Origin of the sequence: Agarivorans gilvus (assembly GCF_001420915.1) — a bacterium.
GTDB classification, from domain to species: Bacteria; Pseudomonadota; Gammaproteobacteria; order Enterobacterales; family Celerinatantimonadaceae; genus Agarivorans; species Agarivorans gilvus.
Window position 1 is genome coordinate 874,584 of sequence record NZ_CP013021.1, and the last position, 115,343, is coordinate 989,926.

The 115,343-nt window shown below is 45.3% G+C and carries 105 protein-coding genes, 1 tRNA gene, 4 pseudogenes and 1 riboswitch (2 of these 111 cut by a window edge); of the genes and pseudogenes, 48 read left to right on the plus strand and 62 right to left on the minus strand.

Annotated features, from left to right (window positions below; all coding sequences use genetic code 11):
* Nucleotides 1–721: the 3' end of a methyl-accepting chemotaxis protein gene (locus tag AR383_RS04100; RefSeq protein ID WP_055731982.1), read on the plus strand. 1,316 nt of this gene lie to the left of the window's left edge; the window shows 721 of its 2,037 coding nt (coding positions 1,317–2,037); its start codon lies beyond the left edge, outside the window; the stop codon is at nt 719–721.
* 72 nt (nt 722–793) lie between these two features.
* Here AR383_RS04100 and AR383_RS04105 read toward each other — a convergent pair whose 3' ends face one another.
* Nucleotides 794–1,669, minus strand: coding sequence for a 6-carboxytetrahydropterin synthase (locus AR383_RS04105; protein WP_055731983.1), 876 nt, complete (start codon nt 1,667–1,669; stop codon nt 794–796).
* Between the two features lie 139 nt (nt 1,670–1,808).
* Here AR383_RS04105 and AR383_RS04110 point away from each other — a divergent pair, with 139 nt between their 5' ends.
* Entirely contained in the window at nt 1,809–2,504 is a 696-nt protein-coding gene (locus tag AR383_RS04110) for a PilZ domain-containing protein (protein WP_055731984.1), read from the plus strand.
* A 96-nt stretch (nt 2,505–2,600) separates the two neighbouring features.
* On the opposite strand, the gene AR383_RS04115 is transcribed toward AR383_RS04110, so the two are convergent.
* The 5 genes from AR383_RS04115 to yejK form a co-directional block, all read right to left on the minus strand.
* Nucleotides 2,601–3,737, minus strand: a complete 1,137-nt coding sequence (locus AR383_RS04115; RefSeq protein WP_055734951.1) for an ABC transporter ATP-binding protein — start codon at nt 3,735–3,737, stop codon at nt 2,601–2,603.
* Nucleotides 3,738–3,825: 88 nt separating this feature from the next.
* Nucleotides 3,826–4,716, minus strand: coding sequence for a maltose ABC transporter permease MalG (gene malG, locus AR383_RS04120; protein ID WP_055731985.1), 891 nt, complete (start codon nt 4,714–4,716; stop codon nt 3,826–3,828).
* A 12-nt stretch (nt 4,717–4,728) separates the two neighbouring features.
* On the minus strand, nt 4,729–6,363 hold the full coding sequence (malF, locus tag AR383_RS04125) for a maltose ABC transporter permease MalF (protein ID WP_055731986.1): 1,635 nt from the start codon (nt 6,361–6,363) through the stop codon (nt 4,729–4,731).
* Nucleotides 6,364–6,450: 87 nt separating this feature from the next.
* Complete coding sequence (gene malE, locus AR383_RS04130) at nt 6,451–7,632, minus strand: maltose/maltodextrin ABC transporter substrate-binding protein MalE (RefSeq protein WP_055731987.1); 1,182 nt, start codon at nt 7,630–7,632, stop codon at nt 6,451–6,453.
* 282 nt (nt 7,633–7,914) lie between these two features.
* A complete protein-coding gene (gene yejK, locus AR383_RS04135) occupies nt 7,915–8,919 on the minus strand; it encodes a nucleoid-associated protein YejK (protein ID WP_055731988.1) in 1,005 nt (334 codons plus the stop codon).
* Nucleotides 8,920–8,994: 75 nt separating this feature from the next.
* Here yejK and AR383_RS04140 point away from each other — a divergent pair, with 75 nt between their 5' ends.
* The 3 genes from AR383_RS04140 (at nt 8,995) to AR383_RS04150 (ending at nt 11,209) form a co-directional block, all read left to right on the plus strand.
* Nucleotides 8,995–9,213, plus strand: a complete 219-nt coding sequence (locus AR383_RS04140; RefSeq protein ID WP_055731989.1) for a YejL family protein — start codon at nt 8,995–8,997, stop codon at nt 9,211–9,213.
* A gap of 17 nt (nt 9,214–9,230) precedes the next feature.
* Entirely contained in the window at nt 9,231–11,045 is a 1,815-nt protein-coding gene (locus AR383_RS04145; RefSeq protein ID WP_055731990.1) for a DUF3413 domain-containing protein, read from the plus strand.
* Between the two features lie 87 nt (nt 11,046–11,132).
* A tRNA-Pro gene (locus AR383_RS04150) sits at nt 11,133–11,209 on the plus strand.
* A 78-nt stretch (nt 11,210–11,287) separates the two neighbouring features.
* Here AR383_RS04150 and AR383_RS04155 read toward each other — a convergent pair.
* The 3 genes from AR383_RS04155 to pdsO all read right to left on the minus strand — a co-directional run bounded on the left by AR383_RS04155 (nt 11,288) and on the right by pdsO (nt 14,935).
* On the minus strand, nt 11,288–11,908 hold the full coding sequence (locus AR383_RS04155) for a class GN sortase (protein WP_055731991.1): 621 nt from the start codon (nt 11,906–11,908) through the stop codon (nt 11,288–11,290).
* Between the two features lie 73 nt (nt 11,909–11,981).
* A complete protein-coding gene (locus tag AR383_RS04160; protein ID WP_055731992.1) occupies nt 11,982–14,171 on the minus strand; it encodes a marine proteobacterial sortase target protein in 2,190 nt (729 codons plus the stop codon).
* Between the two features lie 26 nt (nt 14,172–14,197).
* On the minus strand, nt 14,198–14,935 hold the full coding sequence (gene pdsO / locus AR383_RS04165) for a sortase-associated OmpA-like protein PdsO (protein ID WP_055731993.1): 738 nt from the start codon (nt 14,933–14,935) through the stop codon (nt 14,198–14,200).
* Nucleotides 14,936–15,148: 213 nt separating this feature from the next.
* Here pdsO and pdsR point away from each other — a divergent pair, with 213 nt between their 5' ends.
* Nucleotides 15,149–15,841: a proteobacterial dedicated sortase system response regulator gene (pdsR, locus tag AR383_RS04170; protein WP_055731994.1), complete on the plus strand. Its 693-nt coding sequence runs from the start codon at nt 15,149–15,151 to the stop codon at nt 15,839–15,841.
* Nucleotides 15,842–15,843: 2 nt separating this feature from the next.
* Nucleotides 15,844–18,009 carry a proteobacterial dedicated sortase system histidine kinase gene (gene pdsS / locus AR383_RS04175; protein WP_373869495.1) on the plus strand — a complete coding sequence of 722 codons (2,166 nt, stop codon included), beginning with the start codon at nt 15,844–15,846 and terminating at the stop codon, nt 18,007–18,009.
* 87 nt (nt 18,010–18,096) lie between these two features.
* Here pdsS and AR383_RS04180 read toward each other — a convergent pair whose 3' ends face one another.
* The 6 genes from AR383_RS04180 to pspA all read right to left on the minus strand — a co-directional run bounded on the left by AR383_RS04180 (nt 18,097) and on the right by pspA (nt 23,560).
* Nucleotides 18,097–19,275: a cystathionine beta-lyase gene (locus AR383_RS04180; RefSeq protein WP_055731996.1), complete on the minus strand. Its 1,179-nt coding sequence runs from the start codon at nt 19,273–19,275 to the stop codon at nt 18,097–18,099.
* A gap of 65 nt (nt 19,276–19,340) precedes the next feature.
* Nucleotides 19,341–20,447, minus strand: coding sequence for a 3-isopropylmalate dehydrogenase (gene leuB / locus AR383_RS04185; protein ID WP_055731997.1), 1,107 nt, complete (start codon nt 20,445–20,447; stop codon nt 19,341–19,343).
* 110 nt (nt 20,448–20,557) lie between these two features.
* Complete coding sequence (locus AR383_RS04190) at nt 20,558–22,030, minus strand: TyrR/PhhR family helix-turn-helix DNA-binding protein (protein WP_055731998.1); 1,473 nt, start codon at nt 22,028–22,030, stop codon at nt 20,558–20,560.
* 257 nt (nt 22,031–22,287) lie between these two features.
* The gene (gene pspC, locus AR383_RS04195; RefSeq protein WP_055731999.1) at nt 22,288–22,662 is read right to left on the minus strand and encodes an envelope stress response membrane protein PspC; all 375 of its coding nucleotides are present in this window, start codon (nt 22,660–22,662) and stop codon (nt 22,288–22,290) included.
* Nucleotides 22,662–22,886: an envelope stress response membrane protein PspB gene (pspB, locus tag AR383_RS04200; RefSeq protein WP_055732000.1), complete on the minus strand. Its 225-nt coding sequence runs from the start codon at nt 22,884–22,886 to the stop codon at nt 22,662–22,664. Before pspB ends, pspC begins: the two co-directional genes overlap by 1 nt.
* Before the next feature lie 8 nt (nt 22,887–22,894).
* On the minus strand, nt 22,895–23,560 hold the full coding sequence (gene pspA / locus AR383_RS04205; protein ID WP_055732001.1) for a phage shock protein PspA: 666 nt from the start codon (nt 23,558–23,560) through the stop codon (nt 22,895–22,897).
* Between the two features lie 168 nt (nt 23,561–23,728).
* Between pspA and pspF the strand changes: the two genes are divergently transcribed.
* The 7 genes and pseudogenes from pspF to AR383_RS04235 all read left to right on the plus strand — a co-directional run bounded on the left by pspF (nt 23,729) and on the right by AR383_RS04235 (nt 29,998).
* Nucleotides 23,729–24,706: a phage shock protein operon transcriptional activator gene (gene pspF / locus AR383_RS04210; protein ID WP_055732002.1), complete on the plus strand. Its 978-nt coding sequence runs from the start codon at nt 23,729–23,731 to the stop codon at nt 24,704–24,706.
* 73 nt (nt 24,707–24,779) lie between these two features.
* Nucleotides 24,780–26,378, plus strand: a complete 1,599-nt coding sequence (locus AR383_RS04215) for an ABC transporter substrate-binding protein (protein ID WP_055732003.1) — start codon at nt 24,780–24,782, stop codon at nt 26,376–26,378.
* 3 nt (nt 26,379–26,381) lie between these two features.
* The gene (locus AR383_RS04220; protein ID WP_055732004.1) at nt 26,382–27,347 is read left to right on the plus strand and encodes an ABC transporter permease; all 966 of its coding nucleotides are present in this window, start codon (nt 26,382–26,384) and stop codon (nt 27,345–27,347) included.
* On the plus strand, nt 27,334–27,495 hold the full coding sequence (locus AR383_RS22565) for a hypothetical protein (RefSeq protein ID WP_335338385.1): 162 nt from the start codon (nt 27,334–27,336) through the stop codon (nt 27,493–27,495). The genes AR383_RS04220 and AR383_RS22565 overlap by 14 nt, the downstream gene beginning before the upstream one ends.
* Nucleotides 27,432–28,220 carry an ABC transporter permease subunit gene (locus tag AR383_RS21930; RefSeq protein WP_335338386.1) on the plus strand — a complete coding sequence of 263 codons (789 nt, stop codon included), beginning with the start codon at nt 27,432–27,434 and terminating at the stop codon, nt 28,218–28,220. The genes AR383_RS22565 and AR383_RS21930 overlap by 64 nt, the downstream gene beginning before the upstream one ends.
* Nucleotides 28,220–29,226 (plus strand): annotated as a pseudogene (locus AR383_RS22315) (peptide ABC transporter ATP-binding protein). The gene AR383_RS21930 and the pseudogene AR383_RS22315 overlap by 1 nt, the downstream one beginning before the upstream one ends.
* The gene (locus AR383_RS04235) at nt 29,219–29,998 is read left to right on the plus strand and encodes a peptide ABC transporter ATP-binding protein (protein WP_055732005.1); all 780 of its coding nucleotides are present in this window, start codon (nt 29,219–29,221) and stop codon (nt 29,996–29,998) included. Before AR383_RS22315 ends, AR383_RS04235 begins: the two are co-directional and overlap by 8 nt.
* A 31-nt stretch (nt 29,999–30,029) precedes the next feature.
* On the opposite strand, the gene AR383_RS04240 is transcribed toward AR383_RS04235, so the two are convergent.
* Entirely contained in the window at nt 30,030–30,857 is an 828-nt protein-coding gene (locus AR383_RS04240; RefSeq protein WP_229711236.1) for a PEP-CTERM/exosortase system-associated acyltransferase, read from the minus strand.
* Nucleotides 30,858–31,159: 302 nt separating this feature from the next.
* On the opposite strand from AR383_RS04240, the gene fabV reads away from it, so the two are divergent.
* Nucleotides 31,160–32,365 carry an enoyl-ACP reductase FabV gene (fabV, locus tag AR383_RS04245; RefSeq protein ID WP_055732006.1) on the plus strand — a complete coding sequence of 402 codons (1,206 nt, stop codon included), beginning with the start codon at nt 31,160–31,162 and terminating at the stop codon, nt 32,363–32,365.
* Between the two features lie 43 nt (nt 32,366–32,408).
* On the opposite strand, the gene AR383_RS04250 is transcribed toward fabV, so the two are convergent.
* The 6 genes and pseudogenes from AR383_RS04250 to AR383_RS04275 all read right to left on the minus strand — a co-directional run.
* A complete protein-coding gene (locus AR383_RS04250) occupies nt 32,409–32,768 on the minus strand; it encodes a DUF2850 domain-containing protein (protein ID WP_188407540.1) in 360 nt (119 codons plus the stop codon).
* Nucleotides 32,769–32,832: 64 nt separating this feature from the next.
* A complete protein-coding gene (locus tag AR383_RS04255; protein WP_055732008.1) occupies nt 32,833–34,722 on the minus strand; it encodes a SurA N-terminal domain-containing protein in 1,890 nt (629 codons plus the stop codon).
* Nucleotides 34,723–34,808: 86 nt separating this feature from the next.
* Nucleotides 34,809–35,081 carry a nucleoid-associated protein HU-beta gene (gene hupB / locus AR383_RS04260; protein ID WP_055732009.1) on the minus strand — a complete coding sequence of 91 codons (273 nt, stop codon included), beginning with the start codon at nt 35,079–35,081 and terminating at the stop codon, nt 34,809–34,811.
* Nucleotides 35,082–35,288: 207 nt separating this feature from the next.
* Nucleotides 35,289–37,637: an endopeptidase La gene (gene lon / locus AR383_RS04265; protein WP_055732010.1), complete on the minus strand. Its 2,349-nt coding sequence runs from the start codon at nt 37,635–37,637 to the stop codon at nt 35,289–35,291.
* A 125-nt stretch (nt 37,638–37,762) separates the two neighbouring features.
* On the minus strand, nt 37,763–38,284 hold the full coding sequence (ruvC, locus tag AR383_RS04270) for a crossover junction endodeoxyribonuclease RuvC (protein WP_055732011.1): 522 nt from the start codon (nt 38,282–38,284) through the stop codon (nt 37,763–37,765).
* Nucleotides 38,285–38,290: 6 nt separating this feature from the next.
* Nucleotides 38,291–38,994, minus strand: a pseudogene (locus AR383_RS04275) (YebC/PmpR family DNA-binding transcriptional regulator); the annotation flags it as partial.
* 201 nt (nt 38,995–39,195) lie between these two features.
* Here AR383_RS04275 and AR383_RS04280 point away from each other — a divergent pair.
* From AR383_RS04280 to AR383_RS04300, 5 genes and pseudogenes are all read left to right on the plus strand, one after another.
* Nucleotides 39,196–40,113 (plus strand): IS5 family transposase, encoded by a 918-nt coding sequence (locus AR383_RS04280; protein ID WP_055731577.1) that lies wholly within the window; start codon nt 39,196–39,198, stop codon nt 40,111–40,113.
* Nucleotides 40,114–40,468: 355 nt separating this feature from the next.
* Nucleotides 40,469–40,933: a hypothetical protein gene (locus AR383_RS04285; protein WP_055732012.1), complete on the plus strand. Its 465-nt coding sequence runs from the start codon at nt 40,469–40,471 to the stop codon at nt 40,931–40,933.
* Nucleotides 40,902–42,095, plus strand: coding sequence for a hypothetical protein (locus tag AR383_RS04290; RefSeq protein ID WP_055732013.1), 1,194 nt, complete (start codon nt 40,902–40,904; stop codon nt 42,093–42,095). The genes AR383_RS04285 and AR383_RS04290 overlap by 32 nt, the downstream gene beginning before the upstream one ends.
* 1,175 nt (nt 42,096–43,270) lie before the next feature.
* Nucleotides 43,271–43,680: pseudogene (locus AR383_RS21945) on the plus strand (GGDEF domain-containing protein); the annotation flags it as partial.
* Between the two features lie 96 nt (nt 43,681–43,776).
* A complete protein-coding gene (locus AR383_RS04300) occupies nt 43,777–44,628 on the plus strand; it encodes an EAL domain-containing protein (protein ID WP_257720939.1) in 852 nt (283 codons plus the stop codon).
* A gap of 64 nt (nt 44,629–44,692) precedes the next feature.
* Here the strand turns inward: AR383_RS04300 and aspS are convergent, their stop codons facing one another.
* A complete protein-coding gene (aspS, locus tag AR383_RS04305) occupies nt 44,693–46,459 on the minus strand; it encodes an aspartate--tRNA ligase (RefSeq protein WP_055732016.1) in 1,767 nt (588 codons plus the stop codon).
* 247 nt (nt 46,460–46,706) lie between these two features.
* On the opposite strand from aspS, the gene cmoA reads away from it, so the two are divergent.
* A complete protein-coding gene (gene cmoA / locus AR383_RS04310) occupies nt 46,707–47,435 on the plus strand; it encodes a carboxy-S-adenosyl-L-methionine synthase CmoA (RefSeq protein WP_055732017.1) in 729 nt (242 codons plus the stop codon).
* 76 nt (nt 47,436–47,511) lie between these two features.
* Here the strand turns inward: cmoA and AR383_RS04315 are convergent, their stop codons facing one another.
* Both AR383_RS04315 and AR383_RS04320 read right to left on the minus strand, forming a co-directional pair.
* Entirely contained in the window at nt 47,512–47,931 is a 420-nt protein-coding gene (locus tag AR383_RS04315; RefSeq protein ID WP_055732018.1) for an HIT family protein, read from the minus strand.
* 52 nt (nt 47,932–47,983) lie between these two features.
* Entirely contained in the window at nt 47,984–49,414 is a 1,431-nt protein-coding gene (locus AR383_RS04320; protein WP_055732019.1) for a hypothetical protein, read from the minus strand.
* Between the two features lie 136 nt (nt 49,415–49,550).
* Here AR383_RS04320 and chrA point away from each other — a divergent pair, with 136 nt between their 5' ends.
* Nucleotides 49,551–50,717, plus strand: a complete 1,167-nt coding sequence (gene chrA / locus AR383_RS04325) for a chromate efflux transporter (protein ID WP_055732020.1) — start codon at nt 49,551–49,553, stop codon at nt 50,715–50,717.
* A gap of 44 nt (nt 50,718–50,761) precedes the next feature.
* Here chrA and AR383_RS04330 read toward each other — a convergent pair whose 3' ends face one another.
* Nucleotides 50,762–52,627 carry a methyl-accepting chemotaxis protein gene (locus AR383_RS04330; RefSeq protein ID WP_055732021.1) on the minus strand — a complete coding sequence of 622 codons (1,866 nt, stop codon included), beginning with the start codon at nt 52,625–52,627 and terminating at the stop codon, nt 50,762–50,764.
* Between the two features lie 113 nt (nt 52,628–52,740).
* On the opposite strand from AR383_RS04330, the gene AR383_RS04335 reads away from it, so the two are divergent.
* From AR383_RS04335 to AR383_RS04355, 5 genes are all read left to right on the plus strand, one after another.
* A complete protein-coding gene (locus AR383_RS04335; RefSeq protein WP_157051638.1) occupies nt 52,741–53,460 on the plus strand; it encodes a hypothetical protein in 720 nt (239 codons plus the stop codon).
* A gap of 107 nt (nt 53,461–53,567) precedes the next feature.
* Entirely contained in the window at nt 53,568–54,542 is a 975-nt protein-coding gene (cmoB, locus tag AR383_RS04340) for a tRNA 5-methoxyuridine(34)/uridine 5-oxyacetic acid(34) synthase CmoB (RefSeq protein ID WP_055734953.1), read from the plus strand.
* Between the two features lie 73 nt (nt 54,543–54,615).
* A complete protein-coding gene (locus tag AR383_RS04345; RefSeq protein WP_055732023.1) occupies nt 54,616–55,329 on the plus strand; it encodes an ATP-dependent zinc protease family protein in 714 nt (237 codons plus the stop codon).
* 5 nt (nt 55,330–55,334) lie between these two features.
* The gene (locus AR383_RS04350) at nt 55,335–56,858 is read left to right on the plus strand and encodes an inactive transglutaminase family protein (protein ID WP_055732024.1); all 1,524 of its coding nucleotides are present in this window, start codon (nt 55,335–55,337) and stop codon (nt 56,856–56,858) included.
* A complete protein-coding gene (locus AR383_RS04355) occupies nt 56,858–57,814 on the plus strand; it encodes an alpha-L-glutamate ligase-like protein (RefSeq protein WP_055732025.1) in 957 nt (318 codons plus the stop codon). Before AR383_RS04350 ends, AR383_RS04355 begins: the two co-directional genes overlap by 1 nt.
* A 47-nt stretch (nt 57,815–57,861) precedes the next feature.
* Here AR383_RS04355 and purF read toward each other — a convergent pair whose 3' ends face one another.
* The 10 genes from purF to fabB form a co-directional block, all read right to left on the minus strand.
* Nucleotides 57,862–59,385, minus strand: coding sequence for an amidophosphoribosyltransferase (gene purF / locus AR383_RS04360; protein WP_055732026.1), 1,524 nt, complete (start codon nt 59,383–59,385; stop codon nt 57,862–57,864).
* 15 nt (nt 59,386–59,400) lie between these two features.
* A complete protein-coding gene (locus AR383_RS04365) occupies nt 59,401–59,892 on the minus strand; it encodes a CvpA family protein (protein WP_055732027.1) in 492 nt (163 codons plus the stop codon).
* A gap of 78 nt (nt 59,893–59,970) precedes the next feature.
* Nucleotides 59,971–60,501 (minus strand): SPOR domain-containing protein, encoded by a 531-nt coding sequence (locus AR383_RS04370; protein WP_055732028.1) that lies wholly within the window; start codon nt 60,499–60,501, stop codon nt 59,971–59,973.
* Nucleotides 60,502–60,504: 3 nt separating this feature from the next.
* Nucleotides 60,505–61,776, minus strand: coding sequence for a bifunctional tetrahydrofolate synthase/dihydrofolate synthase (folC, locus tag AR383_RS04375; protein WP_055732029.1), 1,272 nt, complete (start codon nt 61,774–61,776; stop codon nt 60,505–60,507).
* A gap of 1 nt (nt 61,777) precedes the next feature.
* On the minus strand, nt 61,778–62,704 hold the full coding sequence (accD, locus tag AR383_RS04380) for an acetyl-CoA carboxylase, carboxyltransferase subunit beta (protein ID WP_055732030.1): 927 nt from the start codon (nt 62,702–62,704) through the stop codon (nt 61,778–61,780).
* Nucleotides 62,705–62,838: 134 nt separating this feature from the next.
* Nucleotides 62,839–63,627: a tRNA pseudouridine(38-40) synthase TruA gene (gene truA / locus AR383_RS04385; RefSeq protein ID WP_055732031.1), complete on the minus strand. Its 789-nt coding sequence runs from the start codon at nt 63,625–63,627 to the stop codon at nt 62,839–62,841.
* A gap of 142 nt (nt 63,628–63,769) precedes the next feature.
* A complete protein-coding gene (locus AR383_RS04390) occupies nt 63,770–66,031 on the minus strand; it encodes a FimV/HubP family polar landmark protein (RefSeq protein ID WP_055732032.1) in 2,262 nt (753 codons plus the stop codon).
* Nucleotides 66,032–66,214: 183 nt separating this feature from the next.
* Nucleotides 66,215–67,219, minus strand: a complete 1,005-nt coding sequence (locus AR383_RS04395; protein WP_055732033.1) for an Asd/ArgC dimerization domain-containing protein — start codon at nt 67,217–67,219, stop codon at nt 66,215–66,217.
* Nucleotides 67,219–68,343, minus strand: coding sequence for a 4-phosphoerythronate dehydrogenase (locus tag AR383_RS04400; RefSeq protein ID WP_055732034.1), 1,125 nt, complete (start codon nt 68,341–68,343; stop codon nt 67,219–67,221). Before AR383_RS04400 ends, AR383_RS04395 begins: the two co-directional genes overlap by 1 nt.
* Before the next feature lie 108 nt (nt 68,344–68,451).
* On the minus strand, nt 68,452–69,669 hold the full coding sequence (fabB, locus tag AR383_RS04405) for a beta-ketoacyl-ACP synthase I (protein WP_055732035.1): 1,218 nt from the start codon (nt 69,667–69,669) through the stop codon (nt 68,452–68,454).
* Nucleotides 69,670–69,801: 132 nt separating this feature from the next.
* Here fabB and mnmC2 point away from each other — a divergent pair, with 132 nt between their 5' ends.
* Nucleotides 69,802–70,710 (plus strand): tRNA (5-methylaminomethyl-2-thiouridine)(34)-methyltransferase MnmC2, encoded by a 909-nt coding sequence (gene mnmC2, locus AR383_RS04410; protein WP_198150205.1) that lies wholly within the window; start codon nt 69,802–69,804, stop codon nt 70,708–70,710.
* Between the two features lie 35 nt (nt 70,711–70,745).
* Nucleotides 70,746–71,798, plus strand: coding sequence for an FAD-dependent 5-carboxymethylaminomethyl-2-thiouridine(34) oxidoreductase MnmC1 (gene mnmC1 / locus AR383_RS04415; RefSeq protein WP_232304796.1), 1,053 nt, complete (start codon nt 70,746–70,748; stop codon nt 71,796–71,798).
* Here the strand turns inward: mnmC1 and AR383_RS04420 are convergent.
* Entirely contained in the window at nt 71,795–72,367 is a 573-nt protein-coding gene (locus AR383_RS04420) for a DUF922 domain-containing Zn-dependent protease (protein WP_188407463.1), read from the minus strand. The genes mnmC1 and AR383_RS04420 overlap by 4 nt on opposite strands.
* A 294-nt stretch (nt 72,368–72,661) precedes the next feature.
* Here AR383_RS04420 and AR383_RS04430 point away from each other — a divergent pair, with 294 nt between their 5' ends.
* Nucleotides 72,662–73,723: a response regulator gene (locus AR383_RS04430; RefSeq protein ID WP_055732040.1), complete on the plus strand. Its 1,062-nt coding sequence runs from the start codon at nt 72,662–72,664 to the stop codon at nt 73,721–73,723.
* A complete protein-coding gene (locus AR383_RS04435; protein ID WP_055732041.1) occupies nt 73,704–74,669 on the plus strand; it encodes a GGDEF domain-containing protein in 966 nt (321 codons plus the stop codon). Before AR383_RS04430 ends, AR383_RS04435 begins: the two co-directional genes overlap by 20 nt.
* Before the next feature lie 45 nt (nt 74,670–74,714).
* On the opposite strand, the gene AR383_RS04440 is transcribed toward AR383_RS04435, so the two are convergent.
* The 5 genes and pseudogenes from AR383_RS04440 to prmB form a co-directional block, all read right to left on the minus strand.
* Entirely contained in the window at nt 74,715–75,014 is a 300-nt protein-coding gene (locus tag AR383_RS04440; protein WP_157051640.1) for a YfcL family protein, read from the minus strand.
* A complete protein-coding gene (locus AR383_RS04445) occupies nt 74,971–76,134 on the minus strand; it encodes an ATP-NAD kinase family protein (RefSeq protein WP_055732043.1) in 1,164 nt (387 codons plus the stop codon). Before AR383_RS04445 ends, AR383_RS04440 begins: the two co-directional genes overlap by 44 nt.
* A 9-nt stretch (nt 76,135–76,143) precedes the next feature.
* Nucleotides 76,144–76,653 (minus strand): elongation factor P hydroxylase, encoded by a 510-nt coding sequence (locus tag AR383_RS04450; protein WP_055732044.1) that lies wholly within the window; start codon nt 76,651–76,653, stop codon nt 76,144–76,146.
* A gap of 78 nt (nt 76,654–76,731) precedes the next feature.
* Nucleotides 76,732–77,819, minus strand: a pseudogene (gene aroC, locus AR383_RS04455) (chorismate synthase).
* Nucleotides 77,820–77,830: 11 nt separating this feature from the next.
* A complete protein-coding gene (gene prmB / locus AR383_RS04460) occupies nt 77,831–78,754 on the minus strand; it encodes a 50S ribosomal protein L3 N(5)-glutamine methyltransferase (protein WP_055734954.1) in 924 nt (307 codons plus the stop codon).
* Between the two features lie 65 nt (nt 78,755–78,819).
* On the opposite strand from prmB, the gene smrB reads away from it, so the two are divergent.
* Nucleotides 78,820–79,344, plus strand: coding sequence for an endonuclease SmrB (smrB, locus tag AR383_RS04465; RefSeq protein ID WP_055732045.1), 525 nt, complete (start codon nt 78,820–78,822; stop codon nt 79,342–79,344).
* 45 nt (nt 79,345–79,389) lie between these two features.
* Here smrB and AR383_RS04470 read toward each other — a convergent pair whose 3' ends face one another.
* Both AR383_RS04470 and sixA read right to left on the minus strand, forming a co-directional pair.
* On the minus strand, nt 79,390–79,599 hold the full coding sequence (locus tag AR383_RS04470) for a DUF1107 domain-containing protein (protein ID WP_055732046.1): 210 nt from the start codon (nt 79,597–79,599) through the stop codon (nt 79,390–79,392).
* Between the two features lie 183 nt (nt 79,600–79,782).
* A complete protein-coding gene (gene sixA, locus AR383_RS04475; RefSeq protein ID WP_055732047.1) occupies nt 79,783–80,250 on the minus strand; it encodes a phosphohistidine phosphatase SixA in 468 nt (155 codons plus the stop codon).
* 158 nt (nt 80,251–80,408) lie between these two features.
* Between sixA and AR383_RS04480 the strand changes: the two genes are divergently transcribed.
* Nucleotides 80,409–83,204: an insulinase family protein gene (locus tag AR383_RS04480; RefSeq protein WP_055732048.1), complete on the plus strand. Its 2,796-nt coding sequence runs from the start codon at nt 80,409–80,411 to the stop codon at nt 83,202–83,204.
* 9 nt (nt 83,205–83,213) lie between these two features.
* Here the strand turns inward: AR383_RS04480 and AR383_RS04485 are convergent, their stop codons facing one another.
* Together AR383_RS04485 and AR383_RS04490 are read right to left on the minus strand one after the other, a co-directional pair.
* Nucleotides 83,214–83,417, minus strand: coding sequence for a hypothetical protein (locus AR383_RS04485; RefSeq protein ID WP_188407465.1), 204 nt, complete (start codon nt 83,415–83,417; stop codon nt 83,214–83,216).
* 2 nt (nt 83,418–83,419) lie between these two features.
* Complete coding sequence (locus AR383_RS04490; RefSeq protein WP_055732050.1) at nt 83,420–83,716, minus strand: hypothetical protein; 297 nt, start codon at nt 83,714–83,716, stop codon at nt 83,420–83,422.
* On the opposite strand from AR383_RS04490, the gene AR383_RS04495 reads away from it, so the two are divergent.
* Nucleotides 83,705–84,571, plus strand: a complete 867-nt coding sequence (locus AR383_RS04495; protein ID WP_055732051.1) for a delta-class carbonic anhydrase — start codon at nt 83,705–83,707, stop codon at nt 84,569–84,571. The two genes, AR383_RS04490 and AR383_RS04495, sit on opposite strands and share 12 nt — an antisense overlap.
* Before the next feature lie 55 nt (nt 84,572–84,626).
* Here AR383_RS04495 and fadJ read toward each other — a convergent pair whose 3' ends face one another.
* The gene (gene fadJ, locus AR383_RS04500; RefSeq protein ID WP_055732052.1) at nt 84,627–86,747 is read right to left on the minus strand and encodes a fatty acid oxidation complex subunit alpha FadJ; all 2,121 of its coding nucleotides are present in this window, start codon (nt 86,745–86,747) and stop codon (nt 84,627–84,629) included.
* On the minus strand, nt 86,747–88,054 hold the full coding sequence (fadI, locus tag AR383_RS04505) for an acetyl-CoA C-acyltransferase FadI (protein ID WP_055732053.1): 1,308 nt from the start codon (nt 88,052–88,054) through the stop codon (nt 86,747–86,749). Before fadI ends, fadJ begins: the two co-directional genes overlap by 1 nt.
* 180 nt (nt 88,055–88,234) lie before the next feature.
* On the opposite strand from fadI, the gene AR383_RS04510 reads away from it, so the two are divergent.
* The 6 genes from AR383_RS04510 to AR383_RS04535 are packed head-to-tail and all read left to right on the plus strand — an operon-like array spanning nt 88,235 to nt 94,972.
* The gene (locus tag AR383_RS04510) at nt 88,235–89,191 is read left to right on the plus strand and encodes an AAA family ATPase (protein ID WP_055732054.1); all 957 of its coding nucleotides are present in this window, start codon (nt 88,235–88,237) and stop codon (nt 89,189–89,191) included.
* On the plus strand, nt 89,191–90,105 hold the full coding sequence (locus AR383_RS04515; protein ID WP_055732055.1) for a DUF58 domain-containing protein: 915 nt from the start codon (nt 89,191–89,193) through the stop codon (nt 90,103–90,105). Before AR383_RS04510 ends, AR383_RS04515 begins: the two co-directional genes overlap by 1 nt.
* Entirely contained in the window at nt 90,098–90,628 is a 531-nt protein-coding gene (locus AR383_RS04520; protein ID WP_055732056.1) for a DUF4381 domain-containing protein, read from the plus strand. The genes AR383_RS04515 and AR383_RS04520 overlap by 8 nt, the downstream gene beginning before the upstream one ends.
* Nucleotides 90,621–91,619 carry a VWA domain-containing protein gene (locus AR383_RS04525; protein WP_055732057.1) on the plus strand — a complete coding sequence of 333 codons (999 nt, stop codon included), beginning with the start codon at nt 90,621–90,623 and terminating at the stop codon, nt 91,617–91,619. Before AR383_RS04520 ends, AR383_RS04525 begins: the two co-directional genes overlap by 8 nt.
* A complete protein-coding gene (locus tag AR383_RS04530) occupies nt 91,619–93,385 on the plus strand; it encodes a vWA domain-containing protein (RefSeq protein ID WP_055732058.1) in 1,767 nt (588 codons plus the stop codon). The genes AR383_RS04525 and AR383_RS04530 overlap by 1 nt, the downstream gene beginning before the upstream one ends.
* Nucleotides 93,386–94,972 (plus strand): BatD family protein, encoded by a 1,587-nt coding sequence (locus AR383_RS04535; RefSeq protein ID WP_055732059.1) that lies wholly within the window; start codon nt 93,386–93,388, stop codon nt 94,970–94,972.
* A gap of 1 nt (nt 94,973) precedes the next feature.
* Here AR383_RS04535 and AR383_RS04540 read toward each other — a convergent pair whose 3' ends face one another.
* Nucleotides 94,974–95,258, minus strand: a complete 285-nt coding sequence (locus AR383_RS04540; RefSeq protein ID WP_055732060.1) for a YfcZ/YiiS family protein — start codon at nt 95,256–95,258, stop codon at nt 94,974–94,976.
* 150 nt (nt 95,259–95,408) lie between these two features.
* Here AR383_RS04540 and AR383_RS04545 point away from each other — a divergent pair, with 150 nt between their 5' ends.
* The 4 genes from AR383_RS04545 to AR383_RS04560 all read left to right on the plus strand — a co-directional run bounded on the left by AR383_RS04545 (nt 95,409) and on the right by AR383_RS04560 (nt 98,707).
* Nucleotides 95,409–95,975 (plus strand): sigma-70 family RNA polymerase sigma factor, encoded by a 567-nt coding sequence (locus AR383_RS04545; RefSeq protein WP_055732061.1) that lies wholly within the window; start codon nt 95,409–95,411, stop codon nt 95,973–95,975.
* On the plus strand, nt 95,968–96,684 hold the full coding sequence (locus AR383_RS04550; protein ID WP_055732062.1) for a DUF3379 family protein: 717 nt from the start codon (nt 95,968–95,970) through the stop codon (nt 96,682–96,684). The genes AR383_RS04545 and AR383_RS04550 overlap by 8 nt, the downstream gene beginning before the upstream one ends.
* A 283-nt stretch (nt 96,685–96,967) precedes the next feature.
* Entirely contained in the window at nt 96,968–98,221 is a 1,254-nt protein-coding gene (locus AR383_RS04555; protein WP_055732063.1) for an outer membrane protein transport protein, read from the plus strand.
* 93 nt (nt 98,222–98,314) lie between these two features.
* Nucleotides 98,315–98,707: a MerR family transcriptional regulator gene (locus AR383_RS04560; protein WP_055732064.1), complete on the plus strand. Its 393-nt coding sequence runs from the start codon at nt 98,315–98,317 to the stop codon at nt 98,705–98,707.
* On the opposite strand, the gene AR383_RS04565 is transcribed toward AR383_RS04560, so the two are convergent.
* Nucleotides 98,704–99,288, minus strand: coding sequence for a thymidine kinase (locus tag AR383_RS04565; RefSeq protein ID WP_055732065.1), 585 nt, complete (start codon nt 99,286–99,288; stop codon nt 98,704–98,706). The two genes, AR383_RS04560 and AR383_RS04565, sit on opposite strands and share 4 nt — an antisense overlap.
* Before the next feature lie 14 nt (nt 99,289–99,302).
* A complete protein-coding gene (locus AR383_RS04570; protein WP_055732066.1) occupies nt 99,303–100,886 on the minus strand; it encodes a Na+/H+ antiporter NhaC family protein in 1,584 nt (527 codons plus the stop codon).
* Nucleotides 100,887–100,939: 53 nt separating this feature from the next.
* Nucleotides 100,940–101,111, minus strand: a riboswitch (Lysine riboswitch).
* Between the two features lie 176 nt (nt 101,112–101,287).
* On the opposite strand from AR383_RS04570, the gene AR383_RS04575 reads away from it, so the two are divergent.
* Nucleotides 101,288–101,695, plus strand: coding sequence for an H-NS family histone-like protein (locus AR383_RS04575; protein ID WP_055732067.1), 408 nt, complete (start codon nt 101,288–101,290; stop codon nt 101,693–101,695).
* Nucleotides 101,696–101,743: 48 nt separating this feature from the next.
* On the opposite strand, the gene galE is transcribed toward AR383_RS04575, so the two are convergent.
* Both galE and queE read right to left on the minus strand, forming a co-directional pair.
* Nucleotides 101,744–102,754 carry a UDP-glucose 4-epimerase GalE gene (gene galE, locus AR383_RS04580; RefSeq protein WP_055732068.1) on the minus strand — a complete coding sequence of 337 codons (1,011 nt, stop codon included), beginning with the start codon at nt 102,752–102,754 and terminating at the stop codon, nt 101,744–101,746.
* 44 nt (nt 102,755–102,798) lie between these two features.
* On the minus strand, nt 102,799–103,473 hold the full coding sequence (gene queE, locus AR383_RS04585; protein ID WP_055732069.1) for a 7-carboxy-7-deazaguanine synthase QueE: 675 nt from the start codon (nt 103,471–103,473) through the stop codon (nt 102,799–102,801).
* Between the two features lie 64 nt (nt 103,474–103,537).
* Here queE and queC point away from each other — a divergent pair, with 64 nt between their 5' ends.
* Together queC and rrtA are read left to right on the plus strand one after the other, a co-directional pair.
* Nucleotides 103,538–104,194, plus strand: a complete 657-nt coding sequence (gene queC, locus AR383_RS04590; protein ID WP_055732070.1) for a 7-cyano-7-deazaguanine synthase QueC — start codon at nt 103,538–103,540, stop codon at nt 104,192–104,194.
* A 2-nt stretch (nt 104,195–104,196) separates the two neighbouring features.
* A complete protein-coding gene (gene rrtA / locus AR383_RS04595; protein ID WP_055732071.1) occupies nt 104,197–104,778 on the plus strand; it encodes a rhombosortase in 582 nt (193 codons plus the stop codon).
* Here rrtA and pyrF read toward each other — a convergent pair.
* From pyrF to AR383_RS04640, 9 genes are all read right to left on the minus strand, one after another.
* Nucleotides 104,760–105,458, minus strand: a complete 699-nt coding sequence (gene pyrF / locus AR383_RS04600) for an orotidine-5'-phosphate decarboxylase (RefSeq protein WP_055732072.1) — start codon at nt 105,456–105,458, stop codon at nt 104,760–104,762. The genes rrtA and pyrF overlap by 19 nt on opposite strands.
* 7 nt (nt 105,459–105,465) lie before the next feature.
* Nucleotides 105,466–106,635, minus strand: coding sequence for a lipopolysaccharide assembly protein LapB (gene lapB, locus AR383_RS04605; RefSeq protein ID WP_055732073.1), 1,170 nt, complete (start codon nt 106,633–106,635; stop codon nt 105,466–105,468).
* On the minus strand, nt 106,635–106,925 hold the full coding sequence (locus tag AR383_RS04610) for a LapA family protein (protein WP_055732074.1): 291 nt from the start codon (nt 106,923–106,925) through the stop codon (nt 106,635–106,637). Before AR383_RS04610 ends, lapB begins: the two co-directional genes overlap by 1 nt.
* Nucleotides 106,926–107,018: 93 nt before the next feature.
* Nucleotides 107,019–107,303, minus strand: coding sequence for an integration host factor subunit beta (locus AR383_RS04615; protein ID WP_055732075.1), 285 nt, complete (start codon nt 107,301–107,303; stop codon nt 107,019–107,021).
* A 109-nt stretch (nt 107,304–107,412) separates the two neighbouring features.
* Nucleotides 107,413–109,086 carry a 30S ribosomal protein S1 gene (rpsA, locus tag AR383_RS04620; protein WP_055732076.1) on the minus strand — a complete coding sequence of 558 codons (1,674 nt, stop codon included), beginning with the start codon at nt 109,084–109,086 and terminating at the stop codon, nt 107,413–107,415.
* 103 nt (nt 109,087–109,189) lie between these two features.
* A complete protein-coding gene (gene cmk / locus AR383_RS04625) occupies nt 109,190–109,870 on the minus strand; it encodes a (d)CMP kinase (protein WP_055732077.1) in 681 nt (226 codons plus the stop codon).
* 216 nt (nt 109,871–110,086) lie between these two features.
* Nucleotides 110,087–111,421, minus strand: a complete 1,335-nt coding sequence (locus AR383_RS04630; RefSeq protein ID WP_055732078.1) for a sigma-54-dependent transcriptional regulator — start codon at nt 111,419–111,421, stop codon at nt 110,087–110,089.
* Between the two features lies 1 nt (nt 111,422).
* On the minus strand, nt 111,423–112,469 hold the full coding sequence (locus tag AR383_RS04635) for a sensor histidine kinase (protein WP_055732079.1): 1,047 nt from the start codon (nt 112,467–112,469) through the stop codon (nt 111,423–111,425).
* Between the two features lie 104 nt (nt 112,470–112,573).
* Entirely contained in the window at nt 112,574–114,055 is a 1,482-nt protein-coding gene (locus tag AR383_RS04640) for a sigma-54 dependent transcriptional regulator (protein WP_055732080.1), read from the minus strand.
* Between the two features lie 319 nt (nt 114,056–114,374).
* Between AR383_RS04640 and pseB the strand changes: the two genes are divergently transcribed.
* A protein-coding gene (gene pseB / locus AR383_RS04645; protein ID WP_055732081.1) for a UDP-N-acetylglucosamine 4,6-dehydratase (inverting) crosses the window boundary here: on the plus strand, nt 114,375–115,343 show its 5' portion. The gene runs 33 nt beyond the window's last position; only the first 969 of its 1,002 coding nucleotides appear in the window; it begins with the start codon at nt 114,375–114,377; its stop codon lies off the right edge, out of view.

The window sequence follows — 115,343 nt, forward strand, 5'->3', positions numbered from 1 at the left end:
TGCCGCCATGACAGAAATGGAGCAATCGGTTAGAGAAGTGGCGAAAAGTGCTAATGTCACCTTAGAGAAAGTGATGGAAGTAGAAGAAGCGGCCAATTCAGGGCGCAAGATCATGAGTGATAACATTACTACCACCCATCAACTTTCCGAAAAACTGGACCACAGTAGCTCAGTGATTGGCGAAGTAGACAACATGAGTAATAGCATCGGTTCAATCTTAGATGTGATTCGTGGTATTGCCGACCAAACTAACTTACTTGCGCTAAACGCTGCCATTGAAGCCGCTCGCGCAGGTGAGCAAGGGCGTGGCTTTGCCGTGGTAGCTGATGAAGTGCGAGTATTGGCTCAGAAAACCACTAACTCAACCACCGAAATTCAATCGATGATTGAGAACTTACAAAAGAGTGCTCAGCGTGCGGTAACGGTAATGTCTGAATGTTCAACTGAGATGCAATCGAGCATTTCGCAAACTTCTGACGCAAACGGTGCGATGGAAGAAATCCAAGGCATCATTACTCAAATCTCAGATATGAGTAGCCAAATTGCAGCAGCGGCAGAACAACAACAAGCTACCGGTGCAGAAATTTCTACCAACCTCAACCGTATCTCAGATATTAGTGACGACAACTATCAAAGCATTGAAATAGTGACTAGCACCAGTGAAGAATTAGGTGAGCTAGCCGCAGAGCAAGATTTATTAGTGAAACGCTTTACGCTGTAAAGCGGTAAAAATACCAAAGGCTCCTTTAAGGAGCCTTTTTTATTGAAAAGCACTTAAATAAACACGTTCTAACTAGGGCTCACTGGCTTCACAAATAGCGCCTTTCCCTACCCCTTCATAAGCTCTTACCCTTAACTCATGGCCATTTAATACCTTAGCTAAGGTTCTGGCTATATAAGCAGCTAGGTTCTCTACCGTCGTCTCGCAAGGCAGGATATCGGTTTCGTTTTTTGGTATAACCAACTCAAACTTACCCTGAGGCGACTCATAGGCAAAGGCGTAATGCTGTTGCCAGTCTTGTGCTTGATAAAAACTCACTAGCGATGGTTCGACTTTATCTTCTTCGCTGCCCAAGTAAATATTACGCCACCTCATCGCCCAGCTAGTCGCCAAATCAATGTCGGACTCTCCGTCCACCATAATCTCTATAGCAGAACGGTGACCGTGGGCGATACGCTGGCAATTACCATCATGCTTTTTTAAGCCGTGGCTATAGTGATAATAAGGGCCATCAATCTGCTCATGACGTAGGCTAATACGAATATCTTTAATATTTTTAGGTAACTGAGCCAATACCACTTCGCTTACATACTGACTCAAAGCTTGGTTGCTCACTTCAACAGCATCAATAAAGGTATAAGCTTCATCCGGACAGCAAAGGTGAATACTTTTACCATTAGGCCGCAGGAAGTTTAATTGGGTATAACCAGCATTACGCTTAACTTCGCATAAAGGCGAGCGCTGAGGAACCAACAGCTTATGATCGACTTTTTCATCAATTAAACGTTTTATCAGCTTTTTCACCTGACCAAAATCAAGCAGCATATCCATTTCATTTAACGAGCCACCTAATTCAATATCGACTAACCAGCTCTCCCCTACTAAACCCCGGTCAGGGCATAAATAAGTTGAGTCAATAACGGTTAGATCTCTTACAAACAATCTCATTTTAATTTCCAGCTGGCTTCATCCGGCGCATTATAACGCTAAGCTAACAATTTAGTCATGGCTTGTGCGATCTGCAAAACCAAACACGTAAATTCTATGGTAAGGTTAAATGATTAAATAAGCAGCTTAGAAACAACCTGTGAGCCAGATAGCACCTGAATTACTTAATAAATTTAATGCCTTGCCTTGCCAGACCGAGGTACATCTACAACTCCCTACGGCGACCAAACCAATACGCTTACGCAGCCGCCTAATTGGGATTGAACCAGGCATGTGTGTCATTATATCGCGAGGCACCGACCAACATTGGGAAATGGCCAGAGAACTTATTCGAGAAGGTCAGTCGATAGTGGTGCGCTTAGTTAATGAAGGAGACCCAAACGCCACCATTTTTGCTTATCGCGGTGCTATATCCAAATTAATGAGTACCGTAGGTCGCTGGCTAGTTATCGACTACCCCCGTAACTTACAAAAAATAAGCCTCAGACAGCATAGCCGCTTACCTATATACCTAAACTGCCGCTTACAAAGCTTAGGCAAACAAGCCGATACATTTTCCGCAATACTTAAAGATCTGTCACTTAATGGCAGTGGCATCGTCACCGAAGAAATCCCTCACACCTTAAGGCAACAGCCTTTTAAACTAGAGTTAACTATTGAAGGTCAAAAAGCCTTCGCTATTAAAACTCGGATTTGTAACCAACGACTAGAACACGGCTCTTCTAGCAGAATGCATTACGGCCTTAGTTTCGATGCAAGCGAGCGAGAAAAACAACAATTTATTGAAGCTGCGTTATTAGAGATTATGCAACGCGAGAACAAACTTCCCAGCTAACCTAACTTCTTGTTCGCCTAGCTCTAGTCACTGTGGCGGTAAACAGGCACAAAAAAAGCGACCCGAAGGTCGCTTTTAAATTAATGGTCAAAACTTCTAGTCTTTGTTGTACTTGGCAGTACGTGGGAACGCAATGCCATTGCTATCAAACAAGTAACAAGCTTTAGTTGGTAAACCAACTCGTAGCTCATCACCATTATTACTTGGGAATTCACTACGTGCTTTGAAGGTGAAATCAAAGCCTTTAACGTCCATATAAACGTAAGACTCAGCACCTAAGTGTTCTGCAACCACGACAGTACCTGTGATGAAGTTCTCGGCATGAGCATGGCCTTCTTCTACCAAGTGCTCTGGTCGACAACCCAATTCAACACTATCACCAACGCTAGCGCGACTTGTGTCTACTGCTGCTGTGATAACGTCGCCAGTTACCAATTTGATTTTGCTCTCTGTATCACTAACTTCTAACAATTCACCTTCAATGAAGTTCATCTTTGGAGAACCAATGAAGCCTGCAACAAACTTGTTGGCTGGGTTATGGTATAGCTCTAGAGGCGAGCCAAATTGTTCTAGGTTAGTTGCCGCATTTGGGTCTAATGGGCTAAGAACCACAATTTTATCAGCTAAGGTCATCGCTTCCACTTGGTCATGGGTCACGTAGATGATAGTTGATTGAAGTTCTTTGTGGAGCTTTGCGATCTCGATGCGCATTTTCACACGAAGTGCCGCATCAAGGTTAGAAAGTGGTTCATCAAACAAGAACACACCCGGTTGTTGCACGATACAACGACCGATGGCCACACGTTGACGCTGACCACCACTTAATTCTTTTGGTTTACGGTCAAGTAATGGGTCTAAGCCTAAAATGTCAGAGGCATTACTTACACGTTTTTCGATAATGTCTTTATCAACCTTCTTCAATTTAAGGCCAAAAGACATATTTTCACGCAAATCCATGTGTGGATATAAAGCGTAAGATTGGAAAACCATACCTACGTTACGTTGTACCGGTGGTACATCGTTCATGTAGTTTCCACCAATGCTCAATTCACCACTGGTAATATCTTCCAAGCCTGCAATCATACGCAAAAGAGTTGACTTACCGCAGCCTGATGGACCAACGAATACAACAAATTCACCATCTTGAATATCTAAATTAATTTCACGCAAAGTATCTTGGTGAACTGCCGGATCGTAGTTTTTACGTACATTTTTTAAAATTACATCAGCCATTATTAGCTCCAAACTAAATAAAGCCATTTGCTTTATTTATAATCAATCTTGTTTTGCGTAGCCGCCATTGCAGCTACGCCCAAATAATTTAACCTTTAACACCACCAGCGGTTAAGCCACCCACCAACCAACGTTGGGCGAGTAGGAATACCACGGTAATTGGGAATCCTGACAATACTGCTGCGGCGGCGAAGTCACCCCACAAGTAGTTTTGCGGATACAAGTATTGTTGTGCACCTACGGCAAGCGTGAGTTTATCTACGTCTTGCATCAATACCGACGCCATCGGTACTTCTGTGATTACTTGAATAAATGCAAGAATAAATACCACTGCCAAAATAGGAACAGAAAGCGGTAACAATACCAATCTAAACGCCTGCCACGGTGTTGCACCGTCAATTGCAGCCGACTCTTCTAAGGCAGGGTCAATCGTTTCGAAGTAACCTTTAATGGTCCACACATGTAGTGCGATACCACCTAGGTAAGCGAAGATCAAACCGCCGTGAGTGTTTAGACCCAACCAAGGGATGTATTCACCGATTTTGTTGAACAAGGCATAAATAGCTACCAAGGCCAAGACCGATGGGAACATTTGGAAAATCAACATCCCGTTAAGAATGGTTGCTTTACCTTTAAAGCGCATACGAGCAAAAGCATAAGCACTTGTGGTAGACAACACTACGATAAGAATTGCTGAAATACCGGCAATCTTAATCGAGTTCCACAGCCACACCAATACTGGGAATGGTGGTGGCGTTGTCGAACCATCGGGATTAACTACCGTAATACCTAAGGCAAGACGCCAGTGGTCTAAGGTAGGATTAGATGGAATCAATTCACCAACCGCAAAGTTACCTGTACGGAAGGAAATGGTGATAACCATTAATAATGGAAAAATAATCAAACATAAAAATAAACATAGCGCTACGTGAGTAGCTAATTTTCTATATTTCAATGATTTAGGTTGAACCATTGCCATAATAGCTGCTCCTTATGCTGCTCTGTCTTCAGATTTAGTTAGTTTCAAGTTAATCAATGCTAGTGCACCCACAACAATGAAGATTAGGGTAGCAATGGCACTGGCTAAGCCGTAGTCCTGACCACCATCACCTTGGAAGGCAATACGGTAGGTATAACTTACTAGTAAGTCGGTTGTACCAGCAGGTGTCGAGGCACCAATAATGTCAGGACCACCATTTGTTAACAACTGAATCAATACGAAGTTGTTGAAGTTAAATGCAAACGAAGCAACCAACAACGGCGTTAATGGTTTCATTAATAGTGGAACAGTAATATTGAAGAAGTTACTAATTGGGCCGGCGCCGTCCATTGCTGAAGCTTCATATAAGTCTTCAGGAATAGATTTAAGCATACCCAAACATAAGATCATCATGTAGGGGTAACCCAACCAAGTGTTCACAATCAAAATCATTGATTTGGCCATTAGTGGATCAGTAAACCAATCGGGTTTAATACCAAATAATGACTCTAGAATAGCGTTAATCTCACCGAAGTTTTGGTTAAACAAACCCTTAAATACGAGGATGGAGATAAACGCGGGGATGGCATAAGGAAGAATGAGAACAACGCGGTAAATCGCACGCCCTTTAAGCTCTTCCCACTGAATCAGACAGGCTAACACCATACCGATGGCTAGCGTAAAGGCTACTGAACCGGCGGCAAAAATAACTGTCCAAATGAAGATTTGAATAAAAGGTTCTTTAATACCGTTGTCGGTAAGAACGCGGTCGAAGTTTTTCCAACCCACACCAACTACAAAGCCAGGTGCTAAACGGTCACCAACAAATTCACCTTCATCGTTAATGTACTGATAGTAACCAATCTCCATGTTTGGCAACATGATTTGACCAGTTTGGTTATTGCGCAGAATAGAAGGACCATCAATAATCGCGCCGCTTTCTTTAAGCACTACACCATCTTCTAAACGAGTATAAAGCGGCTTCATGGCTGAGAATTTACGCAGACCATTCATAACTAGCTCGTCACCTTTAGGGGTAACCAGTATCACGCTATTCAAGAATTGACGATGAGAGATAACATCTTTAATAGGAGCAACGTCTGATGCAGGTGCGCTATCAGCCACTTGTAACTTAATCCGTTGAGTATCAAGTGTTAATTTTTGAGCGCGAATATCGGCATTAGACACCATATCAACAAGACGAGAAGTATATAAGGTATCGTCTTGAGTAAGCGCCAATACATATTTACCAGAAACATCTTGATGCAATTGGAAGTCAAATGAACCTCCTTTTGCCATATAAGTCTTCTGGCTATGTAACTGCTCTACCCGCTCAAGCGACAACAAGTTAGTTCCGCTGTAGTTGGTAAACGCAATACCGACGGTATAGGCCAAGGGGAAGATAATAAACACCACCATGCCAGCAATACCGGGGAAAATATATCGATGGGCATATGTTTTTTGATTTACAAAAACATATACGCCGGTAGAAACAACAACAAGGGTGAGCAATGCAAATGCATATTCACCACCTGCATACATCAACACAATCGCATAGCCGTTAAGCAATACAATCGCGGTGACCAGCAGAAGTTTTAGCCAGGCGTATTTGCCCTGCATAAAACCTGGAGACGCAGAAAGACCCATTTTATGTACAACCTTTGTTTTAGACCGAAATTAATAAAGAGGAGGATAGACCAATATCCTCCTCCTGACCGAAATAATATGACCGTATTATTTCGCTATACGACGCGCAGCAGCGTCAAGTGCTTTATCTAGAGGCTGACGACCACTAGTAATGTTGGTTAGAGATGTTGCCATCGCAGACCAGAATTTACCCATAGCAGCTACGTTAGGCATTGGCTCACCATCTTGAGCGTTTGCGAAAGTGGCAGCGATGCGTGGGTCGCTTGAAAGCTGTTCCATGTAAGACTTAAGCGCTACCGCACCAAGTGGTACATCGTCATTCACAGTTTTCAAACCTTCATCAGTAACAAGGTAGTTCTCTAGGAACTCAATGGCTAAGTCAGAGTTTGGAGATGCAGAGTTAATTGCACCAGCCAATACACCTACCATTGGCTTAGCTTTGTTACCGTTGATAGTTGGAATGTAAGTTACACCGTAGTTGATGCCACTTTTTTCCATGTTATCCCAAGCCCAAGGACCGTTGATAACCATGGCTACTTCACCTTTGTTAAAGGCAGAATCCATTACACCATAGTCAGCGCCTTTTGGCATATGACCGTTGTCAATTAAGTCTTTAATAACTTTAGCGCCCATTTTAGCACCAGGTGTTGCTACACCAGTATCTTTAGTGTCGTAAGCGCCGTTTTCGTATTTAAAGATGTAACCACCGTTAGCAGCTAGCAATGGCCATGTGAAGTAAGTATTGTTGTAATCCCACAAGATAGCGTGCTTGCCAGATTTTTGAAGTTCTGTATCAAGAGCAGGGATTTCTTCCCAAGTCTTAGGTGGGTTTGGAACCAAATCTTTGTTGTAAATAAGGCCTACCGCTTCGATAGCGATTGGGTAACCGTAGATTTTGCCGTTAATGGTTACAGCATCCCAAGCGAAATCTTCAACTGCAGCTTTTTTCTCAGCACTTGGTTTAACCTCAGTTAATAGACCCGCGTCAACCCAGTCACCAAAGCGGTCGTGTGCCCATAAGAAGATATCTGGGCCAGAGCCTGTAGAAGCCGCTTGCTGGAATTTTCCTGGGGCGTCATCTGGGTGTGCAACACTTACTTTAACACCAGTATCAGCTTCAAAGCGTTTACCTACTTCAGCTAAGCCGTTATAGCCTTTGTCGCCATTTACCCAAATGGTCAACTGGCCTTCTTCAATTGCGGCAAAAGCGTTAGCCGCCATGCCTAAAGAAGCAACCGCAATAGCAGATGCAAGAATTGTCTTTTTCATTAGCCTTTCCTTAACTGTCGTTATGATTTTTAGGTCGCAAGCATAACTTGCTGGGGCTGATTCTAGCCCAAAAGGATGAAAGCGCACATGACTCAGCTCGCACTTTTGAAATTATATTACAAACCGCAAAAGCAAGGCGGCACACGCCTCCGAAGGTGATTTTATCACTCAACGGTGGTAATAAAACAACATAATAGCCAACAAAAACCATTGAAAACCTTTCCATGTGGTAATTTTACTACACAAATGAAAGTGATAACCTTTTCAAGGTTTTTAATTAAGCTATTTATTATTTTTTAACTGTTCTCTTAAGTTAGGAGGGATCCCCACAATGGTCAATGTATCGCTTGCTTCATCGTAAAAAACACGCTCTCCGAGCAGTTTTTGTTCAAAACTAACCGAAACTCCCTTTCCTTGACCGAAACACTTCGCCAGTTTTTTTAGCGCGGTGCGATCAGCAGGAAATTGCTCTTCAAGCGGATAGTTTTCTGCAGCAAATTGATAGAAATCAACATTTTCTTCAGCTTTGGGTAAGGCTTTGGCCAACTCGCCAACAACGATTTCCTGGCCCTCTTTTAGCTGTTGCTCACAGTAGGTCTTTACTTCGTCTTTATATGCCTGCTTCTCTTCTTTATCTAATTGAGTTGCTTGACAATAATCGTCGACAGCTTGCATTAACACGGTGTTTTGCAGTTTTACGTCAAGCCCATCATCACAACCCAAGAATTCCACAAAAAAGTCGGCTATTTTTCGCCCTGCTCGTCCTTTTATATAAGACACATAGCGTTTCGATTCTGGATTACGCTGCATATCAGTAATATCGATTCTTGCCGCCAACTGAATTGAGCTGGTTTCCAAATAGCGACTAGCGGTCAGTTCTAAACTTTCGTTCACCGCCGGCGATGTTTTATTCTCTAGCAGCATAATCAATAAATACTCACCAGCAACATGCTCATATTGGGCAAATAGCAATACGCCTTGCTCAATAAAGTCATATTTTCGCAGCTCTTCTACTAATACTTGTCCAGCATCCACACTGTAACGATGAAAATCTAGGCTTGCCTCCAACAGACCATTCAACTGCTGCTTAAATGGGCTGGTGTTCTCTTCGTTATAGTAGCCAAAGCCTTTAGCCGCCCGGCCGCTGTAATTTAAGTGCAGGCTCTCGATAAGCTCTAAAGCGGCATCGCTATGCGCCATTTCTTCAGCGCGTGCCTGAAGTTCAATCGCGCCATCTAGGCTCAGCTCTAATGAATGTAAAATAAGGTGTTTTAATGAAATGCTCATAGTCTCTAACTGTTAGTGTTTGCTGACGAGGTGGGTTATTATACGCGTCTTTAACAGCAAATTTGCAGAGAAGAAATGGCAATAGTTTCAAAATATTCCAACCAGCAAGTGGAACAATTACTTAATCAAGTACTCCAAGTAATCGACAAACCCGATATCAAGCCAGATCTCGCGCTAATGGTTCTTGGCAATGCGGCCACCTGCATCATCAATCAGCGTGTAGCCCCTGAGCATAGGGAAAAACTCAGTGAAGGCTTTGCTAAAGCGCTGAAAAGCTCTATCGACAATAAGTAAAGGAATATTTAGCTCTAATGGTAAGTAGCTCAAAACAGTACCGCGATAAAGTTTCCCAGCTGATTAGCTGGGGCCATTGGTTTTGTTTAACTAATATTATTTTCGCCTTAATCGTCGGGCTACGCTATCTAGTATTGGTTCCGCCACCGGAAACCTTTTTAGGGCAAAGCTATTTATTAGTGAGTTGGCTGGGGCAGTTTTCCTTCATTGCCTTTGTGATCTTCCTACTCACGTTATTCCCCTTAAGTTTCATCATACCAAGCAATCGCTCAATGCGTTTCATCGGTGCGCTATTCGCCACCATTGGTATTAGTTTATTAATTGTAGATACAGAACTGTTTGCCAATTTTGGTCTGCATCTTAACCCAGCCTTATTTCAGTTATTAATTGATGAAGAGCAAAACAGCCAAGCTAATACGCTTAACTTTCTGTTTGCCTCGGTGCCTTTTATCTTCTTATTGGAACTTTGGCTGGCTCGTTTATGCTGGAAATACCTACGCCGTCTAGAACACAAGCATTTTGGTGTGCCTATTGCGGCGCTACTGTTCGTATGTTTTCTATTGACCCACTTGGTACATGCTTGGGCCGATGCCACTAACTATCAAGCCATTACTAGACAAAAAAACAACTACCCCTTGTTCTACCCTCTTACTGCCCGTAGCTTTCTTCAAGAACAAGGTATCTTCGATGTAGATGCTTATTACAAGCAAGCTCAAGCGCAAAATGAAGCACGTCAAGGTGAGCTAAAATACCCACTAACTCCACTAAAATATGCTCCACTTGAACAACGCTACAACCTGCTACTAGTTGTTGTTGAAGGTTTACGTTGGGACATGTTGAACCAGCAAACAATGCCTAATAGCTGGCGACTAGCGAAACGCTCTAGCCAATTCTTTAGTCATTTTAGTGGTAGCAACCAAGCGCAAGAAGGCTTGTTTAGTCTGTTTTATGGTTTGCCTAGTAGCTATTGGCCAAGCATAAAATCAAGTCATCAAAGCTCGGTATTAATTGATGCCCTACAAGCGCATAACTACCAAATACAGTTGTTTTCAAGCCAAGGGCTCAACCGACCAGAATTAGCAGGAAGCGCCTTTAGTTCTTTGAGCAACCTAAACATGCGCGCTCTACCTGGTGGCGCAGAAGGTGATACACAAGTAATACAGGATTGGCTAGATTGGCAACAAAGCCAATATGCCCAGCTCCCTTGGTTTAACTTCCTCTACTTAAATGGTGTAGCCGCCTACGACGATGGAAGCGGTCAAGTCATGAAACAAGTAACAGCTGAAACAATTAAACAGTATTACAACAAGGCAGCAGAAGTAGTAGATCAAAAACTGAGTTTGGTATACGAAGCACTTAAAGCAAGTGGCCAGATGGAAAACACCATCGTAGTATTTACCTCTGATTACGCCAATGAGCTGAATGATAAAAATAACAACTATTGGGGTAACGGTAGCAACTTTAGCCGCTATCAAACTCAAGTACCGTTATTCATCTCTTGGCCAGAGCGAGCCCCTAGCTTGCACCATCGTGATACCAGTCATCACGACATAGTGCCAACCTTATTACAAGATATGCTCGCGGTAACGTCAAACAGCCGTAGTTACAGCAATGGCCAAAATATCTTTAAACAGCGTAAACGTGACTGGATATTAATCGGCAACCAAGAGCAACAAGCGGTAGTGCAAGAAAACCAAATCACCTTGTTTAACCACTCCGGTAGTTATCAGGTATATGACCGTGATTTAACCACTAGTTCAGCTAGAGTTTCGGTGCCAATGTTGGTTCAAGTTTTCAACGACTTGAAACGTTTTTATCAAGCTGAACCTTAATTTGTCTATTCGCTGAGCACTTAAACATAAAATTCGTCGGCGTGTATTGACAGCACGTCGATAGCTAAGTAAATTCACAGCTCAATTCGGAACGTAGCGCAGCCTGGTAGCGCACCGTCATGGGGTGTCGGGGGTCGGAGGTTCAAATCCTCTCGTTCCGACCATATAATAGCCCGTAGCTCAATGAGTTACGGGCTTTTTGCTATCTGCGGTAAAGTAAACTCAGTGTAACTAAAGCAATACTAGATTAGCTTCGGCTTACTCACCAATAATGCCTCAACAATATAACGTTGCTCTGCCCCACCGCTTAATTGGTTAAACGGATAACAAGTAATTAGCGTGATTCGATTATCATCGCTTGGCGCCATAAACCGCGTTTCACTTTGGTGAGCGATTTGAGTATTCACCACCTGATAGAGTAGCTGCTGGCCATCACGCGCCTCTAGCTGCAATAAATCGCCTTTGTTGATCGCCGCCAAGCGAGCGAAGTGGGTGTCTCGATGGCCGGCAATAATGGTATTGCCGACCTCTCCAATTGCCGCACCACTCAGCACTAGCCCTGGGCCAAAAGCCAAGGTGCGCCCCGACGCGCCCGCTAATACATACACAGATTCCAACTGATGCTTAAAGGCGATGCTTTCTTGTTTGGTCACAAAACTCAACTTGGCTACCGGATAGGTATCAGCCCAGTACCAAGGTTTGTGAACTTGTTGATCGGCCAAGGTACTTTGCCACGCTTGAGCAATTAAAAACTGCGCCAAGTAAGCCTTGGCTTGTATATATAACCCATGGCCTAACACTAAAACCCCGAGTAAAAACAAACTGCTAGGCAAAGGGTGCTTAGCTAAAAAACTGATATTCATAGCATTTACCTATGTGACAAAAATAAGTCTAGGTTGAACAAAGCGCCGTTTAGACGGCGCTATGCCGAGTTGTTTAAGCGGCGAAACGCTGCGCTAGAGAGGTATATCGTGTTAGGTAATAAACCAGTAGGCTGAGTAAAGTTAGCAGAGCGCCTAACAGCAAACTTAAACGGCTTGAAGTGGCTGTTTGCGGCAACATTGCAGGCCTTAACCAACCCTCGGGCATGCCACTGGCAATCCGCTGCTGGCGGCTATCAATACCTTGCGGTTTATGGGCAGTGACATCTACTGCGACTAAGCTAGTTTGCGAACTCACTAAATGATACTTAAGTGCCAATGCCAATACTTGCTGCTCTACGCGACTTTCATCCGCCGCGGTCTTATGTAACTCCAAAGCCGCAATATATTGTCTTGCCCACAATAGGTCTAAACCTGCCGAGCGCTGTGATGAGCGCAAGTTTAAGCTACGCTGCCAATACTGACCTTGTATTTCACCGCTCACAACGACCTGCTGCTGCGAACCACTGGGTATCTTCATACTCACCATGACTGGCTGGCCTAAATAGAGATCGGGAATGTTCACTGGCCAATATTCTGGCACCGTGCCGTCAGCAAACTGTAACCTGATGTCCTTCACCACGGGGTGAGCAATCTTGTTAAACAGTTCGGTGATTTGCTGTTTCACCTCGGATTGCTTACCAATATAACTGAAGGTGCCCTTACCCAACTCAGCGGCTCGCTGCATAAAGTGTGAATTAGGGGCCGAGCCAATGCCGATGGTAAAAAAACGACTGTCGGCTAAATCGTTGCGGATCAAATCAAATAAAGCCTGCTCATTACTCACCGCTCCGTCGGTAATAAAAATCACCTGGCGTAAAACATCTGGCGACGATTCTGCCTGTCCGGTTCTGGCCAAGGCAGCTTCAATGGCTGGATACATTTGGGTACCACCATCGGCATGCAGACTATTTACAAAGGCTCTAGCGCGGCGCATGTTGCTGGCGTTTACCGCCAAAAGTTGAGTTGCCATAGCTCGAACATAGGAATTAAATTCAATAATATTGAAGCGGTCTTTAGCGCTTAAGCCGCTCAAGGCCTCATGTAAAGCTTCGCGTGCTTGGCTAATGGATTGTCCAGACATCGAGCCCGAGGTATCAATCACCAAAATCAACTCGCGAGCCAACTCCAGCGCCTCAGCCGCTTGCTCTTGTGGCGGCATCAACATCAGTAGAGCATAATCATGCTGCGCCGCAGATTCAGCTGGGGAATGGCTACGCCCGCGCTGCGTATACAGCGCCGCTTCTGGGCGCGCGCCAACTATGGGCTGCCAACTTAATACAAAATCCTTATTGGGCAGGGTATTCTCTACCTGAATATCGATACTGCCATCACTGCGCGTCAGGCTTGTCATTTTATGATATAGACTGTCTAAACGCGCCAGTTCAAAGCCGGGGTTTAAATTGATATTGAGATCTAGGCTTAAGCCACGGCTATCTGCCCCTCGCGCGTACTGCTCTGCACTATGTTGTAACAACTGAAGCTGCTGCTTGAGCTGGCCAGTACTAGCGTTAAGTTTAGGCTGCTGCAACAGCGAGGTAAAAGACCAATTAAACCCAGCTTCACCATGACTTGGCCGAGCTTGGCTATCGGCAAATATTTGCGGCGGCGTATAACGTGGGTTAACCAACATCGGAAAGCGAAAACTAAATACTCCATCTTGATAGTCTACTTGCTGTTGGTAACTAATCGTCACACTTAAGTGCTCACCCGGCGCCAAATTGGCCACTGCAGTGGTAAAAATATTAGGCCTTAACTGCTCTACTAAACTGGCACGTTTGCCTTGTTGTTTGGCTTCATCAAAGCGTTTTTTGGCTAGCTTTTTTTGCAAAATTTGCCCTTCAATTTTGTGCTCACCAATCAGTAGTTGCATGCTATCTACTGCTGCATTATTCGGTAGAGGGAACATATAACTACCATCAATCCAATCCTCACTATTGTTAACAAAAGTTTGGGTTAACATCACACGGTTAGTTAAGCCCGCCACCTGCATTTTTACCTCACTGTGCAAGGGTAAATTATATTGAGGCTGACCATTGGCATCTAGGTAACGTAGTCCGGCCATCTGGGCTGTTTCCGTCAACGGCGGCTCTAACTGAGCCGCTTGGCTAGAACCACCCGATGTGGCCCAAAATAAACTTGCTACTCCTGCCAGGCAGAAGCCACGACATAAACCCACACCTATGCTTAAAAGCCTAATGTTCATTGCGCTATCTCCCTTAGCTGGCAAGCTTATTGTGCGGCCAACATGCCACGCTCAGAGCTCAACTTTAAAGTCACTCGACGGTCAAAAAAGTTATTCTCTAAACTCGCTTCAGCGTTCAGCGGTGCGGTATCACCGAAGGCGCGCGAATGAAGTCGAGATTCATCAATACCATTGTCAATCAAATAACGGCGCACCTCGGCTAAACGCTGTTCCGACAAGGCTTGGTTATAGCTGGCATCACCTTGTCTATCAGCATAACCCGCTAGGTCGAGTTTCAGCTCAGGCGCCAAGCTCATGGCATAAACCACGTCATCAAGTTGCTGTTTAAAGTGTGGTTCAATCAGTGAGGAGCCGGTTTTAAACTGCACATTAAGCCCTAGCGCCAGTTCATCTAACTTCTGCTGTTGGGCGGCTTTAAGTTGATTTAATTGCGCATTTAGCCGAGAGTGCTGCTCACTTAAAGACTCATAGTTGGCACTACGTTTAGCCAATACTTGCAATTGCTGTTGCTGCTGTTCTAGTTCGGCTTGCTGGCTAGCTAGGGCCTCCTCATCGGCCACCGACTTACCAATCCATACGCCGGTAAAGCCGCCAATAAACGCCCCTACCGGCCCGCCAATGAGTGCCCCTACTGCTGCGCCAGAACCAAAACCGATCATCGGTTTGCTTCCGTCTCGCGCTGGTGAGACAGCATCGGCAGCCATGCTCTGCCCAGCAAAACCTAAAGAAGTGATTACCGTAATGGCCAATAATTGCTTTTTCATGAGAGTGTCCTTGTTGCTATTAAATTAATGAATTTGCTTAAAAGCGTTTGTTAGGGCTATTAAACCAAGCTGAAGTGGCGAGGACGGGGAGCAAACATGGCAATTCGCTTATCAATTGTGGCAACAAAATGGCAATTTGCGCGAAGCCACCAAAGGTCTTAAAAAATCATGTATAGTCTAGGCAGGTCAGCAGCTTAGAGAATGAATCTACCAATGAAACGGATCGCTATTGTCGAAGATGAAGTCGCCATTCGGGAAAACTACAAAGAAGTATTAGAACAGCAGGGTTATAGTGTGCAGGCTTATGCTAACCGCCCCCATGCCTTAGCCGCCTTTACCACTCGCCTGCCCGACTTAGCCATTATTGATATTGGCTTAGAAGATGAAATAGATGGTGGATTCTCGTTGTGCCAATCGCTAAGGGCCATGTCTAGCAGTCTGCCAATCATCTTTCTCACCGCCCGAGACAGCGACTTTGATACCGTTTGCGGCTTACGCTTAGGCGCCGATGACTACCTAACTAAAGATATTAGTTTTCCTCACTTAGTGGCTAGGATCGCAGCTTTGTTTCGCCGTTCTGAATTGCTCGGTGCCGCGATAGAAGAGAATAATTTATTGGCTCGCGGCCCCTTAGCCATTGATGGCAACCGCATGCAAGTGACATGGAACCAACAGGCCATTGAGCTCACCGTTACCGAATTTTGGATGGTCCATGCCCTTGCTAAACGCCCTGGTCACGTGCGCAGCCGCCAAGACTTAATGAGCGAAGCTAAGATTTATGTTGACGACAGTACCATCACCTCCCACGTAAAACGGATCCGCAAAAAATTTCTTGCCGTAGATCCGCAGTTTGAATGCATTGATACGGTGTATGGCATAGGTTATCGCTGGGATAGTCTCGCCTAATGTTGCCCGTTTTACCTATCGGGCTACGCGCTAAGGTCTGCATCCTTTCGTTATTTCTACTGTGCTTGCCTTGGCTGGGCTACCACTACGTTTGGGAAATGGAAAAATACCTGCGCCTAGGCCAAGAAAAAACCTTAGAAGGCACTACCCAAGCGCTGGCCACCGCCTTGCATGAGCGGCCTAAGCTATTTAATAGCCAAGCCAGTTTCTTAAGCCAGGTGAAAAAAGGCCGCGATTTATATGCGTATCCCTTATCTGGGCCGATTCAGCTCGATGGTAAGCTTAATGACTGGCAGAGCTACCAACACCGCATGCTACGTTATGCTGCCGACCACGTGATTTATCAAGCAGATCCTAACGCGCCTTTACAAAGTGAGTTCACCCATATGGTGGGCAAATTTGGCGCTTACCTTTATGCCTATTTTGAGGTGACAGACCACGATGTAGTTTACCGTGGCCAAAATACCTTGAGCGTCGATAATAACGACCACTTAGCCATCGCCACGCTCGCCCCCGATGGCCAGTTTCGCCGCTACATCGTCGCCACCAAGCAAGATGGCTGGATCAACGCTTTTGAGCTACCGCTGGATCCCAGTCAAAACACACCGGTGACCCCCGAACTTAAAATACAGGGCCAGTGGCTCAAAACAAACAAGGGCTATAACATTGAATTGCGGATCCCACTGACTATGGTGGGCAGTAAGCTGGGCTTTTCTATTTATGACGTTAATCGTAAACCCAAGCGTCATTTAAGCTCTATCGTGGGCACCTCTGCCATTGATAGTGTGGATAAACTCGGCACGGTGTTAGTCCCCTCCCCAGAAATTGAAAACATCATCAAAGGCATGCGCCATAACAGTTCGCGCATTTGGGTGGTTGATAAACACGGTCGAGTGCTGGCCAAATCTGGCGATATTCGCAATAGTCAAAGCATATGGGCGCGCGACCTAAGCCGCAGTGATGACGATTCATGGTGGAACCAATTCAGCCAACGCTACTTACATCCACTGTATTACAAAATACTAACTAAGCCGCCGCAAGACTTTGTTGACTCCCTGCATGATTCAACCGAGTTAAAAGGCAGTCATATTCAGCAAGCCTTAAGCGGTAAACTGGGGTCGACTTGGCGTTTAACTCCCGATGGACGCGCCGTAGTACTGGCTGCGGCCAGCCCAATATGGATAGACAATCAGGTAATGGGGGTGGTAATTGCCGAAGAGACCACCAACGGCATAAGAACTCTGCGTAACCGCGCCTTAGAGCGGCTATTCAATATCATCCTCATCGTAATGGTTGCGGGTACCCTCAGCTTATTTTTGTTTGCCTCAAGTATTTCCAGCCGCATTCGCAAACTTAGGGATCAAGCCGAACGCGCCATTGATAGTCAAGGTCGGGTTACCGCCACCTTTAAAGGCGCCAAACATAAGGATGAAATTGGCGATTTATCGCGTAGTTTTGCCAACATTGTGAGCCGCTTAAGCCAATACACCCATTATCTAGAGAACATGTCATCACGACTATCTCATGAACTGCGCACTCCGGTGGCGGTGGTACGTTCTTCTTTAGAACACCTTAGCTTGCAAAGCTTGGATAACGATACCCAGAAGTACGTTGACCGAGCCCAAGAAGGCGTGCAACGTTTAAACCTTATTCTTAACAATATGAGTGAAGCAACGCGCTTAGAGCAAAGCCTGTCCCAAGCAGAAACCAGCGAATTTCCACTCAACAAAGTGGTTAGCGGCTGTATGCAGGGTTATCAATATACCTACCCCGAGCAAGCCTTTGATTGCGAGATCAGCCCCAATACGCTGAAAATTGTCGGCGTACCGGAGTACATAGCCCAATTAATGGACAAACTAGTGGCCAACGCCATGGAATTTAGCCTGCCCAACAAAGCGATAAAGGTAAGCTTTCAGCAGGATAGTAAAGATGCGGTATTGCTGGTTAGTAATCACGGTCCCACCCTGCCAGACAATATGGTCGAACAGATATTTGAATCGATGGTGTCAATTAGAAGCCAACAGGCTCAACAAAAACCCCACTTGGGCTTGGGTTTATATATCGCTCGGCTGATCACCGAGTTTCATGGCGGAAAAATCAGCGCCAGAAACTTTACCGACAATAGCGGCGTAGAGTTTTGTGTTAGGCTGCCACTGAAAAAAGACTAAGCTGGGCGAAGGCCGGAAACAATATAGCCTTGCCCTCTCCCCCAACAACGAGTCGGTAAGTAGCAAGGCCATCACGCTGCCAAAAGACTATAGCTGTTGGCTAAAGCGAGCGATGCCCGCAGCTAAGTCTTCGATTAAATCGGCTGGGTCTTCCAAACCGATGTGCACGCGAATCAACGTACCTTCGGCTTGCCACTGAGTCGCAGTGCGAAGCTTGTCGACACCGTTCACGCCCATAATCAAACTTTCAAATCCGCCCCAGGAAAAACCCATTTTGAAGTGCTGCATACCATCGAGTAAGGCCGTTAGAGCTTGTTGGTTGCCCCCCTTCATCACAAAAGAAAACAGGCCGCTAGAGCCCTGAAAGTCGCGTTGGAAAAACTCATGTCCCGGACAGCTTGCCAAGGCAGGATGACGCACATGGTCAACCTCATCGCGCTCAGCAAGCCATTTAGCCACTTCTAAGGCGTTCTTTTGGTGCTGTGCTAAGCGCACCCCTAGGGTACGCAAACCACGCATCGCCAAATAGATATCGTCGGGGGAAGTACACTGACCTAATAGGTAAGAATTCTCGCGTAGTTGATCCCAGCAGCGCTTATTCGCCACCGCGGTACCTAACATCACATCTGAGTGGCCCACTATGTACTTAGTCGCCGCCTGAATAGAAATGTCGATATCGAAATCAAAGGGGCTAAAGTTAAGCGGAGAGGCCCAAGTATTATCTAGCATAACTACAATGTCTTGTTCCGCCGCTCGTGCAGCCGCCACAATCGCCGGGCTATCTTGCACTTCCATGGTCAAAGAGCCTGGAGACTCCAAAAAGATAACTTTAGTATTGCTTTGAATGAGTTCGCTAATACCCGCGCCGATCATTGGATCGTAATAAGTGGTTTCGATGCCATAGCCTTTAAGCAATTTATCACAGAGGTCGCGGGTAGGCTCATAGGCAGTGTCGACCATCAACAAATGGTCGCCCTGCTTGAGAAAAGACAGTAAGGCGCCACTAATTGCCGCGGTGCCACAAGGATATAAAGCGCAGCCTTCGCCACCTTCAATCTCAACCATCGCCTCTTGAAAAGCAAAGTGAGTTTGGGTGCCTCTGCGCCCGTAAAACAAAGTTTTATTATGGCGTTGCGCGGTGGCTTGCTTCATTTCTTTGACACTGTCAAACACCACGGTTGAAGCCCGAGTCACCGGTGGATTAACTAGGCCTTGAGTCCACTTTTTATCGCGTCCGGCCGTAACCAGTTTGGTTGATTTCTTCATTGAATTGTTCCCACTAACTGAAACAAAAAACCAGCCCGCAGGCTGGCTTATTAGTGCTAAAAATTTTAGCCGCGAGGTGTTTTATTAAGCTCTTCCACTACCATGTCACCGAAGGCATCGGTATCGATAAGCTTGGCATCTTCGCCTTTGGCTAAGTCTGGAGTGCCGTAGCCATTGGCAAATACTGACTTCATCGCATGCCATAGGTTTTTCGCTTCTTGCTCCATGCCAAAGCTCATCTCTAGCATTAAGGCAACCGAGCCAATCATTGAGTATGGGTTAGCAATGTTCTTTCCGGCGATGTCTGGTGCACTGCCGTGAGAAGGCTCGTAGTATGATTTTTCTGGGCCAACACAAGCAGAAGGCATTAGGCCTAGCGAACCCAAGATACCGCCGCCTTGGTCACTTAAAATGTCACCAAACATGTTTTCCATTACCATTACGTCAAACTGGCCTGGGTTCAAACATAGGTAAGTCGCAGCCGCATCAACTAAAATGTGTTTCACTTCTACATCTGGGTAGTCAACCGCCACTTCTTCTAGGATTTCGTTCCACAGCACACTTGACTTCAATACGTTACTCTTGTGAATGTTGTGCAACACTTTTTTACGACGCTGGGCGGTTTCAAAACCTACTTTTAGGATCGCGCGAATTTGGTCTTCGTCATATTCTAAAACTTCACGAACATAACGCTTACCGTTATCGTCTTTACCCACTTCTTTCTCGCCGAAGTACAAGCCACCCACTAATTCGCGAATGATCATCAAATCGATGCCGTCGCCAATGACTTCAGGCTTAAGTGGTGAAAAGTGAGCGAGTTCTTGTGGTAAATATACAGGGCGGAAGTTCGCGTAAGTATTGTAACGACGACGTAATGGCAACAAGGCGCCACGCTCAGGTTGCTCATCAACGGGGATCTTTTTAGAGTCTTCGTGATTTAGGCCGATAGTGCCTTTTAGAATAGCATCCGCCTCATCACAAATAGCGATAGTTTCAGCTGGAAAAGATTTACCCGTTTCGAAGTAAGCAACCGCACCAAATAGCGCTTCATTCAATTCAAATGCTACTTCAGGGTTACGCGCTTCAACCGCTTTAAGTACTTTGACCGCTTGCTTCATTACTTCTGGGCCGATGCCGTCGCCGGCCAATAAGGCGATCTTATAGGTCTTCATTGTGTTTGCGTCTCCGTTGCATAGTTTATTTTTTTGCTTGCCGCATCATAGCAAAACCAGCGCACGGGTAAACCACAGATCGAGACTTTAACTGCCTAAATCGAGCAAAATTAATTATCTAAATCAGGTTTATTACGAATATTATGTTCTCTGAGCTTATTGGCAATCGCAGTATGAGATAAGCCGAGCTTCTTGGCCAGTAAGCGAGAGCTAGGATGTTGCGGATAATGATAGCTTAACAACAAGTGTTCAAACTCGCCCATCGCCGAATGATAATCTTGCTGTAATAGGCTTTCGATACTGACATTATCCACCACCCGTTCGTGGTGATACTTAATATCGCTGACCTGCCAGCGCTTCATGCTGCCGATGTCGATAGAATCCTGCAATACCTGATATAACTGAGGAATGTTGCCCGGCCAACTTAAAGAGCTAAGATAGCGTTTTACTTCGCGAGTTAAGGGCGGTGGAATTTCCTGATGCTTGGCGTATTGAAAATCTAACCAGGATTGGGTTAAAGGAACAATGTCTTCCTTGCGCTGGCGCAAAGGCGGAATGTTAATACTGTTTTTGATCACCGAGTAATAACAATCGCCCCCCCATAGAGCGGCTAACTGCTCGGGAGTATAACGGCTTGAAAAAATCAAATGTTTAATACCCAGTTGAGGGGCTGTTAAGGCGTTTACCGCATCTTCGATTTCGCTACCGTTAAGCCGTTCAACATTTGTCAACAATACGGTATTTGGCTGCTCAGCAGCTATTTCTGCCAGCTGCTCCGACAAGCTGTATTCCTGATTATGACAGCTCACCACATGGAAACGCTCATCGCCGCCCATCGACATTTCATTCAACAGCCGCGCTAAAAAGCGTTTACCCACACCCGCCTCACCAAATAACAAGGTGGGTAAAGGGTGCTCAACTAAACGTTTAAGTGCATTTAATACACTTTGAGTTTCATCACTACTAGCAACTAAGCGCCCTTCGCTAATCCCTAACTCGATTTGCGACAAATCGAAACTAGATTCCAGCCAATGCGCCGATTTAAATAGCATTATCGCGCCGGGAAGGTGGGAAAATAACGCGGTTTCTGACAGTGGAATTACATCCACCATGTAGACTCGACCATTTAACTGAATTTCTACAATTTCACGTTTACCAGAGCCACTGCCAAACCAACGGTGAACACTAAATCCACGCAAGTGCTTGCCAATATCACTACTGGCTAAAGGCTGTAGGGTATCGCCACAGGATTGTTCAAAGGCTTGATTAAATTGGCGAATTTGACCGGATTTATCAATCAGCACGACGGGATAAGGCACATTATCCAATAAAATTTGAACTTCTTTATGTTCAACTTCAGAGGGTAAAGCAGAAACAATACGCGCGTCAGAGACGCCGTTTAAACAACGAAACTCACTAAGCAACTGCTGAGTGAGTGGTAGCTCTAATTCACTTAAGTGTAAAAACAAGTGCCCGGAGTCTGCGCTCTGCATCGCTTGCAGCGCTAAACCATGCTTAACTAAAACATTTAATACGGCGCTAAAAACCTGCGTATTTTGCTCGCAGTTCAACTCTATGCGCATGCTTGATTCGCTATACTATTTGACAATGCAGGCCTCGCTAAACAGGCCAATATAGGCTGGCAGGGCCACCTTTGAAGACACTTAATATCTATCCGTAATACACGCTCAATTACGCCGATAATCCTTATTGAGTCCATGGTTTCCTAACTCAAATATTACTTCTGCTCCTTTAGTCTAACCAAAAAAGTTAACTTAACCCAAGCGTCGATTGATATTTGTATGAGTTAATTTGAAGTTGGTGATTTTTTTTATATGTTTCATAAGTTTTTGAACTGACTATGAAGTTCAAAATCACGTGCCGTCACCACCTTTTCTAACTTGCGTAAGCGCAGCTCAAAATCGTCAAATTGATGCTCTAGCTCATTTATTGCCTGACTAGCAGTATTACCTCGCTGCCACACCTTTGCTTTAATCGTTACCGCATCGTTTTGATAAGAATTCTGTGGCGGCTTGTCTAAAAACAACCATGCCGCGCCATAAATAATCAGAAACAATCCCAAATTGGTGATGGCTAAAGTGACCGCAAGAATACGAATTAGCCAGGTTTCGGCACCTAAACTGCGTGCTAAACCCGCACATACACCGGCTAACTTGCCATTATGAGGATCGCGATATAAGGGCTTATCAAACATTAACGTTCCCTCCAATGCGGCACACTCTCATCCAATATACCTTCTAAAGCTTTAAGTCGGCTCGACATTTCTTGCGCTCGAGCACTCAGCACATTCAATTGCTCTCGCTCTTGTTCACTAATGCCGTTTTCAATTTGGCGTTTACTTTTGTAATGAAGTATCAACCATAGTGGAGCAACTATCGCCATAAACAAAATTAACGGGGTAACCAACATAGTAAGCATAGGTTCTCCTATTGCTGCTTAAGTTTTTCTTTAAGTTTATTGAGTTCGTCAGCAATTTCAGCATCAGCGCCTAATTCAGAAAACTGCTTGTTTAGATCTGAATGATGTTGCGTTTGACCGTACATTTCAGCCCGCGCCTCTAATTGATCAATTTTAGCTTGGAATTGCTCAAACTTTTCGCGAGTCTTAATGGCTCGTTCATTATCTAACTGCTGGCGAACAGCATGACGATTTTGCGCCGTGGCTTGACGGGCCAACAAACCCGCTTGGCGGTTACGCGATTCACTGAGTTTTAATTCTAATTGCTCAATTTCCTGTTGTAGTTGCGACAGGCTTTCATCCACCGCGGCTAATTCTTGCTGCTGCTGTTTAATTGAATCCTCGGTGTGCTTTTTCTCGATTAAGGCCAGCCGAGCTAAATCATCGCGCTGGCGACTCAAGGCGAGTTCAGCCTTACTTTGCCAGTCCTGTACTTGCTCTTGTAATTGTCCAATCTTTCGATGCAATTGCTTTTTATCGGCTAATACTTTGGCGGTACTGGCGCGTACTTCTACCAAGGTATCTTCCATCTCTTGAATAATCAGCCGTAACATCTTTTGTGGATCTTCTGCTTTATCCAGCATGGCGGTGATATTGGCATTCACAATATCGGCTAAGCGTGAAAACAAACCCATAATTATCTCCTCTAGCCTATATGGCTGATTGCTTGTCTCTCATTAGTCACCATTACAAATCTTGTGCCAAAGTAGTAAGTCATTGTTTATCATTAATTAAATTAAAATATGGCAAATTTACACAAGCCATATATAGTTAAATAAACCAATTTTTGGTCAAAATAACCAATGGATAAACCCAGCTTACTAGGTAACGACCCTAGCTTTCTTGAAGTATTAGATAAGGTGTCCCTATTGGCACCGCTGAATCGACCGATATTGGTGATTGGCGAGCGAGGCACTGGTAAAGAACTCATCGCCGAGCGCCTCCACTATTTATCGGATCGTTGGGATAAGCACTACCTTAGCCTGAATTGCGCCAGCCTGAACCCCAATCTTATAGAATCGGAGTTATTTGGCCATCAAGCAGGAGCCTTCACCGGCGCCAGCCAACAGCGGATTGGCCGCTTTGAGCAAGCCGATAAAGGCACGCTATTTCTCGATGAGTTGGCCACGATGCCAAACCAAGTGCAAGAAAAACTACTGCGCACCATTGAATACGGCAAAATTGAGCGTCTCGGTAGCAACAAAACCCTTGCCGTTGACGTGCGCTTAATATGTGCCACTAATCAAGATTTACCGCAATTGGTTGAACAAGGCCTGTTTCGCGCCGATTTACTCGACCGCTTATCTTTTGCCGTAATAACGCTTCCTCCGCTACGCCATCGCCAAGCGGATATCGGCTTGCTAGCGCAACATTTCGCCAATAACATGGCTCGAGAGCTAAATTTTTCACAACGCCCACAGTTTAATCCTAAGGTCATCGAACGCTTGGTGGCCTACCCTTGGCCAGGCAATATTCGGCAACTAAAAAATGTGGTTGAACGAGCAATAGTAGAAAATAGTAACGCCAAAGGGCTCATTAATGATGTGGATTTTGACCCCTTTGCCTCCCCGTGGCGCCCTAGCAGCGGCACTAACTCCAGCCCAGCTACTGATCAAGAATTAGGTTTTACCCAGCAAGTTGCGGCTTTTGAAAAGAAGCTAATTCAACAAACCTTAGAAAAACACCACTATAAACAAACCCTAAGCGCCAAAGCCTTGCAAATCAGCTACCATCAATTAAGGGGTTTAATCAAAAAACATCGAATTAATACTCATGGCTAGGTCTTTCACTGGTTGAGTAACCCTGAGGGTTAATGGTAAATTATCAAGCAGTTATCAGGATATCAGCTTTCACATGAATGCATTCTCAATTAGCACAGTGATGTGCTTCGCTTTGTTGCTACTGGGTTGTGAACAACCATTAAACGTAAAGAAGCTTGGTTTAGTCTATTGCACCGAAACAGCACCACACTCTTTTAACCCGCAACTAGAAAGCTCAATTAACGCTATTGCGGTTACCTCTCGTCACCTTTATGACCGACTAGTGGAAGTTGACCCTATCACTCAGCAGTTAGTGGGAGGTGTGGCTCATAGTTGGGAAGTGAGTGAAGATGGTCTTCGCTACCGCTTTCATTTGCGCCAAGGCATTCACTTCCATAAAACAGATTACTTTAGCCCCAGTCGCGAATTAAACGCCGACGATGTTATGTTGAGTTTTCAGCGCATTATTGACCCAGACCATCCGCTATATATTTTGGCCGATGGTGATTACCCATTTTTTAACAACATTGGTTTTGCCAAAAAAATTAAAAATTTAAGCAAACTTTCTGAATTTTCTGTTGAGTTTGAATTGAACCAGCCAGACGCAGCATTTTTGGCCAGCTTAGCCAGTGACTATGCGGTTATTTTGTCCGCCGAATACGCCAAACAACTGGAAGCTAAACATCAACTAGGCTTGTTAGATCAACAGCCAATCGGCACAGGGCCTTTCTATTACGCTAACCAACGTAAAGATCACTTTATTCGTTATTATCGTCATTGGCTGCATTGGCGCGGCGCTCCACCGATGCACCAGCTCGTATTTGATATTACGCCAACTTCCTCGATTCGATTAGCAAAACTGTTAACTGGGCAATGTGACATGATGGCTCAACCAGCGGCCAACCAACTTGAAGTGCTACGCCAAAGAGACGATTTACTGGTATCGGTACAGGCTGGTTTAAATGTGTCTTATCTAGCGTTTAATACTCAGAAACCACCGTTCGCCGATGTTCGAGTTCGCCGAAATGTGGCAGGCCTTATCGATAAGCAGCGGATAGTGGACTCGGTATACTTAAATACTGCAGAAATTGCCAACGGTGTATTATCGGCCTCCTCTTGGGCCTATCGTCACCAGTCTCGTTCACCACAAGCTGACCATTTAGCTTACCCCTATATTGAAAAAGCCAAGCAGCAGCCTATCGAGTTTTGGGTACTCAATGAAGCCAGCAGTTATAACCCGCAACCGCATAAAACGGCCGAGTTAATCAGAAATGACTTACGTGAACAAGGTTACCAAGTTAACGTACGTTTATTTGACTGGGAGGTATTGCGTCGCTATTTACGTGAACCCGAAGTCAATTACGATTTACTGTTGATCGGCTGGTCCACCGACAACAGCGACCCCGATGACTTTTTCAGGCAGCAATTTGCTTGTGAAGCGGTACTGCAAGGCTATAACTATAGCCGCTGGTGTAATGGCCAGGTAGAAACCTTACTCGACGCGGCAATTAGCTCAACAAGACTTGCCGACCGTTTAAGAAATTACTATAAAATTCAACAAATCATTGAGCAAGATGTCCCCGTGCTGCCGTTAACCCATGCTTTAAAAATGTATTCTTACAGTGACACCATTACCGGCATTACTTGGAATCCTTATGGAGGCGTTTCTTTTAACAACGCCTATAGGAAGTAAGTTATGTTACGTTACCTAATTCGGCGCCTTAACTTATTAATTATTACCTTTTTGGCCATCAACTTAATTGCCTTTGTTTTCCAACAAAACCAAAGCATTTATGTTGCCAGTGATAGTTCTTGGCTGGCGCAGTTTCTCAAATTTGTTTGGCAAAACCTTAACGGTGACTTAGGCGTATCTAGTGTCAGTGGCAAACCGGTATTTGACGAACTTTTAGTATTTCTCCCTGCGACCTTGGAGCTATGCTTTTCGGCCTTTTTGTTGTCCTTTTTAATCGGAGTACCGCTAGGTACCTTGGCGGGAATTTACCACCAACACTGGATAAGAAACTTAATCCTGAGCGTTACCATGGTGGGTTACAGCATTCCGGTATTTTGGCTGGCTATGTTGCTGGTGATGAACTCTTCGCTAATGCTAGGCTGGTTTCCAGTGTCTGGGCGTTACGATTTGCTATTAGAAATTCCCCAAATTACCGGTTTTGGCATTATCGATGTATTTTGGCTTGAGCCGCAGGCCCGTTGGCCTGCTTTTATTAGCATCATTAATCACTTAACTTTACCCACCTTGGTTTTAGCGGTGGTTCCCACCACCGAGGTAATTCGCCAGCTTTCCAATTCCATGGCTAAAGTAATGAACGAAAGTTACATTAAAGCGGCGACCACTAAGGGCTTGTCAAAATGGCAAATTGTTAGTCGCCACGCTTTACATAATGCTCTTCCGCCTATTCTGCCCAGCTTAGGCTTACAGTTTGGCAATGTACTTACCATGGCGATGGTATTGGAAGTAGTATTTGCTTGGCCGGGGATTGGCCGTTGGCTCATCTCAAGCATTTACCAGCAGGATTATGTGGCCATTCAAGGTGGCATGTTGGCCGTGGCCACCTTAGTAATTACCACCTTCGTACTCACCGATATCTTTACTGCATTGATCCACCCACTACGCCGAAGAGAAGTCTATGCTCAATACTAACGTATTCGCCGAGACCACCGTCTCCAGTACTCTACAGCGGGCACTCAATCGCTTTCGAGATAACTCTATTGCCATGATCGGCTTTTGGTTCTTTTTAGGCTTTGTGTTATTGGCCTTATTTGGGCCGCTAATCGCCCCTACCCCTTAGATTTTCAAACGGATAATCTATTTCAGCCACCTTCTTGGAATCAAAGTGGCCACGTTGATAACTTCTTAGGTACCGACGACCTAGGCCGCGACCTGCTAAGCCGAATAATTTATGGCTGTCAGCTTACCTTTGGTGGAGGTTTAGTCGTAGTATTGGTTGCCGCACTCATTGGCATCCCTATTGGCGTTTTTTCCGGCATGAGCAAAGGAATTAAAGCCAGTATCCTACACCACGTTATGGATACAGCCCTATCCATTCCATCGTTGCTGATTGCCATTATGGTGGTATCATTTCTAGGTCCAGGTTTAGAAAACACCCTAATCGCCATTGCCCTCGCGCAAATACCGCAATTTATTCGTTTTACTTACATAGCCGTATCCACTGAAGTACAAAAAGAGTACATCACTGCGATCCGCTTAGATGGCGCTACCAACTACCGTATTATTAAAAATGGCGTATTACCCAATATTGCTGATTCCATTATTTTTCAAATAAGCCGCAGCTTTTCATCTTCACTGATCGACATTACTGCTCTTGGCTTTATTGGTATTGGCGCTCAAGCTCCCTTACCCGAATGGGGAGCAATGCTAGGTGGTAGTAAAGATCTATTGTTCTCCGCACCTTGGACAGTCACCCTACCCGGCTGTGTCATTATGATGAGTATTTTAAGTGTTAACATGGTGGGAGAAGGTTTACGCCAAGCCATGTTAGAGGGAGTTGACTGATGGCCTTGTTAGACATTCGTAATCTAACTATCGAAATCAATACCCCCACGGGTATTGTCAAAGCGGTAGACAAGGTAAGCCTCACCATGGCTGAGGGGGAAATTAAAGCCTTGGTCGGCGAATCAGGCTCAGGCAAGAGCCTAATAGCCAAGGCGCTATTAGGCGTCACCAAACCCAGTTGGACGGTCAAAGCAGATCGGATGCGTCTAGGGACGTAGACTTGATGTCACTCACCACTAGGCAACGTCGCAAAATTCTGGGTAACGAAATAGCGATGATTTTTCAAGAGCCTAGCTTGTGTCTTGATCCCTCTGAAGAGGTCGGTAAGCAAATTGAAGAAGCCATCCCCTGCCACAATATCAAGGGCGGGTTCTGGCGCCGCTTCCAATGGCGGAAAAAACAAGCTCAAGCCCTACTACACAAAGTAGGGGTAAAAGATCACCACAAAGTGATGCGCAGCTACCCTTATGAATTGTCAGACGGCCTTTGCCAAAAGGTGATGATTGCCATGGCCATCGCAGGCCAACCTAAGCTGTTAGTGGCTGACGAACCCACCACTTCAATGGAAGTGACCACTGCCAGTCAAATTTTGCGCCTGCTGCATAAACTGAATCAGCTAAACAACACCGCCATCTTACTGATTAGCCATGACTTAAATACCTTATCAGACTTGGCAGATACCATTAGTGTGATTTACTGCGGCCACATGGTCGAAGTGGGCCGCTCTGAGCAAGTGGTGAACAACAGCCATCACCCCTATACTGCGGCTTTGCTCAGCTCTGCCCCACAATTCGATAAGCCCTTTGAACGCAAAGCGCTATTGCCAGGCCTACCCGGTTCAATACCTGCGCTGCAACACCTTCCCATTGGCTGTCGCCTAGGCCCAAGGTGTCCGAAAGCCCAGCGTAAATGTGTAGTTCAACCCAAATTAAGAAAACTAAAAGGCCACCAATACGCCTGCCACTACCCCTTAAATATTGAAAAAAAGGCCAGTAACAATGGCTAATTTATTGCACGTTAGACATTTATCACAACACGTATATATCCATAAGGGCTGGCTAAGTCGCCAACGCTTTGCCGCGATAGATGATGTAAGTTTTGACTTAAATATGGGCGAAAGCCTAGCCATCATTGGCGAATCCGGTTCAGGTAAATCCAGCTTGGCAAAGGTAATAGCTGGGATTAATAAGCCCAGTAGCGGCGATATTTTTGTTAATGGTGAAGCCTTGAACTTTGGTGACTACACGCGCCGTTGTCGCCTCATTAGAATGATTTTTCAAGATCCCAATAGCTCATTGAACCCACGTTCAAATATTGGCCGCATTTTGTCTGCGCCACTCTCACTCAACACCTCTATGAGTATTGAGCAGCAGCAACAGCGGGTCGTTTCTACACTGAGACTAGTGGGTTTATTAGAAGAGCATGCGGAATTCTTTCCCAATATGTTATCGAGTGGCCAGAAACAGCGGATCGGCCTGGCCAGAGCCTTAATACTCAACCCCAAAATCATTGTTATTGATGAGAGTCTTTCCGCCTTAGACGTCTCTGTGAGAGCACAGATTATTAACCTACTGTTGGAGTTACAACAACGCTTTGCCATCAGTTATATATTTGTTTCCAATGACTTAGGCTTGGTACATCATTTTTCAGATAAGGTGCTAGTGATGCAGCAAGGCAAAGCAGTTGAAATAAAGAATACCGAACAATTTTTTGCTAACCCAGAGCACGAGCTGAGCCAACGCTTACTCAATGCCTATAAAAATGCCTTTAAAAAATAACCAAGCCATGGCTCTAGGCGGCGTAAATTTATTAAGCTAGCTGAGCTATGTCTAAAGATTGAATCACTTCCGCTTCAATCATATCCATAAGAGGCTTTAAAGTAATTGGCAAATTCGTTCGGATCCTTTCGGCAGTAATGTAATAGGGTGCTCGCTGGCCATGATAGTCAACCACTGGGCCAATTTGTTGAAACTTAATACCCAATAGCGCGGTACTGCGAGCGAGTCTTGGCTCCATCATTACGTAAGCATGTTTAATATTATTTCGCTCAACCAGCACCGTTGCCGCTAAGTACATACTGGCAGTAATAAAGGGAAAACAACGTAGTTCTTCTTCATAGAGTTCAGCGACGTTAATTCCACCAATAGCAGACTGCTTAAACTGATCCGCTTTACGCCGACGAAAACTCGCTCGCAGCGCTAAACGCGAAATCTCACAAATATCTTCTCGTGCAAAGTTTTGTGGATGCAACGCCGCATCACTAATCGCGCCTTCGCAGTATTTTTCTAAAGGCAAAACTTGCTGGCCACTTGGCGCGACCACTCTTACGGTGCTGGCATAAGTACCTGAAGATTTATGTTTAACCAAACAATAATCGGAGTATTGGTCAAATTCATCCTGTTCAAGTTGTTGTGGATTGCAAGGTTCAAAACCTAACTCAGAGCAATATACGTCATGGCGCAGCCGGTAAACGTTTCGAATATCTTCTTTAGTAGCAGCCACGATCGGCTGAAAATAGCTAGCATAGTGAGCGGCGATCTCCTCAGCCTTTTGCTGAGCGGCATATTGCGTAGTTTTGCTAGTGGGCAAGCCAACTATTTTTCCTTCTATACTGGTCGGCAATATTTTACTTTTCAAATCTTCACCCTAATCCCTTAAGTGATAATTTAATTAATATACTTATTCCAATATGATTAATCATTGATACTATCTAATAGCAAGGATGTATAGCCTTTTTTGACTTTTAATTGACAATGCAACCCTCTGATTTAACAGACTTATGCTTAGTTTCTGAGGTAATGAGCGAAGAATGCAGCTTAAACTGCTCTGATCAGCTAGCCTACATGCCACTTTAAAAGTAAACATGCTAAAATTACGGCATTTTCAACGCTGTAAATCAGATCTAGCGTATAACAATCGGGTAAGTTTAAGGAATTAACATGATAATCAAACCCAAGATCCGCGGCTTTATTTGTACCACGACTCACCCGGTGGGTTGTGCTGAAAACGTACAACAGCAAATTGACTACACCAAGCAACAAGGCAAGGTAACAAACGGGCCCAAACGGGTATTAGTTGTTGGCTCGTCTAGTGGTTACGGCTTATCTTCTCGAATTGCCGCGGCATTTGGTAGCGATGCGGCTACCATTGGGGTGTTTTTTGAAAAGCCAGCCACCGAGAAAAAAACCGGAACAGCAGGCTGGTACAACGCCGCAGCCTTTGATCAAAAAGCCCATGAGGCTGGCTTATATGCGAAAAGCATTAATGGTGATGCCTTCTCTCATCAAGCTAAACAAGCCGCAATTAAACTCATTAAAGAAGACTTAGGCCAAGTTGACTTAGTGGTGTACTCCTTAGCATCACCGGTACGAAAACTCCCTGACAGCGGCGAGCTGATTCGCTCAAGCTTAAAACCCATCGGTGAAACCTATACCGCTACTGCTGTAGATACCAATAAAGACACCATTATTGAAGCAAGTGTGGAACCGGCCACCGAACAAGAAATTGCCGATACCGTAACCGTAATGGGCGGTGAAGACTGGGAATTATGGATTAATGCCCTAGATGAAGCCGGAGTACTCGCAGAAGGCTGTAAAACCGTGGCATACAGCTATATCGGTACCGCTTTAACTTGGCCAATCTATTGGGATGGCGCCCTAGGTAAAGCGAAAATGGACTTAGACCGTGCCGCTAGCGCTTTAAATAGCCAATTAAGCGATAAGCAAGGCAGTGCCAATGTAGCAGTACTTAAGAGCGTTGTGACCCAAGCTAGTTCAGCGATTCCAGTCATGCCCTTATACATTTCCATGGTATTTAAAATCATGAAGGAACATGGCTTACATGAAGGCTGTATGGAGCAAATCTATCGCCTATTTAGCCAACGCTTATACCGCGAAGATGGCAAAGTACCAGAGCTTGATGACAACAACCGTTTACGCCTCGATGATTGGGAATTACGCGAAGATATTCAACAAGCCTGTGTAGACTTATGGCCACAAATTACCACCGAGAATCTTAAGCAATACACCGACTACGAATACTATAAAGCCGAATTCTTAAAACTATTTGGCTTTGGTGTTAGCGGTGTAGATTACGAGGCAGACGTGGATCTACAAGTTCCCTTTGACGTGATTAACCTAGACTAATAACCACAACGATTCACGAAGCCCCAATTAGCTTGGGGCTTTTTTATTCCACTCGATGATAACGAATTCGGCCAGCTCTAGGTAAGTAAGCATCTACACTTTGGCCATCTTTAGATACCCGGTATTCAACTACCTTATCAGCAGATTTAACAATCACTCGATTACCATCAATTTTATACTCAGTAGCCACTTGGCTACTAGATTTCATTTGACCGCTTTCGGTAAATACTAAACGCTCTCGCTTACCGTAAAAAGCGTGCTCTGACTCCCACGTTCCAAGCAAGGGGTTATGCTGATGCCTTACCTGCGCACCGATTAGCTGTGGGTAAGCAAAGTAAACAAACGCTAATACACCAAGACCAATAGTGAGCAGTGCAATGAGCAATATTAGTGTCTTCTTCAATTTTAACTCCATAAAAAAAGGACGTTAAACGTCCTTTTTTCAGTATTTTACTTAAGAGCTAAGCTTACAATAAGTTTTCGATTTCTGCCTTACTTTTTAGCACATCGATTAACACTTGATAGCTTGCTTCAGTTTTTACATTAGCCAATTGTTGTAACCAACGTTGAGTCTCACTTGGATCGACAGACTCCGCTTCATTAACTGCGGTAATTTGAATCACCACTTGATCGCCATTCATCGCCGTAATTCGCTCAGCCACTTTTTGTTCACTTGGCTTAGCCATAGTGAACAATTGACGAACCACCTGAGGTTCTAAGTCTTGGCTATCGCGCCCTACTCGGTATTTAGCTTCTACCTGTAGATTTTGTTCATACAACAAGGCATCTAAACCTTCGCCTGAAAGCATCGCCTGTTTTAGGCTCTCAGCATATTCTTGAGCAGCTTTAGAAGCCTTAGACTGGGTTAGCGCGCTGGCGATCTGAGACTGAACCTCTTCAAAGGACTTCAATACAGAAGGCTGATGAGCAGTAACGCGAACCACAATATTACTCTCAGCAGCGAGTTGAATAGCATCGCTATTAAGACCTTCGGCAATAAAGTCTGCATCAAACAGTTTGTTTAACACCTGAGCTTGCGCTAGTTCGCCGCTAGCGTTCGAGCGAGTCAAGCCACTTAGGGTTTTACGCTCCAAACCGGTTTCTTTAGCCACATCAACTAATGAATCAGGAATTTCAAAGGCCACTTCCGCTAAGCGTTGAGCTTGAGCATAGAAAGCGGCTTGCGCTTGCTGTTGCTGCAAACGTTGGCTAATTTGCTGTTTCACTTCAGACAGCGGCTGTGCTTGCTCAGCTTGTAATTCCAGCAATTTAATAATGTGAAAACCCGCCTCGGTTTTAACCACATCACTAACTTGGCCGACTTCGCTAATTGCAAATAAGGCGCTATCAAAAGCTTCAGGTAATACACCACTTTCAAACCAACCTAGCTCTCCGCCGTTTTCGGCACTAAAGCTCTCATCAGAGGCTTCGGCCGCTAACTCGGCAAAATCTTCGCCGCTATTAATTCGAGCCAATAAGGCTTCGGCTTTAGCTTTATCTGCAGCTTCATCATCACTGAAGTTAACTAAGATATGAGCAACTTTACGCTGTTCTGGCTGACTGTAACTTTGTAAATGCGCTTGATAATATTGCTCGATTTCCTCTTCGCTAGGCTGAATAGTTTCGGCAATAGCGTCGGCATCAACAATAATATATTCAAGATCTACAGCCTCTTCGGTTTGGAAGTTACTTTGATGCTCTTGATAATAAGCCTGCATTTCCTCTTCAGTTGGCGCTTGTTGAGAGGAAAAATTAGCTAGCGGAACGGTAACGTAGCGAAGATCACGCGTTTGCTGATTTAACTTCACCAATAGTTCTGCTTCGGCAGGTAGTGCAAACTCACTGCCTAGTAGTGCCTGTTGTAACTGACGACGAGTTAAATCTGCACGAATAATATCTCTAAACTGCGCAGGTTGGAGATTAGCGCGGTAAAGAACCGCAAGGTAGCGCTCGTTATCAAAGCGACCATCAACCTGAAACTCCTGCATACCCAGTATTTGCGACTTCACCTGAGCATCACTAACACGTAAGCCATATTTATCAGCGGCTTGATCGAGTAAACGCTCGTTGATTAAACGCTGTAATACGTCATTTCTAAATTGCGCAATATAGTTAGGATCAGCAGCTAACTGGTTAAATGCATCACCAAACTGATTTTCTAAGCGGGCACGCTCATTTTGATAAGCTTGGTCAAATTCTGCTCGGGTAATCGATTCACCATTGACTTCAGCGGCTAATTGCTCACTTGGGCTTGCAATGTAGCTACCTACACCAGCCAGAGCAAAAGATAAAATGACCAAAATTAGAATTATTTTGGCTACCGGACCTTGGCTTCCTTCACGGAGCTTTTCCAACATGCTTAATTACTCTTTACCACATTTAATAATGAAAAAGCGCATCAGAGGATGCGCCTTTGACAGACCGCAAAATTGCGACTGACAATTTAGTTTACGGCGTCTTTCAACGCTTTACCGGCTTTAAACGACGGAACGTTAGCAGCGGCAATTTGAATCTCTGCACCCGTTTGCGGGTTGCGGCCAGTTCGGGCAGAACGTTCTTTAACTTGAAAAGTACCAAAACCTACCAAGGCAACGCTGTCGCCTTCTTTCAAGGTATCAGAAATCGCTTCGATAAAAGAATCCAGCGCACGGCCCGCTGCCGCTTTAGAAATATCGGCGCCTTCAGCAATTTTATCTACGAGTTGAGCTTTATTCACAATTGGTTCCCCTTGTTGTTATTCCTTTTCTTCTAACCACGGGAAGTTCCCTTTTTTCACGGTTGAGAATGAGGCTAGTTAGTCTAAATAAGTAAATTCTACCATCAATGTTATTATCAACGGCTTCCTTGCCAGCCTTAGGCTATAGCCCTTGAACAAGGCTGGCAAGTACTATTTTACGATTGCATCCCGTTTATTTGCATTGACTCAAGCTTTTACTTCGAAGCCTTCAGGATTTTGCTCTAATGCAACCTCGAGCACCTGCTCAATCCAGCGTACTGGAATGATTTTAAGGTCACCGATAACATTTTCTGGGATCTCTTCAAGGTCTCGTTCATTTTCTTTTGGAATTAAAACCGTTTTAATTCCACCACGGTGTGCAGCCAATAGTTTTTCTTTTAAGCCTCCAATAGGAAGCACTTCGCCGCGTAGGGTGATTTCCCCAGTCATGGCGACTTCAGCTTTAACAGGATTACCTGTCAAACTAGACACTAAGGCGGTACACATTGCAATACCAGCGCTAGGGCCATCTTTTGGTGTGGCACCTTCTGGCACGTGCACGTGAATATCACGCTTTTCATAGAAATCGTTATTAATTCGCCATTTCTCAGCACGAGAACGTACCACCGTCATCGCGGCTTGAATCGACTCCTGCATCACGTCTCCCAATGAGCCGGTGTAGGTCAGCTTGCCTTTACCTGGTACCGAGGCGGTTTCAATGGTCAGTAAATCTCCGCCCACCTCTGTCCATGCTAGGCCGGTCACCATGCCCACGCGATTATTTTCATCGGCTTTACCATAATCACAGCGCTGTACGCCTAGGTAATGACTGAGGTTTTGCTGATTAATTTCGACTTTTTTGATGTCTTTATTTAGCAGAATTTCTTTTACCGCTTTACGGCATAATTTAGAAATTTCACGTTCTAAACTACGTACCCCAGCCTCACGAGTGTAGTAACGAATAATGCCAATAATGGCACTATCATCAATAACAATCTCATTTGATTTCAAGCCATTACGTTTTATTTGCTTATCGATCAAATGTTGCTTAGCAATGTTGAGTTTTTCGTCTTCGGTATAACCAGACAAACGAATCACTTCCATACGGTCAAGCAAAGGACCAGGAATATTCATTGAATTTGAGGTAGCAACAAACATCACATCTGATAAGTCATAATCCACTTCCAGATAGTGATCGTTAAAGCTGTTATTTTGCTCCGGATCTAATACTTCCAGTAGTGCTGATGCTGGGTCACCACGCATATCAGAGGCCATTTTATCGATTTCATCGAGCAAAAATAAGGGGTTTTTCACCGCCACTTTAGCCATTTTCTGAATGAGCTTGCCAGGCATAGAGCCAATGTAAGTACGACGGTGACCACGGATTTCAGCTTCGTCACGTACGCCGCCCAAAGCCATGCGCACATATTTACGGCCAGTGGATTTGGCAATAGATTGTCCTAAGGAGGTTTTACCCACACCAGGAGGCCCAACAAGACACAAAATAGGCCCTTTCAGCTTGTTCACTCGGCTTTGCACGGCGAGGTATTCTAAGATGCGCTCTTTGACTTTTTCCAAACCATAGTGATCTTGGTTAAGCACCTGCTCTGCTTTGGCTAAATCTCGTTTCACTTTTGAGCGTTTTACCCAAGGTACACTGAGCATCCAGTCAACGTAACTACGCACAACCGTCGCTTCGGCAGACATCGGCGACATCATTTTTAGTTTATTAAGTTCAGCCTGAGTCTTCTCTTTTGCCTCGCTAGGCATCTTAGCTTCTTCAATGCGTTGGGCTAGCTGCTCAAATTCATCCTGACCGTCTTCAGACTCGCCCAGCTCCTTTTGAATCGCTTTCATCTGCTCATTCAGATAATACTCACGCTGGCTTTTTTCCATCTGCTTTTTAACGCGGCCTCGGATCTTTTTCTCTACCTGAAGCAAGTCAATTTCTGACTCCATCATCGCCATTAAATACTCTAAGCGCTCGGTGACACTAGCCAACTCTAGTACCGACTGTTTGTCTTCAAGTTTTAATGGCATATGCGCCGCCATGGTATCGGCTAAACGGGCAGCATCGTCAATACCAGAAACAGAAGTGAGCACCTCGGGAGGAATTTTCTTATTCAGTTTGATATAGCCTTCAAATTGACTAATCGCTGAACGAACCATTACCTCTTGTTCTTTTTCTTCTGGCTGCGCAGACACTACATATTCGGCAGACGCAATGTAGTATTCATCTTGTTGGATAATTTCTTCCAATCTAGCGCGCTGGCTACCCTCAACCAACACCTTGACGGTGCCGTCAGGCAACTTCAGTAGCTGTAAAATATTAGCCACCGTTCCAACGGTATATAAGTCGTCAGCTTGAGGGTTGTCGTTACTGGCATCCTTTTGGGCAACTAATAATACCTGTTTGTCTTGGCTCATCGCGCTTTCTAAACAGCGGATGGATTTTTCGCGGCCAACAAACAAAGGAATAACCATGTGCGGGTAAACCACAACGTCACGGAGCGGTAATACGGGAATTTCAAAACGTTCTGAACGCTCTAAGGTCATGTCGTCCTCTTTACCTTAGCTAATAATCTCTATCAGCATATTGGGTCAAACTTTTATAGTTTCAATTCTTAGTACAAGATAAATTTAAAAAAATTGGCTTACGGCTGCTTTTTTAGCAACTCGAGTTAACGTAAACGTCTACGTACCGTACCACGCACCTTTCCCGCCATGCCAATTAAACTTTGTCTGGTATGGCAATGACATAGCGCTACCGCCAAGGCATCCGCAGCGTCAGCCTGAGGGCTAGCCGATAGAGCCAATAATTGCGTCACCATGTGCTGCACCTGCGTTTTGTCTGCCGCTCCTGTACCGACAACGGCTTGTTTTATTTGCCTAGCCGAATACTCTGCCACAGGAATATCTTGACTTACGGCAGCAACAATTGCAGCCCCTCTAGCCTGCCCCAGCTTTAAGGCTGAATCGGCATTCTTCGCCATAAAGACTTGTTCAATGACAAACTCATCGGGAGAGAACTGGGCAATAATCTCACTGACTCCCGCATGAATAAGCTTTAAACGAGCAGGTAACTCAACTTCGTTGGTGCGAATACAGCCACTAGCTAAATACTCAGTTCGCCCATACGCCTGCTTCACTATGCCGTAACCGGTAATCCGCGAGCCGGGATCTATGCCTAAAATAATGCTCACTACTAATTACAACTTTTCGGCAAGTTCATTGGAAATATTTCTATTGTGGTAAACTTTCTGTATATCATCATCGTCTTCCAAAGCGTCAATCAGACGCAACAACTTAAGGGTGCAACTCTCATCTAACCCAGCTTGAGTAGACGCGATCATTGTGACTTCGGCATGTATGGCTAGTCGCTGTTGCGCATCTAAAGCATCTTTCACTGAGCCAAAATCAGCAGCAAGCGTTATGACATCCATACTGCCATCGTTATTTTCAATCACACCTTCGGCACCGGCTTCTAACGCCACTTCCATAATACGCTCTTCATCAAATTCTTCTACGGAGAACGAAATAACACCTTTCTTTTCAGATAAGTAAGCAACACTACCATCGCTGCCTAGGTAACCGCCACTTTTTGAGAACGCATGTCGAACACTAGCAACTGTGCGATTCTTATTATCGGTCATAGCTTCAACTAATGCTGCCGTTCCCCCAGGGCCGTAACCTTCATAAACTACGCTTTCTAACTGTTGACCGTCTAGCTCGCCAGCGCCTCTGTGTATCGCTTTATTCACGGTATCACGGGTCATATCATGAGACAGGGCTTTATCGATCGCCGTTCGAAGGCAGGGGTTGGCATCCAGATCGGAGCCCCCTTCGCGCGCAGCAACGGTCCCCCCCGAATAAACTTGGTAAATATTTTGCTGCGCTTAGCATCTTGAGCGGCCTAGCGATATTTAATATCACACTACATGTCATATCCAGCCATTTATTCCCCAAAAGCTGCTTAACCGAGGCAAATAGTAAACCTTAAGCAGCGGCTATTCCAAATTTAACATTCTAAGAAAGGCGTTGTTTCCTAAATCAGATTGAACTAACTCAGCAGTCGCGGATCTGATCTGTATCTATATCTGTCGGGTCACCAAACATGGGTAAAGCGAAAGGCAACATCACCAACTGGAAGCTGTACAACAGTGCACTGAAGCAACGCGGCTCATTGACCTTCTGGATGGATGAGAAAGCCATAGAACTATGGAATAACACTGAGCGCAGTGGTCGTCGAGGGCGCAGCCATACTTACAGTGACACCGCTATCGCAACTGCGCTGATGATTAAAGGCGTATTCAAGTTACCACTGCGTGCTCTTGAAGGCTTCATCAACTCATTGTTTCGCCTGCTCAAGGTCGACTTAAAATCTCCCGATTACAGTTGTATAAGCAAGCGAGCAAAGACTGTTGAAGTCAACTATCGCCTACCTAGCCAAGGTCAAGCGGCTCACCTCGTTATCGATGCTACAGGTCTTAAGGTGTTTGGCGAAGGAGAGTGGAAGGTGCGTAAACACGGCGCTGAAAAGCGTCGAGTCTGGCGAAAACTGCATATGGCAGTAGATGCCCAGAGCCATCAGATAGTGAGTGCTGAGGTCTCGATGGACTGGGTTCACGATAGTGAAGTGTTACCCACCTTGTTGAGACCGCTGCGGCGCAAAGTGAAAGCAGTAAGCGCTGATGGTGCCTATGACACACGGCAGAGCTATCAAGAAGTACAACGTAAGAAGGCTGTTGCACTAATCCCTCCACGCAAGAATGCAGGTATGTGGGAAGCGGGTCACCCACGGAACGTTGCAGTAAAAGCCTTGAAGCAAGGTGAGTTGGAAAACTGGAAACGGGACAATGCTTACCATCTTCGTTCACTATCGGAGACGGCGATGTATCGTTTCAAACAACTGCTTAGCGACAAGTTGAGTCTACGTTGTTACAACGCCCAAGTCGGCGAAATCATGGCCGGAGTGTGCGCGTTGAACAAAATGAGCAGGCTAGGTATGCCTGCTCGTCAGCTAGCTGAATAAAGAGGAAAACGCCTTGAGGTTACTGCGTTCGTTGCACTGAATTGATCAACAAGGCCTCTAAGAAAGCTAAGCCCACCGACAATAAAGAGCTCTTAAGATAAACTAAGCAGCCCCATACTTCACCGCCCAAAAGCATAAAAATACATTTGTAATATATAAATATATTGAAGCAATAGGATAAAACCGCCGCCTAGTTATTGATATAAATAACAAAAATAAAACAAAACAGATGCGCAGTGATGGATATTTAAACAAATAAAAACAATTTAAACTCACACTTAACTTATTGAAAAAATTAGCCTATATTTAGTTAATCAAAGGCATATAAGCTATTTATTATTTAGCATGGAAGGCTATGAACTTAACCGTTAAGCGCACAACCTCGGCTTTATGTTTGTGGAAGTGCTTAGTCTTAAGTCTATCTATATTTATTCACACCATATCCTTTAGCATGCCAGCTCATGCCAAGGTTTGGGTGGTTAGCCACGCCAAACAATCTGCCCAGCTCAATATCAACACTATACGTTCTATTTTCTCTCTTCGGCAAAAACATTGGCCAGATGGGCAAATGATAGAATTGGTAGTAATGGATAACAATGCACCACTGCATAAGCAATTTTGCCTAGATACCCTAAATCTATTTCCTTATCAACTCAGTAGAATTTGGGAGCGGCAGATATACACCGGCACAGCTGTCGCGCCAACTGTGGTTAGTTCAGAACAAGCGATGCTTGAAAGTATAAAAAACAACCCCAACGCAATTGGATATGCTAGCCAAGAGGTCAATAATGAAGCTCTTCATTCTTTTGTTGTTAACTAGTTTAAGCGCAGCATTATATGTAGGTCCTAGCCAAGCAAAAGGCTCTTGGGGAGGCTTTGTGTCCGCCAGCTATATCGATGTTAGCGCCAATAATTATTATGGCTACAACTCTGGAGATAGCGGCCCTCTATATGAAGCGGGTCTGCGCGGTTTTTGGCAACTCAACCCTAGTTGGTCCTTATCAGGTTTGATTATTGGTAGGGATAATGGAGACTGGTTCGAAAGCGGCTTGGAGCTAGATTACCTAAGCCTAAACTACCAAATCGCGGTTCATCAAGACTGGGAACTAAGTATTAAACTAGGCCGATTTAAATTAGCCAACGGCATTTACGGGGCCACTCAAGATGTGCCCTTCACTCGACCCAGTATCGTATTGCCGCTGTCAATCTATCCGCATATCCTCAAAGAGCAGAGCCTAAGAGCTGATGGTATACGTATTGATTTAGACCACTTTACAACCAATGGCCAGCAATACAGTTTTGCGGCATCCATCGGCAAAGAAAAATTCGATGAAAGCTTTACTCGGCGGTTTTTAGGTCAAGACCAAAATGGCAAATTTGAAAGCAAGTGGAACACCTCTTTGCACTTTGCGGCACGCCCTAATTCAGATTGGTACGCGGCACTAGAATATCGGCGCTTAGAAATGTATTTGAACAATGCCATCGACTTGGCGGGCCCACTAAGCCCTGTGGCCCTACCCTTCGACTTTACTATTGATACCGAGCAATACATTGCTTCACTGCAGTATTCACAACAACATTATGAATTAACCGCAGAATTTACTATGCGTAGAGGAGGGACATCGGCTGAAGGCAAAAATCAGTTTGCCAAACCACTAGAAGGCAATTTCGACGGCAGTATCGATATGAACGCCTATTACCTTCAAGCGGTGTACCTCATTAACCAACAATGGAATTTGCTTGCACGCTATGATAATAGCCACTTTATCGACAACGATATTGAGCCCAACTTAAGAAACTTAGAAGACATCACCATTGGATTCACCTGGAACTTTCATCGAAATTTTCAGTTAAAACTAGAGCACCATTGGTTCATTGGCACTTCCATGATACCGCCGGTTCGTGACTTAAACCTTAGCCGCACAAATAACCCAGAACGCTACTGGCGCTTATTTGCGGCACAACTAAGTTATCGTTTTTAATAATTCACTCTATGCTTAATATGATAACACTTAATTAAAATGCATCAGTGGTATAGAGAACAGAAGGAATAACAATGACCTTGAGCCAGTTTCCTTTGATGGATCTAAAAAACCGATACATTAGCGTAAGATTAAAACTTACCTTAGCTTTAATTTTAGCTGCAGGCATTGTTGTTAGTATATTTGGCGTAACTGCTACCGAGCACTATCAAAACCAGCAAGAGCAGCTAAAACGCAGCTATCTGGACAACTATTCCTTAGAATTTAACGATCAAATTGAACGATTAAGTGACAGCGTCACCTACATCTTTGAAACTCAAACCTTACTAAGCCAAACCGATAGCCTAGCGGAATTAGACCGTTATTTAGCCAAACGTTTACCTGAGTTGCAGTGGCTGCTGCCAATTAATAATGGCTGCACCGTCTTCACCGTAGACCAATACCGCTGTGCCAACGTAGATGAGCCTCCACCGCGGCAATTACTTGAACAAGTGTCTTTGTTAGCTAGGCCAATGCGCCTACTACAATGTGTTGAACGATGTTTTTTATGGGTTTCACTTCCGATACGCACTAGAAGCGCAGAACAAGGCGTACTGGCTTTTCAATTAGATTTAGCTGACGCCCTGATCAATGTTACTGAGCGTGATGATATTGAAGTCGCCATCATCGATCTTGAGCGGCCGATTTATAAAAGTGTATTGTTAGCCACCAATACCCAAGTACTCAGTCAAAACTGGTTTGACAATGCCATTGAGTACCGTAACCACGCTAATATTGAGTTTAACGTTGAAGAAAAAACCATTGTTGGTAAGCAGTACCCAATAAGAGACAGTGCTAGCCCTTCACTAAAACTACTGATATTAAAAGACTGGAGTGAGCAAATACGCTTGCAAAACCAGTTTTCTAACAAGCTATTAATGCTGCTGCTTTTTACCATGATGTTAGCGATTGCTATTGGCATCATACTGATGCGCAGACCACTTAACAGCCTTCGTTACCATACCGAAACATTGCCTAGTATATTGCAAGAAAAAAGCTATCAACCGCAGGCCAAATTACAGTTTTTTCATGATGAGTTTGACTCGCTGGATGACATCTCCATTGAGCTAGCCAATAGCTTTGCCAGAATGAGGGAAAACATTGCAGAAAATACTAAAGTCTTAGAAAAGATGGCAATGGAGGATCCTTTAACCGAGCTGCCCAACCGCACCGCTTTTCTCACCCAATTAGGCATAGCCTTACAAAAGGCCAAGAATCAAGGTAATGAGATAAGCCTAATTTATATTGATTTAGATAACTTTAAAACCATAAACGATACCCTGGGGCATGACTTTGGCGACCTATTATTGATACAGGTAGCCAAAAGAATCAAACATTTAGGTAAATCCGCTTCCGGTACCTACCGTTTGGGGGGGATGAGTTTACCTTGCTGATCACCAATCAAGACAAAGACAGCGTATTAGGTTTTTCCTATAGCCTTGCTCAAGAAATTGCGCGCGATATTACATTATCGGGAATCACAATGCGTGTTACTCTTAGCATTGGCATAGCAACAGCTAAGCAAGCCGAATACGACTCGCAACTGTTAATTAAATACGCTGATTTGGCAATGTACTCCTCTAAGCGCCAAGGCAGAAACTGTTGCACCCACTTTGATATTGAACTGGCGCGTCAAAATGACATGGTATTTACCATTGAGAATCAATTTCAAAATGCCATGACCCAAGACCAACTCGAACTATTCTTACAACCGCAAATATCGATGAATCAGCAGCAAGTTACCGGCTTCGAATTACTCTTACGCTGGAACCACCCCACTCAAGGCTTGATGAATCCGGGCCAGTTTCTAGACATCGTTGAAGCGGGCCGACACATTCTACCCCTGGGTTATTGGGTGATAGAAAAATCCATCGCACTATTAGAAGAATTACATCAACAAGGCCATCAAGGGTTAACCATTGCTTTCAACATTAGCGGACGGCAATTTGAAGACAAGCATTTCGCTAAGCGACTCATCAGCAAATTTAATACCGCGAATATCGGCGATAATTACCTAGAGTTAGAAATTACCGAAAGTGTTGCAGTACAAAATTATCAACAGGTGAAAAATCAACTTAAGGAAATTCGCCAAGCAGGAATACGGGTCGCCTTTGATGATTTTGGCAAAGGCTTTACCTCGCTCAGCTACTTAAGCAATTTAGCCTGTGACAAAATTAAATTTGACCGCGAGTTTGGCCACAACGCTCTTTCGTCGAAACCGACGCAAAATATCGTACTGAGCATGCGCGAACTAATTAACACTCTAAACTACGAGATATTAGTGGAAGGAGTAGAAACCCTAGAACATGCTAATTGGCTGAAGAAAAATGGTTTCGACAAGGTACAAGGTTACTTCTTTGGTCGGCCTCAACCTAAATCTGAAGCACTGGCCTTTTACCAACGATGTAACGAAAAAGGCGCCCTATTAGATAAAAATGACCAAGTTATTCATTTGCATCCATTAATCAACATGCCTAAAGCAAACAACAACTAAGCACTACAGATACAAAAAAGGCGAGCTAAATAGCTCGCCTTTTATCATCATGCTTAGAAACTAACTATTTAGCCTCAGGCAATTGTACCTGTAAAGCTAACTCATTAAGCGCAACGGGATTAGCCGCACTTGGCGCGCTGGTAAGCGGACACGCTGCAGTAGCCGTTTTAGGAAAGGCCATTACATCACGAATAGAGCTAGCGCCCGTCATTAACATCACCAAACGGTCTAAACCAAAGGCTAGACCAGCGTGTGGCGGCGTACCGTATTGCAAGGCTTCAAGTAAGAAGCCAAACTTCTCTTGAGCTTCTTGCTCACTAATACCCAGCACTTTAAAGGCCGCAGCTTGCATATCTTGCTTATGGATGCGCACACTACCACCACCTAGTTCACAACCGTTTAGCACCATATCGTAAGCATTCGACAATACGCCCTCTGGCGCACTTACCAGCTGCTCGGCGCTCACACCTTCAACAGGAGCGGTGAACGGGTGGTGAATAGCATGGAATTGACCATCGACTTCTTCAAACATCGGGAAGTCGACTACCCATAGCGGCTTCCATTCATCTGCCACTAGGCCTAAATCTTCACCCACTTTCAGACGTAAAGCGCCCATAGCTTCACAAACAACATTGGCTTTATCTGCGCCAAATAGGATTAAGTCGCCATCTTGAGCCTGACAACGCTCTACAATGGCGCTAGCTACTTGCTCGTTTAAGAACTTCAAAATGGGTGACTGTAAGCCCTCGAGGCCATCGCTCACTTGGTTCACCTTCATCCAAGCTAGGCCTTTGGCACCATAAATACCCACATATTTGCCATAGTCGTCAATTTGTTTGCGCGACAAGCTAGCACCACCAGGCACACGCAATACTGCTACACGGCCTTTTTCATCATTAGCTGGGCCTGAGAATACTTTAAACTCAACATCTTTAACTAGATCGGCTACGTCCACCAGCTGCATAGGGTTACGTAAGTCTGGCTTATCTGAGCCATATAAACGCATCGCTTCTGCATAGGTCATCTGTGGGAATTCACCTAAGTCCACATCCAACATGGCAATGAACAACTCGCGAATCATTTGCTCGGTTACTGCCATCACCTGATCGGAACTCATAAATGAGGTTTCAATATCGATTTGCGTGAACTCAGGTTGACGGTCGGCACGTAAGTCCTCATCGCGGAAACATTTCACGATTTGGTAATAACGGTCCATGCCCGACATCATCAATAACTGTTTAAAGATTTGTGGCGACTGCGGCAAAGCAAAGAATTGGCCTTTGTGAGTACGACTTGGCACCAAGTAGTCACGCGCACCTTCTGGGGTTGCTTTGGTTAAAATCGGCGTTTCAATATCTAAAAAGCCATTGTCTTCCATAAAGCGACGAACAAAACCGGTCACCTTGGCACGGAACATCATTCGCTGGGTCATCTCAGGACGACGAAGATCTAAATAACGGTAACGTAAGCGCTGCTCTTCCGAGTTATCTTGGTTACTGTCTAAAGGAAGTGGCGCAGCACGGTTAAGAATTTCCAACTCTAAACCCAATAGCTCAACTTCACCGGTACGCATATCTTGGTTAACCTGGCTATCTGGACGCGCGCGAACTCGGCCCTTCAAGCGAATACAAAACTCATTACGTAAACTATTAGCAGTATTGAAGACGTCAGCACGGTCTGGGTCAAACACCACTTGCACAATGCCTTCTCGGTCACGCAAGTCAATGAAGATAACACCGCCCAAATCACGACGACGGTTAACCCAACCGACTAAATTTATTTCTTGATCAACTAACTCTTTAGTGACTTGTCCACAGTAAACAGTGCGCATTTGGCCTTTCCCGTTTTACGTTTTTAAAATTTAGTAAATGAATAACTCCGACGGAGCCCTTTGGCAACATCAAGGAGTGAAAGGGCGATAGTATAAAGGAAAGCGACCATAAATAAGAATAGCGATAGAGCAATAAATCTAGTGCAGACGACAATTTTGCCAAAGACAAGCACGCTTTGGCTGGTTACAATGCCCCACTTATACGATTTTGTTTTTTTACAGCCGCTTTTGCGTACGAGAACCAGCCATGCAAGGCAAAGATACTCTATTTTCTAAACCTATAACCCAACTCGGTGAATTTCGCTTTGACGAACAGGTCGCCGAAGTGTTTCCCGATATGATCCAACGTTCGGTGCCGGGCTATAGCAACATCATCTCAACCATTGGCCATTTAACAGGGCAATTTCACCAAGCCAACAGCAAGCTCTATGATTTAGGTTGCTCGTTAGGTGCGGCCACCATGGCAATGCGCCGTGCCGTCACCAAACCGGGCGTGGAAATTGTTGCAGTAGATAACTCGGCGGCCATGCTAGAGCGCTGTCAAAAACACCTTGATGCGTTTCGCAGTTCAGCCCCAGTAAGCCTGTTATGCGAGGATATCTGCGAGGTGGAGATTAACCAAGCGTCGGTGGTAGTGTTAAATTTCACGCTGCAATTTATTGCTCAAGAGCAACGCTTGGCCCTGCTGACAAAGATCTATCAGGGAATGTGTCCAGGAGGCTTACTAATAGTCAGTGAGAAGTTTCATTTCGAGCAAACCAGTACCCAAAATTTAATTAGCGAATTGCACTTAGATTTTAAACGCGCCAATGGTTACAGCGAGTTGGAAATTAGCCAAAAACGTAGCTCGCTAGACAATGTTCTAGTCACCGATACCATTGCTCAACATAAACAGCGCTTTGCCGATGCCGGCTTTTCCGCCAGCGAGCTGTGGTTTCAATGCTTTAACTTTGGCTCTTTAGTGGCGATAAAATAGCCCCGCAGCTAGGCCTTATTATTTGGCTGAGAAAACAATGCTCTCAGCCTGATTCAGACTTTCAGCTTTATTTATCCTATACACTAAGCAAGGCAGCAATTTTATCGGCAAAGGGCTGCAGCTTAGCACTATCCACCATATTGCGAGCATGGCTTCGAGCTTCAGCCAATGAACCGGGTATAATATGAAAATGAATATGCGGTACTGTTTGACCAGCTTGTGCACCATTAAACTGAACCAAACTCACGCCTTCTACTTGCATTGCTTGTTTTACCGCTTCCGCGACTTTCTTAACCGTTTTAATGGTCGCAGCAGCCCCTTCTTCAGATAAATCAAATAAGGTTTCTGCAGCTTCTTTAGGAATCACCAAGGTATGGCCGTCGGCCTGCGGCATAATATCCATAAACGCCAGAGTGTATTGGTCTTCATAGACTTTTAAGCAGTCCATTTCACCACGGATAATCTTCGCAAAAATATTGTCGTTATCGTAACTCATAGTATTGATTCCTAATACTTTTCAATCGCTAATAGCTATGTATAAAACCGCATTATTGCACACCTAGAGCCTGTAGCAAGTCAGCTTGGTCAAAATAACGTTCGCCGATAAAGCTTATCGCGTGGTCACCAAAACGTCTCAGCGAGCCCGGCTGCTTCACCCCCATTGGCCAAAAAAACCAACGTTCTAATCGCTGCGACCCAAACACATAACCGTTGTTATCAAATACACTGCTCTGCCCCTCGCCTCGCGGCAAACTCAGCAAGCTCTGCCACGGTAGCAATTGATAGCGCTGTTGAAACAAAGCATCTGAAAGGGATGCAGGACTTAAACCCACAATCTGATGGGTGTCTGCGCTCACCGACACTCTCATGTTTCGGGCCGCCTTCACCCGGTGCATTAACACCGGTTCTTGGCCGACTTGCTGAACGGCAACATAAGACTGTTGTTTTGGTAGCATTAAGGTATACCAACAGCCACAAAGATGAATGCTGTCATAAGCTAAGATGTTTAAGTCTGGACTTAAATGAATACGAAAAACCAGCGCATCATGTTGGCCAGCCACCCAATCGATGGCGCTCAGTTTAGGTCGCTGTTTAAACCATAAAATGTAATTTAGCTGTATCGTGGTCTGTTGCTTGAAACGCCCATAGCTGATTTTTGAATAGCTCAGCGCCTCACTTAAATCAACACTCAAATTTTGCCGCTGCCAAAATGGTTTACCCGGCAGGTTGTTTGAATCGGCATCTTCGATTAGCCATTGAGGCGCGTGCCAACTTAATAAACGTTGAGCTTGAGCTGCATCGCTTAAACGACCAAAGTTATCCAAACGTAAGGGTTGGGTTGGCGCGGGTCCCGGTTCGTCAGGCACAAACAAACGGGAACGTTGGGCAGAGAAACCACTATAAGGCTGCTGACGCGCAGCTAACCAAGTTTGCTTTAAATGGTCTTGTTCTTCAACCACTGCCCGCTCAAATACACGAGAGCTCAGCGGGTATAAACCCAATATCTTAGCACTTGATGAATAGTCATCTTCTGGTTGTATCTCCGCCAGTAAGGCTGCCGTACTGGAGCTTGATTGTAAATAATGCTGCTTGGCCTTAGCGAAGCAAGTTTTTGTATAAGCGCCAAACTCATCTATTTGATAACGGGTTAACCATTGTTGCTGCAAATTGGGAGTTAAGTTTTGCCACTCCAACCACAAGCCTTGTTGAGCCAATTGAAGCATGGCATCGACGATGGCTGCTTGTTTGGTAGCAGAATCTGCTTGCTCTATGAAACTATAAATAAACCGTTGAGAGCGCAGCGCCGGATGCCCCTTGACTCGTGTCGCTTCGAGGGTTCCCACATGCTGATCTAACAAACGATCTAGCGCCTCTATGCTAGAGGCACAACTATATGCTTCGGGCCGAAGACTACTACAGCCTTGCAACAGTATCGCGCCCAAAAACACACACCATGCCCAAAGCTGCCCTGTCTTCATTCGACCTCCTTCACTGATTATCCAAGTCATCTTCACTGCGCGATGCGGCTTTCGCCCCAATAGCTAAGCGAGCTTAGCAATAAATTTGTAACCCAAGCGTCATAAACTTAAGGCTTTATCCTCAGCAGAACTCACCATGATAAAATCCGCCTTTGATGTTTTCACATGCTTTCTTCGACTAGGCTTAGTCAGCTTTGGTGGCCCCGCCGCGCACCTAGGCTATTTTCAACAGGAGTTTGTGCATAATAAGCAGTGGCTGTCTCAACAGCATTACCACAACTTGCTAGCCTTAAGCCAGTTTTTACCCGGCCCCGGCTCTTCACAAGTCGGTTTTGCAATTGGCTTACATCGCGCCGGTTTACTTGGAGCCCTAGCAGCATTTATCGGTTTTACCTTGCCATCAGCACTACTTATGACAAGTTTAGCCCTTGTTTCGCAACTGAGTACCGAGCTTACTTGGATGGGAGGCTTAATTGCCGGCTTAAAAATCGCAGCCTTAGTGGTAGTCATTGATGCCCTCAGCCAAATGTACCACCAGTTTTGTCGTAACAAATACTTAATTACTGCCTGTATTTTAAGCTGTTGTACGGTGTTATTAATCCCCAGCATCGCTAGCCAACTTGGCAGTTTAGCCGTCGCAGCGCTTAGCGGCGGATTACTACATAAACGGCTTGAACAACAGCTTAATGTCACCCCACCTTGCTCAAACCATGGCGGCAAGATCCGCTGGCTTTATCTAGCTACCTTCATCTTATTGATGATATTAACTTGGCTACCGATACAAGCTAGCTTAGCGACTTTCAGTCATTTTTATCAAGCGGGAAGCTGGGTATTTGGTGGTGGGCACGTAGTACTTCCGCTGCTCCAGCAATCACTGGCCCAACAGCTTCCAGCAGAGCAACTGTTAAGCGCCTACGCTGCGGCGCAAGCGGTTCCCGGCCCGATGTTCAGTATCGCCAGCTACCTAGGCGCAGTGGTTAACCCTGGCTCGCCACTACTTGGCGCACTGCTCGCTACCATTGCTATATTCTTACCTGGGCTGTTATTAGTACTAGCCTTTGTGGATGTCTGGCAAACCATTGCTCAACAAGCAAAGTATGCCGCAGCCATTCATATGCTAAATGCAGCGGTGGTGGGTTTATTAATGGCGGCAATGTACCAGCCTATATTTATCAGTGCGGTAACCACCAACTTAGATGCAGTATGCGCACTGTTAGGGCTATTTTTACTGCGAGTACTAAAACTGTCGGTATTGTGGGTATTGCTGAGCTTGGCGCTAACCGGGCTACTTTTTTTAGGTTAACGCTGTGGCCAATAGCCCGCCGCGGCGGGCTATTATTGACGTGCTTAGAGTTTAAATGCGCTAACCTCTTTATGCAGTTTATCGGCAATAGCATCTAGTTCTGTGGCTCGTTGGGAACTCGATGCAGCTTGTTCAGCTAGCTCCATAGAGGCATCTTGGATCCCTTGGGTATTTCGTCCCACTTCTTCGGTGACCGCTCGTTGTTCTTCTGCGGCACTGGAGATTTGCGTCGCCATATCACTAATATGAGTAATCGAGTTGGTGATGCTTTCTAGCATCTCTGCGGCCTTGGTAGCCTCTTCCACACTAATATTAGCCAGCTGCTGGCTTTCATCCATGGTTTGCACGGTGCTCTGGGTATTGGCTTGTAAGCGCTCCAACATGGTTTTGATTTCTTCGGTAGAGCTTTGAGTGCGTTGCGACAAATTACGTACTTCATCCGCCACCACCGCAAAACCACGACCCTGTTCACCGGCTCGTGCGGCCTCAATCGCAGCATTTAATGCCAATAAATTGGTTTGCTCAGCAATCCCCTGAATGGTAGATAAAATATCGCTGATCTCCTGGGTATTACGTTCAAGCTCCTGCACCGTAGCCACTGCGCCATCAAGTTGGCCAGCGAGGCTACTCACCTGCTGTTGATTACGGCCTATCAACACTTTACCTTGCTCGGAAAACTCAGCTGATTCACGGGCTGCTTCTGCGGTTTGTTCAGCATTGTTGGCCACCTCATTGGCGGTAGCGGCCATTTCATTTACTGCCGTCGCCACTTGAGTCACTTCGGCTTGCTGGCGTTCTATTTGTTGATTCGAGTCTTGAGTAGACTGGTTGGTTAAAGTCGCCGCTTGTTTTAGATGGTCAGCATCGTCGGCTATATCTTTCATTAAGCCATGCAATTGTTGAATAAGGCGATCAATACCTGCGGCTAAATGACCGATTTCATCTTGACGCTGCAGGTTAATCCGCTTAGTTAAATCGCCGTCTCCTGAGGCCAGTTCATTAATCGCGTCACCTAATACTTCAATAGGTTTAAGCATCGCGCTAATCACTTTCAACATAACCACCGCGATCACCACAAACAAGATCACCGCAAATACTGCAGAGTTACGAATTAAATCGTTAACCGGTGCAAGCGCCGCTTGTTTATCAAAAACAAACATTAAGTACCAATCGGTACCATCGATCGGCGCAACACTGACAAAACTCGCTTGATTACTTACCGTTATTTCACTGATAGCAGCACTCTTAGCTTTTTCTTGAATTAACTCAGTACTCAGCTCATCTGACAAGTTAGTGATGCTCTTAAGCACCATGTCTTTGTTAGCGTGAATAATGATTGAGCCTTGGCGATCCACAATCACCGGATAGACGTGCTCATTGGCCAAGTTCAATACCCGCTGAGTAACACTGTCTAGGCCTAAATCCCCCGCATAGACCCCACCACTCACTCGCTGCGCCACTGAGATAACCATTCGTCCGGAAGTAGCATCAACATAAGGAGCAGAGATAAACGACCCGTTAGCTTGCGCGCCTTTATACCAAGGCCGAGTGCGCGGGTCATAGCCTTCCGGCAGGGTTTCATTTGGATCATGCATGGTCATTTCACCTTCGGCGCTACCAAAGTAGAAATAAATGAAATCACCGCTATTTTTGGCCTGCGCCAAATCACCCAAAAACGTGTCGGCTTTAGGATCAGAAGTCATGCCTCGCGCGATAGCCAATTTGGAGTCGAACCACATGCTCACCTGATCGCTAGCAGCTCTACCTAGCTGACTGGCTTCTGCCGCAATATCTTGGCGCGTTTCTTGGCTTAAAGCTCTAGCTTGAAACCAGGTTTGTACAGCGCTTAATACCGCTAGCAGTACTAATATAATTAAGATTAAACGCTGTTTAATCGATAAGTTGCCCATTTAAGTGTCCTCTTACATACCGCTTTGTTTTTTTATTGTGAATATTCAATTGATTGGCTTAAAAGTGTGCTAGCATTTGTTACTTATTGATGCTAACCCTTGCCTTATTATTTATGAATGAGTATTTAAAATTACTGGTTACATTACCTTGTTTATGGCTGAGCTTTAGCTCACCGTTGGCCGCTCAGGTTGAACAATTTGAATACGATGATTTCATTATTAGTGATTGCCCTAGTAACGCCCCCACACTAAGTATTAGTGAACCCCACACGCTAGCTTTGCTAACGCAACAAAGCCAAACACTGATTAATACGGTTAATGGCAGCCTAGTAGTCGCGGCAATCCCCTATCTAAGTATCGACGAAAAACAGCAAAGCTATAGAAAATTTTCATTAAATCAAAAAAGCGTAAAATTCAGCCACAACAACAGCACTCCAGAGATGTTTATGTATGGCTGGCAAAATCAAGCTTTTGAGTGGTTTAATAGCTACCGCTCGAACCAAAACCCCTTAAGCCCTAGCCCCTTTTTAGCGCTGGCCCGTTACCAAAATCAAACACTGGCTTTTGCCAGTGCTAGCCTAACGAAGCAACAACAATTGCCGACACTATTAAACGACAATTTTATTCAGCAGCGGGAACCTTTAATCGTTTTTATTCGACTCGACTCAGTGCTCTCTGAACAAAGCAAACAGCACTTAGAGGCCGCCCATTTACAGCACAAGCAACATGGCGATGTATTGATTGCTAGCCGAGGGATCGCCATATGCGATAGCGGAAGTCTTAGCCACAATCAGCAACAACGATTAGTATGGATAAAAACAGCGCCTAACTAAGCTTGTTTTGCCTCAAGTACTCAGCTGCAGCTCGCCAAGCGAAGCTAAAGCTTGCTACAATTGCTCACACTTTCTCTAGCCACAATCATTACATTAGCAAAGCACCGATGATAGATTTTTCTGATTTTTACCAAATTATTGCCAAAAACCGTTTAAAACACTGGCTTTACACCCTACCTGCACAACTCGGTGATTGGCAAAAGGAGCATGCTCATGGTGACTTTCCTCGTTGGCAACGAGTGCTTAATAAATTTCCCCAGCTCACCACTGAACACATCGAGCTTACTGAGCATGTCAGCATAGGTAAAGCGGAGGAGCTTAGCGAAGGCGAACGCAAGAAAATTGAAAACTTATTACGCCATTTCCACCCATGGCGTAAGGGCCCATTTGATATTTACGGTATCCACATTGACACCGAATGGCGCTCTGACTGGAAATGGGAACGCCTGCGCCAGCATATTTCTCCCTTACAGCATCGCTACGTGTTAGATGTGGGCTGCGGCAGCGGTTATCACATGTGGCGAATGTTAGGAGATGGGGCAGAATTTGTGGTGGGGATCGATCCTTCCACCTTATTTTTGATGCAATTTGAAGCTATTCGCAATTTCGCTAATCAAGATCAAAGGGTTCACCTGCTGCCTTTAGGTATTCAAGAGCTACCAAAACTACGCGCTTTTGATACGGTATTTTCTATGGGCGTGCTATATCACCGCCGCTCTCCCATGGACCATCTGATCCAATTGAAAGAGCAACTACAAACTGGTGGAGAGCTAGTTTTAGAAACCTTAGTCGTAGATGGTGATGAAAATCAGGTATTAGTACCGGCGGGCCGTTACGGCAAAATGCCCAATGTCTGGTTCTTGCCGAGTACAGCCGCCTTAAAACGCTGGTTAGAGAAAGTCGGCTTTGTTGATGTACGTATAGTCGACGTTGACACCACCACCGTTGACGAACAACGCAGTACTTCATGGATGACCCATGAATCATTAAGTGACTACCTCGATCCTAAGAACAATTCACTTACTGTTGAAGGCTTACCTGCACCGAAACGTGCTGTTTTAATTGCAATTAATCCAGACTAACGAGTTTCGTTACGCTATGCTAATAACAATTGTTAATGTCTACCGATTTATCTTTGTTAAATGGAAATGAACTATGAAACTGCTTCCTATAATTTCATTGTCCCTGCTGCTGAGCGCTTGTGCTTCACAACAATATGAGCAACAACACCAGCAAACCTTAGGGCAGTTGGATCAACTCTCTAGCCAACAAAGTGCGCTGCTTGAGCAGTGTCAAGCCATCTCTGAACAACTCGAGTCTCAGCAACAGCACTTTGAACAATTAGATGAAAAAATCGATGGCATTGTTATCCCCAGCACCAACCCACAAAAGCCCACTGTAAAAACCTGTACTAGTCAAACTAGCTACAAACTAGGTAATAAAACAGTCTTAGGTGAAGCTGAATGGGTTAGCTTGGAACGTCAGACCAACGCTTTCCAAGCAAGAATTGACACCGGAGCCTCGACCTCATCGCTAAACGCGACTGATATTGTTCAGTTCGAGCGCGATGGAAAAAACTGGGTACGCTTCAATATGCGCCATGACACCCTAGACAAAGATATTTTGGTAGAGCGCCCTGTGATTCGAAGCGCAGAAGTGATTCAATCCTCGACTAACCAAGTGGATAAACGCCCAGTGGTATCAATGCTGGTTAAATTGGGGCCAATCACTGAAAAAACCGAGTTTACCCTTACCGACCGTAAGCATTTGAGCTATCCAGTATTGTTAGGCCGTAGCTTTTTAAAAGACATCAGTGTAGTTGATGTCAGCAAGAAGTTTACTCAAGCGAAGCCCACCTTTAAGGATTAAACCCCATGAGTTCTCGCAATACGTTCTATTTAATTGTCAGCCTTTGTATGCTCATCGGTATCAGTATGACCTTGTATCGTCATATTCAATTTGAAGTACCATGGCAACCGGGTGAGAAACGCCAGATTTGGTCTATTGAAGCCAAAGTTGAATTTGACGCCAGTGGCGACAGCGTAGAAGCGGTTCTAGCGCTACCGCAAACACAACAGGGTTTCACTCGTATTCATGAGTCCACCGCCTCACTAGCCTACGGCCTTTCTTTTGTTAATGACCAGGACAACCCCCGAGCCATCTGGACCAAGCGCAGCGCCCAAGGGCATCAGGAAATGTATTATAAGGTCGACTTTCTCGTAGACCCTAAAGCGACTGACATCTACCAGCCGCAAATGCCCACTACGCCGTTTACTGAATACCCAGAGCCCTACTTTACTGCGGCTAACCATCTAGTAAAACAAGCAGAAGAAGTCTCAGCCGATGCCTATAGTTTTACTCGAGAATTGATAAAGGCGCTTACCGATGAAGCGGCTAAGAGTAACCAAAATACCGGCCTCATATTAAATTACAAACCGAAAAACCAACTCATCGTAGACTTATTAAACAATGCGCACGTGCCAGCCCGTATTGTAAAAGGCTTAGAGTTAGAAGATGGCCGACGCAGACAAAGCATTACCGAATATATTCAAGTATTTAAAGACGAAAACGATTGGCAAATTTTCGATTTAGCCAGCGCTTCTCAAGGACGTCCAGCAAATACCTTGTTATGGGAATATAACGGCAATAGTCTGCTAGAAGTGGTTGGTGGCAGAGATTCTCAAGTCACCTTCTCGATGCTGTCGGTAGAACAAAGCGCCCAATCTGCGGTAGCCCCCAAAATTAGCGAAGCGGACTTCTTAAACTTCTCTATTGATAGTCTTCCTCTAGAAGAACAAGCGCTATTTAAAGGTATTTTGCTGATACCGATTGGCGTGCTGATTGTGGTATTACTGCGGGTATTAGTGGGCCTAAAAACCTCCGGTACCTTTATGCCAGTATTGATTGCCGTGGCCTTCATGCAAACCTCGCTGATGACCGGCTTAATTGGCTTCTTATTGGTGGTGGGTACTGGTTTAATCATTCGAGGTTACCTGTCCCACTTAAACTTGTTGCTGGTCTCGCGAATATCGGCGGTGATCATCACGGTAATCGGCATCATTTCCATCTTCAGCGTGATTAGTTTTAAGGTGGGTCTAACCGAAGGCCTTAAAATAACTTTCTTCCCTATGATTATCTTGTCTTGGACCATTGAGCGCATGTCAGTATTGTGGGAAGAGGAAGGCGCTAAGGAAGTGGTATTGCAAGGCGGCGGTAGCTTGTTGGTCGCAGTATTGGCTTTCTTAGCCATGAATAATGAATATGTACGCCACCTCACCTTCAACTTCATGGGTATCCAATTTATCGTATTGGGTATTATTTTGATCCTAGGTAACTACACCGGCTATCGCTTGTTAGAGCTACGTCGTTTTCAACCGCTCGCGGATAGGGAGGACTGATGCTAGGTCAATTCAGCAGTCCTTTTAAGCTTGCGCGTAAGGGTATTATGGGCATGAATCAGCGGAATACCTGCTATATCAGCCGTTACAACCCGCGTAAGCTCTACCCTTTAGTTGATAACAAACTAAAAACCAAGATCATCGCCCAGCGCGACGAAGTCACCATTCCAGCGTTAATTGGCGTGGTACGAACTCAGCACGACATTCAATCCATCATTCCTTTGCTACATAAACACTCTGGCTTTGTGATTAAACCCGCTAAAGGCTCTGGTGGTAAAGGGATCTTGGTTATTACCAAACAACAAGCTGGATTATTTTTTAAACCCAGCGGTGCCCAGGCCTCCGAAGAAGACATTAAACGCCATTGCTCTAATATTTTAGCGGGTCTATTTTCTCTAGGTGGAAGCCCTGATGTGGCGGTTATCGAGGCACTCATCGAATTTGATTCTTGCTTCGATGGTTTTAGTTTTGAAGGCGTACCCGATGTTCGAGTGATCGTCTTTCAAGGTTATCCAGTAATGGCGATGATGCGCCTTTCTACGGCCGCCTCTGATGGTAAAGCGAACTTACACCAAGGTGCGGTAGGCGTTGGCATCGACATTGGCACGGGTAAAGCCTTACATGCGGTGCAATTTGATAGACCGATTGACGTACACCCCGACACCGACCGCCCTCTTAGAGAATTAGAAGTGCCGCATTGGCAACGTTTATTAGAGCTGGCCTCAAACTGCTATGAGATGTCGGGCATGGGCTACTTAGGCACTGATATGGTGTTGGATAAATCAAATGGCCCGATGTTACTGGAGCTTAACGCTCGACCTGGGTTAGCTATTCAAATAGCCAATGGAGAAGGCATTCTGCCGCGTCTAAAGCTGGTTGAGAAAATGATTGCTCAGGGGCAAAAACTTAACCCACTAGAGCGAGTAGAATTTAGCAAAAAAGAGTTTGCTCGTTAAAACTAAAAAAGCACCCGAGGGTGCTTTTTTGTTGCTTGATAAGCGGCTTAGTTATCTTCGTTATGTAACTCTAAGCTAGCCACCTCTTCATGAGCCTGTAGCGCTTTGGCGTCATTGTTACGCAACTGATCAAGGTAATTTAAGTAATCTTGGTCAATATCGCTGGTGACATACTTTCCGTTAAATACTGAAGTTTCAAAAGATTGGATCTCTGGATTGCTTTCACGACAAGCTTCGATTAAATCTTCCAAATCTTGGAAGATTAGACCATCAGCCCCAATCAATTCACAGATTTCATCCACTTCACGACCATGAGCCACCAATTCGTTGGCTGAAGGCATATCGATACCGTATACATTAGGGAAGCGGATCTCAGGTGAGGCAGAGGCGAAATATACTTTTTTCGCGCCGGCTTCTCTAGCCATCTCAATAATCTGCTCAGAGGTAGTTCCTCGAACAATAGAGTCATCCACTAACAATACATTTTTACCTTTAAACTCTACATCAATGGCATTTAGCTTACGACGCACAGATTTACGACGCTGGGTTTGACCCGGCATGATAAAGGTACGGCCAATGTAACGGTTTTTCACGAAGCCTTGACGGTAAGGAAGGTTTAGATGCATGGCGATTTGTAAGGCCGTATCACAAGAAGTCTCAGGGATAGGAATCACCACATCAATGTCGAGATCTTCCCACTCTCTGGCAATTTTTTCGCCGAGTTTAGTGCCCATATTAACCCGAGCACCATAGACTGAAATCTTGTCAATAATCGAATCTGGACGAGCAAAATAAACATACTCAAAAATACAAGGATGATGAGCAGGATTCTCCGCACATTGTTGAGTGAATAGCTGACCATTTAAGGTAACGTAAATCGCTTCTCCAGGCGCTACCGCTCGAACAAATTCAAAACCAACCGCATCTAAGGCGACACTTTCAGACGCTACCATGTATTCCATTTTATCTGGATCTTGGTCACTCACCTTTTTGCCCAATACCAAGGGACGAATACCGTTAGGGTCGCGAAAAGCCACCATGCCTTGGCCAATGATCAAAGCGGTAACAGCGTAAGCGCCACGTACTTTTTTGTGTACTTCACGCACCGCGGTAAACACTTGCTTCTCACATAGTTCATCTTCAACGATGTTATCAAGCTCATGAGCTAATACGTTTAATAACACTTCTGAATCAGAGGTAGTATTAATGTGACGGCGTGCTCTTTGAGCCATTTCCTCACGCAGCTCTTTGGCATTAGTTAAATTACCATTGTGTGCTAAAGCTAGCCCAAACGGAGAGTTAACATAGAAAGGTTGCGCTTCTGCGGCACTAGAACTACCAGCGGTAGGATAGCGCACATGGCCGATCCCTAAGTTTCCGCGTAAACGCTGCATGTGTTTGACTTCAAACACATCTCTTACCAATCCATTGGCTTTGCGCTGTTTAAACATCCCTTCGGTAATCGTTACGATACCAGCTGCATCTTGACCACGATGCTGTAATACCGTTAGCGCATCATAGATTGCTTGGTTAACCGGGCTAGCACCGACAATGCCGACAATACCACACATGAAGCTTTTTCCTTTTTAAGATTGGTAATTATGTAAGAAACTTGACGAATCTTTTAAGAACTCAAAAAACCACTGAACTATCACAGTGAATTCGGGGATCAATAACGAGCCCTTCCACCATGTTGACTCGGGAAACCCGGTAAACGACAGTACGAATAACAAAGCACTGACCACCAGGGCCCCTCTGATTGCACCAAAGCATATTCCCAGTACCCTATCGGTACCGGTCAGTCCGGTAGAGTTTACCAGATGGCTAAATAGATAATTGACTAAGGCCCCTAGAACCAAGGTGGCCACAAATAGCAAGACAATGGCTAAACCACTGCGATAATAGGGGTTATCAATTAAGGTGAAATAACTAGAGAGGTCATGATAGAACTGGGAGGCAATGAAAAATGCCGCGATCCAAGAAACCAGTGACAAAGCTTCTTTAACGAAGCCTCGAACCAAGCTGATTAGTGCCGACAATACTATTACGCCGATAATGACGTAGTCTACCCAAGCCATAAATTTTTCTACTTGTTGAAAAACGCTGCGAATTCTACCAGAAACAAATATAAATTGCGTCTAAGTATTTTTCCCTTATTACTTAAATAGTGGGTCAAAGGGCCTTACTGCACCACTTAACCCAGTTAATTCCTTTAACTTTTGCTGTTTCTGCTCTAAAGCTTTCTTAGACACATTTGGCCCAACAAATACCCTATTCAGCTCGCCTTCCACTGGCGGCTCAGGGTAAGAGTGTGCTTGAAAACCCTCTGCCCGCAGTTTTTCGACTAAACGCGTGACATTTTGCGAATTTTTAAACGTTCCCAATTGGACTATATAAGCCGGCTTTTCAAATTGGGTTTCCGCCGAGTCTTGATGAGCAAGCGCGGTCGTTTCAGTTACGCCGCTATTTTCAGCCTCAGCACTGCTAGGCTGAGCCGCTGCTGCAGAATCACTAGGTAAGTCAATGAGCAATGGCGGCAAAGAGTCTAATTTAGGCGCAAAAGGAATGGCATTAAACTCTTCCTCTACTCGAGTTTTCTTGCCGTCTAGAATATCGGGAATGAAAATCACCCCCAGCGCCACTAAAAAGATGGTTCCCACTAGGCGATTTTTAAACTGTGCAGTCAATGTTCACTCTCGGCTAAGGCTTGCTGGGGACAATTCTAATGTCTCCGCTACCGTAAAAAAAGAACCAAATACAATTAACATAGTTTGATTATCTAAACTGTTAAATGCAGCAGCGTAAGCCTGTTTTACCGAAGCATGACGTTGAACATTTTGCTGATGCTGAAGGCACTCTGCCAACGCACTGCCATCATCACCTCGAGGATGATTTAGCCCACTGATGTGCCAATAACTTATTTTGTCCATCAACGGCGCTAAACTAGCGCTAACGTCTTTATCGCTCAACATGGCACACACAGCCACAATTTTTCGCCCTTTGGCTATGACCGGCAGTTGACTAGCCAAATAACTCGCCGATTGAGGGTTATGTGCTACATCCAACACAACCAAGGGTTCGTTGCATAAGGTTTGTAAGCGGCCAGCTAATTGCCAATTAGCGATCACCCGAGCTACTACCTCTGGGCTAGGACTAAGCTCAAGCTGTTCAACTATCGCTAGCACCGTAGCGGCATTGGCTCGTGGCAATTTAGGATAAGGCAAGTGTTGATAAGCAAGCTTAGGTCCTTGGTAGCTCCAACCAGCGTCGGTATCTTCTATGGTATATTGATGCCCTGCTGCCAATTGCTGACACTGCAACTGTTTAGCGCATTGCAATACACTTTCAACAATGTTGTCATCACCAATTACCACTTTACCGCCAGCTCGAAAAATACCCGCTTTCTCGCGACCAATTTGTTGTAGGTCGCTGCCCAACCAATCAACATGATCCAAAGCAACCGTAGTCACCACGCTCACATCGGGCTCAACAATATTAGTTGCGTCTAAACGCCCACCCAAGCCGACTTCCAAGATCACATAATCTAGCTCTTGCTGAGAGAACATCCAAATAGCGGCTAAAGTGCCAAACTCAAAGTAACTTAAACTGGTGTCGCAGCGAAGTTGCTCAATGGCTGCAAAGGACTCACAAAATGCGTGCTCATCGGGCAATTGTCCGTTGATTCTTACCCGTTCGCGGTAATCGACTATATGCGGTGAGCTATACACGCCAACACGGTAGCCTTCGGCCAGCAATAGTTGTTCTAACAATGCACAAGTTGAGCCCTTACCATTAGTCCCTGCAACAGTGATCACTTTAGCCACTAAGTGAGTTAACTTAGCCTGAGTGGCGACTTTTGCAACCCGCTCTAAACCTAGGTCAATTGCACTATGATGTTGATTTTCTAAATAAGAAAGCCAGTCTGCGAGAGACCGGCTTTGATTATTGAAGGTAGCTGACATGCTATTGTTTTTCGTTTGGTGCCTGCTGAGAGGCATCTTCTGCATCGACTGTCTCAACGAGCACTTCAGCTTCACTGGTTACAATACCCATCATCTTCGATACCATTCCAGCAATACGCTCGCGCATTTGTCGACGGTCGATGATAATATCGATAGCACCCTTCTCTAGCAAAAACTCACTGCGTTGAAAGCCTTCGGGTAGCTTCTCACGCACCGTTTGTTCGATAACGCGAGGGCCAGCAAAACCAATAAGCGCTTTAGGCTCTGCAATATTAATATCCCCAAGCATAGCGAAACTGGCCGATACACCACCCATGGTTGGGTCAGTGAGCACCGAGAAATAAGGTAGGCCTTTTTCGCGCATTTTAGCTAAAGCAGCAGAAGTTTTAGCCATTTGCATTAACGAGAACAAAGCCTCTTGCATCCGCGCACCGCCACTGGCAGAGAAGCAAATCAAGGCACGGTTTTCGGCCAAACATTTATCGACGGCTGCCACAAAGCGCGCGCCCACAACCGAGCCCATAGAACCGCCCATATAAGCAAACTCAAAAGCACAAGCTACCACGGGCAGGCCTTTAAGCTCGCCTTTCATTACCACCAAAGCATCCTTTTCGCCGGTGGCTCGTTGCGCACTAGCAATGCGATCTTTGTACTTTTTACTATCTTTAAAACGTAACTTATCACGAGGCTCCAACTCTGCTGCAAGCTCTTCACGACCGTCTTTATCAAGAAAAGCCTCTAAGCGTTGGCGAGCACCAATACGCATGTGGTGATCACACTTAGGGCACACGTTATGGTTACGTTCTACCTCGGCACGGTACAAAGTTTGTTCGCAGGAAGCACACTTTGTCCATACACCTTCTGGAATGTTGCGACGTTTACCAGAAGCACTTTTACTTTTTGGAAGAATTTTCTCTAACCAACTCATTGGAAACCTTACTTCTCAATAGGTGCTATCAGCACCGTAATAACAGAATGCATTGAATGGCGGCAATTAAACCACAATTAGCCAAAATATTTTACATAAAACTGGTCTAACCCTTCATTATCGTACAGTTTTTTTTAACTTGCTGGCAAAAACAAAGGGCCTATTGGTAATTTTGGTAAAGCAAATTCTGCTGGGTAATCCACTTGGACTAAATATAAGCCAGATGCTTTCGCTGTTGCGGCAGCCTTGGCTCTGTCTTTCAAAGCTAACAGCTCGGCAATCCATTCAACAGGTCGCTCTTGCTGCCCTACTTTTAACAAGCTACCGACAATATTACGCACCATGTGATGAACAAAGGCATTAGCTTTAATATCCACCACAACATAGTCGTTATAGCGGGAAACTCGCAAGTGCTCGACTCGGCGATAAGGACTGCGGCTTTGGCACTGCACAGCACGAAACGAGGTGAAGTCTTGTTCGCCTAGCAGCGCTTGGCCTGCTTGCTCCATCAGTTCAACGTCAAGCGCTTGATGGTAAAAGCTCAAACCTTGACTCAGAATAGCCGGACGATAGCGACTGTTATAAATAACATAGCGATAACGCCTAGCCGTCGCACTGAAGCGGGCATGAAAATCATCGCTGACTGGCTGAGCCCAACGCACCGCAATTTGCTTTGGCAAGTTAGCATTGACTCCCAAGGTCCAAGCGGCCATTTTGCGCTCTACTGGGGAGTCAAAATGCACCACTTGGCCAGTAGCATGAACCCCAGCATCGGTTCTGCCCGCACACTGCAACTCAATTGGGCTATTGGCCACAATCGATAAACTCGCTTCTAATTCCTGTTGAATAGAGCGCACTTCCCGCTGCCGCTGCCAGCCAAAATAACCAGCGCCATCATATTCAATGCCAAGAGCAATACGCATAAATTACCAATCATTAAAATTTGGGCGGCTATAATAAGAAAATGCCATGCCAATGTCACCGCCCTTTCTCAATTAGCCTAGCGAATTGATCAAAAAAGGCAGTGAACCTTCACTGCCTTTGTCATTAGATAGCGCAAGTTAACTAGCTGCTAAAACGCGCCATCAACTGCTCTGCTTCTTTCTTTAAGCTAGCGTCATCGCTGTCGAGCACTTCCTGAAGAATTTTTTTAGCGCCATCTTGGTCATCTATCTCTAAATAAGCTCTAGCTAAATCTAACTTTGAGGCCAATTCTGCATCTACATCAACATCAATGGCTTCATCGTCTGGCAATACCTCGGGGAAAGTATCAAGGTCAACATCTAAGCTTGGGCTGTCGTAAGGGTCTAACTCATCGCCAGTTTCTTCATCGGCTTCATTTAGCAGCTTATCTATATCGACAAACTCTCGCTCTTCTATATCGCTACGCGAAGGTAAATCTTCTTGCTCGGTGCTAGCGTCTTCTTTGAAAGCATCTTCACCAAAGCTGGCAAACATGTTGTCAATATCGTCATCACTAATTTGCTCTGTAGATTCATCCAATGCTTCGCTCAATGGATCTGACTCAAGCTCCACGTCGGCTAAATCTGCTTCTTCGTTTGCTAAGTCTGCATCATCAGCTTGCTCTGCCGCTTCATCCAAACCTTCCAATGCTTCGGTTTCAGCGTCAAGATCGATGGTGGGGTCGGCCAAGTCCAAGTCCGACAAATCTACTAGCTCATCTTCTAAATCAATTGAGCTATCATCGGCCTGAGCCTCTTTTTCAACCGCAGGGAAATCAACAACACTATCATCTTCAAGCGACTCTAAACTTGATTCAGACTGCTCAGTCTCAGTAGCGGCTTCGCTGGCAGTACTGACAGTCTCTTCATCGATATCTTCAGATAAATCGATATTAGCGAAGTCGTCAGTTTGTTGCTGGCTGGCTTCGGCCAACTCAGCTTCCATCTCTTGCTGTTGTTTTAACGCCTCTTCAAACGACAACTCATCGGCATCTTCAGGTTCATCGTCCGAAATATTAAAGATATCTTCTTCTATATCGTCCATAGCCAGTGCAGCGGCCAAATCATCGGCACTAATGACTGCATCAGGATCTTCAGCAACTGGCTGTTCTTCTTGCTCAGGAGAGGGTACTAAATCGTCGCTATCAAAGGCATCTAGCGCCGCCATTTCACTCTCGTCTAAGGCGATTTCATCTGAAATTTCGTCTTCAGCCGCGGCCGCAAACTCTTCAAAGCTGGCTTCTTCAATCTCCGGCTCTAAGTCATCATCACTATCATCGATGTGCTCTGCCTCGATAGGGCTATCTTCAACGCTTAAGTCTGGTTCGTCCTCTTCAAACTGCGCGTTTAAATCCTCGCTTTGCCCTTCTTCAGCATCTAGGTTATCGCTAAATAAACTAGAAAATTCATCGTTGTCTTCATCCATCAAGCTTAAGGTGGACTCAGCCATTTCCTTATCTTGCTGCTCGAGCTCGCGTTTCGCTTTGCGGCGTAAAAGCAAAGTAATAATTAAGGCAATAAGCAAAATGGGAATAAAAATAATCAACGCCAAATTTAGCGGAGAAGATAAGATGTCGCTTAGGCCCCCCGACTGAGCCGCTTGGCTTTCCTCAACTTGAGGTTTTTCGAGCAATTGTAAGATTTGCGTCTGATTACGGCGGTTAACATTGAGCTCTTCGCGAATACTACTTAATTCGTCACTGAGTTCCTGTATGCGCATTTTCATTCGATGATTCACTTCAGCAAGGCCTACCATTTGCTGACTGGATTCATCCATTTGTTGTTTCAGCACATCAAACTCTTGACGCTTAAGCTGCTCTAACTCATCGATACGCGTTTCTAGACGGTCTCGCAAACTATCAAGATCTTGCTGCGTTTTTTCCAACGCGGCGGCATCAACGCTAGGACGTGTTTGAACGGGCACTGGTTTAACTTCAGGCGCCTGCGTGACAGTGGTAACCGTAGTTTTGGTTTCGGTCTTAGCTGGCGCTTTAGGGGCAAGCGCATTCACCGCATCTTGATGACTCACCGCAAGAGCTTCTTCAGCGCTAGGCAGGGTTAACAAGCTACCGTTTACCATGGAGTTGATGTTGCCGTTATTAAAGGCTTGGGGGTTTTTCTTTAAAATAGCGAACATCATTTGATAAACGCTAATAGAAGGCGCGGGACGGTTTAAGCTGGCAATGGCCCACAGCGTATCGTTGCTGCGAACAGGTCCATAAATTTGTTGCTCTGGCTCGCCTACTACTTCATCAGGCCCGACTAACTCCACATAAAAAGTGCCGCTTTCTTGTGCGACAACTGGATGAGTCGTGGTAAATGCTAAAACTGCCGATAAAGCAACGAGGGAAATCTTCCGCCCCATAGTTTGTCCTTGTGTTCTTGCTAAAAGACTGAAAAATATCAATCCGTTGTTATTTCTCTAATATAACTAGCTAACAATCAGCGATCTAGGAAAACAAGCAACAGTTTACGTCTAGATCGCATTTTACTGCGCATTTTCTCAACTACAGTTATCGGCGCTAAGTCAGTAATCTAAACCCATTTTTTAAATATACTGTTTCACTAGTATTTCAGCGAGCTGCAGCGCATTACTTAACTGGCCAGTGAGCGGGTTATTGGCCATTAGATTTAAATTAACGCCCTTATCGCTGTATGGGTTCTGGCGCAAACGACTAATCACAATAGATTGATTATTTGCGATATTGTTCACCGGCGTAACGATTTCGCCTTCCACTAAATCAAAAGCCGAATGCTCAGATAACCACTCTCTAATGCTGAGTAAGTCTAAAGAATAGGTGGCGTAGAGGTGAATAGATAGGCTATCCCCATAAAACACAGGTACATGCTGTGCGCTTACGTTTACCATCAGCTCTGGTGAGCGTAATAGCGCTCGGCATTGTTCACTAAGTTGTTGTTCGAAATCGCTACTGCTGCCCTCTTCCGCTTGCTCGGGTAATAGATTAAACGCGAGTTGCTGAGAAAAAACCGCAGGTTCAACCGGCAAACCATTTAACAAACGCGCAGTTTGTCCAGCTAGCTCATCCACTCCGGCTTTACCCTTGTTGGCAGCACTCAACATGGCGTTAACTTCAACCCGCTCTAGCTCTACATCTTGTTGAATAATATGTAGAAGCAGCGCCAATTGTCCGGCCAAACTGCTAGCACAAGTTAGCCAGCGCTCACTAATAAGTTCACCAATTTGTTCAGGGTTAACTGCGGCATGTAAGTAGCTTAGCGCTTGTGGTTTAGCGCCAACAACATCAATAATCACCGTAGAAAGTTGACAAGCCTGTTCGGCGATATCTAAGGCGGCTTCTTCGCTGCTAAGCAACCAAGCCACACTGACTTCTGACCAATTCACTAACTGTGGGTCTGCAAACTCGACAGCCTGCCCTTGCCATTTCAAGGTGCTTTCTTCATCATCTTGCTGCTCTATAGCGACGGCAAATAGCTGCGCGACAGGGAACTGATTTTTCTCAAGCAATTCAATTAACTGTTGGCTTTGTTCGTTATCTGCGCCAATGATTGCGACATTATGAAACTGTTGCATTATTTATTCTCTTGATGGTTAAAGCCAAGCGCACTTAAAGCAACTTGGTCATGTTGACTAACAAGCTGCAGCGAAGAAAACTCACGCCGCTGCGGATAATTTTTTCTTAAGCGATCAAAGCCCTGGGGCTGTAGGCCAAAGCGGCGAAAACGCCGATCATCGGCAAAGATGTCATAAATAAACTGAGTCAATTTAGTTAACTTAGCTTGGTTTAAGCGACCATTAAGGCTTAGTTGCTGGAACTCCGGCTGATTAAGCAAGCTATCACTGTTATCTTGATAGTCTAAATTCAAGGCCTGACACATAGCTTGATAAACCATGCTAGTACCTCGCATCTTTCCCTCTAAGCTATAGCCAGCAATGTGCGGAGTGGCAATAAAGGCATGGTCTACCAGCTCCTTTAACACTACGGGTTCGCCTTCCCATACGTCTAAGATAAGCAGCGGGCTTAGCCCCTTCTCTGCTTGTTTAAGCAAGGCCTGGTTATCAATCACATCACCACGGCAAGCATTGATGAGTATTTGGCTAGGTTTAAGTTGCTGAAGCTGCTCCTGTGCAAACATGTGGTAAGTAGGGAATTCACCACTTTTGGTAGAAGGCACATGTAAACTAATCACATCGGCACTTAATACCTGTGCAAAGCTCACTGATTGTTCACATAAACCTTGCTGCTTAAGCGGTGGGTCGTACAGCAGCACTTGCATGCCTAAAGCCTTTGCCCGCTTAGCCAACTGTGAGCCGGTATTCCCCGCCCCCACAATCGCAATACTTTTCCCCTGCAGGCTTTGTTGACGTTCGTTTGCCGCAGCCAATAGAGCCGTCGTTACATACTCTCCTACTGCAATAGCGTTGCAACCCGGCGCACTGGCAAAGTTAATACCCAGCTCCTTAAGCAAGACTTGGTCTACATGATCGGTACCAATAGTGGCAGTACCAACAAATTTAAGTTGCTTAGCCTCACTAAGTAACTGAGCATTAACGGGGGTCACAGAGCGCACCAACAAGGCATCGGCATCACGTAAGTGTGCGCTCTGCATGGTTCGGCCATCTAGCGCCACTACTTCGCCATGTTGACTTAGGATCTGCTGAGCAAACGGTATGTTTTCATCTACAACTATTTTCATCAATGACAGCTTCGCTTGGCAAAATTTTGAGGGCGGCAATCTTACCACGCAGATCCTCGCCAATAAAAAAAAGCTGCCCTAAGGCAGCTTTTTTCAGATTAAATAAACTTAATCTTGGTAGCGTTCAATAATTAAAGTGGCGTTCGTACCACCAAAACCAAAGCTATTTGACATTACTCGGTTTAACTTAGCCTCTTGCGCTTGGTTAGCCACAATGTTTAAGCCCTTGGCTTGCTCATCTAGGGTATTAATGTTGATGCTAGGTGCAACAAAATCATTTTCCATCATTAGCAATGAATAGATCGCTTCGTGCACACCAGCCGCACCTAAGGCATGACCGGTCATCGCTTTAGTCGCACTGATTAAAGGGCTATTGCCAGCAAATACTTCTTGAATGGCGCCGAGCTCTTTTACATCACCAACCGGAGTAGAAGTGCCGTGGGTATTCACATAATCCACACCACCGTCTAAGCCCTGCATCGCTTGACGCATACAACGCACCGCACCTTCACCGGAAGGAGCCACCATGTCGTAACCATCAGAGGTCGCACCATAACCTACAATTTCACCGTAGATTTTAGCGCCGCGAGCCAGTGCGTGTTCGAGCTCTTCCACCACAACCATGCCGCCGCCACCAGAGATAACAAAACCATCGCGGTCAGCATCATAGGTACGAGAAGCCAACTCTGGCGTATCGTTGTATTTGGTTGACAAGGCGCCCATGGCGTCAAATTCCATTGCCAAGGTCCAATGTAACTCTTCACCGCCACCAGCAAACACAACATCTTGTTTGCCAAGTTGAATTAATTCTAGGGCATGGCCAATACAGTGCGCACTGGTAGCGCAAGCACTGCTAATTGAATAGTTAACGCCCTTAATTTTGAATGGTGTAGCCAAACAAGCAGAAGTAGTACTAGACATGGTGCGAGGCACCATATAAGGGCCAACGCGACGAACCCCTTTTTCACGCAGAATATCTGCCGCTTCAACCTGATTTTTAGACGATGCGCCACCAGAACCAACCACTAATCCAGTACGCTCGTTAGATACCACGTCATCGCTCAATTGAGCATCAGCAATAGCTTGCTGCATGGATAAGTAAGAATAAGCCGCAGCATCCCCCATGAAGCGCATGGTTTTGCGATCTACATGTTCAGCGGGGTTTATTTTAAGATTACCCCATACTTGGCTACGCAGATTAAACTCAGCAAACTCAGGAGAATGAGTGATTCCCGACTTACCTGCTTTTAGGGATGCTAATACTTCTTCTTTATTGTTACCGATACTAGATATAATGCCTAGCCCGGTGATAACTGCTCTTTTCATCAGATGGTCTCACGGGTTGTATTTGCTGCTATGTTACCTATTTTGCAGCCGAATCTGGTCGGATGAGGGTACACGTGTACGCTTAAATTTTCTAGTAAAACTCGAGGTTATGTTTTGTCATCATCGGATAATGTGAATAATACCACAACCGCCACTATACATTGGAAGCCAGAAGGTACGCCGGTGGCAACCCACTACGACGATGTCTATTTCTCCGTAGATAACGGACTGGCCGAAAGCCGCTATGTATTTATTGAACAAAATCAACTCCTTCAGCGCTGGTCCCAGCACCTTAGCTCTCACTATGTGATAGCCGAAACTGGCTTTGGCACTGGGCTTAACTTTCTCGCCACTTGGCAACACTACCAACAGCATTGCCAACAACAGCCAAATACGCCAGTAAAAAGACTGCATTTTATTAGCTTTGAAAAACACCCTTTAAGCTTAGGCGATCTAAAACAAGCCTTACAAGCTTGGTCTGAACTACTGCCATTTAGTGAGCAATTGCTCGAATACTACCCACAAATTATGACCGCGGGATGTCATCGCCTGCTCTTTGAATCCCCTATACCAATTTGCTTAGACCTCTGGATAGGTGATGTACACGACAACTTACCAGAGCTAGTCACCCCCAGCCAAGGACTCGTGGACAGTTGGTATTTAGACGGTTTTGCACCGAGTAAAAACCCCGACATGTGGTCACCACAGCTATTTGAGCAAATGGCCCGCTTGTCTAAACCACAAGCATCGGTAGCCACCTTTACCGCAGCCGGTTTTGTGCGTCGCGGTTTAAATGAAGTGGGCTTTGCCATGCAAAAAGGCAAAGGTTTTGGCCGTAAACGTGACATGTTAGTTGGCCATTACCAAGGAGAGCCGCAAGCCAAAGATTTACTAACGCGCCTTTATCAACGCCAAGCTATGCGAAGCGGAGAAGACTTAGCGATTATCGGCGCTGGCATAGCCGGAGTCAGCTTGGCTTATGCCATGGTCAAGCGTGGAGTAAAAGTCAGCCTATATGAAAAAATAAGGCCGCGGCATTAGAAGCTTCAGGCAACCGCCAGGGCGCAGTCTATCCACTGCTTAGCCCCACTCAACAGCCGCTAACAGAATTTTTTCAACACGCCTTTAATTATCATCACCAGTTAATGCTGCAGCTAAAACACCAGCAACGAGAAGTTGAACACCAATTCTGCGGACTATTACAACTGGCCTATAACGAAAAATCACAGAAAAAACACCGAAAAGTCACCGAAGCAGGCTACCCGAGCGAATTGGTACATGCGGTAAACGCTGAGCAAGCAAGCGAACTGGCGGGTTTGAGCCTATCCAGCGAAGCTTTGCACTACCCCAAAGCTGGCTGGGTCGACGCTCAGCAATGCGTACAGACAATACTAGATGCGGCACTGGCCACTGGCTTATTAGAAGTACATTACCAACACGAACTTATCGACTATCAGCAGCATGAATCTTACTGCCGTTTAATATTTACAGGGCACGAGAAACACCACCACAATGTGGCCTTTTGTCAGGCACATCACTTACTCAATTTAACCCAGGCTGCACAACTCCCACTCAGCCCCGTGAGAGGCCAAGTTAGCCATATCAAGAGCAATCCAAGCTTAGCCAAGTTGCGTAAAGTACTGTGTTATGAAGGTTACTTGACACCGGCATATCAACAGCAGCATTGCATCGGTGCCAGCTATTTACGTAACCAAGTTGATCTAGAACTGCGCACGCAAGAAACCGAGAGTAACTTAGCCGCTTTGCGCCACTGCCAGCCGCAAGCATGGAATCAGCACCTAGAGTGTGCCGAGGTAGCCGGAAGGGTGGCGATTCGCTGCGCAGTTCGCGACCACCTACCCTTACTGGGCCAACTGCCAGATCTAAACAGATTACTTGGTGATGACTACCAAAATAATTGGCAAACCGCCGACTCACCTGTGCATTCACGCAGCTTTTTAGCCGTTGGCTTTGGCTCTAGAGGAATATGTAGCGCCCCGTTTGCCACCGAACTCTTGGCAGCTCAGCTGTGTGGCGAACCTCTACCGTTAAAAGCAAGCACCTTGAGAAGCGTCCACCCTCAGCGATTTTGGAATAGACGCTTACTCAAAGGCCGACCAATGAGCTAAGGCAATATTAGCCCTAAGGTTTGACCATAAGCGGTTTGCCGTTGGTAAGTGCGTACCTTCTGTTGGGCACTGGCTAGGGCTGCTCGACCTTTAGCATTGATCAAGGCCTCTAGCTGATGGCACTCTTTGGCGCTCAAGCCGCGGGTTTGCTGAATAAAACGATCGGCGCTTTGCTCGATAAGATGGGTGATATTTTGATGATACAGCTGAGCTGCAGCAATGTAGCTCAGCCAAGACTGCTGTACCGAAAAGTCAGCTTTACTTTGGCTAATCCAGCGCGGCATCAACAAATCGGCGCTTAATTGCAGCTCAGGAGCTAGGGCTTCGCAGCGTTCATTACGAATTTGTACCTTGGGAGTCCAATTTAAGCGGTATTGAGCCGCGATACTGTAGCGATTGCCTTGTTTTTGTGGCCCTTGTGCTAATAACTGTTGGCGCAATTGGCCTAAGTCATGTGCGCTCACATCATAGTACTCTATTCGACTTTGCATCGAGGCGGACTGAGCGTACATCGAAACAACAGCCACTAACAGCGTAAGGCCTTGCCTAATCCATCCAGCTGATTTCACGTTAGATCCTCTAAAATAATCCATTACCGTTAATTAAGCCCTTGGGCCTTATTGATTTATCTAATATTTTTAATTTGACCCTGCAATATATCAGACTATCTTGAAGCAAATGAAACTTTAGCGAATTATCCATTACTTCTCGACTAAACTTATCTTTACACTTAGCGACAAAAACGTTTTTGTGAAGAACCTCAAAGCGCAGCATAGAAAACTCAGCTTTTTGTCAGTTAGCTCTTAGCATGGCCCTGTTTTACCTTCATACTACAATCAGACAAGGAGAGTTAATTATAGATTATGGCATTACCTATTCTGATTTGCGATGACTCCAAGCTCGCAAGAAAACAAATGGCTCGTAGCTTACCTCCAGGCTGGGACGTAGAGATAAGCTACGCCACCAATGGCCAGGAAGGCATCGAGATGATCCGCCAAGGAAAAGGTGATGTGGTGTTTCTCGATCTCAACATGCCGGTCATGGACGGTTATCAAGTTTTAGAGGCCGTGCAAAAAAACGATCTTCCAGCACTGGTCATCGTAGTGTCTGGCGACATTCAACCTGAAGCCTATACGCGAGTAAAACAGCTAGGTGCTTTAGATTTCATCAAAAAACCGACCAACAAGGCTAAAATTGGCGAAATTTTAGTAGCCTACGGGATTGTTGAATCCCAGCAGCTATTAGAACTAGAAAATGATCTAGCAGCACTGGCCAAAATGGCGCCGCCCAAACAAGACACCCTGTCACCTAAAATCGTTGATTATCGCGACCATTACCAAGAAATCGCCAACGTAGCCATGGGCCGAGCCGCCGATTTGCTGGCTCGTTTACTGGATGTGTTTATTGTTTTACCCATTCCTAACGTGAATATTCTTGAAACCAGCGAACTGCATATGGCCTTAAGCTCGGTGGAAGAGAATGAGTCCATGTCGGCAGTATGCCAAGGATTTATCGGTTCAGGCATTGCCGGAGAAGCCTTATTACTATTTCATGATTCCAGCTTTGAAGACATGTCGAAGCTAATGAAATACCAGGGCCAATTAGACGATAACGGGCAATTAGAAGTACTGATGGATATCGCTAACATTTTGATAGGAGCCTGTTTAAAAGGAGTGTCCGATCAACTTGATGTGGGCTTCTCTCAAGGCCACCCGGTAGTACTGGGCCAGCACTGTAACATTAGCGATTTAATTAATAACAATACTCACCGTTGGCAAAAAACCTTAGCCGTAGAAATAAATTACACCATTGAGAAACACAACATTCAGTGTGATTTATTACTGTTGATTACTGAAGATTCTATGCCAACCCTAAACAATAAAATTTCTTATCTATTTGAGCACAATGAGCCAACATCAAAATGACATGAACGAGTTCCACTGGATGCTGGACATGATACAAACTATCGATGTCGGCTTAGTGGTACTCGATAAAAATTATCAGGTACAAGTTTGGAATAACTTCATGGAAACCCATAGTGGTTTGCGCCCCGATCAAGTTCAAGCTAAGTCACTATTTGAGTTATTTCCAGATTTACCAGAAGAGTGGTTAAGACATAAAATAGATTCGGTGTTTTTCCTTAAAAACCGAGCCTTCACTACTTGGGAGCAACGCCCCCATGTATTCCCATTCAAAAACTATCGACCAATTACTGGCACGGTAGATTTTATGTACCAAAACATCACCATCATTCCACTCACCTCGTTAACCGGCATAGTCACTCACATAAGTTTGATCATTTACGATGTGACAGATAACGCGGTCAACAAATTAGAAGCACAAAGGGTGAATCAAGAGCTGCAAGTGCTTAGTCGCACAGACAAACTTACCCAGCTGTATAATCGAGGCTATTGGCAAGATCGCTTAGAACAAGAGTTTAACCGCTTTGTTCGCAACACATCACCCTGTTCGCTGGTGATGTTCGACATCGACCACTTTAAGAAGGTTAACGATACTTATGGTCACCCTGCTGGCGATAAAATCATTTCACTAGTAGGCGAAACGCTACGCAAGATTATGCGTAAAACAGATATCGCCGGGCGTTATGGCGGTGAAGAATTTGCTGTCATTTTGGTTGATACCGATGCTGCTCATGCGCAAGGTTTCTGTGAACGACTGCGTACCACGATAGAAGCGATTAAGCCAGTTGTAGAGGGAATAGAGATTCCCTTCACCATTAGCTTGGGCATTGCCGAACTCGATGAGCAAACCGCCAGTGCCAAAGAATGGTTAGCCAATACCGACCAAGCGCTTTACCAAAGTAAGCACGGTGGGCGTAACCAAACCCAACTTTTCAAGGCTAAAAGCTGAGCAGCTCAAAATAAAAAAGCAAAGCTCATGCTTTGCTTTTTTCAATCAAGCGACGGCTGCCACTTGTTGATGGTTATCTGCGAAAACCATCGCCTTACGCCATAAGTCTTCGACTTGCTGTTGCATGGTGTCATCCGCTTCACCGTCGAAATAGGCTTCTAATAAAGCCATATGCATATGTGATTTTAAACAATAAACCATTGGACGGCGGCTAAGCTCGGTTTGCGTGGCCACTACCCCAAGATGATCATTTAAATATTGAACCACATTCTTCGGTGGTGCATTCAGGTTATTGTCGTGACTATTCAGATAAGTCTGTAGTGCTGTGACATATTTTTTGAGCATCGGTAACCTCATTTTCAGGGTTCGATACTCGATACATAATATAATCGCGGTAACCAGTGATTACCTTGATGCTTCCGGATAAAACCTTATCCAGTTCTGTATCGCCAGTATCAACTATCAACGGGCGTCCATGCAGGGATTTAAGTTTGCTTTTGCTGGCTACAACAACGATATTCTCTCGCCCTAACTTACGAATAACAGCAGGGCTTAACTGTTGATTACCACGGCCAAATAAATGACCTTGGCCACCAATAGGAGTAATCAGTAGCTTAGTTTCAGCGCCGCTTATTTTATTCAGCACTTGTGTGGCGGTCAAATCCTGTTGAACGGTTTGATGATCTTCGACAAAATCTACTCCTAATAAGGTATTAGGTAGTGATAACTCCTGCATAATTGCTGCGACCGTAGTACCAGACCCTGCAATAAAGGGGGCATCTTCTAGTATTTCGCTTACCTCGGCGGCAATATCTTGTAATACCAAGTCCTCTGATTCTATGCCACCCTGCTTCACAGCTTGTACATAACGCAGTTCATCGGGGATCACCATCTCACCGAAACACTTGGCTCTAACTCGCCCTTGACGAAAAGCTTGCTCATCAATATCCATCACATCAGCGGTTCGCAGGCTTAGCATTTCCCCTTGAACAAACTTAGCCACTAACAAACCTGTAGCCTTGGGCGTAATCCCATAAACACCGGAGTGGATTTTACACCCCGCCGGAATCCCAATACATGTTAGCTGCTCACCGACTACCGCTAAAATATCTCTCGCTGTACCATCTCCACCAGCAAACAGTAATAAATCCACGTCCGCCTCGAGCATTTGTTGTGCCGCCAATTGCGTATCTTCAGCACTACTGGGCTCAGCTGCTCGATAAACCACTTGATACGGTAAATTCAGTCGCTCACAAAGCTGTTCACCCATCTCCGCCGATGCAGTGAAAATGGTAAACTGGGACTGAAGGGAAGTGAGCAATTCGAGTGCTAGTTGGGCACGAAAATTGGCTTGCTTAACCGCTCCCTTTGCCAGCGCCTGCTCAGCCACCCCATCACTACCTTTTAGCGCCACACTGCCACCTAAACCAGCTATAGGGTTAATAATCAATCCAAGCTTAAGCATAATACACCTCTACAAAGAGCCAAGAAGTTGAGCTTGACGAGCCGTCGTTAATAGGTCGATAACGCGTTGTGCTCGTAAGGGAAAGCCTTGCTTAAGATATGCCTGGTATTGCTGTTCAACCGCATCCCTAAAAGCGTGCCTGTCACTTTGAAAACCCGAGAGATTATCAACACTCACCTGAAACGGTCGCCCTGCCGCCAAGCAAAAAGCATACTCCAGGGCTTGCGGCTTTACTTCCACTTGTTCAAAAGCGGCCTGCTGCTGCTGATTGCGACCATCACCATAATACCAATATCCATAGTCTTCTAAGAGACGGCGTTGCTCACCGGCAATGCACCAATGGGCTATTTCGTGCAATGCACTGGCAAAAAAACCATGCGCAAAAATAATTTGATGTTGAGCTCGCCCTGGCCCTTTAGGCAAATACAAGGGTTCATCATCTCCGGCGATCAGAACCGTATCGTAGTCGGCAAAGCTGCGATTAAATAAACCAATCAGTTGTTCAATATCATCAAGCATGGCTTACTCAACAAATGTTTAGCTAATAAAAAAGCCCTTAAATAAAGATACTTAAGGGCTTAACGGATATGAAATCACTTAACGCAAAATAGGCGTATCGGTGCTCACAGCCCCATTTTGTCCACGCTGGCGCAAGCAATGGTCCATTAATACAATGGCTAACATAGCTTCGGCGATAGGCACAGCTCTAATCCCTACACACGGGTCGTGACGTCCTTTAGTCACCACTTCCACTGGCTGACCAAATTTATCAATGGTTTGCCCCGGCACGGTAATACTCGAAGTAGGCTTAAGTGCAATATGCGCAATCACATCTTGTCCTGAAGAAATTCCACCTAATACTCCTCCAGCATGGTTGGAGCTAAAACCTTGCGGAGTCATTTCGTCCCGGTGCTCACTGCCGCGTTGATTAACCACCGCAAAGCCATCACCAATCTCAACCGCCTTAACCGCATTAATCCCCATCAAGGCATGCGCGATATCAGCATCTAAACGGTCAAATACTGGCTCACCTAAGCCCACTGGCACCTGAGTAGCCACAATACTTAAGCGTGCGCCAATCGAGTCACCTTCTTTTTTCAGTGCTCGCATGAACTCATCCAGCTGCTCAAGTTTACTGGCATCGGGAAAGAAAAAAGGATTTTGCTCAATTTGCTCAAAATCGATGTTTTCAGCTTTTACCGGGCCAAGTTCACTAAGGTAGCCACGGATGTCTACACCGTGCTGTTGCTTAAGATACTCTTTAGCTATCACACCAGCGGCGACTCGCATTGCCGTTTCACGTGCGGAAGAACGGCCACCACCACGATAATCACGCGTACCATATTTTTGATGATAGGTATAATCGGCATGACCGGGGCGGAACATATCCTTAATATTTGAATAATCCTTTGAGCGTTGATCGGTATTTTCAATCAACAAACCAATTGAGGTACCAGTAGTTTTGCCTTCAAATACGCCGGACAAAATTTTCACCTGATCAGGTTCGCGGCGTTGGGTGGTATAACGAGAGGTACCCGGTCTGCGGCGATCCAAATCTTTTTGAATGATCTCTTCGCTTATTTCCACCCCGGAGGGCAACCATCAATGATACATCCCAGTGCCACACCATGGCTCTCACCAAAGGTTGTGACTCGAAATAGCTGGCCAATGCTGTTTCCTGCCATCAATTGCTTCCTTACTGTTTAAATAGCTCACCGCAAGCCAATAATTGCTCGCGGCTAATAATAAATACGCCGTGCCCACCGTTAGAGAATTCAATCCAAGTAAAAGGCACATCGGGATATTGTTGTTGCATATGTATCTGGCTATTGCCGATTTCTACAATTAACAAGCCTTTAGGATTTAGGTGTTCGGCAGCGTCTGCCAAAATTCGTTTAGTTAATTCTAAACCATCAAAACCCGACGCCAAACCCAGCTCAGGCTCGTGAGCAAATTCATCAGGTAAGTTGCTCATGTCTTCTGCGTCAACGTAAGGAGGATTACTCACGATTAAGTCATAGCACTGCCCGCTAAGTTGATTAAAGCCATCAGACAAAATAGGTGTTACCTGTTGCTCTAAGCCGTGACCCTGAATATTAATTTCAGCCACAGCTAAAGCCTCTTCTGAAATGTCCACCGCATCCACTTCTGCCTCATTAAAGGCATAAGCACAAGCAATGGCGATACAGCCACTACCAGTACACAAGTCAAGAATACGTTGCGGTTCTTGAGTTAACCAAGGCGAAAATTGATTTTCGATGAGCTCGGCAAACGGAGAACGAGGCACTAATACTCGCTCATCGACATAAAATTCCAAACCGGCAAACCATGCTTTATTAGTAAGATAAGCCACTGGTATGCGCTCTTGAACACGCTTAACCACCAGCTCAACTAATAGAGTTCGCTCTTGCCGGGTCAAGCGGGCATGGCGTACCTCGGGGTCGATATCCAAAGGTAAATGCAAGCTAGGCAGAATCAGTTGTACCGCTTCATCCCAAGCGTTGTCGGTACCATGGCCATAGAAAACCCCCGAAGCATTAAAGCGGCTCACCGCCCAACGGATCATATCTTGAATAGTATGTAACTCATCGACTGCTTCTTCGATAAATATCTTTTCCAATTTGGCCTCCAGTTTAAGTACAATCACCCACAATAAATGGCTTCTGGCACAACTGATAAATTAAGATGAAAAAACCCACTGACGAAGATTTCGCGGCTTTTAAACAAGCCCTTCAAGGCGTTCGCCAGATAAAACAAGATAAAATAAGTCCTGAGCCTACTCGAATCAAGAAAAAAAGCCAACAAAGGGACAAACAACAGCGCGCTGTACTAAATAATCACCAATTCTTCTTTTCTGATGAGTATCATCCGCTATTGCCTACAGAAGGGCCGATGCGTTGGCAAAGCGAACAATGTGATCCCTATGAGCTCAAAAAACTGCGCCGCGGTGATTATGATCCGGAAATTATGTTAGATCTACATGGCCTAAGCCAGTTACAAGCTAAGCAGGAAATAGCAGCTTTAATTCAAGAGTGTAAACAACAACATTACCACGTTGCTTCAATCATGCATGGCCATGGCCAGCAAGTATTAAAAACCAAAGTCCCTCAATGGCTAGCTCAGCATCCAGAGGTCTTAGCTTTTCATCAAGCGCCGAAAATATATGGTGGTTCCAGCGCCTTGTTAGTATTAATTAATTCTCCAAACTAAAAAACCACTCCTTAAGAGTGGTTTTCAGCAAAACTAGCACACGGATTAAGCGGCTTTATTCTTAAATTGGTCGATTTGTTGGTTCACTTCCGCCACCGTCTGCCGGTGTTTGGTGGTTTTATGATTAGGCAGTGTGATTAATTTTCCATTGTTAAATTCATAAGCCCCTCTTCCTTTAATATACAAACGTCCTTTAAAAAACGCTTTAACGTATCGGGCTATTTTTACTGGAGAATAGCGAGAAAATATCTTCATGTTTTTGTCCACTACTTAATTCTGACAATATGGATATTACAAAGAGAATTCCGCTATTTCCAACAAACTCGAGCTTATTTGGCGGTTTCGCGAAGAGGATCGCAAAAGCACAAAAAACTAAGAACTTTCAACAAAAAGACTAAAAAACCAATTTAAGAACAAAAACTAGAGAATAGGACCAAGCTAGCTTAAGCTTACTGGATGCTGCAATGACAACAGACTGTTTTCTGCAGCAATTTCCAATTCGGCGACTGCAGCGGTACTGAATAAGGGAGCGCCAACTTCAGGCACTAAACCGTCCACCAAAAAACCTACCAAGGGCAAATGAGAAATAACCAATACCTTGCCCATCGGCTTTTCTATGGCTAACTCATTAATGAGCGCCACAACTGCTTGTTCATCGCCCGAGGGACTTAGCTCTTTAAGTTCTACGGTTTGCTCAGGTTTAGGTAATAGGCTCGATAAGCACTGCCATGTTTGCTGAGCTCGCACATAGGGACTGACCAGTAAATAATCCAAATGAGTCATCTTTTCACTTAAAAAGTGTCCCATCTTGGTCACTTCATTAATACCTTGCTGGTTTAGTGCTCGCTCACTGTCAGTGGCGGCAAACATTTCGGCTTCACCATGACGCATGATATATACTTGCATATAAGGGCTCTTCTTCAATAAAAAGCGATGGCTAAACGCTCAAGCTTACAAATTTTGGCTGCTAATTTAATTGATATGCCACAAAACATCCATCAGAGTTTGCAAGACCTGCGCAAGCGAATGATAATCATACTACCAGCGCAAATAAGGAAACCGCCTTGCGAATCAGTCCAAATGATCCGAAACACTACCGACATATAGTATTAGACAATGGTCTTAAAGTACTGTTGATACAGGATCCTGACGCGCAAAAATCAGCGGCTTCGCTAGCAGTGAATGTTGGCCATTTTAATGACCCTAAACAGCGCGAAGGCCTAGCTCATTTTTTAGAGCACATGCTATTTTTAGGCACCGATTCCTACCCCGTTCCTGGCGAATATCAAAGCTTTATTAATCGCCATGGTGGTAGTAATAATGCTTGGACTGGCACCGAATATACTAATTACTATTTTGATATAGAAAGCCGCTGGTTTGATGAAGCGCTAGACCGCTTTAGCCAGTTTTTCATCTGCCCATGTTTCAACCCTGAGCTGGTTGAACGTGAACGCCAAGCCGTTAACTCAGAATATCAATTAAAGCTCAAAGACGACGTTCGGCGCATCTATCAAGTACATAAAGAAACCGTTAACCCGGCCCACCCTTTCAGCCAGTTTTCAGTAGGCAATTTAGATACCTTAAGCGACCTGCCAGACGCAAGTATTCGCGATGACTTAATTCAGTTTTACCAGCAGCAGTATTCTGCCGATCTTATGTCCTTGGCCCTGCTCAGTGAAAAACCTTTAGATGTACAAGAGGCCCATGTTCGGCGCTTATTTGAGGCGGTACCCCGTATTTCTCGACAAGCACTAAAACTACCACCATTGTATTTAAGCGATCATTTAGCCATTGAGTGCCATATTCAACCGGTTAAAGACTTAAAAAAGCTCACCTTATCTTTTGCTTTTGACAATACCGATGCGCTATATCGACAAAAACCGCTCACCTACATTGCTCACCTTTTGGGTTATGAGGGACCAGGAAGCTTAGTTGCATTGTTACGCCATGCTGGTTTAATCAATTCTATGGCCGCTGGCGGTGGTATTAGCGGCAGTAACTTTAAAGACTTCACGCTAAGTTACTCGCTTACCGATGACGGTCTAAATAAGATAGATGAGATAATTGATGCCAGCTTTAGTTATTTAGCGCTGATTCGAGAACAAGGCGTTCAGGCTTGGCGTTATCGCGAAAAACAACAAGTCTTTGAGCGAGCATTTTTATTTCAAGAAAAGTCACGCGCCATCGATTTGGTGTCACATCTGTCACTAAACCTGCAACACTACCCAGAAGAAGATTTAATCTTTGGTGACTATGCCATGCAGCAGTTTGACCAAAGCCTAATCGAACATTGTCTACAGCAAATCAGTCCTGAGCGAATGCGGATCAGCTTAATTTCGCCCAAGCTAAACACCGACAGGAAAGCCAAGTGGTACCACACCCCCTACTCAGTCAAAGCGATTGAAGAGGAACGCATCCAACGCTGGCAAAATCCCAGTAAAATTGATGACTTACACTTACCTAGCGCTAACCCTTTTCTAGCCGTGGAAGACGAAGCAAGCAGCTTAGTTGAGGTTGAGCAAACTCCTGCCCAGCCACGCTTATTACTTGATAAAGCAGGGTTTCGACTATGGTTTAGTAACGAACCCGAATTTAAAGTTCCCAAAGGTCATTTATACGTATCGGTAGATTCTGCACATGCCGTAGCCTCGGTACGCAATATCGTATGCACTCGGCTGATGGTAGAGTTGATGTTAGACCATCTTAGTGAGATGACTTACCAAGCCGAAATTGCGGGTATGTCTTACCAGCTATATGCCCACCAAGGTGGCTATACCTTGCATCTTTCGGGCTTTAGCGACAAACAAATATTGCTGTTAAAAATGATCATGGGCAATCGCTTATTAGGCCATTTCGAGGCCAAGCGTTTTGCTATTATCAAACAGCAACTGGCCAAACACTGGCACAACCAAATGCAAGTGAAGCCTATTTCCCAATTATTTGGCGAACTCACTTCATTGTTACAGCCCAATAATCCACCGCCTCGCGAACTACTGGCCGCTCTAGAAAACGTACAGCTCGAAGACTTACCCAATTTTGTAGAAAAGCTATACCAAAATATTCACGTAGAAATGCTGGCTTATGGGAACTGGACAGAGTCAGAAATCTCTGCGCTAGGTGATTACATTCAACAAGAAATGGCGCCCACAACCAACCCTTCTAAGGAGACGCCAAGAAAACTCATCAGCATTAAAAACCAAGGCAGTTTACTCTACGAAGTACAATGTCAACAAAACGACTCAGCGATGATGGTGTACTACCAAAGCACCGATCTCAGTCCAGAGAACATTGCGCTATTTACGCTGAGTAATCACATTATGACATCTAGCTTCTTCAATGAGCTACGGACTAAACAACAACTGGGCTATATCGTTGGTACTGGAAACTTACCGCTTAATCGCCATCCGGGTATTATTTTTTATGTACAGTCTCCACATGGCCAACCACAAATGCTATTTGATGCGATTAATGACTTTTTAGATGACTTTCCAGTATTAATGTTTGAGTTAAGCGAAGCGCAATGGCAACAAAGTAAACAAGGACTCGTTGCACAAATATTAGAGCCAGAAAGTAATATGCGTACTCGAGCGCAACGCTTTTGGGTCAGTATCGGCAATAAAGACTTAAACTTTGACCAACGCCAGCGTGCTGCTGAGTGTATCGAGCAACTAGAGCGTCATGATTTAGTTCGATTTATGATGAGCCTGAAGAGCAAACGACGCGACCGTATTATTGTTTACAACCATGGCAGCAGCCACCCGCGTAGCGCCCCACTGAATACTCACCACCTTGAAACGGTAAGTTATATAGAAAGCCGCAGCGACTTTGTAAACGACGCCGCCTTATACAGCTATAACTAACAACCGCAACTAGGCTTTTAGCTTGCTGTCGTTAAAACCCTGATAACGCTTTAAATTCAATTGTTGATGTGTCCACAGCAGAGGAAAACAAAAGGGACCAAATAAGAAGCCCACTAAGGTCCAGCGCCACACCGGCAAGGCAAACTTAAGGGCTTCAACATAACACCATAAGGCACTTATTAAACTTAACAACAGCAACAACATCGTGGCCACATTTAACACTCGAAAGGAAAGCCGCGCATTTTAGAAGATACTGAAACACCAGCAAAAACGCCAATCGCCCTTTTTACCGCAAAATTGATCAAACGCAGTGATAGTGGTTTATCACTGATATTTTTAATGAAAACATCATCACTAAAATGTATTTTGCCGCCAGCCATCCCTAGAAAGGATTCCGCTAAACCCTCGGCATAACCGTTTCTTCTTGCCGCAGCGGCGCGAGTCAAACAGTGCTCGCTTTTTTTCGTGTCTCCCCCAATGAGATTAATAGGAGTTAACTCATGAACAAACATCAGCTCTTAATATTAGGTGCAGCAAGCCTAATGGCTCTTAATACCAGTGCCAATACCGAGCACAGTGCGACTCACCATGCGGTAGCAGATAAAGTCATCAGTCAGCAACGCCAAAAGCTAGCCGAAAACACAGCCAATAAAGGCTTTGGACCGCAAGCTCCAAGAGACATAGACTCAGCGCTGGGCAGTAATACCATCGCCTTTAATGAAGCCCCAACCTATAAGCAAATGAACCTGTGCAATATCCATTTTCATAAAAATGCGGAGCATAAAGGTGGAGAATTTACCCAATATGCGGGTAATGGTGACGGCCACGGTTATCAAAGTGGCTACCAGTACAACGGCCATTTAACAGAGGCAGAGCTTGCACCTGTGGCTCATGAAATCTGCCCAAGTGCCCACGGTAGCCTCTACCCTGGTGATACTATCGAGCTGCACTATGTTCACTCTAGTGCTCAAGTCGTTCCCGGACCCACTTTAGCTTCGTGCTTAAATGAGGCGATTAATAACCCACAACTACGCGTAGAAACTCAAGTCTTTGTCTTGGTGAATGACGAGCAAGCAGAAGATTTTATGGCACTCACCCAAGTCGGCAGCGTTAACGGTTTCCACCAAGCCTTAAATATCTTGAATAACACTGGCGAAGCAGTGCAGTATGCGGGTTCGACTACTGGACCTGGCTACAATGAAAAAGCTTCACCTTTTCAAGTATCTTGGAGTGTTCGTCCAAAAGTCGCTAAAGTGAACATCAATACCGTCGGCAAATGGTGTGAAGGGAATATATTTGAGGAAGACCACGCCCACGGAGTGCGAAACTTGGTGGTCAATCCAGCGCTATTATCTCCTATAAAATAAGCTTCACTCGGTGTATAAAAAAGGGCCATTTGGCCCTTTTACTATGTCACTTTAGCTAGCTGTAATAGCTCTGCTTGTTTTCAGCCATCTGCTTCAGCGCCTCACAAGGCGCAAAGCGCTCACCGTAAAGGCTGGCCATCTCATCCAACTCTGCCACTAGATTAGCCAAGCCAATTTTATCCATGGCGCGGAACGGCCCACCCAAGAATGGCGGGAAGCCAATGCCAAAAATCGCCCCTAAATCACCATCTCTAGCACTGTTAATCACGCCTTCATCTAAACAGCGCGCCGCTTCATTGAGCATCATATAAACACAGCGTTTAGCCAGTTGTTCTGCGTCCATTGGATTACCGGGTTTAACCCCAAGTACCGAATACACTTGCAAATCCACTTTTTTGGCTCTGCCCTTATTACCTTGATAAAGATAAAAACCGCGGCCATTTTTCTTACCCAAGCGCTTATCGTCAATTAGCTTACTAAAGGCTTGCGGAGCTTTAAAGCGAGCACCTAATTCGGCCTCTAATATAGGTGCAATTTTAGCGCCTACGTCAATGCCCACTTCATCTAACAAGGTCATAGGCCCTACAGGGAAACCATAATCAAGCAAGGTTTTGTCGAGATGCTCAACACTTTGTCCTTCTAGCAGCAAAATGGCGGCTTCATTCATATAGGGGGCCAAAATGCGATTCACGTAAAAGCCAGCGCCATCCTTCACCACAATGGCGGTTTTACCTTGCTTACGCGCAAACTCAACGGTATCAGCAATGGTTTGTTGATTAGTACCAGCATGCGGAATAATCTCGGCCAAAGGCATTTTTTCTACCGGGCTAAAATAATGCAAACCAATTACCTGCTCGGGACGCTCGGCCTTAGCCGCAATTTGGGCAATCGGCAGTGAAGAGGTATTACTGGCAAAGATGGTGTGCTGATTACAATTGGCTTCTATGTCCGCCACCATTTGCTGCTTAAGCGCTAAGTCTTCAAATACCGCCTCAACCACTATTTGGCTGTTTTTCATGCCGGTAAAGTCAGTGCCACCGGTAATATCATTCATTTGTTGCTGCAATTGAGCATGTGAAATAAAACGTCGTTGGCGCTTTTTATCCAGTAGTTTGTAGGCGTAATTTAGCCCACCCAATACGCCTTTTTCGCTAATATCTTTAATTCGAACCTGTGCCTTAGCCTTGGTCGCCGAGACAAAGGCAATCCCCGCGCCCATTAAGCCGCCGCCTAAAACCGCTACCTGCTTAATTTTTCTCGGTTCAACTCCCTCAAATAAGCTTTCTTTTTTCAGTTCATTAGACGCAAAAAATAACCCGCGTAAGGCCGCAGACTCAGGGCTTTTTACCAGCTTAGAAAAACGCTGCGCTTCTTCTAAGTACGCCGCTTCACTGTTTTTCTCTACCCCTGCTTTAACACAGGCAATAATTTCCATTGGTGCGGGATAGTTACCACGAGTTTTACTCAAGGTTTGTTTAGTTACCTGACTAAACAAAATATTGCGCCCAAGCGCATTGCCTTCTAGCAATTTAGAGATGGTCGATAACTTTGGCTTAGGCTTGCGCTTGGCCTTTCCTGCATACTTCTTGGCGACTTCTAGCAATACGCTGTTGGGCACCATTTCATCCACCAAGCCACTCTTAAGCGCTTGTTTCGCCCTAAGCTGTTTACCGGTGAGCATCATCTCTAGGGCTTTTTGCAAACCCACTAATTTGGCTAAACGCTGAGTACCACCGCCACCGGGCAACAAGCCCAACTGAACCTCGGGCAAACCTAGGCTAGTTTTATCGTGGTCACTACAGACTCGATAATCACAGGCCAGCGCCAGTTCTAACCCGCCACCTAAGCATGGGCCATGAATCGCCGCTATCACGGGGAACGGCAGGCTGGCTAAACGTGCAAAAACTTTATGACCCTGTTGTGATAGCTGCTGCGCATCTGCCGCTGTCTCGCATGCATCTAGCATGGCAATATCGGCCCCAGCCACAAATGAATCCGCTTTGCCGCTATACACCACTAGGCCTTGCAGCTGCGATTGCTGGGAAAGATCATCAAGAATAGCGTCCAACTCTGGGCCGAATTCGGCCTTTAAGGTGTTCATGCTCTCGCCAGCCACATCCATTTTTAATAAGGCAATATTCTGCTCTATGCTCAGGCTAAATGTTTGCTGTTCCATTATTCTACCTCCAACACCATTGCTGCCCCTAGGCCACCAGCGGCACAAGCGGTTGTTAAGCCTAAGCCACCACCACGGCGACGTAATTCATTAAGCATTTGGGTAATCATTCGCGCACCGGTGGCCGCAAAGGGATGACCATAAGCAATCGAGCTACCCATTACGTTGAATTTCTCCATATTAATTTCGCCTAGCGCCTTATCGCGCCCAATTGAGCGAGCAAACTCATCGCTGGCAAACATCTTAATATTGGCCAGAGTTTGCGCAGCAAAGGCTTCGTGCATTTCAATTAAGTCGAGATCTTGCAGGCCAATGCCCGCTCTATCCAAGGCAATGGGCGTGGCATAAGACGGCCCCATTAACATGTCTTGCCAAACATCAATACCAGCAAAGGCGTAACTCTTGATATAACCTAAAATCGGCAAACCTAAGGCCTTGGCTTTATCCTCACGCATTAGCATCACCGCCGCTGCGCCATCGGTTAAAGGCGTGGCATTGGCCGCCGTTACCGAGCCATGCTTGCGGTCAAACACCGGCTTTAACTTAGCCAACTTCTCTAAGCTGGAATCGCCTCGCACGTTGTTGTCGCGGCTAATCGAATGGCGATAGGGTTCTGGGTAAGCGGTCATCACCTCAGCATCTAATTTGCCTTCTTCCCAAGCTTGGTGAGCCAAATGGTGTGAGCGCACTGCCAGCTTGTCTTGGTCTTCTCGTTTAATGCCATGGGTCTTGGCCATTTGCTCTGCGGTTTGGCCCATGGAAATACCGGTTGAATATTCTGCTACGGCAGGAGGCACCGGGGCTAAGTCTTTAATTCGTAGTTGTTTAATGATATTCCAACGTTGCCCTAGGCTACGCGCCTTAGATAAATCTAGCAGGCTACGCGCCAGCTTTTTACTCACCCCGATGGGTAATACCGAAGATGAATCTGCGCCACCAGCAATACCACAATCAATGGTGCCGGCCATAATTGACTCGGTCACATTTACCGCCGCTTGAAAGCTAGTAGCACAAGCACGCGACACACTGTATGCGTCGGTAGACACATCTAAGGGCGTGCCTAAGACAATTTCTCGCGCAATATTGGGGGCTGCTGGCATTTGCACCACTTGGCCAAATACCAACTGCTGTATTTCTTTCACATCGAGGTCAACTCGTTTGATGAGTTCATTCACCACCATCTTGCCTAAATCAACAGCCGGAACACCGTGATAGGCACTCGCCTGACGAGCAAAAGGCGTACGCAAACCGGCAACCACTGCGATCCGTGCGCCACTGGCAGTTTGTAAAGATTGTTGTTGATGCATTCACTATATCCTTAACAAGTTAAGAGGTCAGACCTCATTCGCTTAGTTTAACCATTTATTTACAAATTTCAAACAAGTGATTAAAACCAGCTTTAAGCCATCAAATTTAAAGGAAATTTTTGAGCCGCGTCGAAGAGTGTTTTATCATCGCTGCTTGCGGTATCCATTTCAGAGGGAAAAATGAGTAATAACACCTTATCGGCCATTCGAGATTATTTAAATCAAAGCATTGTGGGCCAAGCTGAATTTATTGATCAATTACTTATCGCCTTACTGTCTGACGGACACATCCTGGTAGAAGGTCCTCCAGGTTTAGCCAAAACCCGAGCGGTAAAGGCCTTATCTGAATGTATAGAAGGTGATTTTCATCGCGTCCAATTTACCCCCGATTTACTACCGGCAGATTTAACCGGTACTGATGTATTTCACCCAGAAACCGCCAGTTTTAGTTTTCAAAAAGGGCCTATTTTCCATAATTTAGTGCTCGCCGATGAAATTAACCGTGCCCCAGCCAAGGTGCAATCGGCACTGTTAGAAGCGATGGCTGAGCAACAAATCACCGTGGGCAGCAAGAGCTATGCCTTACCCAAGCTATTTATGGTAATGGCCACGCAAAACCCCATTGAGCAAGAAGGTACTTATCCGCTGCCAGAAGCACAGCTCGACCGCTTCATGTTTAAGTTATGTCTCACTTATCCAGATGCAGAGAACGAGCTAAAAATCTTGCAACTGACCGAGCGTGAAGCCAAGCAAGTGCATTTGCGCCAACCAGAGCCGCTTAGCCAGCAAAAATTGTTTGCCCTGCGCCGCGCCATCATGGAAGTACATATTGCTCCGCAACTCAACCAGTACATTGTGGACTTAGTAGTCGCCACCCGTGAGCCGCAGCGCTATACCGATGAATTTAGTCAATGGCTAGAATTTGGTGCCAGCCCACGTGCCAGCATCGCCTTAGCCCGAGCGGCAAGAGCCAAAGCTTGGTTAGATGGCCGAGACTTTGTCAGCCCAGAAGATATTCAACAACTGGCTTATCCGGTGTTACGTCATCGCTTGCTTCTTAGTTACCAAGCCCAAGCCAAAGGCATAGCAGCCGATACCGTAATTAAACGTTTGATTGAGTTGGTAGCCTTTGCCTAATGAATAAAATTACCCGTCTTTCTCCGGTTAATTTAAGCATTGAGCAGCTCATCGAAGCCAAAGCCATTCATCTAAATATGCCACCATGGCGACAAGTTACCAGTAGTCGCCATGGCAATCGTTTGAGTAAAGTGCGTGGCAGAGGTATGGAATTTGATGAGGTGAGGCATTATCAAGCGGGTGATGACATACGCTGCATTGATTGGCGAGTAACCGCCCGCACCGGAAAAACCCATACCAAGCTATTTAGGGAAGACCGCGAGCACCCGGTGTTTATCTTTCTCGACCTATCCCACTCCATGTACTTTGGCAGTGGTGATAAGCTTAAATCGGTATTTGCCAGCGAATTAGCGGCTTGTTTAGGTTGGAACGCCCAACAATTAGGTGAACGGGTCGCGTTAACCCTACATTTGGGAGAGCAAGCGCATAACCAGAAGCCTGCTGCCAGCAAGACCCATTGGTTAGCCCAATTGCAAAGCATTGTGGACTTGCATAATCAGCAGTTTCAACGCTTAACCGAAGGTTCAATGCAAGTTGGCTCGCCCAGTCATAATTTGGCTAAGTTAAGTCAGTTAATTAAAACGGGCTATCAAGTGCACCTGATCAGCGACTTTTATCAATTTGATTCAGATGCCGCGCTGCACTTGCAACGCTTGTCCCAGCACAATCAAGTATTTGCTTGGCAAATCAGCGATCCGCTAGAGCAACAACTGCCCAAAGCCCAACAGGCTCAGCAACTCGCGGTGAGTGACGGCTCACAACAAGCCTATATCAACCCGAGTAATAAAGCGTTTCGCCAGCAATTTAAACGCTTAGCCGAACAACGTCAGCGTAATATCGAGCGCATGTTACAACAAGCGCGCATTCCCCATCAGCATTTCTCAACAGCCTTAGAGTGGCAAGACTATGCCTGAGCAAACTAATCCCCTAGCAGATTTAAACGATATTATTTTACCTACAGAATTTGAAACCGCCCTCCCCGCTTTAGGTTGGTGGCTACTGGCTGGCTTCATGATTGTGCTTTTGCTGCTAGCGCTATTTATCGCTTGGCGCTACTGGCGATTAAATCAACCACGCCGTGAGGCGATGGCCCAACTAAAGCAAGCAGAACTAAGCTTTGCCGAGCTTAATCTCTTGCTCAAGCGGCTAGCCCTAAGCTACTACCCTCGCCAGCAAGTCGCCTCACTGAGTGGTGAGGCATGGTTAGCCTTTCTCGACAGCAAGGTCAAAGTGGCTTCGGGCAGCTTTCTAGAGTTAAGCGCTCAGTGGCAACACTGTTTATATGCTGCAACCCCCTCTAGCGATAGCCTTGCTTGCCGCGATATGGCCGAGCAATGGATAAAGCGCTGCCGAGCCCCTCTCACTTTAGCGACACTGTTTAGCCTCAAAGGCCGCAACGCTGTTGATAATTCAGCACGAGGGGAACAGCATGTTTGAATTTGTTTGGCCCTATGTGTTTTTAGCGGCGCCCTTGTTGTGGCTAGTGGAGCGCTTTAGTCACAAACAAGCTCAGTCCCCAGAGTTACTGCTCAATAGCAGTCTCCCCTATAGCCAAGCGCAACCCGCCGTAGAACAAAGCAATAGCCGGTTAAAACAAGGCTTACAGTGGCTAGTATGGTTACTCTGCTTGTGTGCCTTGGCAAGACCCGTCTGGTTAGACGAGCAATTACAAGGCATTGATGAACAAGGGCGTGACGTGTTGTTATCTGTTGATATGTCGGGAAGCATGCAAATCAAAGACATGCAGTTACACGGTGAGGCGGTAGACCGCTTAACCGCGCTCAAGTCACTGCTAGCCGACTTCATTGAACAACGCCGTGGCGACCGCCTAGGGATGATACTATTTGCCGACCATGCCTATTTAGCCAGCCCCTTGAGTTTCGACTTAGACAGCTTATTGATTCAGGTTAATGAATTGGTTCATGGCTTGGTGGGTGATAGAACCGCGATTGGTGAAGGCATCGGCTTGGGCATCAAACAACTAATGAACCACCCTGCCGAGCAACGCATTTTAATTTTGTTAACCGACGGACAAAATACCTCGGGCACAGTAGAGCCGATGCAAGCTGCTGAAATGGCTGCCAAAAATCAAGTGGTGATTTACACCATTGGGGTGGGTGCCGACGAACTGTACCAGCAAACCCTATTTGGCAAACGTAAAATTAACCCTTCGCAAGACCTAGACGAAGCCAGCCTTAAACAAATAGCTGGTTTAACCGGTGGCCAATATTACCGTGCCAGAAATACCGAAGAGTTAGCGCAAATCTACCAGCAAATAAATGCCTTAAACCCAATTACTCAAGCCCAACAATTTTATCGGCCGCAGCACGAGCTCTATTACTGGCCGCTGGCTCTAGCCGCTTTAGTGATGTTGGTAATGTTAGCCAAGCCTTTGTTAGCTCAGCGTTTTATCAAGGAGCATAATTGATGTTAGGCCTTAGTTTACTACGCCCAGAGTGGCTATTGCTTAGCCCACTACTATTACTGTTACTGATTAAAAAGCAACAACATGAAAAATCGGCGTGGTCGCAGTTGTTAAAGCCGGCCATCGCCAAGTATTTAGTCAACTCAGAAAGCACAAGGTCGAGTTCACAGTGGCCTTTAGCAGCGTTGTTTAGCTTAATTATTATCGCCTTAAGTGGCCCCAGCATTATCAGTGACAACGTACCGGTATTTCGTGAAGGTAGTGCCCGAGTGCTGATTATGGACATGTCCTACTCGATGCGTGCCCAAGATCTTAAACCGGATCGCGTTGAGCTAGCCAAATACAAGGCTCTAGATTTATTAGCCCAATGGAAAGACGGTGAAACAGCGTTAATAGCCTACGCCGGTGATGCCTTTGTACTTAGTCCCTTAAGCAGCGATAGCAATACGCTAGCTAATTTGGTGCCTCACCTTAAGCCCGAATTAATGCCCGTTCACGGCTCAGCATTAAATCTAGCCATAGATAAGGCCGCTGAACTCATCAAACAAGCAGGCTACGCTCAGGGAGACATTGTATTAATTGGTGATGGCATCTCTGCAGAGCAGCTGCCGCTAAGTTTAGCTAGTCTGCAACAACATAAACTGCGTTTTTCAATGTTAGCCATAGGCAGTGAGGAAGGCGCGCCGATCCCGCTAGAAGACGGTAGCATGCTAAAAGACCAGACTGGCAGCATTGTTATGGCCAAACTAGACGTGGCTAACATTCTGCCTCTTTGCCAACAAACTGGCGGCATCTGCCAGCGCTTAAGCGCCGACAATAGCGATATTGAAAAGCTCGCCTCGTTGCGCAATCGCTCTGCTGACGAAGCCTCAGCAGAAAGCCAACAAGCCGCAGCAAGAAAAGACATTGGTTATCTACTACTGCCATTGATCATATTGCTTATGCTAATCCAACTTCGCCGCGGCGATTTAGTGATGCTGCTGTGCAGCCTGCCACTGCTCGGTTTAAGCCAGCCCGCGAGCGCCAATTTATGGCAAAATCAGGCGCAACAAGCAGAGCAAGCCTGGCAGCAGCAAGACTACCAGCGAGCCGCAGAGCTGTTTAAAGACCCGAACTGGCAAGCCGCGGCTTATTATAAAGCTGGCGACTATAAAAAAGCTCAACAGCTATACGCACAAGATAATTCAGCTACGGCCTGGTATAACCAAGCAAACGCGCTGACTCAGCAAGGTGAATATCAACAGGCAATAGATGCCTACCAACAGGCCTTAAATCAACAACCAGACTTTGCCGAAGCAAAACATAACAAACAACTAGTAGAGAAACTGCTAGAGCAACAGCAACAGCAACAGCAACAGCAACAGCAACAGCAACAGCAACAGCAACAGCAACAGCAAAACAATGATCAGTCATCGCAATCCGGTGAGCAATCAGATCAATCGGAGCAGTCGGAACAAAATGCTCAGCAAGACGCGTCCTCACAGGATGCGCAACAAGAGCAGCAAAACGGCGATCAACAACAAGCAGAGCAACAACAGGCAGAGCAACAAGCCCAGCAGCAAGCTCAAGCTGAACAAGCGCAGGATGAGCAACAAGACAACCAGCAAAACACCGCTGTTAGCCGCTCACCCAGCGACCCAGAGCAACAACAAGAGCTACAAAAATGGTTAGAAGAACTACCCAATGACCCCAGCTTGTTATTACGCAATAAAATGTACCTTGAATATCAAAAACGCCGTCGTCAGCCCAGTAATCAGGAGAATTGGTAAGTGAAAGCACTTAGTTTATGTTTCATGCTATTACTTAGCTTCAGTAGTTACGCAACCACCGAAGTGACCGCTACCGTCAGCCAGAACCCGGTGGCGGTAGGACAAGCTTTTACTTTAGAGATTGTGGCGAACGATACCCTTTCGAGCAATGAGTTCGACCCATCGGTACTGCTCCGACAAAAATTCGTGGTGGGCAGTACCTCCACGGCTCGCCAGCACACCAGTATCAATGGCCAGTCATCAACCCAGACCCGTTGGACAACCACCTTACTGGTACGCGAAGAAGGTAATTATTTGATCCCTTCTTTTAACATTGGTGGTGAAAATACCCAACCCATTCATTTAAAAGCAAAAAAAATAGAGGCCATTGAGCCCAGCAAAGACCAAGTGCGCATGGAAGTGAGCCTAGATAGTGCCGAAGTCTATTTAGGCCAGCCGGTGACCTTTACCGCTAAAATTTGGGTAGCTAATAGCTTAGATCAGGCCAATATTTTTGCCCCCAACATGTTAGACGCCAAAGTAGAAAAACTGGGCGATGACAAACAAGACCTTGAGATTGTGGATGGTAAGCGTTATCGCACCCTCACTCGTCAGTGGCTAATCACACCAGAAAAAGCCGGAGAATATGAAGTAAGAGGGCCCCGTTTAAGTGGCTTAGCCAACGACATCAACCATCGTGCTCGCCCTATCGACATTGCGGCGCAAACTCTAGCTTTAACCGTAAAAGCGCCTCCGGCTAACTTCCCTGGTCAATGGTTACCCTCCCACGATTTATTGCTAAATGAAGAAATCCAACCTTTGCAGAGTGATTATCAACAGGGTCAGGCCTTTACCCGCATCATCAATCTGACCATTGCTGGTATCACCGAACAACAACTGCCAGAGATAGATATCGATTATGGCCCCAACTTCCGCGTTTATCCGGAGCCCTACCAAGACCGCACCATAGTAAAAGATGGGATAGTGTTTGCTCAGCGGAGTTTAAATGTCGCGCTGATCCCGGTCACCACTGGCGAATTAAGTCTACCGGGATGGTCTCTTCCTTGGTGGGATTTAAGCAGTGATAAACTCGCCAAGGCAGAAATAAAAGCTCGGCAAATTAAGGTGGTGCCAGCGCCAGAGAATCAAGCGCTTAACTTAAACAATCCTATGCCACCAACAAACGCCACAGTAGCATCATCAGACACTGGCAGTTCGTGGTTAACTTGGCTATTTGGCTTTGCTTGGTTAATCACCTTAGCCGCGTTAATTTGGTTTATTCGCCAAAGCAAACTGCGTCCGCAGGGCCCTAACCTAGCGCCACAACAAGAAATACAGCAAAATAGTGACTACTGGCAGCAGTTTGCAGCGGCTTGCAAACAGGGAGCTAGCCATCAGGCGGAACAAGCATTAACAAACTGGGTGAACCAACAGCAAGCAACTGGCCAATGGCGAAGCCTACTCAAGAAAATTACCGCAGCAAATTGGGCGAACGCCCCGCAACAGCTAGATTTGAATGAGTTTTACCAAGCTTGCCTAGCCTACAAGCGTGAAACGGAGCAAACAACACAGCGAGAACAACTTAGCTTGTCCTCGCTCAATCCCTAACTTAGCGGTTAAGGCCTAATTGAAAAATTAGGCTTTCTGCCTGACAACAAAAAGTGAAAGAGGCACTTAACTTCACACCACCTTCTACGGCGCTGATTTCACTGTTAATTTCACAAGGATCAGATTCTGCTTTGCGTGCTTTAGCTGTTAGCTCAGTTAGACGCGCTTCCGCCAAAGCTTGCTCGGCATAAAGCTCTTCAACTACAGCGGTTCGCTCTTCACCGTCGATCACCGCACCTACGTCCACACAACAACAAACTTTAGATTCTTCTAACTTCGTTTTCATCAACTTTCCTTTAATCTACAGCAAACTTTAGTTATACCTTTGTCACGGAACTAAAGCATAATTAGAACTACTGTGTAGCATAACCCAAGCTCAGTCGCCTTGACACTTGTCATGATAGATTAGCTTTAATGGATTTATCTAGGAAATAACATGCTTGTCGATTTTTTTCGAAAGAAAAAGTCCAGTCACTCGGTCAAGTCGAGTATGGAAGCAAAACAAACACGTTATAAGGCCTTAGTACAGGCTTACAACCGGGACATTTACCGCTACGCTTATTGGCTGGTAAAGGATAAACACGTCGCCGAAGACATCGTTCAAGAAACCTTTCTTAGGGCTTGGCGCTCGCTTGAGCAGCTAAAAGACGATAAAGCGGCAAAGGCCTGGTTAATTACCATTCTGCGGCGCGAGAACGCCCGGCGCTTTGAGCGCAAACAATTCGATTTAGTCGATATCGAAGAACATTCAGTGGCCGATATCAATGCTCATAGTAGTGAGCAAGAAATTGAAAACGAATGGCTTAGGAGGCAGATTGATAAACTTGCGCCAGAATACAAAGAGCCTTTACTGCTGCAAATTATTGGTGGCTTTAACGGTGATGAAATTGCACAAATGTTAGAGCTAAATAAAAATACCGTCATGACTCGGCTTTTTAGAGCACGAAATCAACTCAAAGAAGCCTTAGAACAGGACCAACATCGAGGACAGAGTAATGGATGAGCTAGAGTTTCGCCGTCAGCTGTATACGAATCCTCGCAATCGTAGCGAGGCGCTATTACAGGAAGCAAGGCGTAATAACAAAAACAAGAAGCTGTATGATGATATGCAGCAGCTTGAAAATAAATTAGAGCAAGCGCTAAACGTTGAAGTACCAGATGGCCTTGCCGAGCGCCTGATGCTGCGCCAAAGTTTTGATGATTCTCGCCAGCAATACCGGCGTAAGTCTCGTTGGCAGATTGCTATAGCCGCTTCCATTGCCTTTGCTCTAGGCCTGAGTACCAGCTTATTTCATTGGCAGCAACAAGCCGCAGATATGGGGCAACTGGCACTACAGCATGTTTATGAAGAGATGCCCTACACCAGCGGAGTTGACGAACAGCCAAGCCTGCAAACCATTAACGCTAAATTGGCACGTTATGGTGCGAGCTTTGAACAACTTCCTGGTAAAGTGGTTTATGTCAATCATTGTGCTTATGCCGGCAGCCCAGCCTTGCACATGGTAATGAAAGGCAAAATGGGTTCCAACATCAATGTTTTTGTGGTGCCTAAATCAACCGAATTAAAGACCGTACAGAGCTTTTCAGATAAAACCTTACACGGCATGGTTGAACCGCTAGCGAACGCCAGCCTAGTGGTGGTTGGCGAAATGAAAGAGCCTATAGAAAAAACCCTGCATACGCTTACCGCTGAACTGAATCAAGCAATTTAAGCTTCATCCTAACTTAAGGCCGCTTTGCTACGCTAAACGGCCTTTTTATAGCTATCAGCCTCAAAAACTTAAACATCTAAGCTTGATGTTTACTGTCAACCCGCTATATTGCCAAGCCACCAACATTAAACACCTGTTTAACTTTTGTGCTACAGCTCGTGTTTTTGACAAAAACATTTAACAAATGCTTAACATTGCGGGTTTTTGCTCCTAGTCTGGTCAGAGGTCAGCTTTGTGACCCTATAAAATGTCGACCACATAACCCGTAAAAAGAGAGGGAATAATGAACATAAGGAAATTATCACAAGCGCTTATTGCTACGTCGGCCGCCTTAACTGCCGCTCATGTAAACGCTGCCGGTTTCCAACTAGTAGAACACTCCGCTTCCGGGCTTGGCCGCTCATTTGCTGGTGAAGCAGCGGTCGCCGACAATGCTTCGGTACTGGCGCGTAACCCTGCTGCCATGTCAATGTTTGACAGCATTGCCGTATCCGGTGCTTTAACTTACATCAAACCTGACGTTTACGTAAAAGGGAATACTGGGGTCAATGCCCTCGACCGAGCCCTAGATAATGAAGACGTAGTACCTGGCGCGCCAGTGCCAGCTGGCTACTTCATTCAACCGATTAATGACAAATGGGCTTGGGGCTTTGGTATGTTCTCTAATTTCGGCCTATCCACCGAGTATCCTGACGATTATGCTGCAGGCCCAATTGCCGGCCAAACAGAGTTAATTACCCTCAACTTAAACCCCAATGTCTCCTACCGCGTCAATTCTCATTTTAGCATTGGTGCGGGACTGAATGCCGTTTATGGTACAGCCAAACTCATTCGCAACTTCGGTAGCAACAGTCCCTTCCCGGCTTCAGGCAACGCGGCACACTTAAAAGGTGATGGCTGGGGCTATGGTTGGAACGTGGGCGCGATGTGGGAAATCAACCCCAATCATCGTTATGGTATTAGCTACCGCTCTAAAGTAGATCTTAAATTTAAGGGTGATTTTTATTCCGACATTCCCGAAGGCCTTAGCACTAACCCCTACGGCACAGGTGGAGAAGAAATCCCCGGTAAATTAACCCTAAATTTACCTGATATTTTTGAGTTTTCTGGTTACAACCGCCTTAATCAAGCGGTAGCGGTTCACTATAGCTATGTTTGGACGGGCTGGAGTACCTTCCAAGAGATCAATGCCACCTCTGATGGCATTGGCAGTGTGATGCAAAAAGATGAAAAATTTAGCGACTCTTATCGCGTATCGTTTGGTGCCACTTGGTACCTCAATCCTGAATGGGAGTTACGCGCCGGTATGGCCTTTGACCGCAGCCCTTCGCGGACTCACAAAACCATCAGTATTCCAGATAATGACCGTTATAACTACGGCTTAGGCTTTACTTACCACCTCAGTGAGCAAGGAAGCTTAGATGCCGGCTTTACCTACATTCAAGGTAAAGAAGGCAGCTTTAACGAAGAAGGGGTGGAATTTGTATCTAAGGGTGACGCCTACATCGTTGCGCTACAATACAACCACAGCTTCTAAAATGGCATTAGCAACCGGCAACTTGCCGGTTGCTTGACCAGCCCGGCAAATTCCCCCACTCTTCAGTTAGGTCTTACTGCACAGAGAGGCAATATGGTAAACAACCCAACCCCTTACACCATTAGTGATTTGGCTAAAGAGTTTACCATTAGCACCCGCAGCATTCGCTTCTACGAAGATCAAGGTTTATTGCACCCAAAACGCGTCGCGAGCAAGCGGCTCTATTCAAAACACGATAAATTACGCTTAAAGCTGGTACTACGGGGTAAACGCCTAGGTTTTTCCTTAAGCGAAATAAAAGAGTTATTTGATTTATACGACGCGAAAATGAACTCTAGCCAAGAAGTGCTTAGTTTAATTGACAATATAAAACTAAAAAAGCTGAGCCTATTACAGCAGCTAGAGGATATTCAGGTGGTGTTAATGGAATTAAAGTCAGCAGAGCGCCGCTGTAACGACGCTCTGAAAAAACTCAACCAGCCCTAGTGTTCGCCGGCATTGCCTTGAATAAAGTGCTTGCGACACAAAGACACATAGCGGTCGTTACCACCGATTTCGATTTGCTCACCTTCACTAAGCACACGACCTTGTCCATCGATACGCGCATTAAAGTGGCCTTTATTGCCGCACCAACAAATAGTTTTTAACTCTTCTAACTTGTCCGCCAAACACAATAAATGATAAGCGCCTTCAAATAACTCCCCACGGAAATCAGTTTTAAGCCCGTATACCATTACCGGTATGTGTAAATCATCCACTACTTTCGCCAGTTGGTAGACCTGAGCACGAGATAAAAACTGGCCTTCATCAACAATCACCACATCCAAAGCCTGTTGTTGATGCTTGGCTTTTACCGAAGTAAATAAGTCTTGCTGCTCACAAAAGGTTTCAGCTGTTAAGGACAAACCAACCCGCGCTTTAATTATCCCCACGCCGTCACGAGTATCCATTGCAGGAATCAGCGCTAAAGGGTTCATGCCCCGCTCTTGATAGTTAAAATGCGCCTGAATCAACTGGGTCGACTTTCCAGAGTTCATTGCCGCATATTTAAAATGTAGTGAAGCCATTTACCCCTCTTTATTTATATCGAGTTATTTAGCGCCATCGCCGCCGTTTGTTGGCGATGGTACAAAGCACCGGTGACAATAGCAAATGCCACAAGACCAACTGACAACGCAGCGCTAACACTGCCACTTAAGCCCATGACTAGGTAACTCAGCATACTGATGGCTGCAACCAACAAGGCGTAGGGCAACTGAGTCGCTACGTGGTCGATATGATGACAAGCAGAGCCGGTAGAGGACAAAATGGTGGTATCAGAAATAGGAGAACAATGGTCACCAAATACCGCTCCAGCTAATACCGCCGATAGCATTGGCAACATCAAACTCACTTCACTGGCCACAGCCATATCAGCAGCAATCGGTAACATGATACCAAAAGTACCCCAACTAGTGCCGGTAGCAAAGGCCATCAAACCGGCCAATACAAAAATCAACATCGGTAACATGGCTGGATTCATCGCGCCATCCAGTTGAGAAGCGAGATATTTACCCGTTTCTAGATCACCAATCACACCGCTAATAGACCAAGCAAATAACAAAATAATGATAGCCGGCAGCATCGCTTTAAAGCCTAGGTAAACGGCTTTCCCCACTTGGGCTAAAGACAAACGCTGACGAATAGCAAACAAGCCGCTAATCAACAAACCCACGATGCCACCATAAACCAAGGAGATAGTTACATCGGTATTTTCTAAGGCAGCCAGTAGTGTAAAGTTTTGCTCTTGCTCCAGCGCAGCCGCACCGGTAATAACAAAACTAGAAAAAGTCACTAGGGTCAAAATTACAATCGGTAATACTAGGCCTAACGGCGAGCCATTATCAGCTTCAAAATCATGGTTTACGCTTCCCGCTGGGGTACCTTTTTCGGCATCAAATAATTGGCCTTGCTCCGCGGCACTTTCATGCTGACGCATAGGGCCAATATTGAGATTAAAATAAGCCACGGCTAAGGCCATTAATAACGCAAAAATAGCGTAGAAATTCAGTGGAACCATGCTAGCGAAGGCCGCTAAGGGACTGATATCAGATATGCCGTGGGTAACCAACAACCCTCCCACTAGGGCAATAATATAGGCCCCCCAGCTAGACAACGGCATCAGCACACACATCGGTGCGGCGGTGGAATCCAACAAATAAGCCAACTTAGCCCGCGATACTCCTGCTTGATCGGTAAGGGGACGCGTTACACTGCCCACCGCTAGGCTGTGGAAGTAATCATCCACAAACACCACAAAGCTTAATAAAGCGGTGGTCATAGTGGCTTGGCGGCGTGTTTGGATACGTTTTTTCGCCCAGTTTGCAAAAGCGGAGGTAGAACCGGTGGCGGTCATTAAGCTGGTCATTGCCCCCAGCAATAATAAAAACGCAATAATTTGAATGTTCCAACCATTAGCCGCACCGTCATCCCACACTAGCCCCAAGGCTAAATTGCCTAGGTACTCAGTGGACGAGATAAAAGAAAACTCGCTAATAAGCAGGGCTCCGGCGACAATGCCACAGCTTAGCGCAACAATCACTCGACGGGAGATTAAAGCGACACTTAAGGCGATAAGTGGCGGGAGTACCGATAAAAAAGAATCTGTATAAGACATGGTTTGCATCTATTCTCTGTTATTTAATCCAGAGAGCAAACTGAGTGAGCACTACGAAGGCGGCACTCTGTAGCTCTCCATAGTATTCACTATGACAGTGGCGCACTTATTAAATGCGTCACCAGCAAACCGTGTTGACGAGACGATTTACTTCGGCGCGGGCCCCTTTCTTACAAAGCCATAGGTGTCACCCCACTTTGTAGTACTTTTGACCAGCGCTCCTCTACAATATAGCGTTAGTGGCTGCATTATACCCACAAAAGCAGAATCTTCAACCACTAACAAACCTGTAATTTTATCAAAATAATTTAAAAAACTACTTAAATAAACATGAGTAATTGACAAGAACTAATTAACAATTAAAATTTAATTGATTCTCTAATTAAAAATTAAATGAATGTAGGATTAATATGAGCGACTTTGTTAAGGTATTTTTAAACGCAAGAAGCCTTAAAGCGGCTACCAAAGAGCTATCTATTGAGCAAATAGAAGATAGCTATAATAAACTAAAAACTATTTTGGATGAGCGTTACGCGCTTAAACAAGAAGAAGAAAAGCAACAGCAAGAAAAAAGAGAAAAGCTAGAAAAATATAAAGCCTTGCTTGAACAAGATGGCATCGATCCTAACGAATTATTAGAAATGATTGGCGATGCTCCGGTTAAAGAGCGTAAAAAACGTCAGCCTCTACCCCCAAAATATAAGTTTATTGATGAAAATGGCCAAGAGAAAACTTGGACTGGCCAAGGAAGAACCCCATCTCCTATTCAGAAAGCTATCAAGAACGAAGGAAAGACTAAAGAAGACTTCTTAATTTAGTCCAATATCCTTATAAAAAAGGAGCTTTATAGCTCCTTTTTTATTTGATTAAGCAAAACCGTTTGGATTGGCTTGTTGCCAGCGCCAAGAATCTTCGGCCATGTCATTTAAGTCTAATTCGGCCTGCCAGTTTAATTCCCGTTTAGCTAAGCTGGGATCAGAGTAACAAGCCGCAATATCACCAGGGCGGCGCGGTGCCATTTTATAAGCAATAGTCTTACCAGATACCTTTTCAAAGGCTTTAAGCATTTCTAATACACTATAGCCTTGACCAGTACCTAAATTGTAGGTCACCAACCCGGCGTTATCAGCCAGCTTAGCTAAGGCTTTTAAATGTCCCTTAGCTAAATCAACCACATGAATGTAATCTCTCACCCCTGTCCCATCTGGTGTATTGTAATCATCGCCAAATACACTGAGTTGCTGTAAACGACCAACAGCCACTTGAGTGATATAGGGAACCAAGTTATTTGGAATGCCATTAGGATCTTCGCCAATTAAACCAGACTTATGCGCACCTACCGGATTAAAATAACGTAATAAGGCAATATTCCAACTATTATCGGATTGATATAAATCCCCTAAAATTTGTTCCACAATTAATTTAGAACGTCCATAAGGATTGGTTGCGCCAGTTGGAAAGCTTTCTAATATGGGAACGGTATGTGGATCACCATACACCGTAGCCGATGAACTAAACACCAAATTTTTAACACCATATTCTGCCATCACCTCACATAGAGTTAAGGTTCCAGAGACGTTATTTTGATAATAATGTAATGGAATAGTCGTCGACTCTCCTACCGCTTTTAAACCGGCAAAATGTATCACCGATTTAAATTGATACTGAGCAAAAACCTCTGCCAAGGCTAATTTATTACATACGTCCACTTGGTAAAAATCAGGACGCTTTTTACAAATTTGTTCAATTCTATCAACAGAAGCCGGATGAGAGTTGCAGAGGTTATCAACAATCACCACCTCTTCTCCCTGCTCCAATAATTCGACTACGGTGTGGCTACCGATATAGCCGGCGCCGCCGGTTACTAAAATAGTCATAGTCATCCTTTATATAAGTAAAAATAAAAACAGAAAATATCTTACTACTCAATTCCAATAAACTTATGTGTCTGCAAAGATAAGCGCCAATTGTTTGCAATACAGGCATCAATACACAATTGAGTAGCCCGAGTTTGCTGACTAATAGGTTGTAAACAAACTAGCACGCTTTGCTTATTTTGCATGCGATTCAGCAATGCTTGCAGATTATCTATATCTCGCTCTCTAGCTACCGGATGCTTAATTTCATTTGTTCGCTCTAATGCGTCAATTAACACCGTTTTACCACCTTGCATGGCGACTTTTGGTGATACTGTCACCCAGGTTTCTGGCGCAACTCGAATTGGGTAGGTGCCACTGGTTTCTAGCTGCACCGAATATCCCGCTTGAATTAAGACGCCTGTTAACTCAGTTAAGTCGTACATGGCAGGCTCTCCGCCAGTAATCACGATATGTTTTGCACTGTACTGAGTGAGTAAATCACAAAGCTGCTGGGCAGAAAGTTTCGCCCAACGAGCGGTATCACCACTCACCCCAATAATTTGCTCACTACTCACTTGGTCATCGGGGGAAACCTGCCAAGTATGTTTAGTATCACACCAAGAACAGCCTACGTCACATCCTTGTAAGCGAATAAAAACAGCGGCAACCCCGGTGTGGAAACCTTCACCTTGAATAGTTTCAAATATTTCATTTACCGGTAAAGCTTGTTTTGACATTTGTATACCAAATCATAATAAGGGAGAATCTACAGCATATTAGAACATATTTGATGAGTAAAAGATGAAACAAAAAGCCGTGGTTATTTATTCCGGTGGTATGGATTCCTTCACCGTGTTACATAAAACGCTACAACTTGGCCTTCAGCCCCATGCACTCAGCTTCAACTACGGGCAACGCCACGTTAAAGAGCTGGAATATGCGCAAAAAGTCTGCCAGGAGCTGGGCATTGAACACAAGATTGTTGATATCACCAGTATCAATCAACTATTAGCTGGCTCATCATTGACTTCCGATATTGATATTCCTGAAGGGGATTATCAAGAAGAATCGATGAAATCAACGGTAGTGCCTAACCGCAATATGATTTTGTTATCTCTTGCGATTGGCTATGCGGTTTCGATTGGCGCTAAAAAAGTCTTTTATGGTGCCCACTCTGGCGATCATGCTATCTACCCTGATTGTCGCCCTGAATTCGTTAAAAAGATGAACGAGGTGAGTTTAATTGCTAACTACGAAGCGGTAGAAGTGATTAGCCCCTACCTAGAACAGTCTAAAATAGATATTTTGCGTGACGGCCTAAGCATGCAGCTTGATTATGCCAAGACTTGGACCTGTTATAACGGAAGGGAGCATGCCTGCGGTAAATGTGGAGCTTGCCAAGAACGCCTCGAAGCCTTCCAGCTAAATGGGGTTAAAGATCCTTTGAGTTACGAATAAGCGTGTTGCAGCTATTATTGAAACGCTACTGGTTTTTACTGCTAGTGATTAGCGTGAGCTGGTTTTCGTTAGCTCACTCAGAGCTACTTGCTTGGAATAGGCCACTGATACAACAAGGTGAGTATTGGCGCATCTTCACCGGCAATCTGGCCCATGGCAACCTCACTCACTGGGTGATGAATATGATGACCCTAGCAGTGATTTATTTCATTTATGATGACCGATTATCCAATTGGCAATTTTGCTTATTAAGCAGTTTACTGGCAATTATTGGCGGTGCTTCGATAATGCTCACCAACTACCATATTTATGTAGGACTATCGGGAGTGACCCACGGCTTAATTGTTTACGGTGCTTGTAGGGATGTATGCTGTGATAAACCTAAGTCTGGTTATTTAGTACTGGCCGCGATTGCGCTTAAATTAGCTCTTGAGCAGTATTACGGCGATGACCCCTGGGTTAGTGGCATGATAGGCATCGATGTCGCCATTGATGCCCATCTTATTTTTGCTAGCCTCGGCCTAATCCTAGCAGTGCTAGCTTATTGGCTTGGGCCACGCCCCGCTTACTCAGACAACTCTTGATTAATTTGCTGCAATACCTGCTTAGGCGAGGCCGCTTGGGTAATCGGGCGGCCAATAACAAGGTAATCAGAGCCCGCAGCAATGGCTTCTACAGGCGTCATGATACGACGCTGATCTCCTTGCTCACTGCCACTGGGGCGGATCCCCGGAGTCACCAGCAAGAAGTCTTCACCGAGTAAACTCTTTAATGCCGTTGCCTCATGCGCCGAGCAAACCACACCATCTAAGCCACACTGCTGAGTTAAGCTAGCTAGTCGCTCAACCTGCTGCTGTGGGCTAAGCTCTATGCCTAAGTCTTGTAAGTCGGCTTGCTCCATGCTGGTAAGCACCGTAACAGCGATTAACTTAGGACGTTTGTCGCCATATGGTTGTAAGGCAGCCTTGGCGGCTTCCATCATGCGACGCCCTCCACTGGCGTGCACATTGACCATCCAAACCCCTAATTCAGCCGCTGCCGCGACAGCCTTGGCTACGGTATTGGGAATATCATGAAATTTAAGATCTAAAAATACTTCAAAGCCTTTGTGATGTAGCGCTTTCACTAACTCTGGGCCAAACAAGGTAAACATTTCCTTACCCACTTTTAAGCGGCATGAGCTGGGCTCTAGGCCATCAACAAAGCTCATACACTGCCGTAGATCAGCATAATCAAGGGCAACCAATACCTTAGGGTCTTGCATGTTAATATTACTCTCCGTCTAATCCCACTATCGGTTTCACCGTTCCCCAACTCTTACATGACGGGCAATGCCAGTAAATGGAGTGAGAGGAAAAGCCACAGCGACGACACTGATAGTGCGGTTTTATTTTTAATTGTTGAGTTACCAAGCCTCTCAAGACTTGCAAACTCTGCTTGGCCTGCCCTTCTTCTGCAACCTCAAGATGCAGGCCCATAAGATGATGAAAGCCCTTCATAGTAGGGTTTCGCCTTAATTCCTCGGCCAATAAGTCTTGAGCGTGCTCAGCACCATGTGCTTCTCGATATATTGCAGATAAGGCAATAATGACACTCGCTGAGCTTTTAATCGAAAGACAATACTCAAGGAACTGTTGGAAATATTCGGGTTTTACTAACTGCTCACAGCAGGATTGATACAAGCTCAAGGCATCAGACACAAAGTCAATATCTTGCTCGGGAATACGATTTAAGTTTTTTAACGCGGCTTTGTAGTCGCCATTGGCAAACTGGATCTGCGCCAAGTGCAAACTGGCCCGGACACAACTTTTATCGGTAGATAAAGCTTTCTTCAATAAAGCTTGGCTTTTCGCCAATTTACCGGCGGTTTCTAACTCTTGGGCTTGTTCGCAGTAAAAATGAGCGATTTGCCGATGTACATCACTTAATTTATTTGGATCTATTTTCTTTGCCACACTAATGGCTTGAGGCCACTCTCGCGTTTGCTGATAGATATTTAACAGCTGTTTAAGCGCCGCTTGGCGATAATCAGGCTCGTCTTGTAATTCCAATAACAAAGCTTCCGCGCGATCAAATAAACCAGCGGCTAAGTAATCTTTTGCGAGTTGTTGTAAGGCGAGGTTCTTTTGGTCAATATCGATGCCTTCGCGAGCGATTAAGTTTTGATGAATGCGAATAGCACGATCCACCTCGCCACGCTGTCGGAACAAGTTACCAAGGGCCAAATGGGTATCGATAGTGTCTGAATCTACCTGCAATAGCTCAACGAATAGATCGACTGCTTTATCAGATTGATTGGAGAGTAAAAGGTTTAAGCCTTCGACATATTGCTTGGAAACACGGTTAGTTTGCTGTTGCTGGTTCTGCCGAACACTTCGCTGCCCCATATACCACCCATAGGCGGCGGCAACCGGCAATAACAAGAACAACAAGCCCAGCATTAACTATCCTTGACCATCTCATCTTGCAATTTATTAAGCTGTTTTTGTTGTTTAGCCAAACGCCTTCGAAGAGCAGCACGTTCTAGACGGATTCGAGTATAAAAAGCTAACAAAAACAAAAGACAGGTAATGAATCCAGCAATAAAAAGCCCAGCCATTAACCAAGATAAGCGCATTTCAGACTCGGCGATAAGATAATTAACCCTTACCAATTCGTCATTCTGTGCGCCCATGGCGAGAGCAGTAACAAATAATACAACTAACAATAATGTTGAAAAAATTGCTTTCACATAACCTCCCAGAGCCAAACAAAAGCTAGGGAAATTATGCAGCAATCACGCTAATTTAACCAGCCAAGATCACCGTATTGTAAAACAAACGGCTTATAGGCCTGTATTAACCCGCTCTCTTAACTCTTTACCAGGTTTAAAGTGCGGAACATACTTGCCAGAGAGTTCGACTTTTTCACCTGTTTTAGGATTGCGTCCTACGCGAGGAGCCCTAAAGTGCAAAGAAAAACTACCAAACCCACGGATCTCAATTCTGTCGCCATCCTGTAAAGAACAGGTCATTTGCTCAAGAATTTCTTTAATAGCCGACTCAATTTCTTTACTGGTAAATTGAATATGTTTACTAGCGAGTATTTCAATCAAATCAGATTTAGTCATGGATTCTCCAAGCCATTGATAAAGGGAACTAATACCAGTGTAGATAAAGAAATGGGGGGAACAAGTCCCCCCCAATATTCAATCACATAAATCTAAAAAGATTTAACGATTATTCGCCTTTAAGCGCTGATTTGAATGCATCAGCCATAGCGTTACCAATCTGAGCATCTTCTTTCTTGTTCAGAGTAGCCATTGCTTCTTTCTCGTCCGCTTCATCTTTAGCACGGATAGAAAGGCTGATTACACGGTTCTTACGGTCAACACCAACAAACTTAGCTTCAAGTTGGTCACCAACAGAAAGAACTAGTGAAGCGTCTTCAACACGGTCACGGCTAACGTCACCAGCACGTAGGTAGCCTTCTACACCACTTGCTAGCTCAACAGTTGCGCCTTTAGCATCAACTTCAGTTACAGTACCGCTAACTAGAGCACCTTTCTTAAGGTCTGCTAGGTAGTTGTTGAATGGGTCTTCAGCAAGCTGTTTAACACCTAGGCTAATACGCTCACGTTCTGCATCCACTTGAAGTACAACGGCTTCAATTTCGTCACCTTTCTTAAAGTCACGAACTGCTTCTTCACCTTGAGCATCCCAAGAGATGTCAGATAGGTGAACAAGACCGTCAATACCGCCGTCAAGGCCGATGAAGATACCAAAGTCAGTGATAGACTTGATCTTACCTGAAACTTTGTCGTTCTTATCATGAGTGCTAGCGAATAGCTCCCATGGATTAACTTTACATTGTTTCAAACCAAGTGAGATACGACGACGTTCTTCGTCGATATCCAATACCATAACTTCAACAAGGTCACCCACGTTAACAACTTTAGATGGGTGGATGTTTTTGTTAGTCCAATCCATTTCAGAAACGTGAACTAGACCTTCAACACCGTCTTCGATTTCTACGAAACAACCGTAATCAGTTAGGTTAGTTACGCGACCTTCAAGACGAGCACCTTCAGGGTAACGGTTAGCAATAGCTACCCATGGATCTTCACCCAATTGTTTCAGACCTAGAGATACACGAGTGCGCTCGCGGTCGAACTTAAGTACTTTAACGTTGATTTCGTCGCCAACATTAACAATTTCGCTTGGGTGCTTAACACGTTTCCAAGCCATGTCAGTGATGTGTAGTAGACCGTCAACACCGCCAAGATCAACGAATGCACCGTAGTCAGTAAGGTTCTTAACGATACCTTTAACTTCTTGACCTTCTTGTAGGTTCTCAAGAAGTTGGTCACGTTCAACACTGTTTTCAGTTTCGATAACAGCACGACGAGAAACCACTACGTTATTGCGCTTCTGATCAAGTTTGATAACTTTAAATTCAAGCTCTTTACCTTCTAGGTGAGCAGTATCGCGAACTGGGCGAACGTCAACTAGAGAACCAGGCAAGAATGCACGGATGGTGTTAACTTCAACTGTAAAGCCACCTTTAACTTTACCGTTAATGATACCAACAACCGTTGCTTGCTCTTCGTAAGCACTTTCAAGTTGGATCCACGCTTCGTGACGTTTAGCTTTTTCGCGAGAAAGAACAGTTTCACCGAAACCATCTTCTACTGCGTCAAGCGCAACATCAACTTCAGCGCCAACTTCAATTTCTAATTCGCCAGCAGAGTTTTTGAACTGCTCAGCAGGAATGGCAGATTCTGACTTAAGGCCAGCGTCTACTAGTACCATGCCGTTTTCGATACCTACTACAGTACCTTTAACAATCGAACCAGAACGGAATTCTAGATCCTGAAGTGACTCTTCAAAGAGTTGAGCAAAAGATTCAGTCATTATTTAATTACACATATAAAAACGTCCACTTAGCAATCCGGCTAAATGGGGTTAACAATAAACACCTAACTCGTCCGTGTTTAGGTGCACCAAGTCCCAGAGATTACTGGGTTAATTTATTATCGATAAACTCTATCGATAATTTCACCACTTCTTCAATAGAAAGTGATGTTGAATCAATAACTAACGCATCTTGAGCGGGTACCAAAGGTGCCACCGTTCGATTTCGATCACGCTGGTCACGTTCTTCGATTTCGCTCAAAAGGTGTTCAAAACTAACATTAAAGCCCTTTTCTTGCAACTGATTATAGCGCCGCTGGGCTCGTTCCGCAGCACTGGCTTCTAAAAATATTTTCGCTGGTGCATCTACAAATATCACCGTTCCCATATCTCGGCCGTCTGCAATCAAACCGGGCGTTTGTCTAAATGCGCGTTGGCGACGCAACAAGGCTTCTCTTACTCGAGGAAATGCCGCCACTTTAGAAGCGGCATTGCCAACGGTTTCCTTTCTGATTTCAAAAGAGACATCTTCTCCTTCCAAAATCACTAAGGTGCCCTTTTCACTGGCTTTAAAGCTTACGTCAAGATGAGCAGCCAATAGGCTTAGGGCGTCTTCATTATCTAAAGCCACATCATGGTGAAGAGCAGCTAGGGCAAGAACTCGATAAATCGCTCCGCTATCCAAAAGGTGCCACTGGTAATGCTCTGCTAGTTTTTGGCATAGAGTGCCTTTACCTGATCCACTCGGGCCATCAATGGTTACCACTGGAACGTTCTGAGTCATGAGTCCTCCGTAATGTCCATAGCAAAATGCGTGTTCTCTTCTGGAGTTAGTAGAGAACTAAAATTCGGCGGCATTATACGTGAAAAGAGAACAAGAAGCCTCACCAATTTATTAACAAAAAACCGATTAGTGCGGACAGTTATCTCATTTTGAAATAAAAAAGCAGTATGACATTCCGACATACTGCTAAATTTTGTTCAAGTCTGCTAGATAAGTTTATGCGGGGAGCTCTATACCGGCATCTTTTATTCGAGCTAACTTATAACGCAAAGTGCGCGGGCTAATGCCCAGTTTTTCCGCCACAGCCTTACGCTTACCGTTACACGCCCGCAGCGTATCTAAGATAATTTGCTGCTCCTGTTGGCGAAGTTCGTTACCTAAGGGCTCTGCGACAGACGGCAAATCATCGATGTGCTCAGGCAAGGCTACAGGCGTCATCTGATTTTCAATGATCAGGCAATCGCTATCAATCACATCTCCATTAGCTAGAATAATTGCACGCTGCATCACATTATCTAACTCGCGAACGTTACCCGGCCAAGCGTGCGCCAATAGCTTTTGCTGAGCACTTAAGCTTAATTCAAACTGGCACTTGCTATGACGCGTTAATAAGTGTTGAGCCAACGGCAAAATATCTCCTTTGCGCTCAGCTAAAGGTCGCCAATGCAGAGGAAAGACATTTAAACGATAATACAGATCTTCTCTAAACTGACCCAAGCGTACAATTTCTCGCATATCACGGTTACTAGTGGCAATTACTCGAACGTCAAGCTGAATCATCTTACGGCTACCCAAACGTTCAACTTCACGCTCTTGCAATACGCGTAATAACTTGGCTTGTAGACCTAAATCCATTTCACTAATTTCATCGAGTAAAATGGTACCACCTTGGGCTTGCTCAAACTTACCCGGACAAGCTTTGATTGCACCGGTAAAGGCTCCTTTCTCATAGCCAAACAAGGTCGCTTCTAGCATGTTTTCGGGGATCGCCGCGCAGTTAATTGCCACAAAGGCTTGATCTTTTCGATTAGAGCAATCATGGATATAACGCGATAGCACTTCTTTACCGGCCCCACTTGGCCCACTGATTAATACCGAGGCTTCTGATGCGGCTACTTTTTGACTTAGCTTTAATAAAGCCTCAGTTGAGGCATCGCCATAAATAGGTTCTGTAGTTTCAACTTTACTTGCTGGCGCATAACGGCCTACTTGGTTAAGTAAAACCTCAGGTGAGAAGGGTTTAGAAAGATAGTCAATAGCGCCATCACGCATTGCCGCTACCGCGTCGTCAATTTTGGCATAAGCAGTCATCAACAGTACTGGGGTTTGCGGCCATTTTTGTTTGATGTTTTTGAGCAGGCTTAAGCCGTCCATACCGCCCATTTGAACGTCACTCACCACTAAGTCCACAGTCATCTCAGACAATAGTAGCAAGGCCGATTCAGCGCTTGAGGCTTGTTCACAAGCATAGCCAGCTAACTGTAAGGTATCGACTAAGGCTTCTCGTAATCCGGCGTCATCTTCAACAATCAGAATGGTAGATTGACTCATCTTAATGTCCTCCTACGGCCAGGTTTTGTTGGCAAACATCGGGTAAAGGTAGATCCACGACAAAGCGCGCCCCCTGTTCTGCGGCCTCCACCCTAATCTCTCCTTGGTGGGCATTCACTACGGATTTGACTACAGCTAAACCTAAGCCAGTCCCGTTTTGTTTGGTGGTATAAAAAGGTTCGAAAATTCGATTGGGATCAGCTTCTTTAATACCGCCAGCTTGATCCTCGATAGCAATTTGCAAAGCGCCATCACAATAAGCTGTAGAAACCAAAATGTCGCTATTGGGGGCACTTTGTTGAGCGGCATTTTCCACCAAATTAGATAAGGCAGAAACCAAAGCGTTGGCATTTACCAACAATGTAGTATTAGGCAGCTTAAGCACCCGTTTAAAATTCACTTGATAACGACGCATACAGGCCTCAGTTGCCGCCTGTAAACAATCAATAATCTGTTCCACCGAGACATCGCTAACTACCATTTTCTCGCCGCTTTTGGCAAACAACAGCATGTCATTAACTTGAGTTTCTAGATCGTTCAGCCTCGCCATCATTTTTCCCTGAAAATTCTCTCGGGCCTTATCGGATAAGGTTTTATTGGCGAGGTTAGAGCCATACAGCATGGCCGCTGATAAGGGAGTGCGAATTTGATGAGCCAAGGATGCGACCATTTTGCCCAAGGCTGATAAGCGCTGCAGTTTGGCCACATTGGCTTGAAGTTGCCGAGTATGGGTCATATCGGTCAATACGATTAATTGGCCTTGTCGGTCTTGCAAAGGCGATAAACTCAACTGCACTCTGCGCCCATCCACCAACGACAATTCATGACCATCATCAGCCTTGGGGGCGAATAAACGCGGCACAGCTTCTAGCCAGCGTTGCTGTTCTATGTCGTCACCGAGTAACTGCTTTGCCACCGGATTGGCTCTTGATACATAGCCTTTATTGTCCAGCAACACCAAACCTGATGGCATCACATCAAAAATCTGAGACAAATTGTGCTCAGACAAATTACTGCTGGGTTGCTGTTGAGTGTGCTGTGAAAGCATTGAGTAAGCTCCGCGTCATAAAACCGTTAACACTGCTTACTCAATCAAGTTTCGTGCCATAAAAAATACATTTAAATTCAATGTATTAATGGCATGAGAATGGCCTAACCTTCTTTACTCAAACCGTATTTACGCATTTTTTCCACCAGCGTAGTCCGGCGCATTCCAAGTTGTTCAGCGGCTCGCGCCACTACACCGTCTTGCTGATCGAGGGCTTGTTTAATCAGGTCGACTTCGAGTTCCGCCAACAATTCTTTTAAGTTGACGCCTTCATCGGGCAATTGCTGCACCGCGCCCCAACCATCATCTTCGGCCAGGTCACTCTGCTCTGCATCATCAAACAAGCCTTCAGGACTTGGATCAGAAAATACCGAGGCATCTTCATCGTTAAAAATGGCTAATAAGGCATCGCGCTCGGCTAGCTCAGGGCTGTAATTAGGCTCATAAGCTTCAGCATCAATATGGCGATATTTAGGCGGCAAATCATGCACATCAACAATTTGATTAGGATGTAAGATCAATAAGCGTTCAACTAAGTTGGATAGCTCACGCACATTACCCGGCCATTGGTGTTGCATTAAAGACTCAACGGCTCGCTGAGTAAAGCGCACCACCGCCGCGTGTTCTTCTTCGTGGCGATTAACCAACTCTTGCAACAGCAGCGGAATATCGTCTTGGCGCTCGCGTAGAGACGGCATCTCAATAGGGAACACATTTAAGCGGTAATATAAGTCTTCGCGAAATTTCTCTTGTTCAATCATTCGCTCCAAGTGACGGTGGGTAGCCGCGACCACCCGCACATCAGCATGAATAGGCTTACTGCCGCCCACCCGTTCAAACTGACGCTCTTGTAGCACCCGCAGTAGCTTAACCTGCATTGGCATTGGCATGTCACCAATTTCGTCTAAAAATAAGGTGCCGCCTTCAGCTAGCTCAAAACGGCCTTTACGCATAGCAAAGGCGCCAGTAAATGCGCCTTTTTCATGACCAAACAGCTCACTTTCCAGCAGATCTGGTGGAATTGCGCCACAGTTAATCGGCACAAAGGGGCCTTCACAACGAGCCGAATGGTCATGAATGGCTTTCGCTACCACTTCTTTACCTGTACCCGACTCACCTAGAATGAGTACGTTCGCTTCTTTGCCCGCCACCTGTTCAATTAAATGGCGAATTTCCTGAATAGCGATGCCTTTACCAATTAAATTTTGACGTAAGCGCTCGCTTCTCGCAGGAGTCGTTTTTCCAGGAAGATGAGTAAGATAGGCATCACAGTGGTGAAGTAATTGAGTGAGTTGTTCGTAACTAAAAGGCTGTTCTAAATGGCCGATTAAATTCGGTAAATCAGCGAGAGATTCTCCCTCTCCAACACTGAGAAAAGGATACTGAGGAAACTGGGAGATAAGTGCGGCGACATCATCATCGAGCTGCTTGCTAATCACCACCACTTTGTCGACACTATCTTGCTCGGCCAAACAATCAATTTGGCAGCTTTCACTAGGCTGACCAATAAACCCGAGCACCGTTTCAAGTTGCTTAGCTCTCTCTGCGTCGCTTTCGCAAACCAAAACGCGTTTGGATGCCTGCATCCTTATCCCCTGCTTAATAAGCTGCCATCTAGCAGTCTTAGTCAATTACCTTATAAAAATTGATTTTAAACAAGCGTCAAAAATACGCAAGACATTAGGCCGAAAACCGACAAAAATATGACGCCGCTACTATTTCGTCTATCAAATAACAACGGAAGGTGGCTTATTCAGCTACTAGGTGCTAATAAATTCGATATAAAATTCAAAAGCCTATGTTTTTTCGCTGAGCTGATAAATATTGGAGCAGTTATTGCTTTAGCAGTTTTAAGCTCGGAGACCCCCAGCCCAAATGGTATAAACCCGAATATATGGAAGTGTTATGTTTGATAATAAATCGATTTTGATTACCGGCGGAACAGGCTCTTTCGGCAAAAAATACACTAAAACGATTCTCGAACGTTATAAACCCAAACGTTTAATCATATATTCACGTGACGAGCTAAAACAATTCGAGATGCAACAGGTATTTGATGCTCCTTGCATGCGCTATTTTATCGGCGATGTACGTGATGCTGAACGCCTAACCCAGGCAATGAATGGCGTGGATTACGTCATCCACGCAGCGGCGTTAAAACAAGTTCCTGCGGCAGAATACAATCCCATGGAATGTATCAAAACCAATGTCTATGGCGCAGAAAACGTCATTAAGGCGGCCATTGCCAATAACGTTAAAAAGGTTATTGCTCTTAGTACCGATAAAGCGGCTGCTCCAATTAATCTTTATGGCGCTACAAAACTAGCCTCAGATAAACTTTTTGTAGCAGCGAATAATATGGTCGGTCAAGGACAAACCCGTTTTGCAGTGGTTCGTTATGGTAATGTTGTAGGCTCACGCGGCTCTGTGGTCCCCTTCTTTAAACGCTTAATCGACAATGGTACAGACCATCTCCCTATTACTCATGAAGAGATGACTCGGTTTTGGATTACCCTGCAACAAGGGGTGGATTTTGTACTGAAAAACTTTACCCGTATGCATGGCGGGGAAATTTTTATTCCTAAAATCCCATCGGTTCGTATTGTCGATTTAGCTAAAGCCTACGCTCCTGAGCTGCCCATTAAGATCGTGGGTATTCGCCCCGGCGAAAAACTACATGAAATAATGTGTCCAAGTGATGACTCTCACTTGACCCTAGAGTTCGAAGATCATTTCGTTATTTGCCCCAGCATTAAGTTCTTCAATGGCGAGCATGACTATGGCATTAACCAAATTAACGAACAGGGACATCCAGTTGCCGCAGGCTATGAGTATCATTCAGGAACCAACCCTGAATTTTTGAATACCCAGCAA

Excerpts from the sequence above, each read along its gene's own strand:
- AR383_RS04105 (WP_055731983.1), bottom strand. The coding sequence starts at position 1,669 with ATGAGATTGTTTGTAAGAGATCTAACCGTTATTGACTCAACTTATTTA.
- AR383_RS04115 (WP_055734951.1), bottom strand. The coding sequence starts at position 3,737 with ATGGCTGATGTAATTTTAAAAAATGTACGTAAAAACTACGATCCGGCA.
- malG (WP_055731985.1), bottom strand. The coding sequence starts at position 4,716 with ATGGCAATGGTTCAACCTAAATCATTGAAATATAGAAAATTAGCTACT.
- malF (WP_055731986.1), bottom strand. The coding sequence starts at position 6,363 with ATGGGTCTTTCTGCGTCTCCAGGTTTTATGCAGGGCAAATACGCCTGG.
- malE (WP_055731987.1), bottom strand. The coding sequence starts at position 7,632 with ATGAAAAAGACAATTCTTGCATCTGCTATTGCGGTTGCTTCTTTAGGC.
- yejK (WP_055731988.1), bottom strand. The coding sequence starts at position 8,919 with ATGAGCATTTCATTAAAACACCTTATTTTACATTCATTAGAGCTGAGC.
- AR383_RS04140 (WP_055731989.1), top strand. The coding sequence starts at position 8,995 with ATGGCAATAGTTTCAAAATATTCCAACCAGCAAGTGGAACAATTACTT.
- AR383_RS04145 (WP_055731990.1), top strand. The coding sequence starts at position 9,231 with ATGGTAAGTAGCTCAAAACAGTACCGCGATAAAGTTTCCCAGCTGATT.
- AR383_RS04155 (WP_055731991.1), bottom strand. The coding sequence starts at position 11,908 with ATGAATATCAGTTTTTTAGCTAAGCACCCTTTGCCTAGCAGTTTGTTT.
- AR383_RS04160 (WP_055731992.1), bottom strand. The coding sequence starts at position 14,171 with ATGAACATTAGGCTTTTAAGCATAGGTGTGGGTTTATGTCGTGGCTTC.
- pdsO (WP_055731993.1), bottom strand. The coding sequence starts at position 14,935 with ATGAAAAAGCAATTATTGGCCATTACGGTAATCACTTCTTTAGGTTTT.
- pdsR (WP_055731994.1), top strand. The coding sequence starts at position 15,149 with ATGAAACGGATCGCTATTGTCGAAGATGAAGTCGCCATTCGGGAAAAC.
- AR383_RS04180 (WP_055731996.1), bottom strand. The coding sequence starts at position 19,275 with ATGAAGAAATCAACCAAACTGGTTACGGCCGGACGCGATAAAAAGTGG.
- leuB (WP_055731997.1), bottom strand. The coding sequence starts at position 20,447 with ATGAAGACCTATAAGATCGCCTTATTGGCCGGCGACGGCATCGGCCCA.
- AR383_RS04190 (WP_055731998.1), bottom strand. The coding sequence starts at position 22,030 with ATGCGCATAGAGTTGAACTGCGAGCAAAATACGCAGGTTTTTAGCGCC.
- pspC (WP_055731999.1), bottom strand. The coding sequence starts at position 22,662 with ATGTTTGATAAGCCCTTATATCGCGATCCTCATAATGGCAAGTTAGCC.
- pspB (WP_055732000.1), bottom strand. The coding sequence starts at position 22,886 with ATGCTTACTATGTTGGTTACCCCGTTAATTTTGTTTATGGCGATAGTT.
- pspA (WP_055732001.1), bottom strand. The coding sequence starts at position 23,560 with ATGGGTTTGTTTTCACGCTTAGCCGATATTGTGAATGCCAATATCACC.
- pspF (WP_055732002.1), top strand. The coding sequence starts at position 23,729 with ATGGATAAACCCAGCTTACTAGGTAACGACCCTAGCTTTCTTGAAGTA.
- AR383_RS04215 (WP_055732003.1), top strand. The coding sequence starts at position 24,780 with ATGAATGCATTCTCAATTAGCACAGTGATGTGCTTCGCTTTGTTGCTA.
- AR383_RS04220 (WP_055732004.1), top strand. The coding sequence starts at position 26,382 with ATGTTACGTTACCTAATTCGGCGCCTTAACTTATTAATTATTACCTTT.
- AR383_RS22565 (WP_335338385.1), top strand. The coding sequence starts at position 27,334 with ATGCTCAATACTAACGTATTCGCCGAGACCACCGTCTCCAGTACTCTA.
- AR383_RS04235 (WP_055732005.1), top strand. The coding sequence starts at position 29,219 with ATGGCTAATTTATTGCACGTTAGACATTTATCACAACACGTATATATC.
- fabV (WP_055732006.1), top strand. The coding sequence starts at position 31,160 with ATGATAATCAAACCCAAGATCCGCGGCTTTATTTGTACCACGACTCAC.
- AR383_RS04255 (WP_055732008.1), bottom strand. The coding sequence starts at position 34,722 with ATGTTGGAAAAGCTCCGTGAAGGAAGCCAAGGTCCGGTAGCCAAAATA.
- lon (WP_055732010.1), bottom strand. The coding sequence starts at position 37,637 with ATGACCTTAGAGCGTTCAGAACGTTTTGAAATTCCCGTATTACCGCTC.
- AR383_RS04280 (WP_055731577.1), top strand. The coding sequence starts at position 39,196 with ATGGGTAAAGCGAAAGGCAACATCACCAACTGGAAGCTGTACAACAGT.
- AR383_RS04285 (WP_055732012.1), top strand. The coding sequence starts at position 40,469 with ATGAACTTAACCGTTAAGCGCACAACCTCGGCTTTATGTTTGTGGAAG.
- AR383_RS04290 (WP_055732013.1), top strand. The coding sequence starts at position 40,902 with ATGAAGCTCTTCATTCTTTTGTTGTTAACTAGTTTAAGCGCAGCATTA.
- AR383_RS04300 (WP_257720939.1), top strand. The coding sequence starts at position 43,777 with ATGGTATTTACCATTGAGAATCAATTTCAAAATGCCATGACCCAAGAC.
- aspS (WP_055732016.1), bottom strand. The coding sequence starts at position 46,459 with ATGCGCACTGTTTACTGTGGACAAGTCACTAAAGAGTTAGTTGATCAA.
- cmoA (WP_055732017.1), top strand. The coding sequence starts at position 46,707 with ATGCAAGGCAAAGATACTCTATTTTCTAAACCTATAACCCAACTCGGT.
- AR383_RS04315 (WP_055732018.1), bottom strand. The coding sequence starts at position 47,931 with ATGAGTTACGATAACGACAATATTTTTGCGAAGATTATCCGTGGTGAA.
- AR383_RS04320 (WP_055732019.1), bottom strand. The coding sequence starts at position 49,414 with ATGAAGACAGGGCAGCTTTGGGCATGGTGTGTGTTTTTGGGCGCGATA.
- chrA (WP_055732020.1), top strand. The coding sequence starts at position 49,551 with ATGATAAAATCCGCCTTTGATGTTTTCACATGCTTTCTTCGACTAGGC.
- AR383_RS04330 (WP_055732021.1), bottom strand. The coding sequence starts at position 52,627 with ATGGGCAACTTATCGATTAAACAGCGTTTAATCTTAATTATATTAGTA.
- AR383_RS04335 (WP_157051638.1), top strand. The coding sequence starts at position 52,741 with ATGAATGAGTATTTAAAATTACTGGTTACATTACCTTGTTTATGGCTG.
- cmoB (WP_055734953.1), top strand. The coding sequence starts at position 53,568 with ATGATAGATTTTTCTGATTTTTACCAAATTATTGCCAAAAACCGTTTA.
- AR383_RS04345 (WP_055732023.1), top strand. The coding sequence starts at position 54,616 with ATGAAACTGCTTCCTATAATTTCATTGTCCCTGCTGCTGAGCGCTTGT.
- AR383_RS04350 (WP_055732024.1), top strand. The coding sequence starts at position 55,335 with ATGAGTTCTCGCAATACGTTCTATTTAATTGTCAGCCTTTGTATGCTC.
- AR383_RS04355 (WP_055732025.1), top strand. The coding sequence starts at position 56,858 with ATGCTAGGTCAATTCAGCAGTCCTTTTAAGCTTGCGCGTAAGGGTATT.
- purF (WP_055732026.1), bottom strand. The coding sequence starts at position 59,385 with ATGTGTGGTATTGTCGGCATTGTCGGTGCTAGCCCGGTTAACCAAGCA.
- AR383_RS04365 (WP_055732027.1), bottom strand. The coding sequence starts at position 59,892 with ATGGCTTGGGTAGACTACGTCATTATCGGCGTAATAGTATTGTCGGCA.
- folC (WP_055732029.1), bottom strand. The coding sequence starts at position 61,776 with ATGTCAGCTACCTTCAATAATCAAAGCCGGTCTCTCGCAGACTGGCTT.
- accD (WP_055732030.1), bottom strand. The coding sequence starts at position 62,704 with ATGAGTTGGTTAGAGAAAATTCTTCCAAAAAGTAAAAGTGCTTCTGGT.
- truA (WP_055732031.1), bottom strand. The coding sequence starts at position 63,627 with ATGCGTATTGCTCTTGGCATTGAATATGATGGCGCTGGTTATTTTGGC.
- AR383_RS04390 (WP_055732032.1), bottom strand. The coding sequence starts at position 66,031 with ATGGGGCGGAAGATTTCCCTCGTTGCTTTATCGGCAGTTTTAGCATTT.
- AR383_RS04395 (WP_055732033.1), bottom strand. The coding sequence starts at position 67,219 with ATGCAACAGTTTCATAATGTCGCAATCATTGGCGCAGATAACGAACAA.
- AR383_RS04400 (WP_055732034.1), bottom strand. The coding sequence starts at position 68,343 with ATGAAAATAGTTGTAGATGAAAACATACCGTTTGCTCAGCAGATCCTA.
- fabB (WP_055732035.1), bottom strand. The coding sequence starts at position 69,669 with ATGAAAAGAGCAGTTATCACCGGGCTAGGCATTATATCTAGTATCGGT.
- AR383_RS04430 (WP_055732040.1), top strand. The coding sequence starts at position 72,662 with ATGGCATTACCTATTCTGATTTGCGATGACTCCAAGCTCGCAAGAAAA.
- AR383_RS04435 (WP_055732041.1), top strand. The coding sequence starts at position 73,704 with ATGAGCCAACATCAAAATGACATGAACGAGTTCCACTGGATGCTGGAC.
- AR383_RS04440 (WP_157051640.1), bottom strand. The coding sequence starts at position 75,014 with ATGCTCAAAAAATATGTCACAGCACTACAGACTTATCTGAATAGTCAC.
- AR383_RS04445 (WP_055732043.1), bottom strand. The coding sequence starts at position 76,134 with ATGCTTAAGCTTGGATTGATTATTAACCCTATAGCTGGTTTAGGTGGC.
- AR383_RS04450 (WP_055732044.1), bottom strand. The coding sequence starts at position 76,653 with ATGCTTGATGATATTGAACAACTGATTGGTTTATTTAATCGCAGCTTT.
- smrB (WP_055732045.1), top strand. The coding sequence starts at position 78,820 with ATGAAAAAACCCACTGACGAAGATTTCGCGGCTTTTAAACAAGCCCTT.
- AR383_RS04470 (WP_055732046.1), bottom strand. The coding sequence starts at position 79,599 with ATGAAGATATTTTCTCGCTATTCTCCAGTAAAAATAGCCCGATACGTT.
- sixA (WP_055732047.1), bottom strand. The coding sequence starts at position 80,250 with ATGCAAGTATATATCATGCGTCATGGTGAAGCCGAAATGTTTGCCGCC.
- AR383_RS04495 (WP_055732051.1), top strand. The coding sequence starts at position 83,705 with ATGAACAAACATCAGCTCTTAATATTAGGTGCAGCAAGCCTAATGGCT.
- AR383_RS04490 (WP_055732050.1), bottom strand. The coding sequence starts at position 83,716 with ATGTTTGTTCATGAGTTAACTCCTATTAATCTCATTGGGGGAGACACG.
- fadJ (WP_055732052.1), bottom strand. The coding sequence starts at position 86,747 with ATGGAACAGCAAACATTTAGCCTGAGCATAGAGCAGAATATTGCCTTA.
- fadI (WP_055732053.1), bottom strand. The coding sequence starts at position 88,054 with ATGCATCAACAACAATCTTTACAAACTGCCAGTGGCGCACGGATCGCA.
- AR383_RS04510 (WP_055732054.1), top strand. The coding sequence starts at position 88,235 with ATGAGTAATAACACCTTATCGGCCATTCGAGATTATTTAAATCAAAGC.
- AR383_RS04515 (WP_055732055.1), top strand. The coding sequence starts at position 89,191 with ATGAATAAAATTACCCGTCTTTCTCCGGTTAATTTAAGCATTGAGCAG.
- AR383_RS04520 (WP_055732056.1), top strand. The coding sequence starts at position 90,098 with ATGCCTGAGCAAACTAATCCCCTAGCAGATTTAAACGATATTATTTTA.
- AR383_RS04525 (WP_055732057.1), top strand. The coding sequence starts at position 90,621 with ATGTTTGAATTTGTTTGGCCCTATGTGTTTTTAGCGGCGCCCTTGTTG.
- AR383_RS04530 (WP_055732058.1), top strand. The coding sequence starts at position 91,619 with ATGTTAGGCCTTAGTTTACTACGCCCAGAGTGGCTATTGCTTAGCCCA.
- AR383_RS04540 (WP_055732060.1), bottom strand. The coding sequence starts at position 95,258 with ATGAAAACGAAGTTAGAAGAATCTAAAGTTTGTTGTTGTGTGGACGTA.
- AR383_RS04545 (WP_055732061.1), top strand. The coding sequence starts at position 95,409 with ATGCTTGTCGATTTTTTTCGAAAGAAAAAGTCCAGTCACTCGGTCAAG.
- AR383_RS04550 (WP_055732062.1), top strand. The coding sequence starts at position 95,968 with ATGGATGAGCTAGAGTTTCGCCGTCAGCTGTATACGAATCCTCGCAAT.
- AR383_RS04555 (WP_055732063.1), top strand. The coding sequence starts at position 96,968 with ATGAACATAAGGAAATTATCACAAGCGCTTATTGCTACGTCGGCCGCC.
- AR383_RS04560 (WP_055732064.1), top strand. The coding sequence starts at position 98,315 with ATGGTAAACAACCCAACCCCTTACACCATTAGTGATTTGGCTAAAGAG.
- AR383_RS04565 (WP_055732065.1), bottom strand. The coding sequence starts at position 99,288 with ATGGCTTCACTACATTTTAAATATGCGGCAATGAACTCTGGAAAGTCG.
- AR383_RS04570 (WP_055732066.1), bottom strand. The coding sequence starts at position 100,886 with ATGCAAACCATGTCTTATACAGATTCTTTTTTATCGGTACTCCCGCCA.
- AR383_RS04575 (WP_055732067.1), top strand. The coding sequence starts at position 101,288 with ATGAGCGACTTTGTTAAGGTATTTTTAAACGCAAGAAGCCTTAAAGCG.
- galE (WP_055732068.1), bottom strand. The coding sequence starts at position 102,754 with ATGACTATTTTAGTAACCGGCGGCGCCGGCTATATCGGTAGCCACACC.
- queE (WP_055732069.1), bottom strand. The coding sequence starts at position 103,473 with ATGTCAAAACAAGCTTTACCGGTAAATGAAATATTTGAAACTATTCAA.
- queC (WP_055732070.1), top strand. The coding sequence starts at position 103,538 with ATGAAACAAAAAGCCGTGGTTATTTATTCCGGTGGTATGGATTCCTTC.
- pyrF (WP_055732072.1), bottom strand. The coding sequence starts at position 105,458 with ATGCAAGACCCTAAGGTATTGGTTGCCCTTGATTATGCTGATCTACGG.
- lapB (WP_055732073.1), bottom strand. The coding sequence starts at position 106,635 with ATGCTGGGCTTGTTGTTCTTGTTATTGCCGGTTGCCGCCGCCTATGGG.
- AR383_RS04615 (WP_055732075.1), bottom strand. The coding sequence starts at position 107,303 with ATGACTAAATCTGATTTGATTGAAATACTCGCTAGTAAACATATTCAA.
- rpsA (WP_055732076.1), bottom strand. The coding sequence starts at position 109,086 with ATGACTGAATCTTTTGCTCAACTCTTTGAAGAGTCACTTCAGGATCTA.
- cmk (WP_055732077.1), bottom strand. The coding sequence starts at position 109,870 with ATGACTCAGAACGTTCCAGTGGTAACCATTGATGGCCCGAGTGGATCA.
- AR383_RS04630 (WP_055732078.1), bottom strand. The coding sequence starts at position 111,421 with ATGAGTCAATCTACCATTCTGATTGTTGAAGATGACGCCGGATTACGA.
- AR383_RS04635 (WP_055732079.1), bottom strand. The coding sequence starts at position 112,469 with ATGCTTTCACAGCACACTCAACAGCAACCCAGCAGTAATTTGTCTGAG.
- AR383_RS04640 (WP_055732080.1), bottom strand. The coding sequence starts at position 114,055 with ATGCAGGCATCCAAACGCGTTTTGGTTTGCGAAAGCGACGCAGAGAGA.